We start from the raw sequence: 111,067 nt of genomic DNA on the forward strand, positions 1-111,067 counted from the left end.
CTGGCGTTGACTTTTGGCACGCTGTTGAGTTCTCAAGGAACGGTCGCTTCCTTTGTACTCACCCTCTCGGGCTTTCCTCCGGGCTTCCCTTCGGTCTTGCGTTTCCGACTCTATCAGACCGTTTTCCGATCCGATTTCCTCGGTGCTTTCCAGGTTCCCGCTCTCGCGTTTCCCTTTCCGGCGGTTCCGACTCTATCAGACCCTTTCGGCATCCGATTCCCGGTCGGTGGGATTGTCTCGGGCCTTTCGGCTCTCGCCTGTCGGCCTTTCGACATTCACTACGCTAGCCGATTCCCGTCGAGACTCATAATCGAGTTCCATGAGTTCGAATTCGAGCATGCGGGCATGACGAATCCGATCCCGTCAGGGGAAGTCGTAGGTAGTGGGTGGCCACTTCCGGCTGCTGGCGAACGTCGTACCCGGTTCAGCGGCTCGGGCTACGTTACGCACCTTCCAGGGACGCGTCAACTTGAGCGGCGCCGGGGTACGTGGGCCCGATAGGGGCTGACCGTCGGGTCGTCGGCGGCCCAGTAACGCCAGGGATGGATGTCCCCGTCGCCGCCCTCGCCGGCCACCCCGGTGCGCGGACCGTTGCGTACCTGGTCGGAGGGGACAGGGGTGCCGGTCAGCATGCGCAGCGGTGTCTCGCCGGCGGACACGCGTCCGTGCCGTCCAGGGCCCGGTCCACGCCCAGGGCGGTGGCCAGACGGGCCGGTCCTTTGGCCAGTTCTCTGTCGTATCGGGCCGAAAGTCGACGTTTGCGTGCCAGCTCGACGCCCTCGACGATCTCGCCGGCGCGGAGCAGGACCGCGCTCGCGGTGCCCACCGGACCACCAGGTTCATGCAGAACCACATGCCGTAGGTAACTCACCAAGCATGTATGTCGTTACCATCGGCAAGGCAACGACAAGCAGGAGACATGCAGTGCGAGCGATCATCTACGCCAGGCTCAGCCCCACCCCGAGGGGCGAAGAGTCCAAGGGTGGGAACCTGACACAACAGGTCGAGCTGAGTCAGGCGCTGTGCGACCGGAACGGCTGGTCCGTCGTAGCCGTGATCGTCGAGAAGGACACGTCAGCCTCCACCAAGCGGGGAGCCAAGCGAAGCGACGAGTGGGAGCGCGTCAAGGCTCTGGTGGAGGACGGCAAGGCAGACGCCATCGTGTCTCGCCACTACGACCGCATGTACCGCACCCCCTGGGATCTTGAGGACCTGGTGGACCTGGCCGAGGCGACCGGCGTCACGCTGGCCGCCGCACAGGCTCAGGGAGTGCTCGACCTGTCCACCCCGTCCGGCCGGCTCGCTGCTCGCATCGGCGCTGTGGTGGCTCGCAACGAGACCGAGATGCGAGTAGAGCGTCAGGTGCTCGGACACCAGCGCCGTAGAGAGTCGGGGAGGCCCTTCTGGAGTACTCGCCCGTTCGGCTTCGAGCGTGACGGCAGGCATCGTGAGGCAGAGGCGGAAGCCCTACGGCAGGCGTACCGGGATGTCCTGACCGGTGTCTCCCTCTGGTCCATCGCGAAGGACTGGAACGCCCGTGAACTGCTCTCACCGCACGGCAAGGAGTGGCGCAGCTCGAACCTTCGGGGTGTCCTCTTGAAGCCGCGGAACGCGGGCATCCAGACGTACTCGCAGTGGGTCGAGAAGCCGGACGGGAAGCGCGTGCGGCTGACCGAGGAGACCGGCGCGGGCAACTGGGAGGCGATCGTCTCCGAGGGCATGTTCCGGGCCCTGGTCCGCTACCTGAGCGACCCCGAGCGCAACACGGGCGGCGGCGGCAAGCGCAAGGCCCTGTTGTCCGGCGTGGTCCGCTGCTCGAAGTGTCAGGCCGTCGCCACTCAGGGGTGGAGCAAGAAGAACGCGGCAGGCGAGCGGTACCGCATCTACACCTGTTCAGGTGGCCGATGCATCACCTGCCCGGCAGATGCTCTTGACTCCTTCGTTGTCCGGAAGGTCATCGACAAGGCCGAGGAGTGGAACGCGGCACCGGCCACGGATGCCGCAGACGAGGAGCGAGAGGCCGAACTGCTGGCCGAGGAGACTGCCGCATCCGGGAGGCGCACCGCTCTGGCGGAGATGTTCGCTGTAGGGGACATCGACGCGTCGACCCTGCGGACGGGTATCGGCAGGTGTGATGCCGACCTGGCGAAGATCCGGACCGAGTTGGCAGACCTGGCAGCGAAGCGGGTACGCGTCGACCTGGGCGACATCGAGTACCTGTGGGAGGAGCTGGACTACGAGGACCCCGACCGGATCGACTACGTGCGGACCGTCATCATGCAGGTCTGCGAGCGAGTCGAGCTGATGCCGCGCGGTCGAGGGGTCCGAGCCTTCAAGGCCGAGCACTGCCGGATTACGTTCCGGAACCCCTGAGATCAGACACGGAGAGCCGAGCCAGCTGTCGGCGCTCAGTGAGCACGGGCCCTGTCTGACGAGAGTCGGGCGGGGCCCTTCGTCATACCCGGCGAGGAAGTACCGAGCAACACAGACCAGAGGTGCGCTGGAAGGGACGCGCAGCGTGAGCGACACGCGCCCCTATGCTGGCCCCTGCCGACTTTCTCCGTGGTCGGCAGGGGCCAGCATCGTTGCAGCCGTCAGACGGCTTTGCACGTCCTTGTACGACAACGGCCCCGGTGTAGGGCGGATTCGAGGGCCTGTCCGAAACTACTGCGCGTCTGCCTCAGGGGCTCTCTCCCAAGTGCCGGTACAGCGTGGCTCGGGAGACTCCGAGGGCCCTAGCGATGGCGCTGACGCTCTCGCCCTTCGCCTTCCTGGCACGGGCCACGGTCAGTACATCCTCGTCCACCACAGACGGCCGGCCGCCGGTACGCCCCTGCGCCTTGGCTGCGTCCAGCCCTGCGCGGGTGCGCTCCTTGATGAGACTGCGCTCGAACTCCGCCATGGCCCCGACCACCTGAAGCATGAGACGGCCGTCCGCCGTACCGGGGTCGATGTTGGCCAGTGCCCCCATGAGCACCTTGAACCCGATGCCCCTCTCTCGAAGGGTGTCGACCATGGTCACAAGGTCGATGAGGGAGCGGGCGAACCGGTCTAGCTTCCACACGCACAGGGTGTCGCCAGGTCTGGCGTAGTCCAGTGCGGCCGTGAGCTCTGGCCGGTTGGCGTTCTTGCCGGATGCCTTGTCCCCGAAGATCCGAGCGCATCCAGGCAACAACCTCGTTGACACGAGCGGCCATGCCCGGGGCCCGTAGCTCGACGGCATAGTGCACGGAGTCCGCGTCGAAGCTGAACCGGTCGCAGAACGTCACGCCCACAGAGGAGGTGTCCTGGCAGCGGATGGTCACGCTGGGCTGGTCGTCGAGGTGGCCGTCTGAGGATGTCATGCACGGAACGCTAGGTCAGTGCTGCCTTGAGCTTTATCCGGATTCGGCGCTGACCAGGTTGAGCGACCGTAGGTAGCCGGACGCACTGGTGGTTCGGGTAGACCGAGACTGGGCCACCTCCAGCGAGACGCATCATCACCCGTCCGGCCCGGGTCGGGGCACGTCGACAGTCACCCGACCGGCCAGGAACGCGCCACGCGCCACGCTCGCGAGCGGTCACGCGTCTTCGGACCCAACCCCACCGGCGAGCCGCGAGCAAGGCGCACAGCGGCTCAGGCTCCGGCGGACGGCTTGGCTCTCGGGCTCAGTCGGTACGCCGAGACCGTCGGATCACCGGCAAGGTAGAAGCGGTGCTGCCAGTCATGGGCTTTGCTCACGCCTACCCGAGGACCGACCCGGATGAGTGCGGCGGGTACCGGCTCACCCTCGGACAGCGCGACCGAGGCGCCTGTCAGCAGGTCTGTGCCGTTGTGCTCTGCCGTGATGCCGAGCGCTTGGCAGAAGTTCCCCGGACCCCGCGCGAGACGTGGACTCTCAACCTTGCCCCCTCGCCGCTCGCGGGCCAGGTCTTCCCCTTCGATGACCCTGCCTGCCCGGATGAGGACAGCTGTAGCGATGCCGTCTGCCCCGGTGACGACGTTTGCGCACCAGTGGAGTCCGTGAGACCGGTAGACGTACAGGTGTCCCGCACGTCCGAACATGACGGCATTTCGGGGTGTCCTGCCTCGGTACGCGTGGGAGGCGGGGTCGGCCGAACCGGAGTACGCCTCGGTCTCCGTGATCGTGATGCTCACGGTTCCCTCAGGTGTCTCGTGGGTGAGGATGGCACCGAGCAGCTTGGGGGCGACTTCTTCAGCGGGGTGAGCAAGATCCATGACGTTCATGCTGATCGCCTTGACATGCCGTAGGTGAAGTAGACGTACACGTGTCCGGGCGGACCGAACATCACCTCGTTGCGGGGTGTGGGGCCGCGATAGGCGTGCGACCCGGGGTCGTTCGGACCGTCGTACGCCTCCACCTCCGTGATGCGGACCGCGATCGGACCGTCCGCGGTGGTGCGCAGGAGGATGCGGCCGAGGAGGTCGGGGGCGACCTCCAGTACAGGGCGGTCGAAGAAGTCCCTGGGGAGTGACGTACGGTCCGGGGGCGCGATCATGATGTCCGAGCCTAGTCCAGGCCGGGGACGCCAAGGGGTGGTCAAGGATTCGTCTCCTTGCCAGGGTGTGGGCCGGAACCGGTCGCGGCCGGATCGCGTTTCTAGGGATCAAGGGTCCGTACGTAAAGGGAGAGTCATGGGGTTCAAGAAGCTGCTCGCGAGCCTGGGGGCCGGTGGGGCTTCCGTCGAGACGGTGCTCACCGAGATCAACGTCGTACCGGGTGGCGTCGTCCAGGGCGAGGTGCGGATCCAGGGCGGGTCGGTGAACCAGGAGATCCAGGGGCTCTCCGTGGGTCTCCAGGCCCGGGTCGAGGTGGAGAGCGGCGACGAGGAGTACAAGCAGAACATCGACTTCGGCAAGGTGCGGCTCGGCGGTGCCTTCGAGCTGCAGGCCGGAGCGGTGCACGCGGTGCCGTTCGGACTGGAGATCCCGTGGGAGACGCCGGTCACGATGATCGACGGGCAGGCGCTGCGCGGGATGCACATCGGCGTGACGACCGAGCTGGAGATCGCGCGTGCCGTGGACTCCGGTGACCTGGACCCGATCAACGTGCACCCGCTGCCGGCGCAGAAGGCGATCCTCGACGCCTTCATCCAGCTCGGCTTCCGCTTCAAGAACGCGGACCTGGAGCGCGGCCACATCCGGGGGACGCGGCAGACGCTGCCGTTCTACCAGGAGGTCGAGTTCCACCCGCCGTCCCAGTACCGGGGGCTGAACCAGGTCGAGCTGAGCTTCGTGGCGGACTCGCACGCCATGGACGTCATCCTCGAAATGGACAAGAAGCCGGGGCTGTTCAGCGAGGGCAGTGACACCTTCCGGTCGTTCCAGGTGGGTCTGCACGACTTCCACGGGACCGACTGGGCGGCTTATCTCAACCAGTGGCTGTCCGAGGTCGGCAGCAAGCGCAACTGGTTCTAGGCTCGGGAACCGCGGAGTCCGTTACGGCCTCCGTCAGCGATAAGTATCGATCAGGAGGTACCGAGGTGACCGAGCTCAGGCGGCGGCCGCTCCCCCATGACTTCCACCCGCCCGTCCCGTCGTTCACGGTGACGAGCGAGGACATCGCGGAAGGGGCGACACTCAAGGACGCTCAGGTCTACGCCGAGGGCAACACCTCGCCGCAGCTGCGGTGGGAGGGCTTCCCGGCCGGGACCAAGAGCTTCGCCGTGACCTGCTACGACCCGGACGCGCCGACGGGCAGCGGGTTCTGGCACTGGTCGGTGTTCGACATCCCGGCGTCGGTGACCGAGCTGCCGGCCGGTGCGGGCAGCGGCAAGTTCGAGGGCCTGCCCGACGGCGCCGTACAGGTGCGCAACGACTACGGGTCGAAGGACTTCGGCGGCGCCGCGCCGCCGCCCGGGGACGGGCCGCACCGGTACGTCTTCACGGTGTACGCGGTGGACCAGGAGAAGCTCGGTCCGGATGCCGATGTGTCGCCTGCCGTCGTCGGCTTCAACCTGCGGTTCCACGCGATCGCCCGCGCCCAGTTGATCGGCGAGTACGAGAACCCCGGGAAGGGCTGACGCACCTCGCGAAATCAGCCAGGCGTTCATTGAACGTTTGCCCGCTCCTGGTCTTGGAAGTGATCAGGGGCGGGCAGTTTTTATTGCGTTGTCCATCTCGGCGCGCCCGTCCAGAGTTGATCCAAGCCCGCCGGGGGTGGGCACGGTGCACATGGGAGGTGGGCTGGATGCGTGACACGCTGGTGCTGAACGCGAGCTTCGAGCCGCTGTCTACGGTGACGTTGAATCGAGCCGTCGTCCTGGTGCTCCAGGACAAGGCCGTTGTCGAGCAGGCCCACCCCGAACTGCGCATGCGCGGTGCCGATGTGGACATACCTGCGCCTCGGGTGATCAGGCTGTGCCGCTACGTACGGGTGCCGTTCCGGAGACAGGCGCCCTGGTCGAGGCGGGGTGTGCTGGTCAGGGACCGGCACCGGTGCGCGTACTGCGGGCGGCGGGCGACGACCGTCGACCACGTGGTGCCTCGGGCCCAGGGCGGCCAGGACTCCTGGTTGAACACGGTGGCCTCGTGCGCGGAGGACAATCACCGGAAGGCGGACCGGACGCCCGAGCAGGCCGGGATGCCGCTGCTCCGGAAGCCGTTCGAGCCTTCGCCGCAGGACGCGATGCTGCTGGCGATGGGGGCGGAGGACTTGGCCGCGCTTCCTGAGTGGCTGTCCGGAGATGTTGCGGCCTAGTCGTCCGCCCGGCTGAGTCCGGGGAGCGGCTGCGGGTCGTTCGTGGTTGTTCGCGCAGTTCCCCGCGCCCCCCAGAGAGGGGGCGCGGGGAACGTCCGTATGTAGGGCCCTAGTCGATGTGGGGCTTCTCGCGGCGTTCCTGGGCCGGGACGCTGCCGCTGCCGCTGCCGCCCGAACCGCCGCCCAGGTTGCCGAAGTTGCCCATGGCACCGGACAGGCCCTTGAGGGCGTCGCCGATCTCGCTGGGAACGATCCAGAGCTTGTTGGCGTCGCCCTCGGCGATCTTCGGGAGCATCTGGAGGTACTGGTAGGAGAGGAGCTTCTGGTCCGGGTCGCCGGCGTGGATCGCCTCGAAGACCGTGCGGACCGCCTGGGCCTCACCCTCGGCCCGCAGGGCGGCCGCCTTGGCCTCACCCTCGGCGCGCAGGATCTGGGACTGCTTCTCACCTTCGGCGGTGAGGATCGCGGCCTGCCGGGTGCCTTCCGCGGTGAGGATCGCGGCGCGCTTGTCACGGTCGGCGCGCATCTGCTTCTCCATCGAGTCCTGGATGGAGGTCGGCGGCTCGATCGCCTTGAGCTCGACGCGGTTGACGCGGATGCCCCATTTGCCGGTGGCCTCGTCGAGGACGCCGCGCAGGGCCGCGTTGATCTCCTCGCGGGAGGTCAGGGTGCGCTCCAGGTCCATGCCGCCGATGATGTTGCGGAGCGTGGTGACCGTGAGCTGCTCGATCGCCTGGATGTAGCTGGCGACCTCGTAGGTGGCCGCTCGCGCGTCGGTCACCTGGTAGTAGATGACCGTGTCGATGTTCACGACCAGGTTGTCCTGGGTGATCACCGGCTGCGGCGGGAACGGTACGACCTGTTCACGCAGGTCGATGCGGTTGCGGATGGTGTCTATGAACGGGACCACGATGTTCAGGCCCGCGTTGAGGGTCCGTGTGTAACGGCCGAAGCGCTCGACGATGGCGGCGCTCGCCTGTGGGATGACTTGGATCGTCTTGATCAAGGCGATGAAGACCAACACCACCAGAATGACCAGGACGATGATGACCGGTTCCATCGTCGCTCCCCGTACCCTTCTCCGCCTCGGCGCTTCGGCAGATCTCATGGTTGTTGAAGATCTTGCTGCACGAGTCTGACAGACCCTCGCCCAACTCGGGAGTCCTTCCGCTGAGTTGCGTCGTTCGAGGTCAGATGACGATGGCCGTGGCCCCTTCGATCTCCACGACATCCACTTCCTCTCCGGCTTCGTAGGCGCGTCCGGCGTCGAGCGAGCGTGCCGACCAGACCTCGCCGGCCAGCTTGATCCGTCCGCCGGAGCCGTCGACGCGTTCCAGCACGACGGCCTGCTTGCCCTTCAACGCGTCGATTCCCGTAGCGAGTTGGGGTCGCTGGGCGGCGTGGCGGGCGGCGATGGGCCGTACGACGGCGATCAGGGCGACGGAGACGACGACGAAGACGAGCACCTGGATCACGACGCCCGCACCGAGTCCGGCGGTGGCCGCGGCGGCCAGCGCGCCGACCGCGAACATGCCGAATTCCGGCATCGCGGTCACCACGAGCGGGATTCCGAGCGCCGCCGCGCCGACGAGCCACCACACCCATGCGTCGATGCTGTTCACATCGTCATGGTAGGGCCGCGGGTGCCGACCCGACAGGGTGCTTTCCCGGGGCGGAACGCCCGTCAGGAGCGGTCAGGACAGCGGAAGCCCGTGGGCGGTCCAGCGGTCGCCGAGCTGTTCGACGACGAGCGGGAGGCCGAAGCAGAGGGAGAGGTTGCGGGAGGAGAGTTCGAGCTCCAGGGGCCCGGCGGTGAGGACCTTGCCCTGGCGGATCATCAGGACGTGGGTGAAGCCGGGCGCGATCTCCTCGACATGGTGGGTGACCATGATCATGGAGGGGGCGATCGGATCGCGGGCGAGCCGGCCGAGACGGCGGACCAGGTCCTCGCGGCCGCCGAGGTCGAGGCCGGCGGCGGGCTCGTCGAGCAGCAGCAGCTCGGGGTCGGTCATCAGGGCGCGGGCGATCAGGGTGCGCTTGCGCTCGCCCTCGGAGAGGGTGCCGAACTTCCGGTCCACGTAGTCGGTCATGCCGAGGCGGTCGAGGAAGGCGCGGGCGCGCTGCTCGTCGACCTCGTCGTACTCTTCCTGCCAGTGGGCGGTCATGCCGTAGGCGGCGGTGAGCACGGTCTCCAGGACGGTCTGGCGCTTGGGCAGCTTCTCGGCCATGGCGATGCCGGCCACGCCGATGCGCGGGCGGAGGTCGAAGACGTCGACCTTGCCGAGGGTGTCGCCGAGGATGGTGGCGGTGCCCTTGCTGGGGAAGAGGTAGCTGGAGGCGATGTTCAGGAGGGTGGTCTTGCCGGCGCCGTTGGGGCCTAGGATGACCCAGCGCTCGCCCTCCTTCACCGACCAGGAGACCTGGTCCACCAGAGCCCGGCCCTCCCGGACCACGGATACGTCCTGAAGCTCCAGAACATCGCTCATGAGCGCGTTGTCTCCCCTTGCAGTGTGGCCGGTCTCGGCCGGCGCGTACGCCTGTGGCTCGGGCGGCGGCGCCGGTGGGCGCGGCCCTTATGAAATCTACGCCACGAGTGCGGCGCTCCATTCCATCGGTCCGGTCCTTAGGGTGGAGGCATGCTTTCGGAATCACGTTCAGGACGCCTCGCCGCTTGGGGAAATGCCCTGTTGGCCGGACATGTCTCCCCTGATGACGCCGTGCTCACCATCGTCGGCGAGGACGCGGTGCACCGGGTGGAGGGTCTGCCCGGGGAGTCCGCTCCGGTCGGGCTCACGCTGGCGCTGGGGCGGCTGCGGACGCTGGGCGCGACCGGGCTGCGCCTCGCGCTGCCGTCGCCCGGGCATCCGCTCGGGCTGAGCGGTCCGCCGGAGTTCAACGCGCGGGCCCTGGAGGCCGAGGAGGCGGTCATCTGTCACGGCGCCGCGTTCGGGCTGGTGCCGGAGGTGTCCGAGGCCGGTCCCGCCGGTGACGTGCATACCGAGGTGGTCTGGCGCGTGCTGCCGGTGCGGGAGGCGCCGCCCGCGGACGTGCCGTCGCTGGGTGAGGCCGAACGGGAGCTGGCGGAGGCGCTCAGGGACGCGACGGAGCTGCTGGCGAAGCTGGACGTCGCCGGGTCGGGTCCGGTGGCGGAGGCGGCGATCGACGCGTACCGGTCACGGGCCGCGCGGGGCCGGGAGGTGCTGGCCCCCGGCTATCCGCCGCGTGCGGTGCGGGTGCTCGAGCTGGCGCAGCGGGTCGGGCTGCTGATCTCACTGGCGCACGAGAACGGGCACGGCGGCGCGGTGAGCGCCGCGGAGATGGCGGCGCGGTCGCTGGCCCTGCGGCCGGTGGAGCGGACGGCCCGGCGGGCCCAGGTGGCGGCTTACAACTCGGTGGTCGAGGAGCGCGAGCGGGGACGTTAGACCCTGGGGACCCTGTCCGAGGGCTGGGCCGGGCGGCGCAGCCCTCGGTGCGGGTGGTGCTGACGGTCCTGCTGGTGGTGTGACCGTCCTGCTTGGTGGTCGCGGTGCTGCCCAAGGCGGGGTCCAGGAGCCCGACCACGTTGGCCGAGAGGCCGCTGGCGTCGGCCGGGACGTGGAGCGGGACCTGGGCGGCGAGGCCGGAGGCCACACCCGGGGAGATGACGGCGTCGCCGTCGTCGGCCGCCGCGTCGGCGGCGGCGCCCGCTGCGATACCGGCGACGGTGAGGGCGACGGCGGCGTTCTTGGCGATGTGCATGGGAAACCTTCCTCCTGCGTGTGCGTGACCGACCCGGCCGTGGGTCGTGCGCTGATCAACGTCGGAGGGTTCCCGGGTGGTACGGAGCGCGGGCCGTGACTGCCCGTTGGGATCATTGGGCGTGAGAGTCACCGTGCGGAGAAGCCGACCGGCCTTCCGGGAGCGCCCGGAAGGCCGGAGGTCGATGCCGCCGTGCGGCGCGGTCTCAGTGGTTGAGGCCGAGGTTGCCGAAGGCCGGGTTCAGCACGCCGATGACGTTGACGCTGTTGCCGACGGCGTTGACCGGGATGTGAACCGGGACCTGGATGACGTTGCCCGAGACGACGCCCGGAGAGCCGTGGGCCCCGCCGTCGGCGTGCGAGCCGCCGGTGTGGGCGGAGGCCATTCCCGCGCCCGCGGCCACGATCCCGCCGGCCACCATCGTCACGGCCGCTGCCTTCTTCAGGTTCTTCACTTCTTGAGCCTCCTTGGCGATCGCCACGGCGGTCGCCGCGGCACGCACTGAAGAACGCCCGCGGCCGGAAGAGGATGCGCCGTCCGGGTGACATTCCCACGACGGTATGAATCTCAGTCCGTAGGACCACCCTTCATGTTGCCGCCGGTGACGTCACGGAGGACGTTTCAGCCGGTCACGCCATGACGTACGGCCCAGAGGGCGGCCTGAGTACGGTCGGCGAGGTCGAGTTTCATCAGGATGTTCGAGACATGCGTCTTGACGGTCTTCTCGGAGAGCACCAGGGCGCGGGCTATCTCGCGGTTGGACCGCCCGTCGGCGATCAGCCCGAGCACCTCGCGCTCCCGCTCCGTGAGCGAGCCGCTCCTGCCCTGGCCGGAGTTGGCCTCCTCCTGGGAGAGCAGGGCTCCGGCCACCTCGGGCTGGAGCAGGACGTGCCCGGCGTACACCGAGCGGATGGCGGTGGCGAGCGCGTCGGGATCGACGTCCTTGTAGACGTATCCGGCGGCGCCGGCGCGCAGGGCCGGGACCACCGTGCGCTGCTCGGTGAAGCTGGTGACGATGAGCACGCGCGCGGGGTTGTCGAGTTCACGGAGCCGGCGCAGGGCCTCCACGCCGTCCATGCCGGGCATCTTGACGTCCATGAGGACGACGTCGGGGCTCAGCTCCTGCGCGCGCTCGACCCCTTCGGCGCCGTCGGCGGCCTCGCCGACGACCTCTATGTCGTCCTGGACCTCGAGGAAGGTGCGCAGGCCCCGTCGGACGACCTGGTGGTCGTCCACGAGCAGGACCCTGATCGGGTCAGCCACCGGGGACCTCCATCTCGATCGTGGTGCCCTTGCCGGGCGCCGATTCCACGGTCAGGGTGCCGCCGACCCCGCTCGCCCGGTCCCGCATGGAGACCAGGCCGAGATGGCGTCCGGCACTGCGGGTGCGGTGCGGGTCGAAGCCGCTGCCGTCGTCGGTGACCCGCAGCACCGCTCCGCCGCCGCGCCGGTTCACTGTCACGTCGACGTGCGCGGCACCGGAGTGCCGCAGGGCGTTGTGCAGGGCTTCCTGGGCCACCCGGAGCAGTGCCTCCTCCTGAGCGGCCGGCAGCGCCCGGAAGCCGCTGCCCGCGAAGGTCACGCGCGCGTCGTGGGCGCGGTCGAGGACCTGGACCTGGGTGCGGAGGGTGGCGACCAGGCCGTCCTCGTCGAGGGCGGCGGGGCGCAGCTCCACGACCGCCGCGCGCAGTTCCTCGGTGGCCTCGGCGGCGAGCACGGCCACCTGCTGCAGCTCGCCCTTGGCGCGGGAGGGGTCGCGGTCGACCAGGGCGGCGGCGGCCTGGGCGGTCAGGCGCAGGGAGAACAGCTTCTGGCTGACCGCGTCGTGCAGCTCGTGGGCGAGCCGGGAGCGCTCCTCGGCGATGGTCAGTTCGCGGCTGCGCTCGTAGAGGCGGGCGTTGGTGAGGGCGATCGCGGCGTGCTGGGCGAGGATCGAGAGCAGTTCCTCGTCCTCCGCGGTGAAGCCGCAGCCGCCCTCGGGTTTCCGGCAGTCCTTGTTGGCGAGGAACAGGGCTCCGATGACCTCGTCGCCGTCGCGGATCGGCAGGCCCAGGAAGTCGGACATCTCGGGGTGGGCCGACGGCCAGCCCTCGAAACGGGGGTCCGTGCGGACGTCGGCGAGCCGCTCGGCCTTCGCCTCCTGGAGCATCGCGGCGAGGATGCCGTGCTGGCGCGGGAGCGGGCCGATGGCCTTCCACTGGGCGTCGGTGACGCCGTCGACGACGAACTGGGCGAAGCCTCCGTGGTCGTCGGGGACCCCGAGCGCCGCGTACTGCGCGTCGAGCAGCTCACGGGCGGAGGCGACGATCGTCTTGAGGACGTCGCGCACCTCCAGGTGCCTGCTCATGGCCAGCAGCGCGGAGCTGACCGCGGCGAGGCCGGACCGGGGACCTTGACTCATGCCCTCACGGTACCGGCGGGGTGGGACACCGCGGATCGGCCGATGGTGGCGGGGCCCGGGCCGCCGGCCCTAGGCCCCGGGTCCTAGGACGCGGGCCCCGGACCGGCGGCGTAGTCCGAAGGGCCCCGCCGGATTGCGCCCCGCGTCCGAGGCGGCGGGGGCGGTGCCGTTCCTAGGTTGGGATCACCGCCTGCCGAGGCGGGCGGAGCCGAGGGGACGGTTGTCATGCCGGTAGCGATCATCACGGGGGCGTCCAAGGGGCTGGGGCGGGCGCTGGCTCAGGCGTTGGCGGCTCGCGGCTGGGACCTGGTGCTGGACGCCAGGGGGGCGGGAGCACTGAGGGAGACGGCGGAGGCGGTCGCCGGGCCGGGTGTCCGGGTGGCGGCGCTGCCGGGCGACGTCACGGAGGCCGGGCACCGGGCCGGCTTGGTGGCCGCGGCCCGCCGGCTGGGCGGGCTGGACCTGGTGGTGAGCAACGCCAGCGCGCTGGGTGCCGAGCCGCTGGTGCGCCTGGACGAGCTGCCGCTCGCGGGGCTGCGGCGGGCCCTGGAGGTGAATGTCGTGGCCGCGCTGGGCCTGGTCCAGGAGGCGCTGCCGCTGCTGCGGAAGTCGGTGACCGGGGCGGTGATCGTGGTCAGCTCGGACGCGGGCGCGGAGGCCTACGAGACCTGGGGCGGGTACGGCGCCTCGAAGGCGGCTCTGGACCAGCTGGCCGCGGTGCTCGGTGCGGAGGAACCGGGGCTGCGGGTGTGGTCGGTGGATCCCGGGGACATGGCGACGGGCCTGTACACGGCGGCCGTACCGGACGACGACGGTCCACGGCCGTCGCCGGAGAGCGTCGTACCGGCGTTCCTGCGCCTGCTCGACGAGCGGCCGGCCGGGGGACGGTACGGGGCGCCTGCGCTGGTGGAGGGGCGATGACGACGGCCCTGAGGGTGCCGGAGGAGCTGTCCGCGCGGGTGCCGGCCGAGCAGCGGGGGCCCGGTCTCGAGCGGGATGCCGTACGGCTGCTGGTGTCGCGCGGGACCGAGGTGTCGCACCATGCATTCGCCGAGCTGCCGGTGCTGCTGCGGGCCGGGGACCTGCTGGTGGTGAACACCTCGGCGACGCTGGCGGCCGCCGTGGACGGGCGGCTCGGGCACGCGCGCGTGGTGGTGCACTTCTCCACGCGCGGGGACGACGGCCGGTGGGCGGTCGAGCTGCGGGAACCGGACGGCAGGGGGACGACACGCGCGCGGGCGGGCGCGTCCGCGGGGAGTGAGGTGCGGCTGCCGGGGGGCGGTCGGCTGGTCCTCGCGGAGCCGCTGAGTGCGCGGGGCGAGCGGCTGTGGTGGGCGCGGGCCTCGGGGGACGTGCCGGGGCTGCTGCGGGAGCACGGGCGGCCCATTCGGTACTCCTATACGGAGCGGGACCAGCCGCTGTCCGTGTACCAGACGGTGTTCGCGCTGCCCTCGGCGGACGGTGCCGGGAGTGCGGAGATGCCGAGCGCGGCGCGGCCCTTCACCGCGAGGCTGGTGACGGAGCTGGTGAGCCGGGGCGTGCAGTTCGCGCCGATCACGCTGCACACGGGGGTGTCGGCGGCGGAGGCGCACGAGCCGCCGTACGCGGAACGTTTCGCCGTGCCGGCGGCGTCGGCGCGGCTGATCAACGCGGCCAGGGCGGGCGGCAGGCGGGTCGTGGCCGTCGGGACGACCGCGGTGCGGGCCGTGGAGTCGGCCGCGGACGACGACGGGGTGGTGCGGGCGGCCGAGGGGTGGACGGAGCTCGTCGTGACGCCCGGGCGTGGGGTGCGGGTGGTGGACGGACTGCTGACCGGGCTGCACGAGCCGGAGGCGTCGCATCTGCTGATGCTGGAGGCGGTCGCGGGCCGGGCCGCCGTCGACCGCAGTTACGAGGAGGCGCTGGACGGCCTCTACCTGTGGCACGAGTTCGGCGACGTCCACCTCATCCTCCCGGCGGAGGGGGCTCACACAGAGCATTGCGTCAGCAACTCCTGGTGAGATTCACATGGGGACGATGTGAGGACGCACATAGGGCGCACATCACGTACGAACGGACATAGGAGATAAAGGGGCCCGCCGTGAACGGGGCAGACGACCCAGTCTGTCCCGTTTTGCCCTTCCCGGCTGTACTACCGAGGATCGTACGTCACACCTTTGCCAGGGCATTTTGCGGCCGCTAAGAATTGCTCACGTCGCTCGGCACCGCGGGTTCCCCCCGCGGTGTTCGTGCAGGAGGAGCCGGTCTCCCCCGCGGACAACGAGCGACCTCCGCGCTATCCGAAGAGGTCCACTGCTATGCCCAAGCACGCCCACAGTCCCACCCTGACCAAGCACCACAAGATCGCGCTCGCCGGTGTCGCCACGCTCGGCGCCGCCGCCCTCGCCTTCTCGGCCGTGCCCAGCAGCGCCGAGACCGCCGTGACCGGGTCCCCCCAGGCCGCCGCCCAGGTCGCCTACACCACGGACCAGGTCAAGGACGTCAAGGGCACGGTCACCGACCGGCTCGCGCTCCAGAACGTCAAGGTCGAGGCGATCGCCGCCAAGAAGAAGGCGCCCACGGCCCACGACCTGCACGTGGCCCACGTGAAGAAGGCCCACGCGGCGCACGTGTCCCACCTCAAGAAGGTCCACGCCGCCCACACGGCGCACGTGGAGAAGGTCCGCGCGGCCCACGCCGCCAAGGTCAAGGCGGCGCACACCGCCCACGTCAAGCACGTCGAGGCCGCCGCCAACAAGGCCGCCCACGCCGCCCACGTCAAGCACCTCGCCAAGCAGGCCGCGAGCCGCTCCGCGCAGCGCCCGCAGCTCCAGCAGGCCAGCTACGGCAACAACCTCGACGGCTGGATCCGCCAGTCCCTGGACATCATGCACTCCAAGGGCATCCCGGGCTCCTACAACGGCCTGTACCGCAACATCATGCGGGAGTCCTCCGGCAACCCCAACGCCATCAACAACTGGGACATCAACGCCATCAACGGCATCCCCTCCAAGGGTCTGCTCCAGGTCATCCCGCCGACCTTCGCCACCTACCACGTGGCCGGCACCTCGTGGAACATCTACGACCCGGTCGCCAACATCACGGCCGCCTGCAACTACGCCGCCCACCGGTACGGCTCGATGGACAACGTCAACAGCGCGTACTGAGGCCTGCGCGGACCTCTTCACGCACACGCCGAAGGGCGGCACCCCACTGCGGGTGCCGCCCTTCGGCGTCGTACGGGCGACTACTTGCGCATGACCTCGGGCTCGTGGCGGCGCAGGAAGCGGGCCACCAGGAAGCCGCAGATCACACCGAGGACGATCAGCGCGGCCATGTCCATGCCCCAGGCACCGGCCGTGTGGTTCCACAGCGGGTCCGTGCTGGTCGGGTCGTCGGTGTTGGGCGCGATGTTGTTGAAGTCCAGCGTGGCGCCGTCGGCACCCACCGCCCAGCGGGACGGCATCAGGTACGAGAACTGGTTGACGCCGACCGCCCCGTTCAGGTTGAACAGGCAGCCGGTGAACACGACCTGGATGATCGCGAACATCACCAGCAGCGGCATGGTCTTCTCGGACGTCTTCACGAGCGAGGAGATGACCAGGCCGAACATCATCGAGGTGAAGCCGAGCCCCATGATCGGGATGCACAGCTCCAGTACGACGGAGTGTCCGAGGACCACGCCCTCGTCGGGGATCTCCCGGCTGGAGAAGCCGATCAGGCCGACCATCAGGCCCTGCAGCACGGTGATCACGCCCAGCACGACCACCTTGGACATCAGGTACGCCGACCGGGACAGGCCGACCGCCCGTTCCCGTTCGTAGATGACCCGTTCCTTGATCAGCTCACGCACGGAGTTCGCGGCGCCCGCGAAACAGGCGCCGACCGCGAGGATCAGCAGGACCGTGGTCGCCGTGCCGTTCGGGACCGGGACGCCGGTCTTGTGGTTGACCGGGTTGACCAGCAGGCCCTTGTCGCTGTCGATCAGCAGGCTGACCGCGCCGAGCACCACCGGCAGGACCACCGTCAGCAGCAGGAAGCCGCGGTCCGAGGCGATGACCGACACGTACCGGCGGATCAGGGTCAGCAGCTGCGACCCCCAGCTCTGCGGCTTCTTCGGCCGCATCGCCTGCATCGCGGGGATCTGTACGGACTGCGGGGCGATCGCGTCGATGTCCGCGGCGTACATCTGGTAGTGCTGCGAGCCCTTCCAGCGGCCCGCCCAGTCGTAGTCGCGGTAGTTCTCGAAGGCGGAGAAGACATCGGCCCAGGTGTCGTAGCCGAAGAAGTTCAGCGCCTCCTCGGGCGGCCCGAAGTAGGCGACCGAACCGCCCGGCGCCATCACCAGGAGCTTGTCGCACAGCGCCAGCTCGGCCACCGAGTGGGTCACGACGAGGACCGTACGGCCGTCGTCGGCGAGGCCGCGCAGCAGCTGCATGACGTCGCGGTCCATGCCCGGGTCGAGACCCGAGGTGGGCTCGTCGAGGAAGATCAGCGACGGCTTGGTGAGCAGCTCCAGTGCCACCGAGACCCGCTTGCGCTGGCCGCCCGACAGGGACGTGACCTTCTTGTCCTTGTGGACGTCGAGCTTCAGCTCGCGCAGCACCTCGTCGATGCGGTCGTCGCGCTCCTGCCCCGTGGTGTCGGCGGGGAAGCGCAGCTTGGCCGCGTACTTGAGGGCCTTCTTGACGGTCAGCTCCTTGTGCAGGATGTCGTCCTGCGGGACCAGACCGATGCGCTGGCGCAACTCGGCGAACTGCTTGTACAGGTTGCGGTTGTCGTACAGCACCTCGCCCTCGTTGGCTGGGCGGTAGCCGGTGAGCGCCTTGAGCAGGGTCGACTTGCCGGAGCCCGACGGGCCGATGACCGCGATCACCGACTTCTCCGGGACGCCGAAGGACACGTCCTTGAGGATCTGCTTGCCGCCGTCGACCGTGACCGTCAAGTGCCGTGCGGAGAAGGAGACTTCGCCGGTGTCGACGAACTCCTCCAGCCGGTCGCCGACGATCCGGAAGGTGGAGTGGCCGACACCGACGATGTCGTTCGCGTCGAGCAGCGCGGTGCCGCCCTTGGCGATCGCCACACCGTTGACGTACGTGCCGTTGTGCGAACCGAGGTCGCGGATCTCCATACGGCCGTCGGGCGTGGAGTGGAACTCGGCGTGGTGGCGCGAGACCTGCAGGTCGGACACGACCAGCTCGTTCTCCAGGGCACGGCCGATGCGCATCACGCGGCCGATGGAGAACTGGTGGAACGTGGTCGGGCTGCGGTCGCCGTACACCGGCGGCGCCCCCGCGCCACCACCGGAGGCCATGACCGGGGCGCCCTGCTGCTGCGGGATCGCCGGCGGGGCCTGCTGCCAGTCCGGGCTCGGCGCCGCCGGCTGCGCGGCCGGCGGCTGCGACCAGCCCGCGCCGCCCGCGCCCTGCGCCGCGTACGGCTGCTGCCGGGGCTGCGCCTGGGCGGCGGCCGCGGTGCCGGACAGGCTCAGCCGCGGTCCGTCGTTCGCGTTGCCCAGATGGACGGCCGAGCCGGGGCCGATCTCGGTCCGCTGGACCCGCTGGCTCTGCACGAAGGTGCCGTTGGTACTGCCGTGGTCCTCGATGACCCAACTGCGGCCGTCGAAGCTGATCGTGGCGTGCCGCCAGGAGACCCTGGCGTCGTCGAACACGAGGTCCCCCTGCGGATCACGTCCGAGGTTGTATGACCTGGACGGATCGAGCGTCCAGGTACGTCCGTCTGATTCCAGTACGAGTTCCGGCACTCCAAGCCCCATGAGTAGTCCCCCGAGTTACCCCCATCACAGGGAGTCTAGGGATGTCGAACATCGTCGGGAACTATTTCAGGCTCGGCCCTCTGACCGAAAGTCGGGCCTTGTGCGAGCCTCGTACGAACGCGTCGACTCTTTCCGTTGACGGGGTTGAAACCGGGCCGGAGAGTGGTAATTCACGCGAGGGGGACAAGCGCGGCGGAGCGGCCCGGCGCGTCCGCGGATCGGGGGGTCGGCCATGGGTTCTGGCACGTCCGGCACGGGAGTCGAGAACACGAGGCACGGCGCGCGGCTGCCCTGGGGCGACGTCCTGCTGTCCGCGATCGCCGCGGTGAGCTGGGCGTTGATCGGCATGGCGGGCACCGCGGCGCTGGGTCTGCATCTGCTGCGGGCCGACGCGGCGGGCTCACTGGGCCCCATGACGGCGGCGGTTGTGGCCCTCGGGGCAGGCGGTTCGGTCACCCCGGACGGAGATCTGTCCGCATTCGGCCTGAAGGGGGCGGAAGCCACCACAGCCATCGAGATCACGCCATTGGGCGTGAGCCTGGTGGGAGCCGTGCTGCTGGCCTGGTTCTTCCTACGGTCCCTGCGCGCGGCCGGAGTTGTGATCGCACCGGCCGAACTGCTCGCCCGCGCGGGCTCGGTGGTGGTGCTGTTCGTGGCGATGCTGGGCGGACTGGCCTGGGCCGGACACTCGGTGGTGACCATCGACGGCGGTGCGCTGGGACTGGACAAGCTGCCGGGCACCGGCGGGGGCGGTGGAGGTCTCACGATCCCCGGCATCGGGGATGTCGGCGGGCTGCTGCCGGACCGCCTCGGCGACCTCGTGCACGCGAACGCCGCGGTCGGCTTCAGCGTCGACACCGCGGCCACCCTGCTCGGTGGTCTCGGCTGGTCGGTGGGCATCCTGCTGATCGCGCTGCTGGCCTCGCGCCGCACACCGCTGCCGCGCGGCTGGGACGCGGTGCACCGGGTGGTACGGCCGGCGGTCTCGGCGCTGGTGACGGTCCTGCTGGTGGCGGTCGCGGCGGGCTGGGCGGCGGCGGCCTTCGCGGCGATCGGCGACCCGCACCCGGCCCGGATCATGGGCGCGGCGCTGCTCGGTGCCCCGAACGGCGTCTGGCTCGGCATCCCGGTCGGCCTCTTCGTCCCCTTCGACGGCAGGGCGACGGGCGTCCTCACCATGTTCCTGCCGCACCCCCTTGACGACCTCCTGAACTCCCCGTCCGACCGGTCGGTGACGCTGGGCCGGCTGGCCGACCTGGACGGACGGGTATGGCTGCTGGGTGTGGCGGCGGCGCTGCTGATGCTGCTGGCCGGGGTGTTCACGGCGGTACGGACGCCGGTGGCCGGCGGTGGGCCCGGAGGCGAGGGCGGCCCGGGCTCCCGTCCCGGGGCGCTCGGGTTCGCCGGGCGGTGTGCGGTACGGCTGGGCATCGCGACCGCGCTCGCACTGCCGCTGCTGGCCTGGCTGACGGACGTGTCCGTGGACGCCTCGCTGTCGGTGCTGGGCTTCGACGCCTTCGGCGCCGGCATCGAACTGCACGGGCAACTGGGCATGGGCCTGCTCCTCGGCGCGGTGTGGGGTGCGGCGGCGGGGGCGGCGGGGGCGCTGCTGGCCCGGGCGACCGGCGCCGCCGGCACCCGCGCCACGCGGCCGGCACTGGGTGACGCCGGCGGCGGGCCGGTGGGGTCCGGGGCGCCGGGAAGGCCCGGCGGCGGCGACCCCGATGGGCCCTACGCACCGGTGGCCCCCTACCGCCCGCCGAATCCGCACACCAACCCCTACCTCCGGATACCTGACGGGCTACGGGAGCCGGGGAGCGGCGACCTGCGGCCCCGGCCCGACGCGTCGCGGGACTCCTGGACCGGAGGCGGACGGGGCGGTGGCCCTGCGGACGCCTGGGGACCACGGGATTTTGTGCCGGGAGACGGATGGGGCCGCCGGTCCGGAGGCCGGCCGCAGGAGCCGCGTGATGCGGCGGGGCCGCACAGTGGCCCGGGACCGTGGAGCGGCGGGCGGCCGGGGGGTGCCCCGGGACGCGGTCCGAGCGGCACCGGCGGGGCAGGTGCTCCTGTCGGTCCCGGCAGTCCGGGCAGTCCCGGCCGGGGGTCGCCGTCCGGGACGCCGTCCCCGGCGGAGGACCGGGGTGCCGATGCCGCGCGGTCGTCGGAGGAGTGGCCGCGCGCCGGCGGCGCCGACGCCTCGGACGTACCCCCCGGTGCCGGCGACGTGTACGGCGCTCCCACCATGGCCCGGCCGGTCGACCCGCCACCGCGCTCTCCACGGCGCGGACCCGGGGCGCGGCGGCCGGACGGGCCGGACCCGGGGCCGCCGCCCCCACCGCCCCCGCCTCCTCCGCCGCCACCCAGGCGGCCCCCTCGGTGAGCTCACGCGGCGAGGTCACGCGGCAAGGCCGCCCGCAGAGGCGAGGCGCGACGGCCTCGCCGGCCGTGTCCGGACCATGCGTGGAGCGATGCTGAACCGTGCGTGAAGACGCGCACCCGGAGCGTCGCGTTCCCGGTGGCCGACATCGCACGCACGTTCGCCCGTAGCGTGGAAGCAAGGCATCCGCCATCGGTCCGACACCTATTGTTCCGTGTCCGTCAGGCGGACCACCTGCGCCGCAGTCACTGCGTGCCGGTTACGGTGGTGACACCATGAGCGATCCGCAGACCTCCGAGGTCCCCACTCTCCTCGTCAAGATTTTCGGCAAGGACAGGCCGGGCATCACGGCCGGCCTCTTCGACACTCTTGCCGCGTACATGGTCGACGTGGTCGACATCGAGCAGGTCGTCACGCGCGGGCGGCTGGTGCTGTGCGCGCTCGTCACCCAGCCCTCGGCCGGACTCGAGGGCGACCTCCGGGCGACCGTGCACAGCTGGGCCGAGTCCGTGAAGATGCAGGCGGAGATCATCTCCGGCCACGGCGACAACCGCCCGCGCGGTCTTGGCCGTTCGCTGGTCACCGTCCTCGGCCACCCCCTCACCGCCGAGTCGACGGCCGCCATCGCCGCCCGGATCGCCAAGGCCGGCGGCAACATCGACCGTATCTTCCGGCTCGCCAAGTACCCGGTGACCGCGGTGGAGTTCGCGGTGTCCGGTGTGGGGACCGAGGCACTGCGCACCGCCCTGGTCTCCGACGCGGCGGAACTCGGCGTGGACATCGCGGTCGTAGCGGCCGGTCTGCACCGGCGGGCCCAGCGTCTGGTGGTCATGGACGTGGACTCGACGCTCATCCAGGACGAGGTGATCGAACTCTTCGCCGCGCACGCCGACTGCGAGGACGAGGTCGCCGAGGTGACGGCTGCCGCGATGCGCGGTGAACTGGACTTCGAGCAGTCGCTGCACGCGCGCGTGGCGCTGCTGAAGGGGCTGGACGAGTCGGTCGTACAGAAGGTGCGCACCGAGGTGCGGCTGACGCCGGGCGCCCGGACGCTGATCCGCACGCTGAAGCGGCTCGGTTATCAAGTCGGGGTGGTCTCGGGCGGTTTCACCCAGGTCACCGACGATCTGCAGGAGCGGCTCGGGCTGGACTTCGCCCAGGCCAACACGCTGGAGATCGTCGACGGCAAGCTGACCGGCCGGGTGACCGGCGAGATCGTGGACCGTGCGGGCAAGGCACGGCTGCTGCGCCGGTTCGCCGCCGAGGCGGGCGTACCACTGTCGCAGACGGTGGCCATCGGTGACGGCGCCAACGACCTGGACATGCTGAACGCGGCCGGTCTCGGTGTCGCCTTCAACGCGAAGCCGGTGGTCCGCAAGGCCGCGCACACGGCGGTGAACTTCCCCTTCCTGGACACGGTGCTGTATCTGCTGGGCGTGACCCGCGAAGAGGTCGAGGCGGCGGACACCCACGACGAGAGCTGAACCGCCCGGCGGTCCTGCCACGAGGGGCCCGGCACCGGGGGGCATCGGTGCCGGGCCCCTCGCCGTCCCCCGTCCGGGCAACGGTGGTCGTACGCTCGTCTCAGTCGGAGGGAGCCCAGTAGTCCACGAGCGTGGTCACCCCGGGTTCCAGGCTCTTCCAGGAGCCCTCGAAGGTCACGACGGCGAAGGCGGCGGCGGGAAAGCCCCGCCGGTTCATCCGGTCGCGGGCATCACCCTCCGAGCCGCCGGTCAGGATCTCCGTCACGCCGTGCACGCCGGGGTTGTGGCCGATGAGGATAACGTCATGCGCGTCGTCGGGCACCTCGTTGAGCACGGCGATCAGCTCGCCCGGAGAGGCGTCGTACACCCGCTCCTCGTAGACGGTTTTCGGCCGGTGCGCCAGCTCATGGACGGCGAGCTTCCAGGTCTCCCGGGTGCGCACGGAGGTGGAGCACAGGGCCAGGTCCAAGGCGATGCCGCTGTCCGCGAGCTTGCGTCCGGCGACGGCGGCGTCCATTCGGCCCCGGTCAGCGAGCGGTCGCTCGTGGTCGGTCACCTGTGGCCAGTCGGCTTTCGCATGGCGGAAGAAGACGATCCTGCGGGATTCTGCGACGCTCATGTCACCCAGCTTCGCATGAAACAGGCCATCGGGCGCAGGGAGTTGACATGCGGATTCGCCCGCTCGGGAGGCGGTGGGGCTAACGGGCGACGATCTGCCGGACCCGCTCGACGAGATGGGTGACGGCGGGGTCACCGGTGGTCGCGTGGGCGTCCGCCGGGTTCAGTATCAGCACCAGCAGGGCGACGAAGGCGAGCGCGGGCAGGGCGAGGGCCCACCAGGGCAGCCGGACGTCGACACTGCCCGGGGTGGCGGGGCGGGGCAGGGTGTGCGTACGGGCCGGCATGGTCGCCTCCGCTGGTCTCCGGGCTTCGGTGACCGCCCCTCGCGGCCACGACTCGAAACTACGGAATCCGTGGCCGCGGCCCCATCCGGTGATCCACCCACTTCACCCTGACCCTCACCCCCTAGGGGATGGTGGTGCTAGCCCCACCATCGGCCGCGGGGGCCGTGGTCAGGGTGACGCGAGGGTCGCGATGACGGCGATGACGATGAAGATGGCGAAGAACGAGCCGAAGACGATCAGCATCTTCTTCTGACCGTTCTGGGGGTTCGGGTCGAGCACTGGCATGCGCCCAGTCTGGCACCCCTGGGAGAGGCCGCACCGGGCGGGGTGACCCGACACGCCGCGAGGGCGCCGAGACGACCGGCCCCGCGCAGGCACCCACCGCACCGGGCCCCGGCGGCGTCGGCACGGACCGCCTCGGCGCGTCCGCGCACGCCACGTCAGTACCCGCACAGCGCCACGCCTGTCCCCGCACCGGCCACGCCAGTGCCGCACAGGCCGCGTCGCCATCCGCACACGCGCCGCGCGTCGCGCCCGCGCACGCCACGCCCCGCACCCGCACCCGCACCCGCACCCGCACGCGGCGCGTCTCCCCCCGCCGGCCACGCCAGAGCCCGCACAGGGCGCCTCGGTGCCCGCACCCACCGCGTCGGGATCCGCGCACGGGCCGCCTCGGTGCGTCATCGCGCCACGCGTGCTCGCGCGGGCCGCCTCGGCGTCAGGCGGTCGCGGTCGCCTCGTCCTCGACCGTGCGGTCGCGGCCCGCCAGGACGCCGACGGCCAGCTGCGGGATCATCAGGCCGGCCATCAGGGCGATCGGCAGACCCCAGCCGCCGCTGTGCTGGTAGAGCACGCCCACCAGCAGCGGACCCGGGATGGAGATGAGGTAGCCGACGCTCTGGGCGAAGGCGGAGAGCTGCACGACGCCCGCGCCGGTCCGGGACCGCATCCCGACCATCGTGAGGGCCAGCGGGAACGCGCAGTTCGAGACGCCGAGCAGCAGGGCCCAGGCCCAGGCGCCGCCGGCGGGTGCGGCCCACAGGCCGGCGTATCCGGCGAGGCCGCAGACGCCGAGCACGACCACGATCGGGCCCTGGTGCGGCAGCCGGGTGGCCACGCGCGGGATGACGAAGGCCAGCGGTACGCCCATCACCATGGTGACGGCCAGCAGCAGCCCCGCGGTGCCCGCGGGCACGCCCGCGTCCCGGAAGATCTGGGCCATCCAGCCCATCGTGATGTAGGCGGCGGTGGCCTGGAGGCCGAAGAAGACGGCGAGCGCCCAGGCGGTAGGGCTGCGGGTGATCCTGAGGGCGGGCGGCTGCCGGTCCGCACGCGCGCGTGCCTCGGCCGCCGGTGCCGGTCCCCGGTCCCGGACCAGCGGCAGCCACGGCAGCACCGCGGCTGCCGCCAGCCCCGCCCACACGGCGAGCCCGGACTGCCAGCGGCCGCCCAGCGCGTCGGTCATGGGTACGGTCACCGCGGCGGCGATCGCGGTACCGGCGGCGAGGGCCATCGAGTACAGGCCGGTCATGGAGCCGACCCGGTCCGGGAACCAGCGCTTGACGATGACCGGCATCAGCACGTTGCTGACGGCGATGCCCATGAGCGCGACGGCGCTGCCGGCCAGGAACCCGGCCGTGCCGGCGACGTACGGGCGTATCAGCAGGCCGGCCGTGATGGCGACCATGCCCGCGCAGACCACGGCCGGCGGGCCGAAGCGGCGGGCCAGACGGGGGGCCATGACACCGAAGACGGCGAAGCAGAGCGGCGGCACGGAGGTGAGCAGCCCGGCCACGCTGCCGCTCATGCCGAGCCCGTCGCGGACCTCCTCCAGGAGCGCGCCGAGGCTGGTGATGGCGGGCCGGAGGTTGACGGCGGCCAGCAGGATGCCGACGACGAACAGCCGTGTCGTCCACGCGCGCGTGCCGTTCGACGGACCCCCGCCGGGTTCCGTCGGACGGGCCGGCGTCTGTGTCGGCATGGTGGTTTCCTCGGCTTCCATGACGCCCATCATAGAATCATGGGATGATTGGTTGTCCAGTCTACGGGTGACGGACCGCGGCGGCCCCCCGCCGCCGCCCGGCCCCCGCGTGCGAAGGTGTGTCATGCCTCTGAGCCATCCACGCCGCTCGGCGTTGTCCGAGCAGGTCATCGCCGAACTGCGGAACCAGATCGCCTCCGGCGAGTGGCCGGTCGGCTCCCGGATTCCCACCGAGCCGGAGCTGGTCGAGCAGCTCGGAGTGGCCCGCAACACCGTCCGGGAGGCCGTCCGCGCGCTCGCGCACAACGGCCTGCTGGACATCCGGCAGGGCTCCGGCACCTATGTCGTGGCGACCAGTGAGCTGGCCGGCGTGATGCACCGCCGGTTCGCCGGTGCCGACCCCCGGCACATCGCCGAGCTGCGCTCCACGCTGGAGTCCTCGGCGGCCCGGCTCGCGGCGGCCCGGCGCACGGAGAAGGACCTCAGGCAGCTCGACGCGCTGCTGGCACAGCGCGAGCGGGCGTGGGAGTCGGGCGAGGCGGAGCCCTTCGTGACGGCGGACGCCACCTTCCACCTGGCCGTGGTGGCCGCCTCGCACAACGACGTGATGACGGCGATGTACGCCGACCTGGGCGAGGTGCTGCGGGACTGGCTGCGCGCGGACGTCGGCGCCGTGCTGACGCCGGAGTCGTACATGGACCACGCCCGCCTGGTCGACGCGATCCGCGCGGGCGACGCGGAGGCGGCCGCCAAGGAGGCGGGCAGCTACCCGTACCTGTGCCGTCCGGACAGGTTCAGTCCGCCTTCTGGTGACTGATCCACACCGAGCGGACGTCCTGCCAGCAGCGGCCGGTGAGCCGTACGGTCATCGCGGGCCCGGTGTCGACCGGGGAGCCGTCGGTGTCGATGTCCCACCACTCGGCGCACTCGATGTGCAGCCGTACCCGGTCGGTGTCCACGTAGGGGTTGTGGCAGTAGGCCACCACATGGGAGCCGCGGACGGTCGTCCGGCACGACGCGCCGAACAGCTCCGGGGCGGCCCGGTGACCGCCTCCCGCGCGCGTGTGGGCCACGGCGTCGCAGGGCAGGGCCAGCACGAGGGCGAGGGCCACGGTCAGCGGGGCCAGGCTGTGGAACAGGCGCACAAGAGGACCTCCTCGGCCGGGCTGGGGAGGGACGTCGCGCGGTGATCGGGTGATCCGACGTGTACTGCCAGGGTGCGCCGCCCGGGCGGGGACGGCCCGGCCGGTGGGCCGAACGGGTGAGGCCCGCACCCCCTCGCGGGATGCGGGCCTCACGGTGTCCGGACGATGCCCGTGCGGGTCAGGCGCCGATGGCGTGCAGACCGCCGTCCACGTGGATGATCTCGCCGGTGGTCTTCGGGAACCAGTCGCTCAGCAGGGCGACGATGCCCTTGCCGGCCGGCTCCGGGTCCTTGAGGTCCCACTCCAGCGGGGAGCGGTGGTCCCAGACGGCGGCCAGGTCGCTGAAGCCCGGGATGGACTTGGCGGCCATGGAGCCGATCGGGCCGGCCGAGACGAGGTTGCAGCGGATGTTCTGCTTGCCCAGGTCGCGCGCCATGTAGCGGCTGGTGGCCTCCAGGGCCGCCTTGGCCGGGCCCATCCAGTCGTACTGCGGCCAGGCGTACTGGGCGTCGAAGGTGAGGCCGACGACCGAGCCGCCGTTCTGCATCAGCGGCAGGCAGGCCATGGTCAGCGACTTCAGCGAGTACGCGGAGACGTGCATGGCGGTCGCGACGGACTCGAAGGGCGTGTTGAGGAAGTTGCCGCCGAGCGCGTCCTGGGGGGCGAAGCCGATGGAGTGGACGACGCCGTCGAGGCCGCCGAGCTCCTCGCCGACGAGGTCGGCCAGCCGGCCGAGGTGCTCGTCGTTGGTGACGTCCAGCTCGATGACCTTGGTGGGCTTGGGCAGCTTCTTGGCGATGCGCTCGGTCAGCGTGGGCCGTGGGAACGCGGTGAGGATGATCTCGGCACCCTGCTCCTGCGCCAGCTTGGCCGCGTGGAAGGCGATGGAGGACTCCATCAGCACACCCGTGATCAGGACGCGCTTGCCCTCGAGGATTCCACTCATGGTGATCAGTGACCCATTCCCAGTCCGCCGTCAACGGGGATGACGGCTCCAGTGATGTACGAGGCGTCGTCCGAGGCGAGGAACCGCACCGTCGCGGCGACCTCCTCGGGCTGCGCGTACCGGGCGAGCGGCACCTGCGACACGATGGTCGCGCGCTGCTCGTCGGTGAGGACCTTGGTCATGTCGGTGTCGACGAAACCGGGCGCGACGACGTTGAAGGTGATGTTGCGCGAGCCCAGCTCACGGGCGAGGGAGCGCGCGAAGCCGACCAGCGCGGCCTTGGAGGCCGCGTAGTTGGCCTGGCCGGGACCACCGTAGAGGCCGACGACCGACGAGATGAGGACGACACGGCCCTTCTTGGCGCGCAGCATGCCGCGGTTGGCGCGCTTGACCACACGGAAGGTGCCGGTGAGGTTGGTGTCGACGACCGAGGTGAAGTCCTCCTCGGACATCCGCATCAAGAGCGTGTCCTTGGTGATGCCGGCGTTGGCGATCAGGACCTCGACCGGGCCGTGGGCCTCCTCGATCTCCTTGTAGGCCTGCTCCACCTGCTCGGTGTCGGTGATGTCGCACTTGACGGCCAGGCAGCCCAGTTCCTTGAGGTCGGCGGGCGGCTCCCCCGAGCGGTAGGTGATGGCAACCTTGTCGCCGTTGTCGGCGAAAGCGCGGGCGATGGCGAGGCCGATGCCCCGGTTGCCTCCAGTGACGAGAACCGAGCGGCTCAACGGATCACCCTTTCTTTCGGTCTGACCACCGGCCGGAACAGCTGGCACGGCAGGTGGCTTCATCGAAAACCTATCGGTCGCGCCGGCACGGCGGCCAAGCGGGCACCGACAGTGGCTCGGGGGCGTCGCTGTCGGGTCTCTACAGAAAGACCCGACGCCGGGCCGAAACCTGTGGTCCGTACACCCGCGGGCGCGACATGATCGGACGGACAGGCCACGACAGCAGGGAGACCTCCGTGCCCCATTCCATCGACGAAGCCTTCACGGCGCTTCCGCTACGGGCCCTGGCCGACGCCGCGCTCGCACGCGCGCGTGCGCTGGGCGCCCAGCACGCGGACTTCCGGTTCGAGCGGGTGCGCAGCGCGTCCTGGAGTCTCCGGGACGCCAGGCCCGCCGGATCGTCGGACACCACCGACCTCGGATACGCGGTCCGGGTCGTGCACGGCGGTACCTGGGGCTTCGCCTCCGGCGTGGACCTGACGCTGGACGCCGCGGCCAAGGTCGCCTCCCAGGCGGTGGCGATGGCCAGGCTCTCGGCGCAGGTGATCAAGGCCGCGGGCTCGGACGAGCGCGTGGAGCTGGCCGGCGAGCCGGTGCACGCGGAGCGGACGTGGGTCTCGTCGTACGAGATCGATCCGTTCACCGTGCCCGACGAGGAGAAGGCCGCACTGCTCGCGGAGTGGAGCGCCCGGCTGCTGGCGGCGAACGGCGTCAACCACGTCGACGCCTCGCTGCTCACCGTGCACGAGAACAAGTTCTACGCCGATACGGCCGGGACCGTGACCACCCAGCAGCGGGTACGGCTGCACCCGGAACTGACCGCGGTGTCGGTGGACGAGTCGAGCGGCGAGTTCGACTCGATGCGGACCATCGCGCCGCCGGCCGGCCGCGGCTGGGAGTACCTCACCGGCACCGGCTGGGACTGGGAGGCCGAACTGGAGCAGCTCCCGGAGCTGCTGGCCGAGAAGATGCGGGCGCCGAGCGTGGAGGCGGGGCTGTACGACCTGGTGGTCGACCCGTCCAACCTGTGGCTGACCATCCACGAGTCCATCGGGCACGCCACCGAGCTGGACCGCGCGCTCGGCTACGAGGCCGCCTACGCCGGCACCTCCTTCGCCACCTTCGACCAGCTCGGCAAGCTCAGGTACGGCTCCGAGCTGATGAACGTCACCGGCGACCGCACCGCCGAGCACGGCCTGGCCACCGTCGGCTACGACGACGAGGGCGTCGAGGCCCAGTCCTGGGACCTGGTGAAGGACGGCACGCTCGTCGGCTACCAGCTGGACCGCAGGATCGCGAAGCTGACCGGCTTCGAGCGCTCCAACGGGTGTGCGTACGCCGACTCCCCCGGCCATGTGCCCGTGCAGCGGATGGCGAACGTGTCCCTCCAGCCGGACCCGGCCGGCCTCTCGACCGAGGACCTGATCGGCGGGGTGGACCGCGGGATCTATGTCGTCGGCGACCGTTCCTGGTCGATCGACATGCAGCGCTACAACTTCCAGTTCACCGGCCAGCGGTTCTTCAGGATCGAGAACGGGCGGATCACAGGGCAGCTCCGGGACGTCGCCTACCAGGCGACGACCACCGACTTCTGGGGCTCCATGGCGGCGGTCGGCGGTCCGGGGACGTACGTCCTGGGCGGTGCCTTCAACTGCGGCAAGGCCCAGCCGGGACAGGTCGCCGCCGTGTCCCACGGCTGCCCCTCGGCCCTCTTCAAGGGAGTCAACATCCTCAACACCACGCAGGAGGCCGGTCGATGAGCGCCCGCAGCAGCAAGCCGCACGAGATCGTCGAGCGGGCCCTGGAACTCTCCCGCGCCGACGGCTGTGTGGTCATCGCCGACGAGCACTCCACCGCCAACCTGCGCTGGGCGGGCAACGCGCTCACCACGAACGGCGTGACCCGGGGCCGTTCGCTCACCGTCGTCGCGACCGTCGACGGCAAGGACGGCACGGCCTCCGGTGTGGTGTCCCGGTCGGCCGTGACCGCCGACGACCTGGAGCCGCTGGTGCGGGCCGCCGAGGCCGCCGCGCGCGGCGCCGGTCCCGCCGAGGACGCGCAGCCGCTGGTCACCGGCGTGCCGGAGGCTCCGGACTTCACCGACGCGCCCGCCGAGACCTCCTCGGCCGTGTTCACCGACTTCGCCCCCGCGCTGGGCGAGGCCTTCGCACGCGCGCGTGCCGGCGGCCGCGAGCTGTACGGCTTCGCCAACCACGAGCTGGCCTCGACGTACGTGGGCACCTCGACCGGGCTGCGGCTGCGCCACGACCAGCCCACCGGAACACTGGAGCTGAACGCCAAGTCGCCGGACCGCAGCCGGTCGGCCTGGGCGGGACGGTCCACCCGGGACTTCAAGGACGTCGACCCGGGCGCGCTCGACGCCGAACTGGCGGTCCGGCTGGGCTGGGCGGAGCGCCGGGTGGAGCTGCCGGCGGGCCGGTACGAGACGCTGCTGCCGCCGACCGCCGTGGCGGACCTGCTGATCTACCAGCTGTGGTCGGCGTCCGGGCGGGACGCGACCGAGGGCCGGACGGTGTTCTCCAAGCCGGGCGGCGGCACCCGCGTCGGCGAGCGGCTGACCGAGCTGCCGCTGACCCTGCGCAGCGACCCGAACGAGCCGGGCCTGGAGTCCGCGCCGTTCGTCGTGGCGCACTCCTCAGGCGGTGACCGTTCGGTCTTCGACAACGGGATGCCGGTCGGCGCCACCGAGTGGGTGGCGGGCGGCGTGCTCAGGCACCTGACCACCACCCGGCACACGGCCGGTCTGACCGGGCTGCCGGTCGCCCCGGCGGGCGGGAACCTGATCCTGGACGGCGGTGAGGACCGCTCCCTGGAGGAGATGGTCGCCGCCACCGAGAGGGGTCTGCTGCTGACCTGCCTCTGGTACATCCGCGAGGTCGACCCGGCGACGCTGCTGCTCACCGGGCTGACCAGGGACGGTGTGTACCTGGTGGAGAACGGCCAGGTCACCGGGCAGGTGAACAACTTCCGGTTCAACGAGTCACCGGTCGACCTGCTGGGGCGGGCCACGGAGGCCGGGCGCACGGAAAAGACGCTGCCGAGGGAGTGGAGCGACTGGTTCACTAGGGCTGCGATGCCCGCGCTGCGCGTGCCCGACTTCAATATGAGCTCAGTCAGTCAGGGCGTATAACCTCGTAGCCGGGTGGTCGCTCGACCACCCGAAGATCATCTGATGATCACCCGAAGATCGCCCAAGGAGATACGAGAACCGTGACGGACATCGTCGACGAGCTGAAGTGGCGGGGGCTCATCGCCCTCTCCACGGACGAGGACGCATTGCGCAAGGCGTTCGCGGACGGTCCTGTCACGTTCTATTGCGGCTTCGACCCGACCGCGCCCAGCCTGCACCTCGGCAACCTCGTGCAGATCCTGACGATGCGCCGGATCCAGCAGGCGGGCAACCGCCCGCTGGGCCTGGTCGGGGGTGCCACCGGCCTGATCGGCGACCCGAAGCCGAATGCCGAGCGCACGCTGAACGCGCCCGAGGTCGTCGCCCAGTGGGTCGAGCGGCTGCGCGCGCAGATCGCTCCGCTGCTGGACTTCGAGGGGCCGAACGCGGCGGTCATGGTCAACAACCTGGACTGGACCCAGGGCATGTCCGCCATCGAGTTCCTGCGGGACGTCGGCAAGCACTTCCGCGTGAACAAGATGGTCACCAAGGAGGCCGTCGCCCGGCGTCTGGAGTCCCAGGAGGGCATCAGCTACACCGAGTTCAGCTACCAGATCCTCCAGGGGATGGACTTCCTGGAGCTGTACCGGCGGCACGGCTGCACGCTGCAGACCGGCGGCAGCGACCAGTGGGGCAACCTCACCTCGGGCACCGACCTGATCCACAAGGTCGAGCCCGGCGCCGTGGTGCACGCTCTGGGCACGCCGCTGATCACCAAGGCCGACGGCACCAAGTTCGGCAAGACGGAGTCCGGCACGGTCTGGCTCGACCCGGAGATGACCACGCCGTACGCCTTCTACCAGTTCTGGCTGAACGCGGACGACCGGGACGTCTCCAAGTTCCTGCGGATCTTCAGCTTCAGGTCGCACGAGGAGATCGAGGACCTGGAGAAGCAGACCGAGGAGCGTCCGCAGGCTCGGGCGGCCCAGCGGGCGCTGGCCGAGGAGCTGACGACGCTGGTGCACGGCGCCGGCCAGACGGCCGCGGTGATCGCCGCCAGCCGTGCGCTCTTCGGGCAGGGCGAGCTGGCGGAACTGGACGAGCGGACCCTGGCCGCCTCGCTCTCCGAGGTGCCGCACATCCAGGTGGCCGAACTGGCGCTGGTGGTGGACCTGTTCGCCGAGGTCGGGCTGGTGGCCAGCAAGTCCGCCGCCCGGCGGACCGTGAAGGAGGGCGGGGCCTACGTGAACAACGTCAAGGTGACCGCCGAGGACGCGGTACCGGATCCCGCGGATCTGCTGCACGGCCGGTGGCTGGTGCTGCGCAGGGGCAAGAAGAACCTGGCGGCCGTGGAGGTCGTCGGGTCCTGAGCGCCGTGGGGGTGCGGGGGTGTCACGCGGCGCAGCCGCACCTGGACACCCCCGCACCCCTTCCCGGGCGCTCCGGCTCAGACCCGGTGCTTTCGCTTGCCCAGGGTCGCCATGTACAGCATGTCGCCGAGGAAGACGATGATGATCGCGGCGACCAGTTGGAAGAGGTGACGGCTCCAGTCGATGCCTCGTGTCTCCGCCACGCCCAGCGCGCGGGCGATCGCGTTGCCGGCGATCGCACCCAGGATGCCGAAGATGGTCGTCAGCCACAGGGGGCTGTGCTGCTTGCCCGGGATGACCGCCTTCGCGATCAGGCCCAGCACGAAACCCACGATGATCGCCCACAACCAGCCCATGGCTGCCTCCTCGTACGGCTCGACGTGAGCATTAGCCCAAGTCTCGGCCTGTCCGCCGTACGGCGCATGTCGGTACCCCCGTACGCGGTACGGCGCAGAACGTTCGCGCAGGCGGGAGGGCGACCCGGTCTCGAAGGCGGCGCAGACGCGGCGTAACGTGAGAAGCGTCCTGGCCCGGTTCCCCGTACGGGTGCGGGGAAGGGTTGGGGACGGGGAGAGTCCGATGCGGGCGGATGGTGGAATGTGATGCGGAAGCAGCGCGGCGGCGGCAGCGTCCAGGTGTTCCGGATCACCGGGGCGCGCACCGGCCTTGCGGAGGACGTGCGCGGCCGGCAGCGGCGGTACGTCATCTCCATGGCGATCCGGACCGTGTCGGTGATCCTCGCGGCCACGTTGTGGAACGTCGAGCGCTATGTCGCCGTCGTGGCGCTGGTGTTCGGGGCGCTGCTCCCCTATGTCGCGGTCGTGATCGCAAACGCGGGCCGGGAGCGGCCGTCCTCGCTTCCGTCGACGTTCGGAGTGGCACCGACCCGGCTGATGATCGCACCGCCGCGCGCGGAGGAACCGCACCCGGAATCCGTCCCGGAGGACGTGCTGGCCGACCCGGCGGCGAGGATGCGCGATGAGCGGACCGACCCGGTATGAGCACCGGGGGCACGGCGCGCGTGGACGACGGACGGACCCGAAGCTCAAGAAAAGCTCAGATCAATCGTGCAGTTCCGGTGCCGGGCGGCAGGTGACCCATGACATACTGCGTACGCGCTCCGCATCCCCCGTCGGAGCGACGGACCGACGCCGGGCAGCTCCCCCCGTGGCTGCTCGGCGTCGCCTTTTGTGCGGGGCTTTCTGTGGGACGAAGCAGTGAGTGACGTCATTTGTTCAGCGAAGGGCTGCCGGGCCGCCGCCGTGTGGGTGCTCGCCTGGAACAACCCGAAGATTCACACGCCGGAGCGGCGGAAGACCTGGCTCGCCTGCGAGGAGCACCGGGAGCATCTTTCGCAGTTCCTGGGGGTGCGGGGGTTCTTGAAGGACGTCGTACTGTTGAGCGAGTGGCCGCAGGAGACGGCCGAGCAGTCGCTCTAGGCCGTGTTGCGAAAGTCCCGTCGTTCGCCCGAAGGGCGGGCCGTGCGGCGTCAGGTGCGTGCTCCCGTCGTGCCGGGCGGAAGTCCTCGTACGGGATGTACTCGGGCATTCGCCCGGCGCGGCGAGAGTGCGTGCACGGCGTCGCACGGCAGACGGGACTTTCGCAACACGCCCTAGCCCAGCCCTAGCCCTGCCCTAGCCCCCGATCGCGGACATCGGCCGGTCCGGCTGGATGAAAGAAGGATCGTCCAGGCCCGCTCCGGCCTTCTTCCCCCACATCGCCAGCCGCCAGATGCGGGCGATCTCCTCGTCCGACCCGCCTGAGCGGAGCGCGCCGCGCAGGTCGGTCTCCTCCCTGGCGAACAGGCAGTTGCGTATCTGGCCGTCGGCCGTGAGGCGGGTGCGGTCGCAGGCCGCGCAGAACGGGCGGGTGACCGAGGCGATGACGCCGACGCGGTACGGTCCGCCGTCCACCAGCCAGCGCTCCGCCGGTGCCGCACCGCGCTCGTCCGCGTCCTCGGGAGTGAGATCGAAGCGGGTGCGGAGCGAGGCGAGGATGTCCCCCGCCGTCACCATGCTGTCGCGCTTCCAGCCGTGCTGGGCGTCCAGCGGCATCTGCTCGATGAAGCGCAGTTCGTAGCCGTGCCGCACCGCCCAGGCCAGCAGGTCGGGGGCCTCGTCCCCGTTCAGCCCCGGCATCAGGACCGTGTTGACCTTGACGGGGGTGAGGCCGGCGTCGCGGGCGGCCTGGAGACCGTCGAGGACGTCCTGGTGGCGGTCGCGACGGGTGAGGGCCTTGAAGACATCGGGGCGGAGGGTGTCGAGGGAGACGTTGACCCGGTCCAGGCCGGCCGTCTTCAGGGCCGCGGCGGTGCGCCGCAGGCCGATTCCGTTGGTCGTCAGGGACATCCGGGGGCGGGGGGCCAGGGCCGCGACCTGCTCGACGACGGAGACCAGGCCGGGGCGGAGCAGGGGTTCGCCGCCGGTGAAGCGGACCTCCTCGACACCCAGCAGGCGTACGGCGATGTCGATCAGCCGGACGATCTCGTCGTCCGTGAGCAGGTCGGACTTGGTCAGCCACTGCAGGCCCTCCTCGGGCATGCAGTACGTACAGCGCAGATTGCACCGGTCGGTCAGCGAGACCCTCAGGTCGGTGGCCACCCGGCCGTAGGTATCGATGAGCACGTGGGCCCCCTCCCTAGGTACGGATCGGTTCTCTTGCGCCACTTGCGAGCCTACGTGACAGCGCGGACATCGCGAGGGGACCCGATGCCACGAGGTACGACGCGGCCGCGTCGTAGGACCCTACGATCCACTCGACGCGGCCAGTCGTACGAAGGTCAGTGCGCCCCGGTACCGGTCAGGGACCGCACCTCCAGCTCCGCGTACTTCGCGGCGTCCGGGGCCTCCTTGGACAGCAGGGTGCCCACGACGCCCAGGAGGAAGCCGACCGGGATCGAGATGATGCCCGGGTTCTCCAGCGGGAACCAGTGGAAGTCGACGTCCGGGAACATCGAGGTCTCCTTGCCGGACACCACCGGCGAGAACAGCACCAGGCCGACCGCGGTGACCAGACCGCCGTAGATCGACCAGAGGGCGCCCGCGGTGGTGAAACGCTTCCAGAACAGGCTGTAGAGGATGGTCGGCAGGTTTGCCGAGGCGGCGACCGCGAAGGCGAGCGCGACCAGGCCGGCGACGTTGAGGTCGCGGGCCAGGGCGCCGAGCACGATCGACACCGCGCCGATGCCGACGGTGGCGTAACGGGCCGCGTTGAGCTCCTGCTTCTCGGAGGCCTGGCCCTTCTTGATCACATTGGCGTAGATGTCGTGCGCGAAGGACGAGGACGAGGCAAGGGTGAGGCCGGCCACCACGGCGAGGATCGTCGCGAAGGCCACCGCCGAGATGACGGCCAGCAGGATCGCGCCCCAGTTGGAGTCGACGCCGCCGAGGTGCAGGGCGAGCAGTGGGGCCGCGGTGTTGCCGGACTTGTTGGAGGCGATGATCTCGTCCGGTTTGATCAGCGCGGCGGCCCCGAAGCCGAGCGCGAGGGTCATCAGGTAGAAGGCGCCGATCAGGCCGATCGCCCAGAGCACGGACTTACGGGCGGCCTTGGCGGTGGGCACGGTGTAGAAGCGGATCAGGATGTGCGGCAGGCCGGCGGTGCCGAGGACCAGGGCGATGCCGAGGGAGAGGAAGTCCAGCTTGCTGGTGCCGGTGGCGCCGTACTTGAGGCCGGGCTCCAGGAAGGCGCTGCCCTTGCCGCTGTTGTCGGCGGCCTTGCCGAGGAGTTCGGAGATGTTGAAGTCGAACTTGGCCAGGACCATGAAGGTCAGCAACAGGGCGCCCGCGATGAGCAGCACGGCCTTGACCATCTGCACCCAGGTCGTGCCCTTCATGCCGCCGATGGTGACGTAGACGATCATCAGGACGCCGACCAGGGCCACGATGCCGATCTTGCCGCCGTCGCTGGTGATGCCGAGGAGCAGGGAGACGAGGACGCCCGCTCCCGCCATCTGGGCCAGCAGGTAGAAGATCGACACCACGATCGTCGAGGTGCCCGCCGCGGTGCGGACCGGGCGCTGCCGCATGCGGTACGCCAGCACGTCACCCATGGTGTACCGGCCGGAGTTGCGCAGCGGCTCGGCGACCAGGAGCAGGGCGACGAGCCAGGCGACCAGGAAGCCGATGGAGTAGAGGAAGCCGTCGTAGCCGAAGAGGGCGATGGCGCCGGCGATGCCGAGGAAGGACGCGGCGGACATGTAGTCGCCGGAGACGGCGAGGCCGTTCTGGAAGCCGGTGAACTGGCGGCCGCCCGCGTAGAAGTCGGCGGCGTCCTTGGTCTGGCGGCCGGCCCAGACGGTGATGACGAGGGTCGCGGCGACGAACACCGCGAACAGGGTGATGATCAGTGTCCGGTGCTCGCTCGCCTCGCCGGCCGCCATGGTGATCGCGGGGTTCATGCGCCGCCCTCCATCCGGGACTTGATGGCTTCGGCCTTGGGGTCGATCCTGGCCGCGGCGTGGTGCGCGTACCACCAGGCGATGAGGAACGTGGTGAGGAACTGGGCGAGGCCGAGGACCAGGGCCACGTTGATGTTGCCGACGACCTTGGTGCCCATGAAGTCGCCCGCGTAGTTGGAGAGCAGGACGTACAGCAGGTACCAGGCGATGAAGCCGACGGTCAGCGGAAAGGCGAAGGAGCGGTGGGAGTGCCGCAGTTCGGCGAACTCCGGGCTCTGCTGCACCTCGGCGAACTCCTCGCTGGAGGGAAGCCGGGTCTGCGCTTTCGAGGGTGGTGGTGTCTCGGTGGCCACGGAGTCTCCTCGCGATACGGACATGCGGATTCGGACCTCACAGACATGCGGATCAGCTACCTGGAGTAGTGGTTCGACTCCTCGTAGTGATACCAGCGGGGGGCCTCGATCCTGCTGCGGCTCCCTCCTCAAGGTCACGGCGCCACGCGTGGACAGGTTCAACCCGCCCGAGTTCTTTCGGAAGTCGTTCGCACCGGTCGCCTCCGGTCATTGCTGGCCGGTGAGTGCGGGAGATAGCTTCGCCCTGCACCACCCGTCATGTACCTGCCCGGGCAGCTCACTCGCGGCCCGGGGCGGGCCCGTTCTCGGTTGATGTCCCGGATGATGTGGAGACCCCATGGCTCATCTGCGCTCCAGACGCGGGCTGGCGCTCGCCGTACCGGTCGCCCTGTCGCTGACCGCCTCGCTCGGCCTGCTGCCGGCGGCGGCTTCGGCGGTACCGCTGACCGCCTCGGCGACGCCGGCGGCGGACGGCCCGAACCTGGCCTATGTCGTCAACACCACTACGGACCACCGCACCATCGAGTCGGTGCGGCGGGCGATCACCCGCAACGGCGGCACGATCGTCGCGTCGTACGACAGGATCGGCGTGATCGTCGCGCACGCGGCCACCCCCGGCTTCGGCGCCGCGATGCGCGCGGTGCGCGGGGTGCGGTCGGCGGGGGCGACGCGGACGGCTCCGCTGAGCGTGGCCGGGACCACGGACGAGGGGGCCGTGCAGGTCCTGTCGAAGGCCGAGGCCGCGCGGGCCGAGAAGCGGTCGACGGCGGGCCAGGAGCCCCTGGAAGCCGACCAGTGGGACCTGCGGACCATCGGCGCCGACAAGGCCGCCGCGATCGACCCGGGCAGCCGCTCGGTGACCGTCGGCGTCATCGACACCGGCGTCGACGACACCCACCCGGACATCGCCCCCAACTTCTCCGCCGCGCAGTCCGCCAACTGCGTGAGCGGCAAGGCCGACACGTCGTACGGCGCCTGGCGGCCGGTGGACGCCGACCACTACCACGGCACGCACGTCGCCGGTGAGATAGCCGCCGCCCGCAACGGCATCGGCGTGGCGGGCGTGGCACCGGGGGTGAAGGTCGCGAGCATCACCGTGGCCCAGCCCGACTCGACGCAGCTGTTCTACCCGGAGAGTGTCGTCTGCGCCTTCGTGTTCGCCGCCGATCACGGCGTCGAGATCACCAACAACAGCTACTACGTTGATCCGTGGCTGTACAACTGCATGGACGACCCCGATCAGCGGGCCATCGTCGACGCGGTCAACAGGGCCCAGCTGTACGCCCGGAGCAAGGGCACGCTCAATGTGGCCTCGGCGGGCAACTCGAACGACGACCTCGACGCGAACGCCCTCACGGACACCTCCAGCCCCGACGACTCGACGGCCACGACCCGCACGGTCGACCCGCACGAGTGCTTCGACGTCCCGGCCCAACTGCCCGGTGTGGTCACCGTGAGCGCGGTCGGCGTCAACGACACCAAGTCGTACTACTCCAGCTACGGCCGGGGCGTCGTCGACGTGGCGGCCCCGGGCGGCGACAAGTACCAGGTCCCGGACACCCCGTCGAAGAACGGGCGCGTCCTGTCCACCCTGCCGAACGACCGGTACGGCTTCCTCCAGGGCACCTCGATGGCGTCCCCGCACGTGGCCGCCGTCGCCGCGCTGCTGAAGTCGGCCCACCCGCACGCCTCCCCGGCCCGGCTCCTGGCCCTGCTGAAGGCCGAGGCGGACAACCCGGGCTGCCCGGCGGACCCCTACGACGGGGACGGCGACGGTGTCGTGGACGCCACCTGTGCGGGCGCGAAACACCTCAACGGCTTCTACGGCTCGGGGGTCGTGAACGCGCTCCGCGCGGTCAGGTGACCATCCCCCGCCAGAACTTCCCGCACGGCAAACCCGATTCGCGAACCAACCGGAGGCTCACCCACATGACCGCGCCCCAGTCGCGCCACCGCCGCGCCCTCGCCATCCCGCTCGGCATGGCCATGGCCACGGCCCTCGCCTTCCTGCCCAATGTCTCGGCGTCCGCCGCCGACACCACGACCGCGGCCACGACCAGGGCCACGGGCGCGGGCGCATCGGACGCGAGTGACGCGACGTCGCTCAGCTATGTCGTCAACGTCCGCCCCGGACACGGCACCTCGCAGCGTGTCCAGCGGGCGATCGACCGAGCCGGCGGCTCGGTGGTGATCGCGTACGACGAGATCGGGGTGATCGTCGTCCACTCGTCGAACCCCGACTTCGCCAAGACCCTGCGCAAGGTGCCGGGCGTCGACTCGGCGGGCGCCACCCGCAACGCCCCGCTGCCCGCCCAGTCGACCACCGACGTCGGCACGCCCCAGGCGCTCAGCTCCGAGCAGGTCGCGAAGGCGGACGCGCGGGCGGCCGCCGGACAGGACCCGCTCGAGCCGCTGCAGTGGGACCTGCCGGCCATCAAGGCCGACAAGGCGCACGAGAAGACCCTCGGCAGCCCGAAGGTCACCGTCGCCGTCATCGACACCGGCGTCGACGACACCCACCCGGACATCGCCCCCAACTTCTCCGCCGCGCAGTCCACCAACTGCGTCTCGGGCAAGCCGGACACGACGTACGGGGCCTGGCGGCCGAGCGCCGCCGAGAGCCCGCACGGCACCCATGTGGCGGGTGAGATCGCCGCCGCCAGGAACGGGGTCGGCGTCACCGGTGTGGCGCCGGGCGTCAAGGTGGCGGGCATCAAGGTCGCCACCACCGCCGGGTACTTCTACACGGAGGCCGTGGTCTGCGGTTTCGTGTGGGCGGCCGAGCACCACATCGACGTCACCAACAACAGCTATTACACCGACCCCTGGTACTTCAACTGCACCACCGACCCGGACCAGAAGGCGCTCGTCGACGCCATCACCCGCGCCTCCCGGTTCGCGGAGAGGAAGGGCACCGTCAACGTGGCGGCGGCCGGCAACGAGAGCTACGACCTGGCCTCCGACTCGATCACCGACCCGGTCTCGCCGAACGACGGCACGCCCGCCGACCGGGTGATCGACCCGCACAAGTGCTTCGACATACCGACCCAGCTGCCGGGCGTCGTCACGGTCTCCGCCACCGGCGCGAAGGGCCTCAAGTCGTCCTTCTCCAACTACGGCCTCGGGGTGATCGACGTCGCCGCGCCCGGCGGCGACTCGACCGCCTACCAGACCCCGGCGCCCCCGGCGACCAGCGGCCTGATCCTGGGCCCGCTGCCGGGCGGCACCTGGGGCTACATGGCCGGTACGTCGATGGCGACCCCGCACGTGGTCGGCGTCGCCGCATTGATCAAGTCGGCCCATCCGCACGCCTCCCCCGCCCTGGTGAAGGCGCTGCTGTACGCCGAGGCGACCGCCACGCCGTGCACCGACCCCTACGACATCAACGGCGACGGCAAGGTCGACGCGGTGTGCGAGGGCTCGAAGAACCACAACGGTTTCTACGGCTGGGGCACGGTGGACGCGCTGGCGGCGGTGACCCGCTAGCCACATATTGATTCAGTCAATACTGCATAGTGCAGTCATGACTGCAATCAACTACGCGTGGTCCGCGCTGGGCGGCGATCCGTCGCTGCCCGCGCGGATCACGACCGTGGCACGCGCGGACACGCTCCGCTCACGCCTTCCCGTACGACGGCTCGCGCGCGCGTGTGTCGGCGCGTGCGCGCTGGCCGCCGCCGAGCTCGGGGCACGCCGGACCGGTTCCGCGCGGGTGCCGGGCGTCCGGGTGGACGACGGGGCGGTGGCGACGGCGTTCACCAGCGAGCGGCAGCTCCTGGTCGACGGTCGGGCCCCGGTGCAGTTCGCCCCGCTGTCGCGGTTCTGGCGCACGGCCGACGGGTGGGTGCGTACACACGCCAACTACCCGCATCACCGGGCCCGGCTGCTCGCGGCACTGGGACTGCCGGAGGGGGCCTCGGCCGAGGACGTGGCGGCCCGGATCGCCGGGCGGCCCGCGATGGAGGTCGAGAACGAGGTCCACACCGCCGGCGGACTCGCGGTGGCGCTGCGCTCACCCGGGGAATGGGCCGCGCACCAGCAGGCGGCCGAGGTGGCCGCACGCCCTCTGGTCGAGCGGGGCCGCCTGGACGCGGCCCGCGCGCGGGTGCTCCCGCCGCTCGACGCCGGCGCGGCTCCCCTGCTGCCCGCGGCCGGGCTGCGCGTGCTGGACCTGACCCGGGTGCTGGCCGGCCCGGTGGCCACCCGCACGCTGGCGCTGCTGGGCGCGGACGTGCTGCGCCTGGACGCGCCCTGGCTGCCCGAACTGGCCGACCAGCACGCCGACACGGGCTTCGGGAAGCGCTCGGCCGCTCTCGACCTCACGACCGGCCGGGAAGCCTTCGAGGAGCTGCTGGCGGCGGCGGACGTCGTGGTCACCGGCTACCGGCCGGGCGCCCTGGACCGGTTCGGGCTCTCCCCCGAGGCACTGGCCGAACGGCGGCCGGGGCTGGTCGTGGGCCAGGTGTCCGCGTGGGGCGGGTACGGGCCGTGGGGCGGACGGCGCGGGTTCGACAGCCTGGTGCAGGCCGCCACCGGCATCGCGGAGACCGAGGGCTCGGCGGACCGGCCGGGCGCGCTGCCCGCGCAGGCGCTCGACCACGGTACGGGGTACCTGCTGGCGGCGGGGGTGCTGCGCGCGCTGACCGAGCAGTCCTACGACGGCGGGAGCAGGTTCGTACGACTGGCACTGGCACGCACCGCGCGGTGGCTGACGGCGGAGCCTGCGCGGGGACCCGAGGACGGCGAGGCGTACGAGGGTCCGGACGCCTGGCTCGCCGAGACGGACAGCGCGCTGGGGCGGCTGCGCTACGCACGGCCCCCGGTGTCCTTCGCGGGCGGCCCGGGCGACTGGGCGCGGCCACCGGTGCCGTGGGGTTCGGATCCGGCCACGTGGTCCTGACCCGGCCGCCCGGACGGTCGTAGCCGCAGGGATGCGCGGAATGACGCTTCGTCAGTTGTTTTCCGGTACTTGCCCGGTTCTGTCATGTCTGGCGAGGATCGTGGGGTGACCGCGACAGGACCGACCACCGAAGCGGCCGACGCGAGCGGCCCGGCGGGACGCCCCGGCAGCGGCCGGGCCGTCGCCGTCCTGCTCCTGGTGGCGCTGGCCGCGCTGGTGCCCCTGCTGGGACCGTCCGTCGCCTTGCACGACACCGGCGAGGCCGCGGCGCCGGGAGTCGGCGGTGTCGGGCTGCTGCGCGGGGTGCTGTTCGGCGCCCTGTGCGTGCCGCTGGGCCGGCTGTTCGTGGACCGGCTGGTCCGCCGGCTGCCGGGCGCGCCGCCCGAACGCCCGACCGACTGGGCGGTGTTCGCGGCTGCCGCCGGTCTCACCGCCGCGCTGGGGCTCGCGTCGGTCGTAGCCACGGGCAACCTGGTGCCGCGCTCGCCCGCCGACATCGACCTGGGCGGTCTGTACCGATCGCGTGACGGCACGTTGGCGCTGATCGAGGTCAACGCCTTTCTGCTGGCCGGTCTGTGCGCCCGCGCACGCCGTCCGGTCGTCCAGGCGTGGCCGCTCGCCGCGGTGGTCGCCGCCGAGGCCCTGCGTGCCCATCCCGCGCCCGAGCACGACCCGTTGCTCGGCTCGGCGCTGACCCTGGTGCACCTGACGTGCGCGACACTGTGGGTGGGCGGTCTGCTGCACGCGCTGCGCCTGCTGCGGCGGTGGCGCGGCGGAGCGGTCGGGGCGGCGCTGCTCGGCCGCTACGCGCGCGTGGCCGCCGTACTGCTCGCGGTCATCACCGCGACAGGTGTGTGGGGTTCGCTGCGGCGGATGCCCGCGGGCACGATCCTCGACCAGCTGACGACGACGGCGTACGGGCGCACCCTGCTGGCCAAGGTGCTCCTCGTCGCCGTCGTGGCCGCGCTCGCGCTGTGGGCACGGTTCAGGCTGCGCCGGGCGGCCGACCCGCTCACCGCGCACGTCCCCGCGCGGGCCGAGGTGGCCGTGCTGGCGGCGGTGGTCGCGGTCTCGGGCGTGCTGACGGCGCTGCCGGTGCCGATCAGATGGACCTGACCGGGACGCAGGCTCAGCCGTTGGTCACGAGCACCTTCAGAGCGGTGCGCTCGTCCATCGCCTTGTAGCCCTCGGGCACGCCCTCGATGCCTACGGTCAGGTCGAAGACCGGCGAGGGGTCGACGCTGCCGTCGAGGACGTCGGGCAGCAGGTCGGGGATGTAGGCACGGACCGGGGCGACACCGCCGCGCAGGGCGATGTTCCGGTCGAACATCACACCGAGGTCGAGGCCCGTGCCACTGCCGTGCGGGACGCCGACGAAGCCGATCGCGCCGCCGTCCCGGGTGATCTCGACGGCCGTCCGCATGGACTGCTCGGTGCCCACGGCCTCCACGACGGAGTGCGCGCCCTGGCCCCGGGTGAGCTCACGTACGGCGGCCACCGCCGCCTCTCCCCGCTCGGCGACGACGTCGGTGGCGCCGAAGCGGCGCGCGATGTCCGTGCGGACCTCGTGCCGGCCCAGCGCGATGATCCGCTCGGCGCCCAGCCGCTTGGCGGCCAGCACGGCGCACAGGCCGACCGCACCGTCCCCGACGACGGCGACCGTGGCACCGGGACGGACGCCCGCGCCGAGGGCCGCGTGATGACCGGTGCCGAGGACGTCGGAGAGGGTCAGCAGGGCGGTCAGCAGGTGGTCGTCGGAGGCCGCTTCCTTGGGCAGCGGGACCAGGGTGCCGTCGGCGAACGGAACCCGCACGGCCTCGCCCTGGCCGCCGTCGTACCCCACCGAGCCCCAGAAGCCGCCGTGCTCGCAGGAGGTAGTCAGACCCTCCCGGCAGTAGTCGCAGACGCCGTCCGACCACATGAACGGGGCCACCACGAGGTCGCCGCGCCGGACGGTGCCCACCTCGGAGCCGGTCTCCTCGACGAAGCCGAGGAACTCGTGGCCGATGCGCTGCCCCGGCTGCCGGGCCGCCTCGCCCCGGTAGGCCCACAGATCGCTGCCGCAGATGCAGGCGCGCAGCACGCGTACGACGGCGTCGGTGGGCAGTTGCACCACCGGATCGGGCACGTCCTCCACACGCATGTCGTACGGGGCGTGAATGGTGGTGGCGCGCATGGCGAGGATCCCTCTCGTGCGGTGTCGTGAGTGCGCTCAGAGGGTGCTCTGGCGCCCTTCACGGTACGCCGTCGCCGGTGCGGGCCGCGCGTCGAGGGTGCCCCGGACCAGCAGGAACTGCCCGGCCGCGTAGGTGAGCATGATCCAGAAGTCGGGTCTCGGCAGCTGTGGCCAGTCGGCGACGCCGGTCGCGATGAGGGTGTCGGAGAGCATGAAGAGCGCGCCGCCGAGCCCGGCGACCGGGCCGAGCCGGGTGACCGCCGTGTACGCCATGGCGGTGAGCAGGGTGCTGTATCCGGCGACGGGCACCCGCAGACCGGGGGGCAGGTCCGGCCACAGCAGGGCGACCAGGGTGACGAGGGCGGCGGCGTAGCCGACGGCGAGCACGCCGGCCCGCGCGCGTGGCGGTCCGTGGCGGCGGAACAGGACCAGGTAGCAGACGTGCCCCGCGGCGAAGCAGGCCATCCCCGCCATGAAGGCGGGGTCGGCGTCGGAGAGCAGCAGCACGTCGCCGCCCCAGCCGCACAGCAGGGCGGCGACCAGCAGCCGCGGGCCGCCCGCGCGGGCGGCCCAGAGGGCGAGCAGCGGCATCAGGAGCACCTTGGCGACGACGTGCCCGGGGTGGAAGCCGGCGGCCAGGCAGCCGAGGTCGGCCGTGAGGGCCAGGGCGAAGGCGGCGGGCAGCACCCGGGACGCTCTCACGCGGCCACGGACTCCTCGGTCTGCTCCACCGCGGCCGGCGGCGCCCAGCCGGGTCCGCCGAACACCCGCCCGGCCCGCTCCCGCCAGCTGCGGGCGGCCTTCAGGTCCCTGCCGATGGCCAGGTACTCATGGGTGGCCACCTTGATCGGGTTGAACGTGTCGATGTTCTTGGTCAGCCCGTACACCGGCCGCTCGACCTCGGGCACCCACGACCCGAACAGGCGGTCCCAGACGATGAGGATCCCGCCGAAGTTGCGGTCCAGGTAGCCGCCCTGGGAGGCGTGGTGCACCCGGTGGTGGGACGGCGTGTTGAAGACGAACTCGAACCACCGGGGCATCTTGTCGATGCGTTCGGTGTGGATCCAGAACTGGTAGACGAGGTTCGCGGAGGAGAGGAAGGCGAGCGTGGCCGGGTGCACGCCGAGGGCGATGAGCGGGAGGTAGAACGGCCAGACGGTCAGCGACGTCCAGGGCTGGCGCAGTGCGGTGGTGAGGTTGAACTTCTTGCTGGAGTGGTGGACGACGTGGCAGGCCCACAGGACGCGGATGACGTGGTGGCCCCGGTGGGACCAGTAGTAGAAGAAGTCCTGGGCGAGCAGCAGCAGCGGGATCGTCCACCACAGGACCGGGATCCGCAGCGGGGTGAGGGCGTAGACCGCCGAGTAGATCCCGACGATCGGGATCTTCCAGAAGAAGTCGAAGACCAGCGACCCGAGTCCCATGCCGACGCTGGTGGCCGCGTCCTTGGTCTCGTACCCGTCGGCGTCGTCGTCGGGATGGATGCGGTAGCTGATCACCTCGATCACGGTGAGCAGCACGAAGGCGGGTATCGACCACAGCACGACATTGGGCAGGTTCGGCATGGGGGCACCGTAGAACCACCGGTCGCCTGCGGCTAGACGTTGTTACCCACAAGTATTGCTCACGGTATGCGCTTGTTTGTTGGCGATCTCCGCCAACGGCGCCGCCGAACGGGACACCGGCGGGGACCAGGGCAGCCCTAGACCCCCACCGCGCCCAGCAGTGCCCCCGCGGCGTACGTCACGCCCATGGCCAGTGCGCCGCCCGCCACGTTCCGTAGCATCGCCGGGCCCACCGCCGCCGCCCCCAGACGTGCGCTGCTCCATCCCGTCAGGACCAGCGCGGCCAGCACCGACCCGACGGTCACCGGAAGCCGCCAGCCGGCGGGCGGCAGCACGATCGCCAGCAGCGGCAGCAGCGCCCCGACGGTGAACGCCAGGAAGCTCGCCAGCGCCGCGTTCCACGGCTTGGTCAGCTGGTCCGGGTCGATGCCCAGCTCCACGCTCGCGTGGGCCTTCAGAGCGTCCCGCTCCGTCAGCTGCACCGCCGCCTCCCGCGCCACCGCCCGGGACAGCCCGCGCCGCTCCAGCAGCTCGGTCAGCTCCTCCAGTTCCGCCTCGGGCTGCTCCTTGAGCTCCCGTTTCTCCAGCGCGAGGGCGGCCAGTTCCGAGTCGCGTTGGGTGGACACCGACACGTACTCCCCCGCCGCCATGGACATCGATCCAGCGAGCAGCCCCGCCAGACCGGCCGTCAGCAGGGCGCCGCGGTCGCCGGTGGCGCCCGCGACGCCGACGACGATGCCCGCAGTCGACACGATGCCGTCGTTGGCGCCCAGTACCGCCGCCCGCAGCCAGTTCAGCCGGGAGCCGAGCGCTCCCCCGTGGGCCTCGTTGTCGTGCGTCTGTTCCGTCACGACACGGAGGATCGCACTCCGGCCCCGGCGAGGGCAGTACCGACGTCACCGGACCCGGACCGGGGCCCCGCGCGAACACCGGGCTCGTGGCGTCCGGCGGCGGCTCCCGCAGCGGCTCGGCGATCTCCGCGACCGTCGGTCCCGCCTTGGCCGCGCCGAGGTAGAGGCGGTCCATGAACCAGAGCAGGAACCACAGGGGCCGAGGTGGTCGCCGTACTGGTGGCGCGGGACGGCCCCGGAGCGGGTGAAAACCGGCATCCCGCACTCGGCGGCGGCCGCCCCCACCGGGTCGTAACGGCGGTCGTGGTACGGCTCCTTGTCGACCCACATGGCGGGGATCATCAACGCGCCGAGGCCGGACTCCTTGGCGCGGTGCACCTCGGCGACGACGCGGTCCACCGGCGCTGTGACCGGCAACAGGGCGACCCCGCAGTGCCGTACGGGGTGTGCGAAGACGAAGTCGGCGAGCCGGCGGTTGTGCGCCCGCGCGCCCGCCATGCCCGGCTCCGGGTCGTGGTCGCCGGACAGGCCCAGGCCCGTCCCGAAGGGCGCGGCCGTCCGGCTGTCGGCCTCGTCCGCGTCCGGGAAGACCACCCCCGCGGCCACGCCGTCGCCGTCCAGTTCCTTGAGGCGCTGCGCGCTGTCCCAGCCGCCGCGCAGATAGGCGGTACTCCTCGGTGGGCAGCCCGGCGTGGCAGTCGGAGGAGATGATCAGATACGGGTCGTCGAAGGAGGTCACGACAGCTCCCTGTCGGTCCGCGTACTCAGTCCGGGACGAAGCTTTCGAGGCACGACGGGTTCGCCCGCTCCAGCGTCGAGCGCGCCCGCGCCCGGATCTGGGCGTCGCCGTGCCCGCTCTGCGGCAGCAGCCGGAAGCGGTCCGCGCGGATGCCCGCCACGACGAGCTCGGCGACCTCCTCGACGGGCGTGAAGGCGGCCTCCCTGCCCGCCGCGCGCATCACCGCCTCCCACTGACCGAGGCTGCGGTAGGGCGTCCCGCGCGGCCGGTGTTCGGCGTAGCGCCCGGGCCGGTCGCGGTGCGACTCCCACAGGCCCGTGCGCGGCATGTGCGGCCCCGGGAAGAGCACCGAGGCGCCCACGCGCGCGTGCGCCGCCCTGAGGAGGGCTACAGCGACTCGGCGAGCGTGACGACGGCCGCCTTGGTGACCGCGTACACGGAGGCCGTCGGCAGCGGCGGATGCCGCCGTCGCCCGAGGACGTGTTGACGACGTGACCGGGCAGGCCCGGCTCGGGCATCCTCCGCAGGAAGGCCTGGACGCCGTGGAAGACGCCCCACACGTTGACCTCGAACGCCCACTTCCAGTCGTTGGGTTCGTGCTCCCCCATGCGGCCCTCGGCGCCCGGGCCGACCCCGGCGTCGTTGCGCAGGACGTGCACCGCGCCGTAGGTGTCGTAGGCCGACTCGGCCAGTTCCACGACCTGTTCGCGGGCGCCGACGTGCACCCGCGGGTGCACGTCGGCCCGGGTCGCGCGCAGGTCCGCAGCGGCCTTCTCCAGGGCGGCCCGCTCCACGTCGGCGAGGACCACCTTCAGGCCCTCGGCGGCTTCCTTCCGGCGGCGCGTCGACGATCTGGCGCGGGTCGTCGTAGCGCTGGTGGACGTAGGGCAGCAGGGCCTGGGGGTCGACCCGTTCGGCGACCGGCTCGTACGCCGCCCCACGCGAAGCCCGAACCGTCCACCGCCGGGAGGAACGTGACGCAGAGGTCGGTCTTGCGCGCGGGCCGGGGCAGCGGGCCGTCCGCCGTGCCCCGCACCCCCACGAAGGCGACGCCGTGCCGGGCCAGCGTCGCGCGGACGTGGTCGCCCTCGCGGGCGACGGTCACCTCGCCGGGCTTCTTGGGCTCGCGGAAGACCTCACGGCCGCCGGAGAGGGCGCGCTCACGGGTCATCGGCATCACCGGCGGATACCGGCCCTCGGTGGTGCCGTGCGCGGCGGCGACCGCGAACGAGCCCGCGCCCAGCGGGTGTCCGGGCAGCCGGACCTGGCTGACGCTGACGCACACCAGCGGGCGGCCGGTGGGCTTGAGCGGGGACGGCAGCACGGCCGCGACCGCGTCCGGGTCGCTCTCCCAGACGGCCACCACACCGGTGGACCAGACGTCCGGGAGCTTCGTGGTGCGCGCGGCCGCGATCTCCGCCCCGGTCCGAGCGCCGTACCGCCCGTCCGCCGGCCGAGTGCCGCGCCGTCGCGCGGTCGTCGCCGCGTCGGCGCCGGGCGGGATGCACGGTGGCACCGGGCGGCGGAAAGGTCCCCAGCCGGTCCCCAGCCGCGCGACGGGCCATCAGGACATGCGAACGGGCGGTGGCGGGGGGCGACCTGACGGACCGGGCTGTCGGTCGCGGCCCGTATCCTCAATGACCATGCTCGAAGACCGTACGACCGCAGTCTCCGCCGGCGCCCCGTGGCCTGCCGCGTATCCGCAGGGGTACGCGGTCGTCGACGTGGAGACCACCGGACTGGCCAGGGACGACCGGATCATCTCCGCTGCCGTCTACCGGCTCGACGGGCGCGGTGAGGTCGAGGACCACTGGTACACGCTGGTCAATCCGGAGCGTGACCCGGGCCCGGTGTGGATCCACGGCCTGACGAGCGAGGTCCTCGAAGGGGCGCCGCTCTTCACCGACATCGCCGAGGAGTTCGCGGCCCGGCTCGACGGCCGGGTGCTGGTCGCGCACAACGCGGTCTTCGACTGGCAGATGATCGCGCGCGAGTACGCGCGGGCGAAGAGCGAACCCCCGGTGAAGCAGCGGCTGTGCACGATCGCGCTCTCCAAGGAGCTGAGCCTGCCGCTGCCCAACCACAAGCTGGAGACCCTGGCCGCGCACTTCGGTGTCGTCCAGCGGCGGGCGCACCACGCGCTGGACGACGCGCGCGTGCTGGCGGAGGCGTTCCGGCCCAGTCTGCGGGCCGCGGCGGCGGGCAACGTACGGCTGCCGCTCCTGGAGTGCCGGCCGCTGACCGAGTGGACGGAGACGCCGCGGATCGGCCGGCAGGCGAGCGGCGGGTACGGCGGTCACCAGCCCACCAGCTGGCGCCCGTCCCGCAAGCGGCCGGCCTGCCCGTACCCGAACCCGGGTCGGTACGAGGACGGCGGTCCGCTCCGGCAGGGTATGCGGGTGGCGTTCTCCGGGGACACCTCGACCGAGCGGGAACTCCTGGAGGACCGGGCCGTCGAGGCCGGTCTGCACGTGTCGACGAGCATCTCGCGGCTCACCAGCCTGCTCGTCACCAACGACCCGGACTCGGGTACCTCGAAAGTGGTAAAGGCGCGCCAGTTCGGCACACCGGTCGTCGACGAGGCGGCCTTCGGGCAGCTGCTGCGGGACGTGGCCCCGGCTTCGCCGCCGGCGGCGGGGAAGTGACCGGGCGGCGGGGCCGTACGGACGGGTGATTGCCGGGCGACTCGCCCGGCGCCCGCTCGCCCGCGCGGGGACGACCACCCACCCTGAGGCCCATGGCGAAATGTGAAGTCTGCGGCAATGACTACGGAATGACCTTCGAGGTGCACGCGCAGGGCGCGGTCCACGTCTTCGACTGCTTCTCCTGTGCGATCCACCGCATGGCCCCCGTCTGCGAGCACTGCAAGGTCTCGATCATCGGCCAGGGCGTCGAGGCCGAGAACCAGTGGTACTGCGGCGCCCACTGCGCCCGCGAGGCCGGGAAGGCGGGCATCGTCGACCGCGTGTGACCGGTACCCGCGCGTTCGCGCCCCACGACCGAGTTGTACGGTCGTGGGGTGTACCGCTTCCTGTTGACCCGGCAGTGGGTGATCCTCACCCTGATCTCCCTGCTCCTCATCCCCACCATGATCCGGCTGGGGTTCTGGCAGAAGCACCGGTACGAGGAGCGCAGCGCCCGTAACGCGCTGGTGGCCCAGGCGCTGAACGCGAAGCCGGTACCCGTGGAGCGGGTGACCGGGCCGGGGCACGCGGTGACCCGCAAGGAGCGGTACCACACCGTCACCGCCACCGGCACCTTCGACACCGCCCACGAGGTCGTCGTCCGGCGTCGCACCAACGCCGACGACGAGGTCGGGTACCACGTCCTCACCCCCTTCGTGCTGGCCGACGGCAGGGTGCTGCTGGTCAACCGGGGCTGGATCTCCTCGGACGGCCCGAGCCAGACCGCGTTCCCCAAGGTCCCGGCCCCGCCGGCCGGGCGGGTCACCGTCCAGGGCCGCCTGATGCCCGACGAGACGACCGCGGCGAGCGGCATCAAGGACATCAAGGGCCTGCCCGACCGGCAGATCATGCTGATCAACAGCGCGGAGCAGGCGCGCCGGCTCGGCAAGCAGGTGCTGGGCGGCTACATCCAGCAGACCGCGCCCGAGCCCAGGGGCGACACCCCGGAGCAGATCTCCGACCCGGGCAAGGAGGACGCCCCGCTGAACTACGCCTACATGATCCAGTGGTGGCTGTTCGCCGCGGGCGTCCCCTACGGCTGGTTCGTGCTGGTGCGCCGGGAGGCCCGGACCCGCGAGGAGGCCGGGAAGGACGAGCCCGCGGCGGAAACGGAACCGGCCGCCGCCGTCTGAGCGCCTGGTCACTCCCCCGGCCCACCCCCTGATTGGCCCACCGGCCCGGGGGGAAACCGGAATCCGTGGACCGACGCATCGAGGACTACGCCCTCATCGGCGACGAGCAGACCGCTGCCCTGGTCGGCCGGGACGGCTCCGTCGACTGGCTGTGCGTGCCCCGGTTCGACTCCGCGGCCTGCTTCGCCCGGCTCCTGGGCGACGAGGACAACGGCCACTGGCGGATCGCCCCGAAGGACGCCACCACCTGCACGCGGCGCGGCTACCGGCCCGACACGCTGGTCCTGGACACCGAGTGGGAGACCCCCGAGGGCACGGTCCGGGTCACCGACCTGATGCCCCAGCGCGACCGCGCGCCCGATGTCGTACGCATCGTCGAGGGCATCAGCGGCCGCGTCACCGTGCACAGCACGCTCCGCCTCCGCTTCGACTACGGCTCGGTCGTGCCCTGGATGCGCCGCTCGAGCGGCAGCCGGGTGGCCGTCGCCGGCCCCGACTCGGTGTGGCTGCGCAGCGAACCGCCCGTGCGGACGTGGGGCGAGGACTTCGGCACGCACTCGGAGTTCACCGTCGCGGAGGGCGAGCGGGTCGCCTTCGTGCTCACCTGGCACCCCTCGCACGAGAGGCGCCCGGCGCTGGTGGACCCCTACGAGGCGCTGCGCGCCACCGTCACCGACTGGCGGCGCTGGACCGCCCGCTGCACCTACCGGGGCCCCTACCGGGACGTGGTCGTGCGCTCGCTGATCACCCTCAAGGCGCTCACCTACGCGCCGACCGGCGGCATCGTGGCCGCCGCCACCAGCTCTCTGCCCGAGGAGCTGGGCGGGGTGCGCAACTGGGACTACCGCTTCTGCTGGCTGCGCGACTCCACGCTCACGCTCGGCGCGCTGCTGTCGGCCGGCTACCACAAGGAGGCCGAGGCCTGGCGCGACTGGCTGGTGCGCGCGGTCGCCGGCGACCCGGCGGACCTGCAGATCATGTACGGCCTGGCCGGCGAGCGCCGGCTGCCCGAGTTCGAACTGCCCTGGCTGTCCGGCTTCGCCGGCTCGGCGCCGGTACGCGTCGGCAACGGCGCCGTCGACCAGCTCCAGCTGGACGTGTACGGCGAGGTCATGGACTCGCTGTCGCTGTCCCGCACCGCCGGCCTGTCCACCAAGCCGCACATGTGGGCCATCCAGTGCTCGCTGATGAAGTTCCTGGAGAAGATCTGGCGCCAGCCGGACGAGGGGCTGTGGGAGGTGCGCGGCGGCCGCCGACACTTCGTGCACTCCAAGGTGCTGGTGTGGGTGGCCGCGGACCGCGCGGTGCGCACCCTGGAGGAGCACGCGGAGCTGGAGGGTGAGCTGGAGGGCTGGCGCGCGCTCCGCGACGAGGTGCACCGGGAGGTGTGCGAGAAGGGGTTCGACGCACAGCGCAACACCTTCACCCAGTACTACGGCTCGCGTGAACTCGACGCCGCCCTGCTGCTGATCCCCCGCTTCGGGTTCCTGCCGCCGGACGACCCGCGGGTGATCGGCACGGTGGACGCGATCCGCGACGACCTGGGCCACGACGGTTTGGTACGCCGCTACGACACCGACGCGATCGGCGTCGACGGCATGCCGGGCGGCGAGGGCGCCTTCCTGGCCTGCTCGTTCTGGCTCGCCGACGCGCTGCACATGACGGGCCGTACCGACGAGGCGAAGGAACTGTTCGAACGGCTGGTGGGACTCGTCAACGACGTGGGGCTGCTCTCCGAGGAGTACGAACCCGAACTCGGACGCCAGCTGGGCAACTTCCCGCAGGCGTTCAGCCACATCGGACTGGTGAACACCGCCCTCACACTGTTCGGCGGCGACGAGGCAGGATAGGGGCCATGGATCTTGGACTGAAAGACCGGGTGTACGTCGTCACCGGAGCGACCCGCGGGCTGGGCAACGCGGCCGCGCGAGAGCTGGTCGCCGACGGGGCGAAGATCGTGGTGACCGGACGCGACGAGAAGCGGGTCGCCGAGGCGGTGGCCGAGCTGGGGCCGAACGCGGCGGGCCTGGCCGTCGACAACGCGGAGGCGGACGCACCGGAGCGGGTGATCGCGGCGGCGCGTGAGCGGTTCGGCCGCTTCGACGGCATCCTCGTGAGCGTGGGCGGGCCCCCGGCCGGGTTCGTCGCCGACAACACGGACGAACAGTGGCAGACCGCCTACGAGACGGTGTTCCTGGGGGCCGTACGGCTCGCCCGCGCGGCCGCGGCGGAGCTGGCGGACGGCGGTGTCATCGGGTTCGTGCTGTCCGGGTCGGTGTACGAGCCGATTCCCGGGCTGACGATCTCGAACGCGCTGCGGCCGGGACTCGCCGGGTACGCCAAGTCGCTTGCGGACGAGCTGGGGCCGCGCGGGATCCGGGTGGTGGGGCTGCTGCCGTCACGGATCGACACCGACCGGGTACGGGAGCTGGACGGACTGTCGGCCGACCCCGAGGCCACCCGGATGGAGAACGAGTCCCGCATTCCGCTGCGGCGCTACGGGACACCCGAGGAGTTCGGGCGGGTGGGAGCGTTCCTGCTGTCGCCGGCGGCGTCCTATCTGACGGGCATCATGGTGCCCGTCGACGGCGGTATGCGGCACGGTTTCTGACGGCCCGGCTCCCGGCGGGGCGCGGCCGGTCCGCCGGACGGCGGCTCAGGTGACCCTCTCCGCGCGGTGTTTCACCGATGTCAGGCGCACCTCCGCCGGGAGCCTCTTCAGGGCGGCCGAGTCCCGGGCGTGGGCCAGTGCGTGCGAGGTGAGGTCGTCCAGGGCCGCACGCGGTGGCACGTCCGCGTCCAGCTGGAGCCACACCCGTACCTCCGGAGCCTTGGGCCTGCCCCGCAGTACCGCCTGGGCGTGGGCGACGCCCCGCTGGTGGGCCACGTCGTTGGCCAGGACCGTCTCCAGGGCCCTGCCGCGCAGCAGCGCGCCCTCGCCGTCACCGGTGTCCACCACGACCTCGGTCAGCCGCCGCCGGCGCAGTTGCGCGGTCAGCCACCACAGGGACAGCAGGAGCAGGACCGCCAGGGCGGCCAGCACCGTCGGCCACCACCAGCCCGCGCCACGCCAGTGGGTGCGTTCGGCGGCGCTGAGGAGGACGTCGTGACGGCCGTCGTGGATCCACCAGGAGGAGGACGGGGCGCCCAGGCCGACGGCCAGCACCGCACCGCCCAGGGCGAGGAGCGCCAGGCCCGTCAGACCGATCAGTACGCGGTTGATCGCCGTGCGCATCGGCTCATCCCTTCCGGCCGGGGCGGATGACGTTCAGGGTCAGCCTGGGCGGGCGCGCGAGGCCCAGGCCATGGATCGCGCCGGTGAGTGCCGTGTCCAGGTCGGCCCGCACCTCGTCGAGTTCACGGAAGTGGGAGACGGCGAGGACATGGGCGCGGGAGCGGTTCAGCCGCACGCGCACCCGGCGTACGCCCGAGATCTCCATGGCCCGGTCGCGCAGCGCCATCGCGGCCGCGTCACGGCGCAGCCCGGCCCGCACGTCGGGGTGGCTGCGGAGCATCGGCAGCACGTCTCGCAGGCCCGGTGTGAGGGCCAGGGTCAGCAGCCATGCGCCGAGGGCGGCGGCGATGCCCGCGCCGACCAGCACCCAGGTGTCGTCGAGGGGCCGCGTCGCGAGTTGCCGGGCCAGTGCGCGGCGCCAGTGCATCGCCGGGTGATGGGCGCGTACGGCCGCGATGTCGTACAGGAAGGCGGCCGACGTCACCAGGAGCAGGGTGGCGACCAGCGCCGCGGGTGCACGGCGGGGCGACCAGAAGCGGGCCTCGTGACCGGCCGGTGGCGGCGCGGCCTCGGGGGGCCTCTCGACGGCCTGTGTCTGATCGGTGCTCATCACGCCCTCCCCGGGCTCTGGGCCGGGTGCAGCCGTTCGACGTGCACGGCGACCTCCCGCACCTCCATGTCCACCAACGCGCCTACCCGCTCGACCACATGTCGACGCACAGCCGCGCAGCGGGCGCCGATGTCGGACGGATAGTCCAGTTCGAGGTGGACGCGGACCCGGGCGGTGCCGTGGTGGACCACCACCGTGGCGTGCGGGGGCACGGCGTCCTTCGGGAGCGGGCCGAGGACCTCGCGGGCCGCCTGCGCCGCGATCTTCGCCACCACCCGGTCGGCGATCCGGACGGCCCCCCGATCGCCCGGCGGCACGACGGTTGCGGGCCCGCGCGTCTCGCTGCTCGCGGTGGTCATTGCCGCCGGTCGCGGCGGTCGTCGCGGCTGCGGAAGAAGTCGCCGGGTTCGAGGTCTCCCTCCGCGAACCTGCCGACGACGAACCCGACGGCGCCGAGCGCCGCCACCAGCAGGAAGGCGCCGAACCCGCCGAAGAACCCGGCGAAGCCCAGCGCCATGCCGGCGATCATGCCGACCACGGCCAAGTTCATGGTGAGCTCCCCTCAGCCGTCACTGGAGCCGGGACTCCGGCTCCTCTTCCTCTTCTTCGGGCAGCTTCACGTCGCTGACCGCGATGTTGACCTCGACCACTTCGAGCCCGGTCATCCGTTCCACGGCCGCGATCACGTTCTCCCGCACCGCGCGGGCCACGTCGGCGATCGACACGCCGTAGTCCACGACGATCTCCAGGTCGAGCGCGGTCTGCACCTCGCCGACCTCCGCCTTCACACCCCGGGTGACCGACTTGGAGCCGCCCGGCACCCGGTCGCGCACCACACCGAAGGTGCGGGCGAGTCCACTGCCCATCGCGTGCACGCCGACCACGTCCCGGGCCGCCAGTCCGGCGATCTTCTCCACCACGCCGTCGGCGATCGTGGTCCGCCCCCGGGTCGACGGGTCGCCGCCACCGCGTCTGACGGCCTTCCGGGTCTGCACCGCCGGATCCCTCGGGTCCTGCTCCGGCTCAGCCGTCGTCTGCGTCATCGCCCTGCACCCCTTCTGATCGTGGTCCTGCGACCACGGTAAGTGCGGATGCCCCGCCGCGCGCCGGTGATGCGGCAGGCTGGAGCAATGACTGCGGACCGGTGGACAGAGGCGGTACGGCACCCGCTGGGCCTCGGCAGGCTGCTCCCGCTGGGCGGGCCGCACGACGGTGCGTGGGTGACGGAGGCGGTGGCCGACGCGGTGCTGCGCCGGGCGGCGGCCGAGGTCGTGGGGGTGCGGCTGGGGGCGGTGCGGATCGCGCTGGCGGATCCCGAGGACGTGTCGGAACCCGCCGTACCGGCACCGCCCGGTGCCGTGCCGCCGGGGCCGCTGCGGCTGGCGGCGGAGTTCGCGGCGACGGCCGCCGAACCGCTGCCGGTGACGGCGGGTCGGTTGCGCCGGGCGCTGGCGGCCGCGGCGACGGCGGGGCTCGGGCTGGCGGTGACCGAGGTGGACCTGCGGGTGACCGACCTGCTGACACGCGACCGGGCGGAGCCGGCGGCCCTGCGACCGCCTCGGCCGCCGTCGGTCCGGGAGGGCACGGATCCGGACGGGGCGCGGGTGACGGCGGCGGCGCTGGCGGTGCCGGGGGTGGCGCGGGTGACCGGGGCGCTGAGCCGGGAGGTGCACGTCGAGGGGGCGTTGCCGCGCCGGCATGTGCGGGTGGAGGTGGCGCTGTCCGAGGGGCCCGGCGCCGTGCCGGTGGCGAGGAAGGTCCGTGCCGCGGTCGGAGCGGCGCTGGGGGATCACCCCACGGTGGCGGTGCTGGTGACGGACGTCGGCTGAAGTGGGAAGGGGGCGCGGGGCTGTGTCGGTGCGCGGCCGCCGCCGCGTGGGCGGGACCAGCCCCGGCCGCCCGCGTGGGCTACTCGCCCACGCCCGCCAGGTCCCGCAGGCGGCGGGCCTGGGCCTGCCGCTCGGCGGCCCGCTGCTCGTCGTACGTCCGGTCACCCGCACCGCGCAGCAGCGCCTTGGTCTCCACCACCGCGTCCCGGGGCGCGGCCAGCAGCGCCGCGGCCAGGTCGCGCACGGCGGCGTCGAGTTCGGCGCCCGGCACCGCGAGGTTCGCGAGCCCGGAGGCCACCGCCTCCTCGGCCTGTACGAACCGTCCGGTCGCGCAGATCTCCAGCGCACGTGCGTAGCCGACGAGGGAGACCAGCGGGTGGGTACCCGTGAGATCGGGCACCAGGCCCAGGCTGGTCTCGCGCATGGCGAACTGCACGTCGTCCGCGACGACGCGCAGGTCACAGGCGAGGGCCAGCTGGAAGCCGGCCCCGATGGCATGGCCCTGCACGGCGGCGATCGACACGAGGTCGTTGCGCCGCCACCAGGTGAACGCCTGCTGGTATTCGGCGATGGTCGCGTCGAGCCCGGCGTCGTCACGGCGCGCGAGTTCGATGAACGTCGGCTCGCCCGGGATCCCCTCCGGCGAGAACATCTGCCGGTCCAGGCCCGCGGAGAAGGACTGGCCCTCACCGCGCAGCACGACGACGCGGACCGACCCCGGCAGCGACCGCCCGGCCTCGGCCAACGCCCGCCACAGTGCGGGGCTCTGGGCGTTGCGCTTGGCCGGGTTGGTCAGCGTCACCGTGGCGAGTGCGTCGTCGACGGTGAGCCGTACGCCGTCCTTGTCGAGAACAGGAGCGAGGTCCTGGTCGGGCGAAGCCATGGGGCGCCTCCGATGTGTGCGGTCATCACGCATTGCCGTAGGGCATGCTAAGTGACTGCACAGTAACCACCCGGCCGATCAGTCGGCCGACCGGGTGGCCACCATCGAAGCCGATGGGCCGCCCGGGGTCAGGACGCGGTTTTCTTGCCCCGCGTCGCCCCGCCACGCCCACGCAGCGTGACACCCGACTCGCTGAGCATCCGGTGGACGAAGCCATACGAGCGGCCGGTTTCCTCGGCCAGTGCCCGAATGCTCGCACCGGAGTCGTACTTCTTCTTCAGGTCTGCCGCGAGCTTGTCGCGCGCGGCGCCGGTTACCCGGCTGCCCTTCTTCAGAGTCTCGGCCACCCGTGCCTCCTCATGGGAAGTGCGCTCTGGTCCCCTCATGATCACCCCTCCGGGGCGCGATGGCCACCCATTCGGCAAGGTCCGTGAGACATCGTTGTGACGACAGGAGCGCGTCCCCACAAGCGGAATCTTCGATTCCTGCATGGACTGTCCATGAGGCTGAACGGGTTCTTCCACGAACTGCCAGGTCAGAGACAGAAAGCGGCCGACCCCTTATCGACAAAGGGGCCGGCCGCGAAATCGATGTAGGACACACCTCGATACGAGGAGATCTCACACAGATGATGGATCACCGATAGGCCGAATGATCCATAGCCAGTGGATCAGGCATTCGATCAACCGACGGCGACGCGACCGGGGCTCAGGCGAGCGCCACGAGGTCCGCGTAGTCGGCACCCCACAGGTCCTCGACACCGTCGGGGAGCAGGATGATCCGCTCGGGCTGGAGCGCCTCGACGGCGCCCTCGTCGTGGGTGACCAGGACGACCGCGCCCTTGTAGGTGTGCAGCGCGCCGAGGATCTCCTCGCGGCTGGCGGGGTCGAGGTTGTTGGTCGGCTCGTCGAGCAGCAGCACGTTCGCCGAGGAGACGACCAGGGTGGCGAGGGCGAGCCGGGTCTTCTCGCCGCCGGAGAGGACACCGGCGGGCTTGTCGACGTCGTCGCCGGAGAACAGGAACGAGCCCAGCACCTTGCGGACCTCTACGAGATCCATGTCGGGGGCGGCGGAGCGCATGTTCTCCAGGACCGACCGGTCCGGGTCCAGGGTCTCGTGCTCCTGGGCGTAGTAGCCGAGTTTGAGGCCGTGACCCTCGATCACCTCGCCGGTGTCCGGCTGCTCGACCCCGCCGAGCAGCCGCAGCAGGGTGGTCTTGCCGGCGCCGTTCAGGCCCAGGATGACGACCCTGGAGCCCTTGTCGATGGCCAGGTCGACATCGGTGAAGATCTCCAGCGAGCCGTACGACTTCGACAGGCCCTCGGCCGTCAGCGGGGTCTTGCCGCAGGGCGCCGGCTCCGGGAAGCGCAGCTTGGCGACCTTGTCGGAGACCCGGACGGCGTCCAGGCCGGCCAGCAGCTTGTCGGCGCGGCGGGCCATGTTCTGCGCGGCGACCGTCTTGGTGGCCTTCGCGCGCATCTTGTCGGCCTGCGAGTGCAGCGCGGCCGCCTTCTTCTCCGCGTTGGCACGCTCGCGCTTGCGGCGCTTCTCGTCGGCCTCGCGCTGCTGCTGGTACAGCTTCCAGCCCATGTTGTAGACGTCGATCTGGGAGCGGTTGGCGTCCAGGTAGAAGACCTTGTTGACGACCGTCTCGACCAGGTCGACGTCGTGGGAGATCACGATGAAGCCGCCGCGGTAGGTCTTCAGGTAGTCACGCAGCCAGACGATCGAGTCGGCGTCGAGGTGGTTGGTCGGCTCGTCCAGCAGGAGCGTGTCCGCGTCCGAGAACAGGATCCGGGCCAGCTCGATGCGCCGGCGCTGACCGCCGGAGAGCGTGTGCAGGGGCTGGCCGAGCACCCGGTCGGGCAGGTTGAGCGCGGCGGCGATGGTGGCGGCCTCGGCCTCGGCGGAGTACCCGCCCTTGGTGAGGAACTCGGTCTCCTGGCGCTCGTACTGCCGCAGCGCCTTCTCGCGGGTGGCGCCCTGGCCGTTGGCGATGCGCTGCTCGTTCTCGCGCATCTTGCGGATCAGCACGTCGAGGCCGCGGGCGGAGAGGACGCGGTCGCGGGCGAGCACGTCGAGGTCGCCGGTACGCGGGTCCTGCGGGAGGTAGCCCACCTCGCCGGAACGGGTGACGGTACCCGCGGCGGGGACACCGTCACCGGCCAGGACCTTGGTGAGGGTGGTCTTGCCGGCGCCGTTGCGGCCGACCAGACCGATGCGGTCGCCCTTGGCGACGCGGAAGGTGGCGTTCTCGATGAGGATGCGCGCACCGGCGCGCAGCTCGATACCGGAGGCGGAGATCACGGACAGACTCCAGGGCGTACGGGGTTTGACGGGTGGGCGGCTGAGGACGTTCCCGCCGTCTAATGCGCGAGGAGAATGGCCATGGGCCAAGTCTAACGGGGCGGCGCAAGCGCTTTTTCGGTGCGCGGGTGTTCGGGGCGGATGCGAGGGCGTTCGCTGCCGAGGGGTGCGCGGTGCGGAACGATCCGGCCCAGGTCGTCCACGGCGATGAGCTGCGCGGTCCAGGCGCCGTCGGCGCAGGGCTGGGCGAGGAGCAGGGCGGGGCCGTGACGTACGGCACGTTCGGGGCGGAAGGCGCAGCCCGCGCGGGCGGGCAGTACCCAGCGCAGATCGCCGTCGGCGGTGCGGTACGCGGCGATGCGGGCCGGGGTGACGACCGCGAGGACGCCGCGGCCGAGAGGGCGCAGGACGCCGGTGCCGCCCTGTCGCCGGAGCCAGCCGGTGGCCGCGGGCAGGGCGCGGTGCCAGCGCACGGAACGGCCGTCCGTGTCGGTGACCAGCCCGTCGTCCCAGACGGCGATCGCGTGCCCGCGTGCGGGCAGCACGCTCAGGGGACGCCGTCCCGCGCGCGCGTACCGCCAGCGCAGGGTCCGTCCGTCGTACGCCTCGACCACCGCTCCGTGCGCGCGTGCGGTGCCCGCCGCAGGGCCGGGGGTGAGGTGGTCCCCGTAGGGGGCGGAACGAACCTGCTGGGCGGTGCAGAGGGCGAGGCCGGCCAGCAGAAGGACGAGCGTGACGGGGAGGAGGCGGCGGGCGAGGGTGACGGAGCGGGAGATACGAACGGGGCGGACGGGGCGGGTGGGGCGTCGGCAGGAGGGGGGCGGGGCCGGGGAGCGGCGGCCCGCGGAGGACGGGAACGGCGCGACCGGGCGGGGGCGGCCGACCGTGGCGGCCCGGGGCGGGGGACCGTCCGCGGGCCGGGGCGCGCCGCGGAAGCCGTCCGGCGCGGTGGGCGGCGAGGTCGTCCCGTGTGGCATGACGGGCACCGCTAACCCCCTTAGGCGCCCGGCCGGGCGTCCTCGTCCCATGGATCAGGCGCAGAGCGTAGTCACGGCCGCGGGGCGGGGGCTGGCGTGACGCGGGGGCGGGGCGGGACGTCGCCCGATCGGGCGTTCGCCGGGCCATCGACGCGAAGTGGCGGCCCTGATGGCGCAAGGTGGATGCAGGGGACGGTGCGAGCAGAAGGCGGTGCGCCCCATGCAGTTCGACGACGACGCGAACCTGGACACCTCCGAGGTCCAGGACGTGCGCGGCAGCCGGGTGCCGGGCGGGAAGGCGACCATCGGCGGCGGCCTGGCCGGTCTGATCGCGCTGCTGCTCGCCCTGTTCTTCGGTGTCGGCCCGGACCAGCTGGGCCTCTCCTCCGGTGACAGCTCGCCCTCGCCCGCCTCCTCGTCGCTGGCGCAGGTGCAGCAGAGCTGCCGTACCGGACGGGACGCGAACACCAAGGACGACTGCCGGATGGTGGCGGTGGTCAACAGCGTGCAGGACTTCTGGAAGCAGGAGTTCCAGGAGCGCCGGGGCGTCTACACCAACGCCCCGACGGTGTTCTTCACCGGCCGCGTCGGCACCGCCTGCGGTACGGCGACCTCTGCGGTCGGGCCGTTCTACTGCCCGGGCGACCGCAAGGTCTACCTGGACCTCGGGTTCTTCGACGAGCTGCGGTCCAAGTTCGGCGCGAGCGGCGGCCCGTTCGCCCAGGCGTACGTCGTGGCGCACGAGTACGGGCACCATGTGCAGGACCTGATGGGCACGTTGAGCAGGTCACGGGACGACCTGACCGGGGTGAACAGCAATGCGGTGCGGGTGGAGCTCCAGGCCGACTGCTATGCCGGGGTGTGGGCGCGGCACGCGACGACCACGAAGGACGAGTCGACCGGCCGGCCGCTGATCACCAGCCTGACGGACGCCGACATCCGGGACGGTCTCGACGCGGCGGCGGCGGTGGGCGACGACCGGATCCAGGAGCGCTACCAGGGGCGGGTGACACCCGAGACCTGGACGCACGGGTCGGCGCAGCAGCGCCAGCAGTGGTTCTACCAGGGGTACCGGACCGGGGACATGGCGCGGTGCAACACCTTCCGGTGAGGGCGCGGCGCCTTCGGCCGGGGGCGTTGTCAGTGCCGGGTGCAAGACTGTGCAGCAGGCCGGACGACGGCTCTCGGGGGACCGGCACAGGAGGGGAGTGATCGGCATGGCAGGCACGACCGGCGGACGGCCGAGCATCTATCCGTCACTGCTGTACGCGGACGCGAAGGCGGCGATCAGACAACTGACGGAGGCCTTCGGCTTCACCGAACTGTCGGTGTACGAGGGCGAGGACGGCATGGTGCTGCACGCCGAACTGGTGCAGGGCAACGGCGCGGTGATGCTGGGTTCCAAGGGCCGCGGCGGCCGTTTCGACGCGGCGATGGAGGGCGCGGGCCCGACCGGGGTGTACATCGTCGTGGACGACGTCGACGCACACCACCAGCGGGCCGTGGATCACGGCGCGGAGATCCTGATGCCCCCGACGGACCAGGACTACGGCTCGCGGGACTACATGGCCCGGGACGTCGAGGGCAATGTCTGGAGCTTCGGCACCTACGCCCCGGAGACAACGGCCTGACCCGCCCGCCTCGCCGGCCCGTCAGCCCCCGGTGTGCACCTGGAAGGCCGCCCGGCGGACGGCCTTGGCCAGCGCCGGGTCGGGGTGGGCGGCGGCGAGGGCGACCAGGACCTGCACGGTGCGCGGGTGACCGACGGCCCGCACCTCGTCGAGCAGCGCGGGGACGGTGGGCTGCAGCGCCGACTCCAGGTGGCGGACCAGCAGCGGCGCCTCACCGTGGTCGGCGACCGCGGCGGCCGTGTCCACCCACAGCCAGGTGGCCTCTTCGCGAGTGAGCACCTCGTGCGCGTCCTCCGGGTCGACCCCGTCGTGCTCGGCCAGCCACAGCAGGGCGTACGGCCGCAGGGTCGGCTCGTCGACGACCGCGTGGACGTCCGGTTCGGCGGGGGCGCCCACCACGCGGAGCGCCTCGAAGGCGAGACCGCGCAGCAGGGCGTCCTCGCCGCGGGCGGCGGCGACGAGTTCGGCGACCGCGCTGCCGACGGGGCGGGCGGCGAGCCAGGCCCGGTACTCGGCGCGGGCCGCGTTGGGGCGGAGCTGCGCGCAGCCGCGCAGCATCTCCTCGGCGGCGACCTCGATGTTCCCGGCGGGGCTCTGCGCGGCCACGCAGATCTGCTCCAGCTTGACCCAGACCGCCCAGCTGCCCAGCGGGGTGAGGGTGGCCTGGCCGGTGCCGTAGGTCAGCGCGCCGACGGAGGCGAGCGCGTGCAGGGACCAGTCGAGGAGGGGAGCGAGCTCGGCGTCCTCGGCGGGCGCGGGGTCGTCGGCCGGTGCGCGGTCGGCCAGGTCGGTGCGGGCGGCGGCCACCGCGGCGACGGGGACCGGGGACCCGGCACCGATCCCGGCCTCCGTCTCGTAGGGGACCTCGCAGCGCTCGGTGCGCAGTTCGGTGACCCGCTGCCGCAGCAGGTCCAGGAGCTGCTCGACCGGGACGGGACCGGCGGACAGCTGGAGGAAGGAGAGCACCTGGGGCATGGCCGAGACGACCTCGGCGACGGCCGCGGCCTCGAACTCGGCGGGCTCCGGATGGGCGAGCGACCAGGCGTCGAAGAGGGCGACCCAGCCGCGCAGCACGGCGCTGTCGTCGCGGTCCCAGGCCCGCAGGCGCCAGCCGGGGCGTGCGCTGTCGCCGTGCACCTCGACCAGGCCGGCGAGCCGGGCGGTGTCCCAGTCGGCGCGGACCTGAGCCACGGTCAGGCCCAGATCGCCGGACGCGCGTTCGGCGGACGCCTCGGAGAGGGTGGCCTTGCCGTCAGCGGTCGCGCCGTCGCTGCCCGGACCGAGTGCCGTGTCGGCCCAGTGGGCGACTCGGGCCGCTCCGGCCAGCCCGGACCGCGCCATTCTGGCCAGCTCGGCGGGGGCCGGGGTGCCCTCGGGCGGGCGGGGTGCGGGGCGGCGCGCGGGCCGCTGGTTCATCGCTCGGGGGGCTGCGGCCAGGGGTCGCGTTCGGACGAGTCGAAGCCTTGAGTCGCGCGGGATACGGGACGTCACGGGTGCAGTCTTCCGGTTGACGGTCCGAAAACCCAAACGGAATGTCACGGCGGGCGACGGGGCTGGCCAACGCACGGGGCCCGAGGGGAGGCGAAGAGACATGTTCAGGCCAGTGGTACGGCCTTAAACGGAACCCTCGGGACCGGCTGGAATCGGGGCCTCCGGCCTGTGCCGGCACAGGCTCCGGGACGGCTCGCCCGCCAGGGGCAAATCACATCAATACGGTCATATATGAGGAGTAAAGATATTCATGAACATCACATAAGAGGTGTGAGGAATCTGCGCAGCCGCTCCTCGTACTGCCGGGGGCCGACGTTCCACATGGCGCTGTGCGGTGCGTCCGGCACGGTGTGCAGGGCGATGCGGTCGGGGTGCCGGGCCGCGAGCCGGCGGGAGTACACCCAGGGGGCCACCGCGTCGTCCGGGCCGTGGACGATCAGGGTGGGCACGATGAGCCGCTCCGGGTCGACCGGGTGGCCGACGTGGTCACCGCCCAGGCCCGCGCGGCCCTGGGCGGCGCGCACCGCGAGCGGCAGCAGCGGGTCGGGGGTGTGCCGGGCCTGGGCGAGGGCCCGCAGGGTGGCCTCCCAGTTCAGCACCGGCGAGTCCAGGATCAGCCCGCAGACGCGCTCACGCAGCGCCGAGTGGGCGGCGGCCCGCAGTGCCATGGTGGCGCCGGTGGACCAGCCGTACAGGACCACACGGCGGGCGCCGTAGCGGACGGCGTAGCGGATCGCCGCGTCCAGGTCGCGCCACTCGCTCTCGCCGAGGTGGTTCAGGCCGTCCGGGGGGCGCGGTGCCCCGAGGTCGCCGCGGTAGCCGAGGGCGAGGACGGGCAGCCGCCGGCCGTGCAGGAACCCCATGACGTTCATGGCGAGCTCGCGGGTGGCACCGAGGCCGTGCACCGCGATCACCCAGGTGTCCCGGTAGCCCGGCACGAACCAGGCGGGCAGCGCTCCGAGTTCACCGGGTATGTCGATGTCCGCGTGGTCCAGGCCCAGGGCCGCGCCCGGGTTGCCGACGTGCACGTTGGGGGTGAGCCAGACCTTGTCGCCGGTTTCCAGGGTGCCGTGGGTCACACGCTCCAGCCGCCGCACGACGGTGTCCGGGGTGGTCGCGGCGGATTCCAGGACGGCGCCGACGACCGCGTGCGAGCCGTCGCCGGCCAGGCCGTAGGTGCCGGGGCGTCGCGAGGCGAGATCGCGGGTGAGGGTGATGCGGCCGGCCGCCGTGCCGTGCACGGTGAGCCGGGGCTCGGTGGGCAGGGGCCGGCCGGGCGGCGCCTTGAGCGCGGCGTCACTGGCGAACCGCCCCGCGGCCACGCTGGCCGCGCCGGCGGCGAGTACGGCACCGACGGCGGCGGCCGTGACTTTGACTGGGCGCACCTGTCCAGTGTCGGGGCGGACCGGGACCGCGGCCAGTGGAAGCGGGCCCACGGTGCCGGATTCAGCCCCGCGGCTGGCCGTATCCGCGCAGGCGGTCCGCCACCTGAGCCAACTGCTCCGGTGAGAGCAGCGCCGGGGTCCGGCCCGGGACCGAGGACGCCGTCAGCCACAGGCGGCACATCCACTCCAGCTGGGCGGTGCGGTCATAGGCCTGGGCCAGGGTGGCGCCATAGGTGACCGTGCCGTGGTTCTGGAGGAGGCATCCGGAGCGTCCGGCCAGGGCGAGGAGCATGTTCTCGGCCAACTCGTCGGTGCCGTACGTCGCATACGGGGCAACCCGGACGGCACCGCCGAGCGCGGCGGACATGTAGTGGATCAGCGGCAGCTCCGGCACGAGGGTCGAGACGGCCGTCGCGTGCACGGCGTGGGTGTGCACGACGGCACCGGCGTCCGTGCCGCCGTAGATCGCGAGATGCATCGGCAGTTCACTGGTCGGGACCAGGGCGCCCAGCACCTGGCGGCCGGCGAGGTCGACGCCCGTCACGTCGTCGGGGGTGAGCGCGTCGTACGGCACGCCCGACGGCGTGACCAGCACGGTGTCGCCGACACGGACCGAGACGTTGCCGGAGGTGCCGACGACCAGCCCGTCGGCCACCGTGCGGCGGGCGGTGGCGACCAGTTCACGCCAGGCGCTCGTCTCCTCCGCGCGCGCCTCCCGCCTTCGCGGCTCCGACACCCCCTGTGCGCCGCCGCGCCCATCCCGCCCGTCACGCTCGTCCCGCCGCTGCTCAGCCATGGCCCGATCCTGTCAGGCGGCGCCCCAACGGGCCTGTACGGCAGAGCGCTTTGGGGAGGAACATCCGAATCCAGTAGAGCGCAGAACGGTACAGAAGGGCACATTTCCGGGCTTGTCCGAAGATCATCGAAGTTACACCGCTCTTCCGGCCATCCCTGGACGATCTTTCGTGCACGTCGCCGTTCCGGGGGGAAACTCGGCCCGTGACCGCACTCCGTCACACCACCGCCGCCACCACGCCCGCACACTCGCCGCGGCCGCGCTCGTGCTCGCCGGAGCCGCCATCGCCCTCGCCGGGGCACCGGCCGGGGCGGCCGGTGCCCCGGCGAGGGCGGCACGACGTCTCCCTCCCACCAGAAGAACGTCGACCCGGCAATCATGCGCGGCGCCTACCACTTCGCCCTGCCGGACATGTCGTCGGGCGCCCGGCGGGCCGCGTGTTTCATGAGCCACGGCGGCACCGGGACGGCGGACGGCTGGACGCTGCCGCCCGCGCACGACATCGAGTACGACCCGTACGAGGAGAAGCACAGGTGCTACGGGCTGAGCCACTCCGGGACGGTCCGGTGGATCAGGTCCTTCAGTGACGAGCTGAACCGGGAGACCGGCGGGCGGCCGGTGATCTACACGACCGCCCGCTGGCGGAACCTGTGCACCGGCGGCAGCGCCGCCTTCGCCGCGGACCGCGCCCCGTGGATCCCCGCCACGGCCCGGCGGACGCGGGCGCGCTCCCGGCCGGGTGGTCGCGGCGGACCTTCTGGCAGTACGACAACAGCGGCAGCCTGCCGGGTGACCAGAATCTCTTCAACGGTTCGGCGGCCCGGCTGAAGGCGTTCACCTCGGGCCGCTGACCTACGGACGACTGGGCCGCCGGACCGGACGACGGGACGGCGGCCTCACCCGTCCCCGCGTACGGATACCCTGAGGTCAATTCCAGACACCACAGAGACCATCTCAGTTCACCTTCCGTTCATCCAGGTTGCCTACGGTCCAACGGCCGATGACCTCTAAAGATTGTCTGGGTAAATGGAAAACTTCTCGCTGATCCTCGCGATTGTGGTGGTGACCGCACTCGCGTTTGATTTCACGAACGGTTTCCACGACACCGCCAACGCGATGGCCACGACCATCTCGACCGGCGCGCTCAAGCCCAAGATCGCGGTGACCATGTCCGCCGCGCTCAACCTGGTCGGCGCCTTCCTCTCCGTGGAGGTCGCCAACACCATCTCCAAGGGCCTCGTCGACGAGAACGGCATCCGCCCCGAGGTCATCTTCGCCGCGTTGGTCGGCGCGATCCTCTGGAACCTGGTGACCTGGCTGGTGGGCCTGCCCTCCAGTTCCTCGCACGCCCTGATGGGCGGCCTGATCGGTGCCACCGTCGCCTCCGCCGGCTTCGGCGCGGTCCACAGCGACGTACTGGTCACCAAGGTCCTGCTCCCGGCGGTCGCCGCCCCCGTGGTCGCGGGCCTCGCGGCGATGCTCTCCACCCGGCTCTCCTACGCGCTCTCCAAGAACGCCGAGGACGAGGCCGCCCGCAAGGGCTACCGGGCCGGCCAGATCGCCTCCGCCGGCCTGGTCTCGCTCGCGCACGGCACCAACGACGCGCAGAAGACGATGGGCATCATCACCCTCGCGCTGATCGCGGGCGGCTCCATCGCCCCCGGCTCCAACCCTCCCACCTGGGTCATCCTCTCCGCCGGCCTGGCCATCGCGCTGGGCACCTACATCGGCGGCTGGCGGATCATCCGCACCATGGGCACGGGCCTGACCGACCTCCAGCCGCAGCAGGGCTTCGCCGCCCAGACCAGCGCGGCCACCGCCATCCTGGCCTCCTCCCACCTCGGCTTCTCCCTCTCCACCACGCACGTCGTCTCCGGTTCCGTGATGGGCGCGGGTATGGGCCGCAAGGGCGGCACGGTCCGCTGGTCCACCGCAACCCGCATGATGGTCGCCTGGGTGCTCACCCTCCCCGCGGCCGCGCTCGTCGGCGCGCTCGCCGAGTCCGTGACGGACCTCGGCGACTGGGGCACGGCGGTCGTCGCCGTCTTCCTCATCGCCTCCAGTGCCGCGATCTGGAAGCTCTCCCGCCGCGAGGTGGTGGACAGCGCGAACGTCAACGGCACCGAGCCGGCCGGCGTGGTGACCGCGGCGATGGCCGCCGTGACCCCGCCGCCCGCGGGGACCGTCACGGACGGCCTGACGGCCACCATCCCCTCCCCCGCCGCTCCCGCCACCGACCCGGCCGCGACCGTCTGACCCCCGAGGAAGAACCGACATGAACATCGACTGGGCAGCCATCGGCTCCGTCTTCGGCGTCAGCCTCGTGGTGACCGTGGGCATGGTGGCCCTCTTCACCCTCGGCATCAAGGGTCTCTCCGCCCGCGAACGCGCCACCGCCCAGGGCAACTCCGCGGCCCTGGCCGTCACCACCGCCTACCTGTGCTTCGCGGCCTGCGCGGCCGCCGTGGCCTACGGCATCCACCTGATCGTGGCGAAGTCCTGACCACGGCCGAGAACTGACCACCGCCAGGGCCTGACCACCGCCGAGACCTGACCTCGCCGGCCGCCCGCGGCCGGCGAAAGGCCCCTCCCCGCCCGCCGGGAAGGGGCCTTCGGCATACCCCACGAGCCCCGCTGGACCACCGGTGTGGGCCTTCCCACACACTCCCCTCGCAGGTCAACGGCAAGTTGACTGGTCTTCCGGGGGCGTGGTGGACTTCCGGAGCCAAGTACGGCGGCAAGAGAGGAAGCCGGTGCGAATCCGGCGCGGTCCCGCCACTGTCACCGGGGTAGCACTCCCCGGGAGCCAGGAACTCTCACCGCCGGTCTCGTCGAACCAGGGCGTGGACACCCTGAGTGAGGACATATCGCCATGCGCGGCTGCCGAACGAGGTTGAGTACCCGGCCCATTCCCGCCCCCGCGGCCGGCTGAGCCGATGGGTGCCGGTCGCGTCTTCGCGTACGGCGCCGCCGCCGGCCTTCTCGGCGATCTGCTGCTCGGCGATCCGCGCCACGGGCATCCGGTCGCCGCGTTCGGACGGGCGGCCGGGGCAGTCGAACGGGTGCTGTGGCGGGACCACCGCGGCTGGGGCGCGCTGCACACCGCTGTCTGCGCCGGTGGCGCCGTGGCTCTGGGCGCCCTTGCCCAGCGGCTCGTGCGGCCGTCCACCGCCGCGTCCGTCGTGCTCACCGCGAGCGCCACCTGGGCCGTCGTCGGGGGCACTTCACTCGCCCGTGAGGCCGGGGTCATCGGGCGCGCCCTGGAGGCGGGGGACGTGGCGGCCGCCCGGGACCGGCTGCCGCATCTGTGCGGACGGGATCCGCAGGCCCTGGACGCCGACGGGATCGCCCGGGCCGTCGTGGAGTCCGTCGCCGAGAACACCAGCGACGCGGTCGTGGGTGCGCTGGTGTGGGGGGCCGTGGCCGGGGTGCCGGGGCTGCTCGGGTTCCGGGCCGTCAACACCCTGGACGCCATGGTGGGGCACAGGTCGGCCCGCTACCGGCGGTACGGGTGGGCCTCGGCGCGGCTGGACGACGTGGCGGGGTGGCCGGGGGCCCGGCTCACCGCCGTACTGGCCGCCGTCGCCGGAGGTGACACCAGGGGGGCCGTGCGGGCCTGGCGGTCCGACGCGGCGAACCACCCGAGTCCCAACGCCGGGCCGGTGGAGGCGTCGTTCGCGGGAGCGCTCGGCGTGCGGCTCGGGGGGACGTTGTCGTACGGAGGGCGGGTCGAGCACCGGCCGGTGCTGAACGGGGAGGGACGGGCTGTGGAACTCGCCGACATCGGGCGGGCGGTGCGGTTGTCACGCCGGGTGGGGTGGCTGGCGCTGGGGGTGAGCGCGGCGGGAGCCCTGCTGCGCGGAGCGCGTCCGGGGAGGACCTCATGAACAACGGCGGTCTGCTCGTGGCCGGTACCACCTCCGACGCCGGCAAGAGCGTCGTCACCGCCGGTATCTGCCGGTGGCTGGTGCGCCAGGGCGTCAAGGTCGCGCCGTTCAAGGCGCAGAACATGTCCCTCAACTCCTTCGTCACCCGCGAGGGTGCCGAGATCGGGCGGGCGCAGGCCATGCAGGCCCAGGCCTGCCGGGTGGAGCCGACCGCGCTGATGAACCCCGTGCTGCTCAAGCCGGGCGGCGAGCAGAGCAGTCAGGTCGTGCTGCTGGGGAAGCCGGTCGGTGAACTGAGCGCGCGGGGCTACCACGGGGGACGGCAGCAGCGGTTGCTCGGGACCGTGCTCGACTGTCTCGCCGAGTTGCGGGGCACGTATGACGCGGTGATCTGTGAGGGGGCGGGCAGTCCGGCGGAGATCAACCTGCGCCGGACCGACATCGTGAACATGGGGATCGCACGCAACGCGCAGATTCCCGTGCTCGTCGTCGGCGACATCGACCGCGGGGGTGTGTTCGCCTCCTTCTTCGGCACCGTCGCCCTGCTCTCCCCCGAGGACCAGGCCCTCGTCGCCGGATTCCTCGTCAACAAGTTCCGCGGCGACGTCTCCCTGCTGGAACCCGGCCTGGACATGCTGCACGGGCTGACCGGGCGGCACACCTACGGCGTCCTGCCCTTCCGCCACGGGCTCGGTATCGACGAGGAGGACGGGCTGAGGGTCTCGCTGCGCGGGACCGTCCGGGAGTCGAGCACGGCCCCGCCCGTCGGTGCGGACGTGCTGCGGGTCGCCGTCTGCGCCCTGCCCCTGATGTCCAACTTCACGGACGTGGACGCGCTGGCCGCCGAACCGGGTGTCGTGGTGCGGTTCGTGGACCGGCCGGAGGAACTCGCCGACGCCGACCTCGTCATCGTCCCCGGTACCCGGGGGACGGTCCGGGCTCTGGAGTGGCTGCGGGAACGCGGCCTCGCGCGGGCGCTGGAGCGCAGGGCCGTCGAGCAGCGGCCCGTCCTCGGCGTCTGCGGGGGCTTCCAGATCCTCGGCGAGCACATCGAGGACGACGTCGAGAGCCGCCGGGGCCACGTCGACGGGCTCGGGGTGCTGCCCGTACGCGTCCGGTTCGCCCGGGAGAAGACGCTCACCCGGCCCGTCGGGGAGGCCCTCGGCGAGCGGGTCGAGGGGTACGAGATCCATCACGGGGTCGCCGAGGTCACCGGAGGGGAAGCGTTCATCTCCGACGGCCGAGGAGACAGCCTGGACGGGTGCCGGGTCGGCCAGACCTGGGGCACCCACTGGCACGGTTCCCTGGAGTCGGACGGTTTCCGCCGGGCCTTCCTGCGCGAGGTGGCGGCCGCCGCGGGCCGCCGGTTCGTGCCGGCCCCCGACACCTCCTTCGCCGCGCTGCGCGAGGAACAGCTCGACCGGCTCGGCGACCTGATCGAACAGCACGCGGACACCGACGCGCTCTGGCGGCTCATCGAGTCGGGCGCGCCGCAAGGACTGCCTTTCCTTCCACCGGGAGCGCCCGTATGAGCACTGTGTTGTTGTTGTCGACCGCCGACACCGATCTGCTGGCGGCCCGGGCCGCCTCCGGTGCCGGCTACCGGATCGGCAATCCGACGCGCGTCGACGTCACGGAGGAACTGCCCGCGCTGATCGAGGGCGCGGACATCGCCGTCGTACGGCTGCTCGGCGGCAGGCGGGCCTGGGAGGACGGGCTCGCCGCGCTCCGGGCCGCCGGGATCCCGACCGTGCTCCTGGGCGGCGAGGCCGTGCCGGACGCCGAGCTGATGGCCGAGTCGTCGGTGCCGGCCGGTGTGGTCGCGGAGGCGCTGCGCTATCTCGTCGAGGGCGGGCCCGCGAACCTCCTCGAACTGTCCAGGTTCCTGTCCGACACCGTGCTGCTGACCGGCGAGGGGTTCGCCGAGCCGCGGAAGATGCCCGAGTTCGGGGTGCACGGATCGTACGAGATCCGGGCCGGTCGCCCCACGGTCGGCGTGCTCTTCTACCGGGCCCACGAACTCAGCGGCAACACCGCCTTCGTGGACACCCTGTGCGAGGCGATCCAGGCGCGGGGCGCCAACGCCCTTCCGGTGTACTGCGGTTCGCTGCGCGGCGCGGACGCCGGGCTGTACGAGATCCTGGCCGGTGCGGACGCGCTGGTCGCCACCGTGCTGGCGGCCGGCGGCACCCACGCCTCGCAGGCCTCGGCCGGCGGTGACGAGGATGCCTGGGACATCGGGGCGCTCGCCGACCTGGACGTCCCGGTGCTGCAGGGCCTGTGCCTGACCTCCTCCCGGCAGGCCTGGGGCGAGTCCGACGCCGCCCTCTCCCCCATGGACGCGGCGATGCAGGTCGCCATCCCGGAGTTCGACGGCCGTCTGATCACCGTGCCGTTCTCCTTCAAGGAGCAGGGGCCGGACGGCGTCCCGGTCTACGTCGCCGACCCCGAGCGGGCCGGGCGCGTCGCCGGGATCGCCGTCCGGTACGCCGGGTTGAGGCACAGGCCGAACGCGGAGAAGCGCGTCGCGCTGGTCTTCACCGCCTACCCGACCAAGCACTCGCGGGTCGGCAACGCGGTCGGTCTGGACACGCCCGCCTCGGCGGTACGGGTCCTCGACGCCCTCAAGGAGTCCGGGTACGGCGTGACCGAGTACCCGTCCGGCGGTGACGAGTTGATCCACCGTCTGATCGAGGCCGGCGGGCACGACGTGGAGTGGCTGACGGAGGAGCAGCTGGCCTCGGCTCCCGCGCGGGTACCGCTCGCCGACTACCAGGCGTGGTTCGACAAGCTCGACCCGGCGCTGCGGGACGCGATGACCGAGGCGTGGGGCGAGCCGCCGGGCTCTCTCTACGTCGACGGGGAGGACATCGTCCTCGCCTCCCTGCGGTTCGGGAACGTCGTCGTGATGATCCAGCCGCCGCGCGGCTTCGGCGAGAACCCGATCGCGATCTACCACGACCCGGACATGCCGCCGTCGCACCACTACATGGCCGCCTACCGGTGGCTCGACCACTCCTTCGGCGCGGACGCGATCGTGCACATGGGCAAGCACGGCACGATGGAGTGGCTGCCCGGCAAGGGGCTGGGGCTCGGGGCCGGCTGCGCGCCGGACGCGGTCCTCGGCGACCTGCCCCTGATCTACCCGTTCATCGTCAACGACCCCGGCGAGGGCACCCAGGCCAAGCGGCGCGGGCACGCCACCGTGGTCGACCACCTGGTCCCGCCGATGGCCCGTGCCGACACCTACGGCGACCTGGCCAAGCTGGAGCAGCTGCTCGACGAGTACGCGCTGGTGTCCGACCTGGACCCGGTGAAGGCTCCGGCCGTGCGGGCGCAGATCTGGACACTGGTCAAGGCGGCCGAACTCCACCACGACCTGCATGTGGACGACCAGCCGGACGACGCCGATTTCGACGCGTTCGTCATGCACATCGACGGCTACCTGTGCGAGATCAAGGACGTGCAGATCCGCGACGGCCTGCACATCCTCGGCGGCGGACCGGTCGCCGAGGCGCGCGTGAACCTGGTGCTGGCCGTGCTGCGGGCCTCGCAGGTGTGGGGCGGGCAGGCCAACGCGCTGCCGGGGCTCAGGGCCGCGCTGGCCGCCCACTTCGGCCTGGTGGAGAAGGAGTTGCTGGCCGAGCCCGGCGCGCCCCTGAAGGTGCCGGTCGAACTCTCCGATCTGGTCGAGGGTCCGTCCCGCACGGCAGCCGACGCCGTCGACCTGCTGGAACAGCTGTGCCGGCGGATCGCGGAAGGGATGGAGGAGCGCGGCTGGGCGGTCGCGGACAGCCGTTCCCTCGTCCGTGACGTCCTCGGCACCGAACTGCCGGACGCCGTGGCGGTGCTGGAGTTCGCCTGCACGGAGGTCGTGCCCCGGCTGGCCCGCACCACGGACGAGATCGGCCACATCCTCAAGGCGCTCGACGGCGGCTACGTCCCGGCGGGACCGTCCGGCTCCCCCACCCGCGGGCTGGTCAACGTCCTGCCGACCGGCCGCAACTTCTACTCGGTGGACCCCAAGGCCATCCCCTCCCGGCTGAGCTGGGAGGTCGGCCAGTCGCTGGCCGACTCGCTGGTGCAGCGCTACCTCCAGGACACCGGCGCCTACCCGAAGTCCGTCGGACTGACGGTGTGGGGCACCTCCGCGATGCGCACCCAGGGTGACGACATCGCCGAGATCCTGGCGCTGCTGGGCTGCCGTCCGCTCTGGGACGAGGCGTCACGCCGCGTGACCGGCTTCGAGGTGGTCCCGCTGGACGAACTGGGCCGGCCGCGCATCGACGTCACGGTCCGGATCTCCGGCTTCTTCCGGGACGCGTTCCCGCACGTGGTCGGGCTGATCGACGACGCCGTGCGCGCGATCGCCGACCTGGACGAACCCGCCGACCGGAACTACGTGCGCGCCCACGCCGACGAGGACACCGCCGCGCACGGCGACCGGCGGCGCGCCACCGCCCGTATCTTCGGCTCCAAGCCGGGCGCGTACGGCGCGGGCCTGCTGCCGCTGATCGACGCCCGCAACTGGCGCTCCGAGGCCGACCTCGCCGAGGTGTACGCCGTCTGGGGCGGGTACGCCTACGGGCGCGGGCTCGACGGGCGCGCGGCGCGCGGGGACATGGAGACCGCGTTCAGGCGGATCGCGGTCGCCGCGAAGAACGTGGACACCCGCGAGCACGACCTGGTCGACGCCGACGACTACTTCCAGTACCACGGCGGGATGGTGGCGATGGTGCGCCATCTGACCGGTGCCGGCCCCGAGGCGTACGTGGGTGATTCGGCCACCCCCGACCAGGTGCGGACCCGCACCCTCGGTGAGGAGACGCACCGCGTCTTCCGGGCGCGGGTGGTCAACCCGCGGTGGATGGCGGCCATGCGGCGGCACGGCTACAAGGGCGCCTTCGAGATGGCCGCGACCGTCGACTACCTCTTCGGCTACGACGCCACGGCCGGGGTCGTGGACGACTGGATGTACGAGAAACTCAGCGCGGAGTACGTCTTCGACGCGGAGAACCGGGACTTCATGAAGAAGTCCAACCCGTGGGCGCTGCGCGGCATCACCGAACGGCTCCTGGAAGCCGCCGACCGGGGCCTGTGGGCCGAGCCGGACGCGGACACCCTGGAGCGGCTGCGCGCCACCTACCTGGAGCTGGAAGGCGACTTGGAGGGCGACCAGTGACCACCCCCTTCCCCTTTGCGGCCGTCGTGGGTCAGGAGGACCTGCGGCTGGCGCTGCTGCTGAACGCCGTGTCCCCGGCGGTCGGCGGTGTGCTGGTACGCGGCGAGAAGGGCACGGCCAAGTCCACGGCGGTACGCGCCCTTTCGGTGCTGCTGCCGACCGTGGACGTCGTCGCCGGCTGCCGCTTCTCCTGCGACCCGGCCGCCCCGGACCCGGCCTGCCCGGACGGGCCGCACAACCCGCCCGGCGCCTTCGAGTCCCGCCCGGCGCGCATGGTCGAACTGCCGGTGGGCGCCTCCGAGGACCGGCTGGCCGGCGCCCTCGACATCGAACGGGCCCTGGCGGAGGGCGTGAAGGCGTTCGAGCCGGGCCTGCTGGCCGACGCCCACCGGGGCATCCTCTACGTCGACGAGGTCAACCTCCTCCACGACCACCTGGTCGACCTGCTGCTGGACGCGGCCGCGATGGGCGCCTCCTACGTGGAGCGCGAGGGCGTCTCGGTACGGCACGCGGCGAAGTTCCTGCTCGTCGGCACCATGAACCCCGAAGAGGGCGAGCTGCGGCCGCAGTTGCTGGACCGGTTCGGCCTGACCGTGGAGGTGGCCGCCTCGCGCGAACCCGGCCAGCGGGTGGAGGTGGTCCGCCGGCGGCTCGCCTACGACGACGACCCGGCCGGTTTCGCGGCCCGCTGGGCCGACGAGGAGGCCGTCCTACGGCAACGGATCGTGGCGGCACGGGCGTTGCTTCCGTCGGTGCGGCTGGGCGACGGTGCGCTCCGGCAGACAGCGGCGACCTGTGCGGCCTTCGAGGTCGACGGCATGCGCGCCGACATCGTGATGGCGCGGACCGCCACCGCGCTGGCCGCGTGGGCCGGGCGGACCGAGGTGCTGGCGGAGGACGTCCGGCAGGCCGCGCTGCTCGCGCTGCCGCACCGCAGGCGCCGCAACCCCTTCGACGCGCCCGGACTCGACGAGGACAAGCTGGACCAGACGCTGGAGGAGTTCTCCGGCGAGTCCGGGTCCGAGGACGACGATCCCGGTCCGGACGGTCCCGGCGGGGGCGGCGGGCGGCCGGCGCCCGACGACGACCCGCGGGGCGGCGACACGGGTGCGCGGCCCGAGGCCGGAAAGGACGGCGAGCCGCAGGCCCCCGGCGGCGGCTCGGGCGAGCAGGCGCCGACGCGGGCCGCCGAGCCCTTCCGCACCAAGGTCCTGACGGTGCCGGGGATCGGTGCGGGCGCCGCCGGGCGGCGCTCCCGGGCCCGCACCGAGCACGGCCGTACGACGGGTGCGCGGCGGCCCCGGGGCGCTCTGACCAAGCTGCACCTGGCGGCGACCGTGCAGGCCGCGGCCCCGCACCAGCGGGCGCGCGGGCGGTCCGGCCCCGGCCTGGTGGTCCGGCGGGACGATCTGCGGCAGGCGGCCCGGGAGGGCCGCGAGGGCAACCTCGTGCTGTTCGTGGTCGACGCGTCCGGGTCGATGGCGGCCCGGCAGCGGATGAGCGCCGTGAAGGGAGCCGTGCTGTCGCTGCTGCTCGACGCGTACCAGCGGCGGGACAAGGTGGGGCTGGTGACCTTCCGGGGCGCGGCCGCCGAGGTGGCCCTGCCGCCGACCTCGTCGGTGGACGCGGCGGCGGCCCGGCTCGAGGCGCTGCCGACCGGGGGGCGTACGCCCCTCGCCGCCGGGCTGCTCAAGGCGCACGACGTGCTGCGGGTGGAGCGGCTGCGGGATCCGGCGCGGCGGGCCCTGGTGGTCGTGGTGACGGACGGGCGGGCCACGGGCGGCCCCGAGCCGGTCGCGCTCGCCGGGCGGGCGGCCCGGCTGTTCGCCGCCGACCGGGTCGCCTCGGTGGTCGTGGACTGCGAGTCGGGGCCGGTACGGCTCGGGCTCGCCCGGGAGCTGGCCGGTGAGCTGGGCGGTACGGCGGTGACGCTCGACGAGTTGCGGGCGGACTCGATCGCCGGGCTGGTCAAGGACGTGCAGAGGAGGGTCGCGTAATGCCGCAGGGACAGCCGGGTGTCGTACCGGACGACGGGCTGACGACGCGTCAGCGTCGTAACCGGGCTCTTGTCGTCGTGCACACGGGCGTCGGCAAGGGGAAGTCCACCGCCGCGTTCGGGCTCGCGCTGCGCGCCTGGAACCAGGGGTGGCCGATCGGGGTGTTCCAGTTCGTCAAGTCGGCGAAGTGGAAGGTCGGCGAGGAGCGGGCGCTGCGGGTGCTCGGCGACTCCGGCGAGGGCGGGTCCGTCGCCTGGCACAAGATGGGCGAGGGCTGGTCCTGGGTGCAGCGCGACGCGCAGGCGGACAACGAGGACAAGGCCCGGGAGGGCTGGGAGCAGGTCAAGCGGGACCTGGCGGCCCAGACGTACCGGTTGTACGTGCTGGACGAGTTCGCCTACCCCATGCACTGGGGGTGGGTGGACACCGACGAGGTCGTCGAGGTGCTCCGGAACCGGCCCGGGAACCAGCATGTCGTGATCACCGGGCGGAACGCGCCGCGGCAGCTGGTGGACTTCGCCGACCTCGTCACCGACATGTCCAAGGTCAAGCACCCGATGGACGTGGGGCAGAAGGGGCAGAGGGGCATCGAGTGGTGATGTCCTCCGTCCCACGGCTGGTCATCGCCGCGCCGTCGTCCGGCAGCGGCAAGACCACCGTCGCCACGGGGCTGATGGCCGCGTTCGCCGCGCGGGGGCTCGCCGTGTCCCCGCACAAGGTCGGACCGGACTACATCGACCCCGGGTACCACGCGCTCGCGACCGGGCGGGTGGGGCGGAACCTCGACGCGTACCTGTGCGGGCCCGACCTGATCGGGCCGCTGTTCGCCCACGGTGCGCGCGGCTGCGACATCGCCGTGGTCGAGGGCGTGATGGGGCTGTACGACGGAGCCGCCGGGGAAGGCGAACTGGCGTCCACCGCCCAGGTCGCCAAGCTGCTGCGGGCGCCGGTGGTGCTGGTCGTGGACGCCTCCTCGCAGTCGCGGTCGGTGGCCGCGCTGGTGCACGGGTTCGCTTCGTGGGATCCACAGGTGCGGGTCGCGGGCGTGATCCTGAACAAGGTGGCGTCGGACCGGCACGAGGCGTTGCTGCGGGAGGCGCTGGAGTCGTCCGGGGTGCCGGTGTTCGGGGTGCTGCGGCGGGTGGCCCAGGTGGATACGCCCTCGCGGCACCTGGGGCTGGTGCCGGTCGCCGAGCGGTGGGGTGCGGCGGTGGACGCGGTGGCGGCGATGGCGGCGCAGGTCTCCGACGGGTGTGACCTGGAGGCGCTGCTGGGACTGGCACGGGGTGCGGGGGTGTTGCCGGGCGAAGCCTGGGACGCGGCCGAGGCGGTTTCCTCGCCCCCGTCGCCCCTGCCCGTCCCGTCCCCGGGGGCCGATGCCCCTTCGGCCTCCGCTTCGGGGGCTGCCGCCCCCCTACCCCCGCTTCGGCCTGAACGGCCTCGTCCTCAAACGCCGGACGTACCGGGGGGCATGCGGCCCGTCGTCGCCGTCGCCTCCGGGGCCGCCTTCACCTTCTCCTACGCGGAGCACGCCGAACTGCTGGCTGCCGCCGGGGCCGACGTCGTGCCCTTCGACCCGCTGCGTGATGAGCAACTGCCGGACGGGACAGCCGGGTTGGTCGTAGGCGGGGGTTTCCCCGAGGTGTATGCCGCCGAGCTGTCCGCCAACGAGTCGCTGCGCAGGGCGGTCGGCGACCTCGCCGGGAGCGGTGCTCCGGTCGCCGCCGAGTGTGCCGGGCTGCTCTATCTCTGCCGGGAGCTGGACGGGCGGCCGATGTGCGCGGTGCTCGACGCGTCCGCCCGGATGACCGAGCGGCTGACTCTGGGCTACCGGGACGCCGTGGCCGTGAACGACAGTGTGCTGGCGGTCGCGGGCACGCGGATGCGGGGGCACGAGTTCCACCGCACCGCGGTCGAGCCGGGGGCCGGTGCGGCGCCCGCGTGGGGTGTGCGTACCCCGCGGCCGCGGGTCGAGGGTTTTGTACAGCAGGGCGTGCACGCGAGTTACCTGCACACGCACTGGGCGTCCGAGCCCGGTGTGGCCCGAAGGTTCGTGGAGAGGTGCCGGACGTCATGAGCAGCAGGCTGATCGGAGTCGGGGTGGGTCCCGGTGACCCCGAACTGGTGACCGTGAAGGGCGTCAACGCCCTGCGCGCCGCCGAGGTGGTCGTCGTACCCGTGATGGACAGCGGTGAACGGGGACGTGCCGAGGCGACCGTGCTGCACTACGTCGGCGCGGAGAAGGTCGTCCGGGTCGTGTTCGCACTGAACGAGCGCGGTGACCGGGGGCGGCGCGAGGCCGCCTGGGACGCGGCCGGCGCCAGGGTCGCGGAGTTGCTGCGCGAGCGCGGCTCCGTCGCCTTCGCCACCATCGGGGATCCGAACGTCTACTCGACCTTCACCTATCTCGCGCAGACCATCACCGGGCTGGTCGAGGACGTGGTCGTGGAGACCGTGCCCGGCATCACCGCCATGCAGGACCTCGCCGCCCGGTCCGGTGCCGTGCTCACCGAGGGCACCGAGCCGCTGACGCTGGTGCCGGTGACGGCGGGTGCCGAGGTGCTGAAGGACGCGCTGAGCGGGCCGGGGACGGTCGTGGCGTACAAGTTCGGGCGGCAGGCCGGGGCGGTCGCCGAGGCGCTGCGGGAGACCGGGCGGATCGAGGACGCCGTGTGGGGGTCGGCGCTGGGGCTCGACGAGGAGTCCATCCGCCCCGCCGCCGCGCTCGACGGCGCCCCGCTGCCGTACCTCTCCACGCTCATCGCGCCGCCGCGCCGGGACGGTGGCAGAGGCGGGAAACTGTGAGCGCCTCAGCCCGAGATGCCCACCACCAGCCAGATGAAGGCGGCACCGGCCACCGTGCACAGCAGGGTGGAGCGTGCCGGGTGTTCATGGTGGGCCTCGGGCAGGATCTCGGCCGCGGCCAGATAGAGCAGGACACCGCCGAAGAGGCCGAGATAGCCGCCGAGCACGGCCTCGGGAATGGTGAGGAAGACGGTGGACAGGGCACCGACGACGGGTGCGCAGGCGTCGGCGACCAGCATGCCCATCGCCCGGCGGCGCGCGTTGCCGTAGAGGCTCGTGATGGTGAAGGTGTTGAAGCCGTCCGCGAAGTCGTGCGCGATCACGGCCAGCGCGACCGCGGTGCCCATCCCGCCGCCCACCTGGAAGGCCGCGCCGATCGCCACGCCGTCCATCGCGCTGTGCCCGACCATCGCGCCGGCCGCCGTCAGACCCACCTCGGGCGCCCGGTGACCGTGCTCGTCGCCGCCGTGCGCGGCCTGGCGCAGCGCCAGGGTGCGTTCCACCAGATGGGCCAGCAGGAAGCCCGCCACGAAGAGCAGCAGGGCGGCCGGTACGCCGAAGACCTCCCGGCCGGCCGCACGCAGCGCCTCCGGCAGCAGGTCCAGGCCGACCACCCCGAGCATCAGGCCGCCGGCCAGGCCCAGGACCAGATGGCGACGGTCGGTCACGCGCTGTGCCGTCCAGCCGCCGGCCAGCGTCATCAGGAACGCGCCGAGCGCGACGAAGACCGCCATGTGCCCTTGCTATCCGATCGACCGGCCTCAGCGCACATCCAGCAGCACCTGTAACACCCTTTGTCCAGAGAGGACCGAATTTCCATGGCCGATGCCGCCGCCTCCGCCGCCGTCCCCGGCGACGCCCCGACCGGCAAGGTGACCTTCGTCGGTGCCGGTCCCGGCGCCGCCGATCTGCTGACGTTCCGGGCCGCGCGCGCGATCGCCGAGGCCGACGTGGTGATCTGGGCCGCGAGCCTGGTCCAGGCGGAGGTGCTCCAGCACGCGCGCGAGGACGCGGAGATCCTCGACTCCGCGACGATGTCGTTGGAGGACGTCGTCGCCGTGTACGAGCGGGCCCGGGCGCGGGGGCTGCGGGTCGCCCGGATCCACTCCGGCGATCCGGCCCTGTGGGGCGGCACCCAGGAACAGGTCGACCGGTGCGCCGGGATCGGTGTCGAGGTCGAGATCGTGCCGGGTGTGTCCTCCTTCTCGGCCGTCGCCGCGCTCGCCCAGCGCGAGCTGACCATTCCCGAGGTCGCCCAGTCCGTCGTCCTGACCCGGCTCGGTGGCGGCAAGACGCCGATGCCGCCCGGCGAGGAGGTACGGGAGTTCGCCCGGCACGGCACCACCATGGCGGTCTTCCTCTCGGCGGCGCGCAGCGGGCAGCTGGTGCGGGAACTGCTGGAGGGCGGTTATCCGACGTCCACACCGGTGGTCGTCGCCCACCAGGCGACCTGGCCGGAGGAGCTGGTCGTGAAGTGCACGATCGGCACGCTGGAGCAGACGGTCAAGGAGCACAGGCTCTGGAAGCACACCCTGTTCCTGGTCGGCCCCGCCCTGGACGCCCACGGCACCCGCTCGCACCTCTACCACCCCGGCCACTTCCACGGCTTCCGCAGGGCCGACCCCGAGGCCCGGCGGGCCCTGCGGGAGCGGGGGGCGAGTACGTGATCACGGTCATCGGTACGGGCACGGGCGCGCCGCTCGCGGCGGACGCGCTGGCCGGGGCCGAGCTGGTGGTCGGCGGGCGGCGGCACCTGGACGCGGCCCGGCTGCCGGAAGGGGCCGAGCGGATCGTCCTCGGGCCGCTGGCACCCGCGCTCGACACCGTCGAGGAGTACGTCGCCAAGGACCGGTCCGTGGCCGTGCTGGCCTCCGGCGACCCCGGGTTCTTCGGGATCGTGCGGGCGCTGGCCGAGCGGTTCGGGCCGGAGCGGCTGGAGGTGCGGGCCGGGGTGTCGTCCGTCGCCGCCGCGTTCGCACGGGTCGGGCTGCCCTGGGACGACGCGGTGGTGGTGAGCGCCCATGGGCGGCAGCCGCGCACGGCGGTCCAGGTGTGCCGGGCGCATCCCAAGGTGGCGGTGCTGACGGGGCCGGGAGCCGGCCCGGCGGAGCTGGCGGCCGCGGTGCCGGCGGGCCGGCTGCTGGTGGTGGCGAGCGCGCTCGGTGATCCGGAGCGGGAGCGGGTGGAGCGCATCACGCCCGCCGAGGCCGCCGGCCGCGACTGGGGAGCGGACGTCAGTGTGGTGCTGTGCCTGGACGAGGCCCGGACGCTCGGCGCGGTGCGTACCGTCGCCGGGGTGCCCGCCGGACCGGCCGGATGGGCCCTGGACGAGGGGGAGTTCGCGCACCGGGACTCGATGATCACCAAGTTCGAGGTGCGGGCGCTGGCGCTGGCCCGGCTCGGGCCGCGCCTCGGCGACCTGGTCTGGGACGTCGGTGCGGGCTCCGGGTCCGTCGCGGTGGAGTGCGCGCGACTGGGGGCGGCCGTCGTCGCCGTGGAGAAGGCCGCGGACGGGGTCGCGCGGATCGCCGCCAACGCGCGGGCGCACGGCGTGTACGTGGACGTGGTGCACGGTACGGCGCCCGATGCCCTGGTCGCACTCCCCGATCCCGACGCGGTGTTCGTCGGCGGCGGCGGGCGTGAGCTGGCCGGCGTGGTCGGTGCCTGCGCGCTGCGGGCCCGGCGGACGGTGGTGGTCGCGCTGGCCGCCCTGGACCGGGTGCCGGCCGCGCGCGAGGCGCTGACCGGTGCCGGGTTCTCCTGCGACGGGGTGCTGCTGCAGTCGTCGCGTCTCGCGCCGCTGCCCGGGAACGTCACACGGCTGGCCGCGGCCAATCCCGTGTTCCTGCTGTGGGGGAATCGCATCCCCCGTTCCGAAGAACCCTACGAAGACCTCTCCGAGGACCCCACCGAAGAAGGAGTTGCTCAGTGATCGGCCTCATTTCCGCCACCGCGGCGGGGGCGGTGGCACGCGACCGGCTGGCCGCGGCGTGGCCGGACCGCACGCGGGTGTACGACGGCCCGGTCGGGGACGCCGTGCGGTCCGCGTTCGCGGAGTGCGGGCAACTGGTGTGTTTTCTGGCCACGGGCGCGGTGGTCCGGCTGATCGCCCCGCTGCTGGGCGACAAGGCGGCCGACCCGGGTGTGGTCTGCGTCGACGAGGGCGGGCGGTTCGCCGTGTCCCTGGTCGGCGGGCACGCGGGCGGCGCGAACGGACTCGCCCGGGAGGTGGCCGAGGTACTGGAGGCGCAGCCGGTGGTGACCACCGCGACGGACTCCGCCGGACTGCCCGGCCTGGACACCCTGGGTTTCCCGGTCGAGGGCTCGGTGGCGGCCGTGTCACGGGCGCTCCTCGACGGTGAACCGGTCGCCCTGCGCGCCGACTCGACGTGGCCGCTGCCGGCGCTGCCGCTCGCCGAGGAGGGGGCGTACACGGTCCGGCTGACCGACCGCGCGGTCGAACCCGCCGAGCGTGAGGTGCTGTTGCGCCCGCCGTCCCTGGTCGTGGGCGTCGGCGCCTCCCGGGGCGCGCCCACCGAGGAGGTGCTCGCCCTGATCGAGGGGGCGTTGCGGGACGCGGGGCTCTCCCCCCGCAGCGTCGCCGAACTCGCCACCGTCGACGCCAAGGCCGAGGAGCCCGGCATCGTGGCGGCGGCCGCACGCCTCGGGGTCCCCCTGGTGACGTACACCGCCGAGGAGCTGGCCGGGGTGCCGGTGCCCCACCCCTCGGACGCGCCCCTGGCCGCGGTCGGCACCCCGTCCGTCGCGGAGGCCGCGGCCCTGCTGCGCGGCGGCGAACTCCTGGTCCCCAAGCGGAAGTCGGCCCCCGAGGACGGCCGGCCGGCCATGGCGACCTGTGCCGTCGTACGACGGCCGCCGCGCGGGCGGCTCGCGGTCGTGGGGCTCGGACCCGGCGCCCGTGACCTGCTCACCCCGCGGGCCAGGACCGAACTGCGGCGCGCCTCCGTGCTCGTCGGGCTCGACCAGTACGTCGACCAGATCCGCGACCTGCTGCGGCCCGGTACCCGCGTCCTGGAGTCGGGGCTCGGCGCCGAGGAGGAGCGGGCCAGGACCGCGGTCGCCGAGGCTCGTGCCGGGCACGCCGTCGCCCTGATCGGCAGCGGCGACGCCGGCGTGTACGCGATGGCCTCCCCCGCGCTCGCCGAGGCCTCCGACGACATCGACGTGACCGGCGTCCCGGGTGTCACCGCGGCACTCGCCGCCGGGGCCGTCCTGGGCGCGCCGCTCGGCCACGACCACGTCTCCATCAGCCTGTCCGACCTGCACACGCCGTGGGAGGTCATCGAGCGCCGGGTGCGCGCGGCGGCCGAGGCGGACATCGTGGTGACCTTCTACAACCCGCGCTCCCGGGGCCGCGACTGGCAGCTCCCGAAGGCGCTCACGATCCTCGCCGGGCACCGTGAGCCGACGACGCCCGTCGGTGTCGTACGCAACGCCTCGCGCCCCGACGAGTCGAGCCGGGTGACCACCCTGGGCGCGCTGGACCCGGCGTGGGTCGACATGATGACCGTCGTGACCGTCGGCAACACGGCGACCAGGAACGTCGCCGGACGGATGGTCACCCCGCGCGGTTACCGCTGGCAGGAGAGCGCTCCGGAGGGGGCCGAGTGAACCGGGTCGTCCACCCCATCGAGGAGGAGTCCTTCCGGCGGCTGCGTGCCCGCCTGGACACCTCGCACTTCCCGCCGCTGACCCGCGCCGTGGTGGAGCGGGTCGTCCACTCCGCCGCCGACCTGGAGTACGCGGCCGACCTCGTGACCGACGAGGGTGACCTGGCGGTGGCGCACGCCGCGCTGCACGCCGGGGCGCCGGTCGTCGTGGACGTGGAGATGGTCGCCGCCGGGATCACCCGCCGGAAGACCGTGTGCCGGCTGCGTGACGCCGAGTCCGGTCCTGGGCTCACGCGTTCGGCGCACGCGATCCGGCTGGCCTACGAGGAGGTCGGGCCCGGCGCCCTGTGGGTGATCGGCAACGCGCCGACCGCCCTGGAGGAGCTGCTGACGCTGGACGCCGCCCCCGCGCTCGTCATCGGTCTGCCCGTCGGCTTCGTCGGCGCCGTCGAGTCCAAGGCCGCGTTGCGGGCGAGCGGGCTGCCCGCCGTCAGCAACGTGTCCGAGAAGGGCGGCTCGGCGGTCGCCGCCGCCGCGCTCAACGCCCTGCTGTACCACCCCACTTCCGAGGAGACGCTGTGACCACTCCGCCCGCCCTGCTCATCGCCGGCCACGGCACCCGGGACGAAGCCGGAGCCGAGGCGTTCCGGGACTTCGTACGGGAGCTGGGCCGCCGCCACCCCGACCTGCCCGTCGCCGGCGGCTTCATCGAACTGTCCCCGCCCCCGCTGGGCGAGGCGGTCGCCGAACTGGTGGAACGGGGCGTACGGCGCTTCGCCGCCGTACCCCTGATGCTGGTCTCGGCCGGGCACGCCAAGGGCGACATCCCGGCCGCGCTGGCCCGCGAGAAGGAACGGCACCCGGGGATCTCGTACACCTACGGGCGTCCGCTCGGTCCGCACCCCGCGCTGCTGACCGTGCTGGAACGGCGCCTGGACGAGGCCCTGGGCGCCGGTGCGGGACGCACCCCGCTGGACCGCGCCGACGTGACCGTGCTGCTGGTGGGCCGGGGTTCCACGGACCCCGACGCCAACGCCGAGGTGCACCGGGCGGCGCGGCTGCTGTGGGAGGGGCGCGGCTACGCCGGTGTGGAGACGGCGTTCGTGTCGCTGGCCGCGCCGGACGTGCCGAGCGGACTCGACCGGTGCCTGAAACTGGGCGCGCGCCGGATCGTCGTGCTTCCGTACTTCCTGTTCACCGGGATCCTGCCGGAGCGGGTGCGGCAGCAGACCGAGGGCTGGGCGGCCGCGCGTCCCGAGGCCGAGGTCCGTTGCGCGGACGTCATCGGGCCCGAGCCGGAACTGCTCGACCTGGTGATGGAGCGCTACCGGGAGGCGGCCGCGGACGAGGTGCGGATGAACTGCGACTCGTGTGTGTACCGGATCGCGCTGCCCGGCTTCGAGGACAAGGTGGGGCTGCCGCAGCAGCCCCACTTCCATCCCGACGACGACCACCGGCACGGGCACCACCATCACCACGGCGGGCATGCGCATGCGCACTGACGGCGGCTCCGAGGGCGCGCACGAGCTGCGGCACCACGGCGACGCCGAGGTCCGTGACGACGGTTCCGCCCTGATAGACCTCGCGGTCAACGTACGGGCCGACACGCCTCCGGCCTGGCTGCGGGAACGGATAGCGGGGTCGCTGGGCGGTCTGGCGGCCTATCCCGACGGTCGGGCGGCACGGGCGGCGGTCGCGGCGCGGCACGGGCTGCCGGTGGAACGGGTGCTGCTGACGGCGGGCGCGGCCGAGGCGTTCGTGCTGCTGGCGCGCGCGCTGAAGGTGCGCCGGCCGGTGGTGGTGCATCCGCAGTTCACCGAGCCGGAGATGGCGCTGCGGGAGGCGGGGCACACCGTGGGCCGGGTGCTGCTGCGGGAGGCGGACGGGTTCCGGCTCGATCCGGCGGCCGTGCCTCAGGACGCCGACCTGGTGGTGATCGGCAATCCGACCAATCCGACGTCGGTGCTGCATCCCGCGGACACCGTCGCCGGGCTCGCCAGGGCCGGGCGGACGCTGGTGGTGGACGAGGCGTTCATGGACGCGGTGCCCGGTGAGCGGGAGGCGCTGGCCGGGCGGACCGACGTGCCGGGGCTGGTGGTGCTGCGGAGCCTGACGAAGACGTGGGGGCTGGCCGGGCTGCGGGTCGGCTATGTGCTGGCCGCGCCGGAGATCGTCGCCGAGCTGGCCAGGGCGCAGCCGCTGTGGCCGGTGTCGGCGCCGGCGCTGGTGGCGGCCGAGGCGTGCGTGGCGCCGCGCGCGCTGGCGGAGGCCGCGCACGCGGCGCACCGGGGAGCGGCCGACCGGGCCCATCTGGTGGCGGGTCTCGAGGAGTTCGCGCCGGAGGGGGTGCGGGTGGCGGGGCCCGCGGAGGGGCCGTTCGTGCTCGTCCGGATGGCCGGGGCGGCCGCGGTGCGGCGGCAGTTGCGGGTGCTGGGGTACGCGGTACGGCGCGGGGACACGTTTCCGGGACTGGACGAGGAATGGGTGCGGATCGCGGTGCGGGACCGGGGGACGGTCAACGGGTTCCTGCAGGCGCTGGACCGGGCGCTGAATCTGGTCCGGGGGTGAGCAGGGCGGGGACCGCGCCCTCTTGTCGGGTGCCGGTTGTCCGTGGCTGGTCGTACCCGCGGGGCGGTAGCCGCGGATCGGCCACCGCCCCGCACCCCTGAAGGGGCGCTATCGCCGGCGCCGGGTCAGCGCCACCGCTCCGCCACCCGCCGCGACCAGGGCCAACGCGCCCCCGGCCACGTACGGCGTCACCGAACTCCCGCCCGTCTCCGCCAGCTTCGTCTCCTTCGCCGGGGCGCCCTGGGGCTTGACGTCGGTCACCGGGTCGGCGGGGTCCGACGGGGCGGCCGGCGCCGGCGGTGTCTCGCAGGTCGCCTTCGCCAGGGTCAACGTTCCTTCCACGTCGGCCACGTTCAGCTTCAGCGGGTTCACCGAGACCTTCAGTTCCAGGGCGCTGGCCGCGGCCGTCGTCGACGTCGTCTCGCGCTTGGACAGGTCGAGGCGGACCTCGCCGACGCCCGGGACCTTGACGTCGGTGGGGCCACCCGCGCTCAGCGTCACCCGCTTGCCGAGGACCGTGACGGCGCCGAGCACGTTCGCCGAGGCCACCGGCTGCTTGCCGGTCTCGCAGGTGGCCTTGGAGGTGACCGTGTCGAGTTCGACGAGAGACAGCAGGGGCAGGCCGGGCAGGTGCAGCCGGGCGTGCGCGAGGTGGACCGAGCCTTCGGCCAGTCCGTCGGAGACCGTCGCCTTCGCCGAGGCGACGTCGGCGCCCAGGACGCTGAACGGCTTGCCGCCGTCCACTCCGTCGAGGGTGGCGGTCAGCGCGGTGCGGTCGGCGCTCCGCGGTGCCTGGACCTCGTTCAGGGTGACCGCGAGCGGGACGTTCACGGTCTTGTTCAGGAGGGAGACGTCCAGGCCGGTGCGGAGGACGACTGCGCTCGCGCGCCCCTGGTCGGTGGTCGCGTGTGCGGTCCCCGCGCCGGCCAGGGCCGCGGGACCGGCGGCCAGGGCGGCGGCCGTCGCGGCGGTCGCGAGACGGCGTGCGGGCATGCGGAACGTGTAGCTGTTCAAGGTGGCGGGACCCCCAGAGGAAACTTGCTCGGGACCCGCCAAGAATTACGCACCGTGGGTGAACAGGCGGCGATCCTGCGTGACTTCACTCATTAGTGGACTTTCCGCGCACGCATTCGACCAGCCGGGCACAGGCGTTCCCTTACTCGACGACCTGCCCGTTCAGCACCACCCGGCGGGGGGACGCGAGGACGCGTACGTCCGCGCGCGGATCGCTCTCGTACACCACCAGGTCCGCCGGTGCGCCCTCCTCCAGGCCTGGCCTGCCGAGCCAGGCACGGGCGGCCCAGCTGGTCGCGGCGAGCGCCTCGACGGGCGGGATCCCGGCGGTGACGAGTTCGGCGACCTCGCCCGCGACCAGGCCGTGGGCGAGGGAGCCGCCGGCGTCGGTGCCGACGTACACCGGGATGCCGGCGTCGTAGGCGGCGCGGACGGTGTCGTAGCGGCGTGCGTGGAGCCGGCGCATATGGGCCGACCAGCGCGGGAACCTGGCGTCGCCGCCGGCCGCGAGGCTCGGGAAGGTGGCGATGTTGACGAGGGTCGGGACGATGGCGACCCCTCGTTCGGCGAAGAGCGGGATCAGCTCCTGCGTCAGGCCCGTCGCGTGCTCGATGCAGTCGATGCCGGCCTCGACCAGGTCCTGCAGCGAGTCCTCGGCGAAGCAGTGGGCGGTGACCCGGGCGCCGAGCCGGTGCGCCTCCGCGATCGCCTCCTGCACCGCGTCCCGCGGCCAGCTGGGGGCCAGGTCGCCGAGGTCGCGGTCGATCCAGTCGCCGACCAGCTTGACCCAGCCGTCGCCGCGCCGGGCTTCCTGGGCGACGTGGGCGACCAGGTCCGCCGGCTCGATCTCGTGGGCGAAGTTCCTGATGTAGCGGCGGGTGCGGGCGATGTGGCGGCCGGCCCGGATGATCTTCGGCAGGTCCTCGCGGTCGTCGACCCAGCGGGTGTCGGACGGCGATCCGGCGTCCCGGATCAGCAGCGTGCCTGCCTCACGGTCGGTGAGGGCCTGCTTCTCGGCGGTGGCCGTGTCGACCGGGCCGTGCGGGCCGAGGCCGACGTGGCAGTGGGCGTCCACGAGACCGGGGAGCGCCCAGCCCTCGACGGTCGTGATGTCACGGGCGCCGGCGGGACGGTCGTGGCAGACGCGGCCGCCCACCACCCACAGTTCGTCACGGACGTCCTCGGGTCCCACGAGGACCCGGCCCTTCACGTGCAGCACCGGTTGATCGCTCATGGGGGTCAGCCTAGGACGACCGGGAGTCCGTCCCCGATGCGGCTCAGCAGCCGGCCGCCGTGCACCCGGCGCCGAACTGGGAGCCGCCGACGAGGCCGGGGCTGAACTCCCCCGACAGGACGGTCGCCCGCGACCACGGCCGGGCCGGGCCGGGCCGGGCCGGGCCGGTGTGCACGTCGCAGGACGCCTCGCAGAGGTTCTCTCCACACGACGTGCGTTCACGGCCGAACCCCCGCGCACGGCCCCGGCGGCCGGGCCCCGGCCGGCTACTTCGGGGACTCCTCCTCCACCTGCGCCATGGCCGGGTCCAGCAGCCGGGACAGGAAGTGGCGGGTGCGCTCGTGCGTGGGGTCGCCGATCACCTGGTCCGGTGTGCCGTCCTCGATCACGACTCCCCCGTCCATGAAGACGACCCGGTCGGCGACCTCGCGCGCGAAGGACATCTCGTGGGTGACCACCATCATGGTCATGCCCTCCCGGGCCAGCATCCGCATCACCGCCAGCACGTCCCCGACCAGCTCCGGGTCGAGGGCCGAGGTCGGCTCGTCGAAGAGCATCACCTCGGGGCCCATCGACAGCGAGCGGGCGATCGCCACCCGCTGCTGCTGGCCGCCGGACAGGGCGGCGGGGTAGGCGTTCGCCTTCTCCGACAGGCCCACCCGCTGGAGGTTCTCGGCGGCCACCCGTGCCGCCGTCGCCTTGTCCCGCCTCAGGACCCGGCGCTGCGGCAGCGTGAGGTTCTCGGTCACCGTGAGGTGCGGGAAGAGGTTGAACTGCTGGAAGACCATGCCGATACGGCGGCGTACGGCGTCGATGTCGACGTCGGGATCCGTCAGCTCCGTGCCGCCGACGAACACCTGGCCCTCGGTGGGCTCCTCCAGGAGGTTGACGCAGCGGAGCAGCGTGGACTTCCCGGAGCCGGACGGGCCGATGACGCACACGACCTCGCCCCGGCGGATCTCCAGGTCGATGCCGCACAGCACCTCGTTGTCGCCGAAGGACTTGTGCAGGTCCTTGACCTGGATCTCGGGTCGGCTCGGGTCGGATGTCATCGCACGGCCTCCTGGGCCTTCCCCTCCATGCGGCGCACCAGGAAGCCGAGCGGGATCGTGACCAGCAGGTAGCACAGTCCGGCGACCAGGATCGGGGTGGAGTTGGCGGTCGTACTGGCCAGGTCGCGGCCGTACTTGGACAGTTCGCGTTCCTCCAGGGTGACACCGAGGAACAGGACCAGGGAGGAGTCCTTGAAGAGGAGCACCAACTCGTTGGTCAGCGGCGGGAGGATGATCCGGAACGCCTGCGGGATCACGATCGAGACCATCGCGCGGGCGGGTGAGAAGCCCAGCGAACGGGCCGCCTCCAACTGCCCCCTGGGGACCGCCTGGATGCCCGCGCGGATCGTCTCGGCCATGTACGCGGCGGCGACCAGGCCCAGGGCGAGCGCCACCTTGCCGTAGGTGCCGCCGACGATCTCGGTGCCGGGGAAGGCGAGCGGGACGACGACCCCGATGAAGATGAAGATCAGCAGGGCGGGCAGGCCGCGGAAGATCTCGATGTAGATGCCGGCCAGCCAGCGGTAGGGGCCGACGGAGGAGAGCCGCATCAGCGCGATCACCATGCCGAGCGCCAGGCCGACGGCGAAGCCGGAGAGCGTGTAGAGCACGGTGTTCTTCAGCGCCAGCGTGATGACGTCCGGGAACATCTGCTTGGCGATGCTCCACTGCGCGAACTGGTTCTTCAGCCGCCCCCAGTCGGCGCCGGCCGCGAAGGCGATCACGGCGGCCACGAAGACGACGTACTGCGCGCCGCGGAAGAGCCGGCGCTTCTGGCGCCGGCTCAGACCCTTCCTGCGGGGCTGGAGTCCGGTCTCCGCGGCGGTCATGAGGAGGCCGCGGAGGCCGGGGACGTGTCGTACGGCCCGATCCACTTCTCGTAGAGCTTCTGGTAGGTGCCGTCGGCCTTGGCGTCGGCGATCGCCTTGTCGACGGCGGCCAGCAGCTTGGTGTTGCCCTTCTTGACCGTGAAGCCGTACTGCTCACCGGTGTTGATCTGTCCGGCGACCTGGAAGGCTGCGGCGTTCGCCTTGTCCTTCAGCCAGCCCTGGACCACCGGGTAGTCGATGACGACGGCCTTGACCTGGCCGGTGCGCAGTCCGTTGAGGACGGCGTCGGAGGACTCGAAGGAGACCGGGTCGAAGCCCTGCGCCTTCGCGTAGTCCTCGCCGGTGGTCTGCGCCTGTGTGCCCAGCTTCACCTTCTTGGCCTTGGCGTCGGCGAGCGAGGTGATGCCGCTGCCCTTGGCGACGAGCAGGGCCTGGGTGGCGTCGAAGTACGGGACGGAGAAGTCGACGTTCTTCTTGCGTTCGGCGGTGATGGTCATGCCGGCCGCGGCCAGGTCGCACTCGCCGGAGTTGAGGAAGGCGCCGGTCTTGAAGTTCTCGAACGGTGTGTCGAGGATCTGCTGCTTCACGCCGAGGTCCTTGGCGACCAGGTCGATCATCGACACGTCGAAGCCCTGCACCTTGCCGTCGATCTCCGACTGGAAGGGCGGGTACGGCAGGTGGGTGCAGGTGGTGAGCTGACCGGCCTTGACGAGTTCGACCCCGCCGGCGGCCGTTCTGGAGGCGCTGGAGCCGTTGCCGCTCGACGTGCAGCCGGCCACGAGGGCCAGCCCGGCCGCGGCGGTGACGGCGGCCAGGGCACGAGCCCGGCGGTGCCCGGGGAGCGTGGTCACGAGACCTCCCGTGAGTCTGTGATGGAGCTTTGCATTCCGTTTGCGGGTTCCGATTATAAGGAGATGTTTGGGTATCTCAAACCAAACCAATGGCGGTGAGACCGTCCGGGCCTAAGAAATTGCCGGTCTCTGCCGGTCGCTGCCGGTCAAGGCACTGCGACGGGCGCTGGTTACGCTCATGCCGACCCGCCCCTCCGTGAGTGAAGAGAGCAGCGCCGTGACCCACCCCTTCCTCGATCTGCCCCCGCTGAGCGCCGCACACTTCGCCGCCATCGAGGACCGCGTGGCCCGCCTCCTCGGCACCCGGCAGGACGTCGTGATCATGCAGGGTGAGGCACTGCTGCCCCTGGAGGGCGCGATCAGGGCGGCCGCCGGACCGGGGACGACCGCACTGAACGTGATCACCGGCCCCTACGGGCAGACCTTCGGGAACTGGCTGAGGGACTGCGGCGCGACGGTGATCGACCTCACGGTGCCGTTCCACACGGCGGTGACGGCCGCGCAGATCCGGGAGGCGTTCGCCGGGCACCCGGAGATCGACTTCGTCTCCCTGGTGCACGCGGAGGCGGCCACCGGCAACACCAACCCGGTCGCGGAGATCGGTGCGGTGGTACGGGAGCAGGGCGCCCTCTTCTACCTGGACGCGGTCGCCTCGGCCGGGGCCGAGCCGGTGCTGCCGGACGCCTGGGGCGTGGACCTGTGCGTGATCGGGGCGCAGAAGGCGATGGGCGGTCCGGCCGGCGTCTCGGCGGTCTCGGTGAGCGAGCGGGCGTGGGCCCGGATGGCGGCGAACCCCGGCGCTCCGCGCCGCTCGTACCTGTCGCTGCTGGACTGGAAGGAGCGCTGGGTCGACGGCGGCCGCAAGGTGCTGCCGCACGCGCCCGCCCAGCTGGAGATGCTCGCCCTGGAGGCCTGCCTGGAGCGGATCGAGGCGGACGGACTGGAGACGGTGATGCGCCGTCACCGCGCGGCCGCACTGGCCACCCGGGCCGGAGCGGTGGCCCTGGGCGGCGGCCTGGAGCCCTACGTGCACGAGGAGCCGGACGCGGCGCCGGTCGCCACCACGCTGCGGGTGCCGTCGGGGGTGGTGGCCTCGGAGCTGGTCGCCGAAGCGCTGGCGGGGGACGGCACGCTGCCGCTGGCCGCGGGCGGCGGCGCGCTGGCCACGGAGATGATCCGGGTCAACCACTACGGGGCAAACGCGACGCCGGGCGCGGTCCGGTCGAGCCTGGCGGCGCTCGGCGCGGGGCTGGCGAAGCAGGGCCGGACGGTGGACCTGGAGGGGGCCCGCCGGGCGGTCGAGTCCGCCTGGCGGTAGCGGACCGAAAGGAGCGGAAGGCCGCACCGGCCGCACCGGCGGCGGCACACCGAAGACATTGACGGCGCCAGAATTCAAGGCAATTCCGAATTCCCTTTTGGATCGATAGCTTACCCGAGTTCTTCTGCCCGCTTTTTGCGGTGCTAAACCGAGGTAATTTCATCCAGGTTTCCACCCTGTGACGTACTCCACATAACCGGGCCGTTTGCCCGGTTTGTGACGAAAAATATCGGGACATAAAGGCACGGCAGGTTGAGCGGACAACGGCACCTGCCGTGCATTTTTGCATTTGCCTCGCTAAATTCAGCACGCATGACCACCCCACAAGCAGACCTGATCGTCGAGCGCCCGATGGTGACCGACGGTGCCGCCCTGTGGCGTATCGTCAGGGATTCCGGAAACCTCGATCTGAACTCCTCGTACAGCTATCTGCTGTGGTGCCGGGATTTCGCCGCCACGTCGGCGGTGGCGCGCGGCGCGGACGGCGAACCCGTCGGATTCGTCACCGGATACACCCGGCCGGACCGCCCGGGCACGCTGCTCGTCTGGCAGGTCGCCGTGGACGCCGCACAGCGCGGTCGCGGTGTCGCCGCACAACTGCTGGACGGGCTCACGGCCCGGGTGGCCGCCGAACAGCCGCTCACCGCCGTGGAGACCACCATCACGCCCGGGAACACCGCCTCCGAGCGGCTGTTCACCTCGTACGCCGCCCGGCACGGCGCCACCGTCGAGCGCACCGTGCTGTTCGAGGCCGGCGAGTTCCCCGACGGTCCGCACGACCCCGAAGTCCTGTACCGCATCGGCCCCTTGACCCCCACATCGCACTGAGGAGCCTCCCTGTGACCATCACCCAGCCCGACCTGAGCGTCTTCCAGACCCTGGAGTCAGAGGTCCGCAGCTACTGCCGCGCCTGGCCCACCGTGTTCGACCGGGCCCGGGGCAGCCGGATGTACGACGAGGACGGCCACGAGTACCTGGACTTCTTCGCCGGCGCCGGGTCACTCAACTACGGCCACAACAACCCGGTGCTGAAACGGGCGTTGCTCGACTATCTGGAACGCGACGGGGTCACCCACGGCCTCGACATGTCGACCACCGCCAAACGGTCGTTCCTGCAGACCTTCCAGGACCTGGTGCTGCGGCCGCGCGACCTGCCGTACAAGGTCATGTTCCCCGGGCCGACCGGCACCAACGCCGTGGAGTCCGCGCTGAAGCTGGCGCGGAAGGTGAAGGGACGCGAGGCGATCGTGTCGTTCACCAACGCCTTCCACGGGATGTCCCTCGGGTCGCTGGCCGTCACCGGCAACGCGTTCAAGCGGGCCGGAGCCGGTATCCCGCTGGTGCACGGGACGCCGATGCCCTTCGACAACTACTTCGAGGGCAGGATCCCGGACTTCCTCTGGTTCGAACGGCTCCTGGAGGACCAGGGGTCGGGACTCAACAAGCCCGCCGCGGTGATCGTGGAGACCGTGCAGGGCGAGGGCGGCATCAACGTCGCCCGGCCCGAGTGGCTGCGCGCCCTCAAGGAGCTGTGCGAACGGCAGGACATGCTGCTGATCGTCGACGACATCCAGATGGGCTGCGGCCGGACCGGCGCCTTCTTCTCCTTCGAGGAGGCCGGGATCGTCCCCGACATCGTGACGGTGTCGAAGTCCATCAGCGGATATGGACTGCCCATGTCGCTGTGCCTGTTCCGGCCCGAGCTGGACGTCTGGGAGCCGGGCGAGCACAACGGCACCTTCCGCGGCAACAACCCCGCCTTCGTCACCGCGACCGCCGCCCTGGAGTCCTACTGGACCGACGGGCCGGCGATGGAGAAGCAGACCCGGGCCAAGGGCGAGCAGGTCGAGCAGGAGCTCATCGCGATCGTCGAGGAGAACCTCGCCGACGTGCGGGAGTACCGGGGCCGGGGTCTGGTGTGGGGCATGGAGTTCCACGAGAAGGCGCGGGCCGGCCGGATCGCCAAACGCGCCTTCGAACTGGGGCTGCTCATCGAGACGTCGGGGCCGGAGAGCGAGGTCGTCAAGCTGCTGCCCGCCCTGACCACCACCCCGGACGAACTGGACGAGGGGCTGAACATCCTCGCCCGGGCCGTCCGGGAGACCGTCTGACCAGGATCCAGCTAGGAGGCTGTACACCACCGTGATCGTCCGTTCGTTCAAGGAGATCGAAGGCACCGACCGGCATGTCAAGGCCGCGTCCGGGACCTGGGAGAGCAAACGCATCGTCCTCGCCAAGGAGCGGGTCGGGTTCTCGGTGCACGAGACGATCCTCTACGCGGGTACGGAGACCGAGATGTGGTACGCCAACCACATCGAGGCCGTGGTCTGCGTCGAGGGCGAGGCCGAGCTGACCGACCGTGAGACCGGGACGTCGTACACGATCACGCCCGGCACCATGTACCTCCTCGACGGGCACGAGCGGCACACGCTGCGCGTCAAGGAGGACTTCCGCTGCATCTGCGTGTTCAACCCGCCGGTCACCGGCCGGGAGGACCACGACGAGAACGGCGTCTATCCCCTGCTGACGGAGGAGGGCTGACCATGACCACGATCACCGACCTGTACCCGAGCCGTGGCCCGGCCGAGGTCTCCGTACCCCGCAAGGACCCGGTCGTCTGGTCGGCGCCGGGCGCGGCCGGGCCGATCCCCACGGACCGGCTGGAGGCGTTCGAGCGGGACGGCTTCCTCGCTGTCGACCAGCTGCTCGCGGACGACGAGGTCGCCGTGTACCGGCAGGAACTGGAGCGGCTGATCGCCGACCCGGCGATCCGGGCCGACGAACGCTCGATCGTCGAGCCGAAGACGAAGGAGATCCGCTCGGTCTTCGAGGTGCACCGGATCAGCGAGGTGTTCGCGAACCTGGTGCGCGACCAGCGGGTGGTCGGCCGGGCGCGGCAGATCCTCGGCTCGGACGTCTACGTCCACCAGTCGCGGATCAACGTCAAGCCCGGGTTCGGGGCCAGCGGCTTCTACTGGCACTCGGACTTCGAGACCTGGCACGCCGAGGACGGGCTGCCGAACATGCGCACCGTGTCGGTCTCGATCGCGCTGACCGAGAACCACGACACCAACGGCGGTCTCATGATCATGCCGGGCTCGCACCGGACGTTCCTGGGCTGCGCCGGCGCCACGCCCGAGGACAACTACAAGAAGTCGCTGCAGATGCAGGACGCGGGCACGCCCTCGGACGAGGCGCTGACCGCGATGGCCGGCGAGTACGGCATCAAGCTGTTCACCGGCCGGGCCGGTTCGGCCACCTGGTTCGACTGCAACTGCATGCACGGCTCCGGCGACAACATCACGCCGTTCCCGCGCAGCAACGTCTTCATCGTGTTCAACAGCGTGGAGAACAAGGCGGTAGAGCCGTTCTCGGCCCCGGTCCGCCGTCCTGAGTTCATAGGCGCACGGGACTTCACACCCGTGCGGTGAACTCCCCCGAGACCGGCCGGGCCGGGACCTCCCGTGGGACGGGGTCCCGGCCCGGTCGTGTCCCGCGTCCGTCAGCCGCCGAGTACGTCCAGGAGCCGGTCCACGTCCGCGGCGGTGTTGTACAGGTGGAAGGCGGCCCGCAGGTTGCCCGCCCGGTCGGAGACCTCGATGCCGGCGCGGCTGAGGTCCGGCTGCCGGTCCCCGAGCCCGGGCACCGAGACGATCGCCGAACCGGGCGCGGGCAGGGCGGCGTGGCCGAGGGCGGCGAGTCCGGCCCGGAACCGGTCGGCGAGAGCCATGTCGTGGGCGTGCACGGCGGCCACCCCGAGTTCCTCGACGAGCTCCAGGGAGCGGCGCAGGCCCGCGAAGGTGAACAGGGCGTGGGTGAGGTCGAACCGCCGGGCGGAGTGGGCCAGTTCGGCGACCGGGCCGTAGCAGCTGTCCCACGGCCGTTCGCCCGCGACCCAGCCGGCCAGCAGCGGGGTCAGCCCGCCGAAGTCCTCGGGGACCACGAGGAAGGCCGTACCGTGCGGGCCGAGCAGCCACTTGAAGGAGACCGCGGCCGAGAAGTCGAAGCCGTCGGCGTCCATCGGGAGCCAGCCGGCGGACTGGGAGAAGTCGACGTAGGTACGCGCGCCGTGGTCGCGGGCGGCCTCCCGCAGGGCCGCCAGGTCGGCGACGCGGCCGTCGGCGGACTGGGCGGCGCTGACCGCGACCAGCGCGGTGCCGGGGCGGACCGACTCGGCGATCCGCTCCAGCGGCACGGCGCGCACCTTGAGATCGCCGCGGACGTGGAACGGGTTCAGCACGGAGGTGAAGTCGTCCTCGGCGGTGAGGACTTCGGCGCCCGCGGGCAGCGAGGCGGCGATCACGCCGGAGTGCGCGGCGACGGACGCGCCCACCGCGATGCGGGTCGCGGGGACCCCGGCGAGCCGGGCGTACGCGGCCCGGGTCGCCTCCACGTCCTCGTGCAGCGAGGTCAGCGGCCGGCCCTCGGCCCGCAGCAGGGCCGCCTCGTGCAGGGCGGCGACCGTGCGGGCCGGCAGCAGGCCGTTGCTGGCGGTGTTCAGGTAGGTGCTCTTCGGCGTGAACTCGGCGCGGACGAGGCTCGCGAACGTCTCCGTGGTCTCCATGGCTCCACTCTGCGGCCCACGGAACCCCCCGTCCATTGCGGATTTTTACCCAACACCGCTAAGCATCGCTTATACCACCACTGTGACCTGTGGTTTCTCAGTGCTGCGGGACCGCGCACCCGTCCGGCCCGCAGGCCTCGGCGCCACCCTCGTCGATGAGCTGCAGCGGGGACCGCGCGCCCCAGGCCTGGCCGAGCGCCTGGGTGAAGACCTCGGCGGGCTGGGCGCCGGAGACGCCGTACTTCCGGTCGAGGACGAAGAACGGCACCCCGCGCGCGCCGAGCTCGGCCGCCTCGCGCTCGTCGGCGCGGACGTCGTCGGCGTAGCGGGCCGGGTCGGCGAGCACCCCGCGCACGGCGTCCGCGTCCAGCCCGGCCTCCGCGGCCAGCTCGACGAGCCGTTCGGCACCTTCGGTGAACAGGGACCGCTCCTCGGCGAAGTTCGCCCGGTACAGGATCTGGATGAGTTCGTCCTGGCGGCCCTGCTCCTTGGCGAAGTGCAGCAGCCGGTGCATGTCGAAGGTGTTGCCGTGGTCCCGGCCGCGGGTCTGGTAGTCGAGGCCCTCGGCGGCGGCCTGGGCACCCAGGTTGTCCTCGCCGGCCTGGGCCTGCGCCTCGCTCATGCCGTACTTCTTGGTGAGCATGGCGAGCACGGGCTGGACGTCGTCCGTGGCGCGGCCTGGGTCCAGCTCGAAGGAGCGGTGCACGACCTCGACCTCGTCGCGGTGCGGGAAGGCGGCGAGCGCCTTCTCGAAGCGGGCCTTGCCCACGTAGCACCACGGGCAGGCGATGTCGCTCCAGATCTCGACGCGCATGTTGTCGGCTCTCCAGGTAGTAAGACGTCTTCAACTGCCTGAACCTTCAAACAGCGCGCTTCATTCCCCCTCCACCGCGTACCGCAGATACAGGTGGTGGTCGCCGTCGGCGGGCGGCTGCTCCGGGTCCGGCACCCAGCCCTGGCGGGCGTAGAAGGCCTGGGCCCGCCGGTTGTCGGTGTGCACGTCGAGCACGGCCGTCCGCCTGCCCTCGGCCCGCCACTGCTCCAGGCAGGCGGCGTGCAGCGCGGTGCCGACACCGGTCCGCCAGTGGTCGGGGTCGACATGGAACTGGAACAGCTTGACCGTTTCCGCCGTCGCGTCCTGCGGCGTGCGGAAGGAGGCGACGGCGGTGATCACGCCCGCCTCCACCACGCACAGCACCTGGCCGTCGGGCCGCTCGACGGCTCCCCGCCAGGCCGCCGTCCAGTCGGTGCCGTCGTCCGGGAGGCCGTCCGGGTAGTACGTCGACCTGGCCCGGTGGTGCAGCACGGCGATCTTCTCGGCCTCGGCGGGCAGGGCCGTACGGATCACCCGCAGCCCCTTCAGACGGTCACTGATCATGCAGGACAGGACGCGGACACGCCCGCACCGGTTCCAGGGCCGCGCCGCTCAGCTTCCGTCGCGGAGGTCGGCCGGCCAGTCGGGCCGGAACTCGAGGTGGTCGTACGTCACCACACACCCCTCTCCTATCGGCGACTGGGTCATGAAGCCGACCAGCGCGTCCGCGGTCTCCTTCTCGCCGCCCAGCGTGAACAGCCGCACGAAGACCCACCTCTTGCCGTCGCGGGAGGCGTGGAAGGCGAGCGCGCGCCCGGTCCGGCTGATCCGAAGCCAGACCGAACTCCCCTCCACGGTGAAGGCGTTGGAGTCGTCGGAGTGTCCCCGGGTGACCACCGTGCAGACGGTGGGGACGTCCGGGGAGTTCTCCAGGCAGAGCTTGGCCCAGGCCCGTTCCCCGACGTGGACGTAGAGCACACCGGCGTCGAAGGCGGCGCCGAACCCGACGGTGACCCGGGCGATCAGCTGGAAGTCGCCCTCGGGCGCCCCGAGCAGCCGGGGTGCGTCCGAGGCGGGATCCAGGGCCTCCCCGGTGGGGGACACGAACCGGTCCTGCCGCGCCCCGGCCCACCCGGTGAGCACACCGTCCTCATAGAACCAGTGCCCGTCGGGCCCATAGGTACGCAGGGGAAAGGGAAGTTCGGGGAGTTCGAGGTCCATTGCCACAGTCTCGCAGGGGGCTGCTCCCCCCAAGGGGCGCCGGGGTCCCCCACGCCCCCGCGACGCTACCGCTCCAGAACCCCGTTGAACCGCCGCGGCAGCCCCAGCGGGTTCTCGTCCCGCAGCTCCGCCGGCAGCATCGCCTCCGGCACGCCCTGATACGCCACCGGCCGCAGCCACCGCTCGATGGCCGTACCGCCCACCGAGGTCGACGTCGACGTGGTGGCCGGGTAGGGGCCGCCGTGATGCTGGGCCGGTGCGACGGCGACCCCCGTCGGCCACCCGTTCACCAGCACCCGCCCGGCCAGCGGCGTGAGCTCGGCGAGGATCTCCGCCCCGAGCCCCTCCCCCGCGGCCTCCTCGGCGGAGACGTGCACCGTCGCCGTGAGGTTGCCCGGCAGCCTCGACAGCACCGCCGTCGCCTCGTCCCGGTCCGCGTACCGGACCACCACGGTCACCGGCCCGAAGCACTCCTCGAGGAGCAGGTCGTACGCCCCCTCCTCGGCCAGCCGGCTCGCCGGCACCGTGAGGAACCCCGCGCTGACGGTGTGCTCGCCGCCCGCGCCCGGGGTCACCGGGCTCTCCACGTCGGGGAGCCCGGCGCGCTCGGCGACCCCGGCGACGAAGTTGTCCCGCATCCGGTGGTCGAGCAGCACGCCCGCGTCGGTGTCGCTGACCGCGTCCGTCAGGGACTTGAGCAGGCCGTCACCGGCGGCGTCGGCCGGTACCAGGACCAGGCCCGGTTTCACGCAGAACTGGCCGACGCCCAGCGTCATGGACCCGGCGAGCCCGGTGCCGATCTCCCCGCCGCGCTCGGCGGCCGCGGCCTCGGTGACCAGGACGGGGTTGAGGGAGCCCAGCTCGCCGTGGAAGGGGATCGGGACCGGCCGCGCGGCGGCGGCGTCGAAGAGCGCCCGCCCGCCCCGTACCGAACCGGTGAAGCCGGCCGCGGCGACCAGCGGGTGCCTGATCAGCTCGATGCCGGCCTCGAAGCCGTGCACCAGGCCGACCACCTCGGCGGGGATGCCGTGCGCGGCCGCGGCCCGGCGCAGCACCTTGGCGACCAGCTCGGACAGGCCCGGGTGGTCGGGGTGGGCCTTGACCACGACCGGGTTGCCCGCGGCCAGCGCGCTCGCGGTGTCGCCGCCGGCGACCGAGAAGGCGAAGGGAAAGTTGGAGGCGGAGTAGACGGCGACGACACCCAGCGGGACCTTGTAGCGACGCAGGTCGGGGACGGGCGGAGTGGCGCCGGCGTCGGGGTGGTTGACGATGACGTCGAGGAAGGCGCCCTCGTCGACGATGTCGGCGAAGGCCCGCAGCTGGTAGGTGGTGCGGGCGAGTTCGCCGGTGAGCCGGACCGGGCCGAGCGCGGTCTCGGCGTCGGCCGCCTCCACCAGGTGGTCCTTGGCCGCGTCGAGTCCGGCGGCGGCGGACCGCAGGAAGGCGGCGCGGACCGAGCGGTCGGCCAGGGAACCGCGTACGGCGTGCGCCGCGGTGACGGTGGCGTCCACCTCCTCGGCTGTGGCTTCCACCGCAACCTGTTCACGCTGCTTCCCGGTACGCGGGTCGACACTCCAGACTGGTGCTGCTGCCACCGCGGGTCCCTCCATGAGTTGCGTTCTGCCGCAGAGCCGGGTCACTCACCAGGGATGTTCGATATACTGAACGCTGTCTCTGATGATGAATATGCTGTTGGAGACTATAACCTCGGTTTCTCGTCCAACGAAGGGGTCAAGGGCGATGTCGGCAGGCGAGACAGGCGGCGGGGCACAGGTCAAGTCCGCGGTACGGACCGTGGAGTTGCTCGAATACTTCGCGGGCCGGCCCGGTATGCACTCCCTCGCGGCGGTCCAGGAGGCCGTGGGCTATCCCAAGTCCAGCCTCTACATGCTGCTGCGCACCCTGGTGGAGCTGGGGTGGGTGGAGACGGACGCGACCGGCACCCGGTACGGCATCGGGGTCCGGGCCCTGCTGGTCGGCACCTCCTACATCGACGGCGACGAGGTGGTCGCGGCGGCCCGCCCGACCCTGGACCGGCTCTCCGACGACACCACGGAGACCATCCACCTGGCGCGTCTCGACGGCACGAACGTGGTCTACCTGGCCACCCGCCAGTCCCAGCACTACCTGCGCCCCTTCACCCGGGTCGGCCGCCGGCTCCCCGCGCACTCGACCTCCCTCGGCAAGGCGCTGCTGGCCACCCACACCGACGAGCAGGTCCGCAAGCTGCTCCCGGAGACCCTCCCGGCGCTCACCGAGCACACCCTCACGGACCGCGAGAAGCTCATCGAGGAGCTCCACCAGATCCGCGAGCAGGGCTTCGCCATCGACCGCGAGGAGAACACGCTCGGGCTGCGCTGCTTCGGGGTGGCGATCCCGTACCGCACCCCGGCCCGCGACGCGATCAGCTGCTCGGTCCCGGTGGCCCGCCTCACCCCCGCCCATGAACAGATGATCAAGGACGCCCTGTTCGACGCCCGGGACCGCCTGACCCTGGCGACGCGGCGGCTCTAGCCCGGTTCCGCATGAACGCGTGATGAGAATTCCGCCCGCGAGGGAACGGACGACCCGTCTTCGCTCGTCTGTCTGGGCGGGATGAACAAGACGATCAGGCGGGCGTCCGTCTTCGTGCTTCTGCTCGTGCTCGCTCTGCTGGCCAGGGCGACATGGTTGCAGTACTACGACGGCCAGGCCCTCGCGGACGACACGAAGAACCGGCGGAACGCGATCCAGACGTACTCGCAGCCGCTGGGAAACATCGTCGTGGCCGGTGACGCGATCACCGGCTCGGCACGGACATCGGGCAGCGACCTCGCGTACAAGCGCACCTACACCGCCGGCAAGCTGTACGCGGCGGTGACGGGCTATGCCTCGCAGGCCTATGCCCCCACCCAGTTGGAGGGCATCTACCAGGATCTGCTCAACGGCACCGACACCCGGCTCAAGTCGGTGATGGACACCGTCACCGGGGAGCGCGCCGACCCGGGTGACGTGGTCACGACGATCGACCCGGACGTCCAGAAGGCGGCCTACCAGGCGCTCGGCGACAAGAAGGGCGGGGCGGTCGCGATCGACCCGAAGACCGGCAGGATCCTGGCGGCCGTCTCCACCCCGTCGTACGACCCGGACTCGCTCACCGACGCGAACACGGCCGGCTCGGCCTGGAAGTCGCTGAACGCCGACGCGGACAAGCCGCTCACCAACCGGGCGCTGCGCCAGCCGCTGCCGCCGGGTTCGACGTTCAAACTGGTGGTCGCGGCGGCCGCGCTGGAGGACGGGCTCTACCAGAACGTCGACGAGAAGACGGTCAGCCCCGTCCCGTACACCCTGCCGGGCACCACGACCCCGCTGCGGAACGAGAACACGTCGGCGCCCTGCGAGAACGCCCCGATCCGGGTGGCTCTCCAGTACTCCTGCAACAACGTCTTCGGCAAGATGGCCGTCGACCTGGGCCAGGACAAGGTACGGGCGATGGCCGAGAAGTTCGGGTTCAACGACGAGAAGCAGGACGTGCCGGTACGGGCCTGGGCCAGCGTCTACCCCAAGGACATGGACAAGGCCCAGACCGCCCTCTCCGGCATCGGCCAGTTCGACGTCACCGCGACGCCGCTCCAGATGGCCATGGTGTCGGCCGCCATAGCCAACGGCGGCAGACTCGTGTCCCCGCATATGGTCTCCCAGATCACCGACAGCGGCGGCGACGTGCTGGAGAACTACGACGACGAGACGGGCACCAAGGAGATCGTCAGCTCCTCGACGGCCGACCAGCTGCAGTCCGCGATGCAGACGGTCATCGAGCAGGGCACCGGTACCAACGCGCGGATCGACGGCGTCACGGTGGGCGGCAAGACGGGCACGGCCCAGCACGGCGAGAACAACAGCAAGACGCCCTACGCCTGGTTCACGTCCTACGGCAGGTCGGACAGCACCGGCAAGGAGGTCGCCGTGGCCGTCATGGTCGAACAGTCGGACGCCGCGCGGTCGGAGGTCAGCGGCAACGGCCTGGCGGCGCCGGTGGCCAAGGCGATAATGCGGGCGGCATTGAAGAACTGACCGCGCGGTTCCTCCCCCGGCCTCCGGCGGGGGAGGAACCGGCGCCCCTGACGGGGCGCTCTACTTCACGCCCAGAACCTGCTCCACCGGGTCGATGGCGAAGTACACCAGGAACAGCGCCGACACCACCCACAGCAGCCAGTTGACCTCCTTCGCCTTCCCGAGCACCGCCTTGATCACCACGTACGCCAGGAACCCCGCCCCGATACCGTCGGTGATCGAGTAGGTGAACGGCATCGCGGCGATCGTCAGGAACGCCGGGATGGCGATCTCGTACCTGTCCCAGTCGATGTGCTTGACGTGGGTCATCATCAGGAAGCCCACGGCGATCAGCGCGGGCGCCGCCGCCTGGAGCGGCACGATCGTCAGCAGCGGGGTCAGGAAGAGCGCGAGCCCGAACAGGCCGCCGGTGATCAGGTTGGCGAAGCCGGTGCGCGCCCCCTCGCCGACCCCCGCCGCCGACTCGATGTACGCCGTGTTGGAGGAGGCCGATCCCACGCCGCCGGCCACCGCGGCCGCGCCGTCGATGAACAGCACCCGTCCGATGCCGGGCACCTGGCCCTTCTCGTCCAGCAGCCCGGCCTCCGCGCTGATGCCCACGATCGTGCCCATGGCGTCGAAGAAGTCGGACAGGATCAGCGTGAAGACCAGCAGGACCGCGGTGAGGACACCGGCCTCGGCGAAGCCGCCGAACAGGCTGAAGTGGCCGAAGAGCCCGAAGTCGGGGGTGTCCACGATCTTGTCGGGGACCTTCGGCGTGGTCAGGCCCCAGCTCTTGATGTCGGCGATCGAGTCGATGACGGTCGCCACCACGGTCATGGTGACGATGCTGATCAGGATCGCGCCCTTCACCTTGCGCGCGACCAGCGCGATGGTCAGGAGCACGCCAAGACAGAAGACCAGGACGGGCCAGCCGGTCAGCCGGCCGACGGCGCCCAGCTGCACCGGCACGGTGGTGTTCGCGGCGTCCGGGATCCGGCTGACGAACCCGGCGTCCACGAAGCCGATGAAGGCGATGAACAGACCGATGCCGACCCCGATCGCCTGCTTCATCGGCTGCGGGATCGCGTTCATGATCGCTTCCCGCAGCCCGGTCACCACCAGCACGCAGATCAGGATGCCTTCGAGGACGACCAGGCCCATCGCGTCGGACCAGCTCATCAGCGGCGCCAGCTGGAAGGCCACGACGGCGTTGAGGCCGAGGCCGGCCGCGATGGCCAGCGGCAGGTTGCCGCCGACACCCATGATGACCGTCATCACGCAGGCCACCAGCGCGGTGGCGGTGACCAGTTGGCCGGTGTCGAGGGTGTGCCCGAACTTGTCCTTGGCACTGCCGAGGATGATGGGGTTCAGGACAAGGATGTAGGCCATGGTGAAGAAAGTGGCGAAGCCGCCGCGTATCTCCCGGCCGAAGGTGGACCCCCGTTCGGAGATCTTGAAGAACCGGTCCACGGTGTTCCCGGCAGGCGGCGCGGCGCCCTGCCGCTCCTCCACCTTCTGCGACTCGGACATGGTCGTACTCCTCGTTGCCTGAGTGATCGTGTGCGAATGCTGGCTGGATTGTTCCCGCGTTGAACAGGTTTCAGGTTTTCTCCGTGTTACGGAATCAGTCCGACGGAGACAAAAAGAGCGCTGCTACGCTCCGCACCTCGCCGGTGCGTTCCTCTAGACGTTCGCCCGTCGTCGCGAGAAGAGGTCACCCGTGGCCACAGTCGTCGACGACGCCTCCGTGGAGTGGCCTACGCCCGGGGTGTCGTCGCCCATCCGGCCCGTAGCCGCGTCCGCGGCGCCGTGCGCGAGCGGCGCCGGGCCGCCCTGTTCTGGTCGTACCGCAAGGAACGGACCGACAACCCCGGCATCGCCGGCGTGGTCGACGTGCGGAGGGCGCCGCGCCGCCTGCCGTTCCGCAAACGGGCGTGTGGGTGCTTCGGCACGCGTTCGACCTGCCGAGAAGGACACCGCGCTCGCCCTCGGGATCTCGGTGGGTACCGTGAAGAGCCAGACGCCGAAGGCTCGACCGCGGGGGCGAGCCGGACGGACCGCTGCGGTCGGACGGCTCGGTGGACCCGCACGGCAACCGTGCGGTTGAAGGTCGCGCAGACCGGCGGGGTGTCCTCGACCGGAGCCTGGCACACCCTGGAGAGGCCCGACTTCACCGGGACCGTGACCGCACGCGACGGCTTCCTGGTCCACCCGTGGACGCTCAGGCCGGGCCGCGAGGTCTCCCGGCCGCGGCGAGTGGCTGTGCGCGGGCCGGTACGACCACGAACGCGGCGGACGCGACGCCCGCGCCGGCACCTGCACGATCGCGGCCGCCGCGGGCGGCAGGCGGTACGCGGTGACCGGCGGCTTCGGCGGCCGCATGCCGGCCGACGGCGAGTGACGGCACTTGCGCCGCCGGCGGCATGCCCAGCGGAGAGGCGAAGCGGGCCAAAGGAGCTGCCCCGGCCCGCTTCCGTCGCCTACGACACGAAGTAGGTCGGGTTCGGCAGCTTGTACGTGCGGTCCGCGTGGCCGCCGTCCAGGTCCGAGTACTGGTCGCCGAAGTTGGCGATGATGTCGTACCCGAGGTCCTTCTCGATGTGCTTGCGGGTGCCGGACTTGTACTGCACGGTGGTGCAGGTCCAGCTGCCCGCGGTGGCGCAGCCGCTCAGGTACGACGGCGGGTTGGCCGAGTCCTTCAGGAACATGTGCCCGGCGTCGAGGTTCACGTCGGCACCGGTCTTCTTCAGGTTCTCGACTGCGGCGGTGCGCTGCGCCTCGCTGAGACCGGAGTTGTAGAAGACCTCGACCCCCTTCTGCGCCGCGTACCGCACCAGTTCGGCGCTGCCGAAGACGCCCGGACGGTCGGCCTTGTTGACGTAGGCCGCCCAGGTGGCGGAGTTGTACGTGTAGTTGTAGCGCTTCTCGTAGTCGAGGCTGAGCAGCAGCGTGTCGTCGATGTCGAAGACGACGGCGGGCCTCTCGCCCTTGCGGTGGGCCTTGCGTGCGGCCCGGTCGATGTACCGCTCGGCGTCCTCGTCCAGACGCGCCAGGTCCTTGGCGTACTGGCTGGTCGGCGACGCCTGGTAGACGCCGTCGGCGTCGGCGGCGGTGCCGTAGTAGGTGTCGATGTCCTTCACCAGGAGCCCGATGTTGTAGGGCTCGTGGGTGGAGTTCGCGGTCGACTGGCCGGCGGTGGCGGCGCCGGCGCCGTAGAGCGCACCGGCGGCGACCGTACAGGCGGCGGTGACCGCCGCGATCCGAAGTGACTTATGCATGACAGGAGTTCTACGCGCGTCATCCTGGTGGGCGCGAGTCCCGTTGCCTGATCGATATCACTTCCCCAGGCAAAAACCGGGTCAAGCACCCTGGAGGGAATGGTTCCGGATGTCCGGGTCAGTCCATGCTGGCCCCGATGGTGGTGCTTCCCGTCGTCAGGAAGGCGGTCGCGGGCGGGGGGCTGATCCCGGGGCTTCGGCGTCCCGCCCGCGTTGCCGTGGACGATGACGGCGGCCCGGGGATCACGGCTCGCGCCCCGCAGGGGCGGTCCCGTCCTCTCGGCGGGCACGTTCACGACCTCGCGGTACGTCCCCGGGTGCACGACGATCGTCCACCCCGGCCCGGACACCGCGTCCACGGCCGCCTGGACGGGTGCAGAGCAGGTCGACGCTGTTGAACTCCCCGCCGCGCGCGGCAGCGTGGCGAGCACGATGGCGTCCTCGACCCGTCTGGGAGTTGCAGAGCAGCACCCACATCGCGGAGGTCAGCGCGCCGGAGACGGCCCAGGGCGGGAAGACCGGCACCGGCCCAGCGCCCGCCCGGCGAACGTCTGTTGACGATGAGCACCGGCGCCGGGCCGAGGAGCAGCTGCAGCCCGGCTTCCACCACGGCCCACTGGGCGCCGAAGGTCGGCGTGTCCCAGAACCGCGGGTCGTACGCGAAGGCCCGGGTGAAGTTGCCGAGTCCCGCGAAGCCGTTCCGGCCATGACTGTTCTTCGTCCGCTCTGGTGACAGCGGGTGCAGGAAAGCTTGCTGCATGCACGTGGTTGAGGCGCTTCGACGATCATCCGTACCGGCTGGGGGGCGGTTGCGGGTGGTGCGGTCAGCCCGCGTACGGGTCGGGGACCTCGCCCGGCCGGGCCAGGAACTCGAAGTCGCAGCCGGTGTCGGCCTGGGTGATCTCCTGGTCGTAGAGCGCTCCGTAGCCGCGGCGCGAGCGCACCGGCGGCGGCGTCCACTCGGCGCGGCGGCGCGCCAGCTCCTCGTCGTCCACGTCGAGCCGCAGACTGCGGGCCGCGACGTCCAGCGTGACGGGGTCCCCGGTGCGGACCAGGGCGAGCGGCCCGCCGACGTAGGACTCGGGCGCGATGTGCAGGACGCAGGCGCCGTAACTCGTGCCGCTCATCCGGGCGTCGGAGATCCGCACCATGTCGCGCACCCCCTGCTTCAGCAGGTGGCCGGGGATGGGCAGCATGCCGTACTCGGGCATGCCGGGGCCGCCCCTGGGCCCCGCGTTGCGCAGCACCAGCACGCTGTCGGCGGTGATGCTGAGGGCGGGGTCGTCGATGGTGCGCTGCATGGTCCGGTAGTCGTCGAAGACGACGGCGGGCCCGGTGTGCCTCAGGAGCCGCGGTTCGGCGGCGATGTGCTTGATGACGGCGCCGTCCGGGCAGAGGTTGCCGCGCAGTACGGCGACTCCGCCCTCGGCGGCCACCGGGTGGTCACGGGTCCTGATGACGTCGTCGTCGTGCACCCGGGCACCGGCGAGCTGCTCGCGGTAGGTGTCGTGGCAGACCGTCGGACGGTCCAGATGGAGCAGGTCGGGGATACGGGAGAGGAAGCCCGGCAGGCCGCCCGCGAAGTGGAAGTCCTCCATGAGGTGGGTCCGGCCGCCGGGGCGGACGTTGGCGAGGACGGGCACGGTGCGGGCGATGCGGTCGAAGTCGTCCAGGGTGAGCCGGACGCCCGCCCGGCCGGCCATGGCGATGAGGTGGATGACGGCGTTGGTGGAGCCGCCGAGGCCGAGGACGGTGGTGACGGCGTCCTCGAAGGCGTCGCGGGTCAGGAGCCGGGAGAGCCGCAGGCCGCGGTGGACGAGGTCGACGATCCGCATCCCCGCCCGGGCCGCCATCCGCTCGTGCCCCGAGTCGACGGCGGGGATGCTGGACGCGCCCGGGACCGTGACGCCGAGGGCCTCGGCGGCGGCGGTGAGGGTGGAGGCCGTCCCCATGGTCATGCAGTGCCCGGGGGAACGGGCCAGCCCGCTCTCCAGCTCCGCCATCTCGCAGTCGCCGATCAGACCGGCGCGTCTGTCGTCCCAGTACTTCCACATGTCGGTGCCCGAGCCGAGGACCTCGCCCCGCCAGTGGCCGGGGAGCATCGGTCCCGCGGGGACGAAGACGGCCGGCAGGTCGACGGAGGCGGCGCCCATGAGGAGGGCGGGGGTGGACTTGTCGCAGCCGCCCATGAGCACGGCACCGTCGACCGGGTACGACCGCAGCAGTTCCTCGGTCTCCATGGCGAGGAGGTTGCGGTAGAGCATCGGGGTCGGCTTCTGGAAGGTCTCGGAGAGCGTGGCGACCGGGAACTCCAGCGGGAAGCCGCCGGCCTGCCAGACGCCCCGCTTGACGGCCTGCGCCCGGTCACGGAGGTGCGCATGACAGGGATTGATGTCCGACCAGGTGTTGAGGATCGCGATGACCGGCTTGCCGAGGTGCTCCTCGGGGAGGTACCCGAGCTGGCGGGTGCGGGCGCGGTGGCTGAAGGAGCGCAGGCCTTCGGTGCCGTACCACTGGTGGCTGCGGAGTTCCTCGGGCCGCTTGCGGGGCGCGTTCACACGGACCATCCGGAGGCGATCGCGGCGACCTCGGCACGCTGTTCCACGGGCAGCTGCCTGCTGGGCGGGCGGACGTCGCGGCGGCAGAGGCCGAGGGAGGCGAGGGCCTCCTTGACGACGCTCACGTTGTCGGCGGAGCCGTGGGCCGCGCGGAGTTCCTCGAAGCGGCGGACCTGTTCCCAGACCTTCATGGCGGCCGGGAAGTCCCCGGCTCGAAGCGCTTCGATCATGTTCAGCGACACGGCCGGGGCGACGTTCACCAGGCCGGAGGTGAAGCCGGTGGCGCCGGCCGAGAAGTAGGAGGGGGCGTAGAGCTCGGCGAGACCGGCCACCCAGACGAAGCGGCCGAGACCCGCGTCCCGGGCGAACGCGGCGAACCTGGCGGCGTCGGGGACCGCGTACTTGACGCCGATCACGTTGGGGCAGGCGTCGGCGAGCTCGGCGAGGCGGGCACCGGGCAGCCGGGCGTTGCGGACGTAGGGGACGACGCCCAGTTCGGGCACGGACTCGGCGATGGCGCGGTGGTAGTCCACCCAGCCGCCCTGCGAGACGTACGGGTGGACGGGCTGATGGACCATCACCATCTGCGCGCCACGCTCGCGGGCGTGCCGGGCGGCGGCCAC

103 protein-coding genes, 10 pseudogenes and 1 riboswitch (1 of these 114 cut by a window edge) are annotated in these 111,067 nt (G+C 71.9%); of the genes and pseudogenes, 52 read left to right on the top strand and 61 right to left on the bottom strand.

Going from position 1 to position 111,067, the window contains the following annotated elements:
• Positions 1-464: 464 nt before the first annotated feature.
• Positions 465-864: pseudogene (locus ACZ4O3_RS15335) on the bottom strand (DNA-3-methyladenine glycosylase); the annotation flags it as partial.
• A gap of 60 nt (positions 865-924) precedes the next feature.
• Between ACZ4O3_RS15335 and ACZ4O3_RS15340 the strand changes: the two are divergent.
• Positions 925-2,373: a recombinase family protein gene (locus ACZ4O3_RS15340; RefSeq protein WP_220294618.1), complete on the top strand. Its 1,449-nt coding sequence runs from the start codon at positions 925-927 to the stop codon at positions 2,371-2,373.
• Positions 2,374-2,680: 307 nt separating this feature from the next.
• Here the strand turns inward: ACZ4O3_RS15340 and ACZ4O3_RS15345 are convergent, their stop codons facing one another.
• From ACZ4O3_RS15345 to ACZ4O3_RS15360, 4 genes and pseudogenes are all read right to left on the bottom strand, one after another.
• Complete coding sequence (locus ACZ4O3_RS15345; RefSeq protein ID WP_362720594.1) at positions 2,681-3,172, bottom strand: recombinase family protein; 492 nt, start codon at positions 3,170-3,172, stop codon at positions 2,681-2,683.
• Between the two features lie 37 nt (positions 3,173-3,209).
• Positions 3,210-3,344: pseudogene (locus tag ACZ4O3_RS15350) on the bottom strand (DUF6228 family protein); the annotation flags it as partial.
• Positions 3,345-3,616: 272 nt separating this feature from the next.
• Complete coding sequence (locus tag ACZ4O3_RS15355) at positions 3,617-4,228, bottom strand: DNA-3-methyladenine glycosylase (protein WP_220294613.1); 612 nt, start codon at positions 4,226-4,228, stop codon at positions 3,617-3,619.
• Positions 4,229-4,242: 14 nt separating this feature from the next.
• Positions 4,243-4,500, bottom strand: a pseudogene (locus ACZ4O3_RS15360) (DNA-3-methyladenine glycosylase); the annotation flags it as partial.
• 136 nt (positions 4,501-4,636) lie between these two features.
• Here ACZ4O3_RS15360 and ACZ4O3_RS15365 point away from each other — a divergent pair.
• The 3 genes from ACZ4O3_RS15365 to ACZ4O3_RS15375 all read left to right on the top strand — a co-directional run bounded on the left by ACZ4O3_RS15365 (position 4,637) and on the right by ACZ4O3_RS15375 (position 6,701).
• Complete coding sequence (locus ACZ4O3_RS15365; RefSeq protein ID WP_362720598.1) at positions 4,637-5,419, top strand: sporulation protein; 783 nt, start codon at positions 4,637-4,639, stop codon at positions 5,417-5,419.
• Positions 5,420-5,484: 65 nt separating this feature from the next.
• Complete coding sequence (locus ACZ4O3_RS15370) at positions 5,485-6,024, top strand: YbhB/YbcL family Raf kinase inhibitor-like protein (protein WP_467722461.1); 540 nt, start codon at positions 5,485-5,487, stop codon at positions 6,022-6,024.
• Positions 6,025-6,191: 167 nt separating this feature from the next.
• Positions 6,192-6,701 carry an HNH endonuclease gene (locus ACZ4O3_RS15375; protein WP_351329136.1) on the top strand — a complete coding sequence of 170 codons (510 nt, stop codon included), beginning with the start codon at positions 6,192-6,194 and terminating at the stop codon, positions 6,699-6,701.
• Between the two features lie 109 nt (positions 6,702-6,810).
• Here ACZ4O3_RS15375 and ACZ4O3_RS15380 read toward each other — a convergent pair whose 3' ends face one another.
• From ACZ4O3_RS15380 to ACZ4O3_RS15390, 3 genes are all read right to left on the bottom strand, one after another.
• A complete protein-coding gene (locus ACZ4O3_RS15380) occupies positions 6,811-7,761 on the bottom strand; it encodes an SPFH domain-containing protein (RefSeq protein WP_384988304.1) in 951 nt (316 codons plus the stop codon).
• Between the two features lie 130 nt (positions 7,762-7,891).
• Positions 7,892-8,323 (bottom strand): NfeD family protein, encoded by a 432-nt coding sequence (locus tag ACZ4O3_RS15385; protein ID WP_362720609.1) that lies wholly within the window; start codon positions 8,321-8,323, stop codon positions 7,892-7,894.
• Positions 8,324-8,395: 72 nt separating this feature from the next.
• Positions 8,396-9,187, bottom strand: a complete 792-nt coding sequence (locus tag ACZ4O3_RS15390; protein ID WP_351694571.1) for an ABC transporter ATP-binding protein — start codon at positions 9,185-9,187, stop codon at positions 8,396-8,398.
• Between the two features lie 150 nt (positions 9,188-9,337).
• Between ACZ4O3_RS15390 and ACZ4O3_RS15395 the strand changes: the two genes are divergently transcribed.
• Positions 9,338-10,123 (top strand): hypothetical protein, encoded by a 786-nt coding sequence (locus ACZ4O3_RS15395; RefSeq protein ID WP_467722463.1) that lies wholly within the window; start codon positions 9,338-9,340, stop codon positions 10,121-10,123.
• A gap of 160 nt (positions 10,124-10,283) precedes the next feature.
• On the opposite strand, the pseudogene ACZ4O3_RS15400 reads toward ACZ4O3_RS15395, so the two are convergent.
• From ACZ4O3_RS15400 to ACZ4O3_RS15415, 4 genes and pseudogenes are all read right to left on the bottom strand, one after another.
• Positions 10,284-10,439 (bottom strand): annotated as a pseudogene (locus ACZ4O3_RS15400) (chaplin family protein); the annotation flags it as partial.
• Positions 10,440-10,644: 205 nt separating this feature from the next.
• A complete protein-coding gene (locus ACZ4O3_RS15405; RefSeq protein WP_365283670.1) occupies positions 10,645-10,893 on the bottom strand; it encodes a chaplin in 249 nt (82 codons plus the stop codon).
• 167 nt (positions 10,894-11,060) lie between these two features.
• Positions 11,061-11,702 (bottom strand): response regulator transcription factor, encoded by a 642-nt coding sequence (locus tag ACZ4O3_RS15410; RefSeq protein WP_362732151.1) that lies wholly within the window; start codon positions 11,700-11,702, stop codon positions 11,061-11,063.
• Complete coding sequence (locus ACZ4O3_RS15415) at positions 11,695-12,840, bottom strand: GAF domain-containing sensor histidine kinase (RefSeq protein WP_467722465.1); 1,146 nt, start codon at positions 12,838-12,840, stop codon at positions 11,695-11,697. Before ACZ4O3_RS15415 ends, ACZ4O3_RS15410 begins: the two co-directional genes overlap by 8 nt.
• Positions 12,841-13,065: 225 nt before the next feature.
• Between ACZ4O3_RS15415 and ACZ4O3_RS15420 the strand changes: the two genes are divergently transcribed.
• From ACZ4O3_RS15420 to ACZ4O3_RS15430, 3 genes are all read left to right on the top strand, one after another.
• Complete coding sequence (locus ACZ4O3_RS15420; protein WP_467722466.1) at positions 13,066-13,761, top strand: SDR family NAD(P)-dependent oxidoreductase; 696 nt, start codon at positions 13,066-13,068, stop codon at positions 13,759-13,761.
• The gene (locus ACZ4O3_RS15425) at positions 13,758-14,840 is read left to right on the top strand and encodes an S-adenosylmethionine:tRNA ribosyltransferase-isomerase (protein WP_467722468.1); all 1,083 of its coding nucleotides are present in this window, start codon (positions 13,758-13,760) and stop codon (positions 14,838-14,840) included. The genes ACZ4O3_RS15420 and ACZ4O3_RS15425 overlap by 4 nt, the downstream gene beginning before the upstream one ends.
• A 297-nt stretch (positions 14,841-15,137) precedes the next feature.
• Complete coding sequence (locus tag ACZ4O3_RS15430) at positions 15,138-15,986, top strand: transglycosylase SLT domain-containing protein (protein ID WP_362728359.1); 849 nt, start codon at positions 15,138-15,140, stop codon at positions 15,984-15,986.
• An 80-nt stretch (positions 15,987-16,066) separates the two neighbouring features.
• Here the strand turns inward: ACZ4O3_RS15430 and ACZ4O3_RS15435 are convergent, their stop codons facing one another.
• Positions 16,067-18,595, bottom strand: a complete 2,529-nt coding sequence (locus ACZ4O3_RS15435; RefSeq protein WP_467722470.1) for an FHA domain-containing protein — start codon at positions 18,593-18,595, stop codon at positions 16,067-16,069.
• A 232-nt stretch (positions 18,596-18,827) separates the two neighbouring features.
• Between ACZ4O3_RS15435 and ACZ4O3_RS15440 the strand changes: the two genes are divergently transcribed.
• Positions 18,828-20,978: a streptophobe family protein gene (locus ACZ4O3_RS15440; RefSeq protein WP_467722472.1), complete on the top strand. Its 2,151-nt coding sequence runs from the start codon at positions 18,828-18,830 to the stop codon at positions 20,976-20,978.
• Positions 20,979-21,250: 272 nt separating this feature from the next.
• Positions 21,251-22,459 carry a phosphoserine phosphatase SerB gene (gene serB, locus ACZ4O3_RS15445; protein WP_384988292.1) on the top strand — a complete coding sequence of 403 codons (1,209 nt, stop codon included), beginning with the start codon at positions 21,251-21,253 and terminating at the stop codon, positions 22,457-22,459.
• A 100-nt stretch (positions 22,460-22,559) separates the two neighbouring features.
• On the opposite strand, the gene ACZ4O3_RS15450 is transcribed toward serB, so the two are convergent.
• The 4 genes from ACZ4O3_RS15450 to ACZ4O3_RS15465 all read right to left on the bottom strand — a co-directional run bounded on the left by ACZ4O3_RS15450 (position 22,560) and on the right by ACZ4O3_RS15465 (position 25,378).
• Positions 22,560-23,078 (bottom strand): SixA phosphatase family protein, encoded by a 519-nt coding sequence (locus ACZ4O3_RS15450; RefSeq protein WP_362731020.1) that lies wholly within the window; start codon positions 23,076-23,078, stop codon positions 22,560-22,562.
• 79 nt (positions 23,079-23,157) lie between these two features.
• Positions 23,158-23,364 (bottom strand): hypothetical protein, encoded by a 207-nt coding sequence (locus ACZ4O3_RS15455; RefSeq protein WP_362731022.1) that lies wholly within the window; start codon positions 23,362-23,364, stop codon positions 23,158-23,160.
• Positions 23,365-23,532: 168 nt separating this feature from the next.
• Positions 23,533-23,649: an SGM_5486 family transporter-associated protein gene (locus tag ACZ4O3_RS15460; RefSeq protein WP_089107830.1), complete on the bottom strand. Its 117-nt coding sequence runs from the start codon at positions 23,647-23,649 to the stop codon at positions 23,533-23,535.
• Between the two features lie 433 nt (positions 23,650-24,082).
• Positions 24,083-25,378: a CynX/NimT family MFS transporter gene (locus tag ACZ4O3_RS15465; protein ID WP_467722474.1), complete on the bottom strand. Its 1,296-nt coding sequence runs from the start codon at positions 25,376-25,378 to the stop codon at positions 24,083-24,085.
• Between the two features lie 91 nt (positions 25,379-25,469).
• Here ACZ4O3_RS15465 and ACZ4O3_RS15470 point away from each other — a divergent pair, with 91 nt between their 5' ends.
• Positions 25,470-26,162 (top strand): FadR/GntR family transcriptional regulator, encoded by a 693-nt coding sequence (locus ACZ4O3_RS15470; protein WP_362724407.1) that lies wholly within the window; start codon positions 25,470-25,472, stop codon positions 26,160-26,162.
• On the opposite strand, the gene ACZ4O3_RS15475 is transcribed toward ACZ4O3_RS15470, so the two are convergent.
• The 3 genes from ACZ4O3_RS15475 to fabG all read right to left on the bottom strand — a co-directional run bounded on the left by ACZ4O3_RS15475 (position 26,140) and on the right by fabG (position 28,161).
• Complete coding sequence (locus tag ACZ4O3_RS15475) at positions 26,140-26,490, bottom strand: hypothetical protein (protein WP_362724410.1); 351 nt, start codon at positions 26,488-26,490, stop codon at positions 26,140-26,142. The two genes, ACZ4O3_RS15470 and ACZ4O3_RS15475, sit on opposite strands and share 23 nt — an antisense overlap.
• A 178-nt stretch (positions 26,491-26,668) precedes the next feature.
• Positions 26,669-27,436: an enoyl-ACP reductase FabI gene (fabI, locus tag ACZ4O3_RS15480; protein WP_351326067.1), complete on the bottom strand. Its 768-nt coding sequence runs from the start codon at positions 27,434-27,436 to the stop codon at positions 26,669-26,671.
• Between the two features lie 5 nt (positions 27,437-27,441).
• On the bottom strand, positions 27,442-28,161 hold the full coding sequence (fabG, locus tag ACZ4O3_RS15485; RefSeq protein WP_362724413.1) for a 3-oxoacyl-[acyl-carrier-protein] reductase: 720 nt from the start codon (positions 28,159-28,161) through the stop codon (positions 27,442-27,444).
• 197 nt (positions 28,162-28,358) lie between these two features.
• Between fabG and ACZ4O3_RS15490 the strand changes: the two genes are divergently transcribed.
• From ACZ4O3_RS15490 to tyrS, 3 genes are all read left to right on the top strand, one after another.
• Entirely contained in the window at positions 28,359-29,921 is a 1,563-nt protein-coding gene (locus tag ACZ4O3_RS15490) for a TldD/PmbA family protein (RefSeq protein ID WP_467722477.1), read from the top strand.
• Positions 29,918-31,312 (top strand): metallopeptidase TldD-related protein, encoded by a 1,395-nt coding sequence (locus ACZ4O3_RS15495; protein ID WP_467722478.1) that lies wholly within the window; start codon positions 29,918-29,920, stop codon positions 31,310-31,312. The genes ACZ4O3_RS15490 and ACZ4O3_RS15495 overlap by 4 nt, the downstream gene beginning before the upstream one ends.
• Before the next feature lie 80 nt (positions 31,313-31,392).
• Entirely contained in the window at positions 31,393-32,661 is a 1,269-nt protein-coding gene (gene tyrS / locus ACZ4O3_RS15500) for a tyrosine--tRNA ligase (protein WP_467722480.1), read from the top strand.
• Between the two features lie 77 nt (positions 32,662-32,738).
• Here tyrS and ACZ4O3_RS15505 read toward each other — a convergent pair whose 3' ends face one another.
• Positions 32,739-33,017, bottom strand: a complete 279-nt coding sequence (locus tag ACZ4O3_RS15505; RefSeq protein WP_362719552.1) for a GlsB/YeaQ/YmgE family stress response membrane protein — start codon at positions 33,015-33,017, stop codon at positions 32,739-32,741.
• 246 nt (positions 33,018-33,263) lie between these two features.
• Between ACZ4O3_RS15505 and ACZ4O3_RS15510 the strand changes: the two genes are divergently transcribed.
• Positions 33,264-33,662, top strand: coding sequence for a DUF3099 domain-containing protein (locus ACZ4O3_RS15510; RefSeq protein ID WP_467722481.1), 399 nt, complete (start codon positions 33,264-33,266; stop codon positions 33,660-33,662).
• A gap of 216 nt (positions 33,663-33,878) precedes the next feature.
• Complete coding sequence (locus ACZ4O3_RS15515; protein ID WP_362719556.1) at positions 33,879-34,100, top strand: hypothetical protein; 222 nt, start codon at positions 33,879-33,881, stop codon at positions 34,098-34,100.
• 195 nt (positions 34,101-34,295) lie between these two features.
• On the opposite strand, the gene moaA is transcribed toward ACZ4O3_RS15515, so the two are convergent.
• The 3 genes from moaA to ACZ4O3_RS15530 form a co-directional block, all read right to left on the bottom strand.
• Positions 34,296-35,285 (bottom strand): GTP 3',8-cyclase MoaA, encoded by a 990-nt coding sequence (gene moaA / locus ACZ4O3_RS15520; protein ID WP_467722483.1) that lies wholly within the window; start codon positions 35,283-35,285, stop codon positions 34,296-34,298.
• A 155-nt stretch (positions 35,286-35,440) separates the two neighbouring features.
• Positions 35,441-37,060 carry a solute symporter family protein gene (locus ACZ4O3_RS15525; RefSeq protein ID WP_362719562.1) on the bottom strand — a complete coding sequence of 540 codons (1,620 nt, stop codon included), beginning with the start codon at positions 37,058-37,060 and terminating at the stop codon, positions 35,441-35,443.
• Positions 37,057-37,413, bottom strand: coding sequence for a DUF485 domain-containing protein (locus tag ACZ4O3_RS15530; protein ID WP_362719565.1), 357 nt, complete (start codon positions 37,411-37,413; stop codon positions 37,057-37,059). The genes ACZ4O3_RS15525 and ACZ4O3_RS15530 overlap by 4 nt, the downstream gene beginning before the upstream one ends.
• A 337-nt stretch (positions 37,414-37,750) precedes the next feature.
• Here ACZ4O3_RS15530 and ACZ4O3_RS15535 point away from each other — a divergent pair, with 337 nt between their 5' ends.
• From ACZ4O3_RS15535 to ACZ4O3_RS15550, 4 genes are all read left to right on the top strand, one after another.
• A complete protein-coding gene (locus tag ACZ4O3_RS15535; protein ID WP_362719568.1) occupies positions 37,751-39,277 on the top strand; it encodes a S8 family serine peptidase in 1,527 nt (508 codons plus the stop codon).
• A 65-nt stretch (positions 39,278-39,342) separates the two neighbouring features.
• Positions 39,343-40,899, top strand: a complete 1,557-nt coding sequence (locus ACZ4O3_RS15540; RefSeq protein ID WP_362719570.1) for a S8 family peptidase — start codon at positions 39,343-39,345, stop codon at positions 40,897-40,899.
• 37 nt (positions 40,900-40,936) lie between these two features.
• Entirely contained in the window at positions 40,937-42,313 is a 1,377-nt protein-coding gene (locus tag ACZ4O3_RS15545; RefSeq protein WP_467722485.1) for a CoA transferase, read from the top strand.
• Positions 42,314-42,418: 105 nt separating this feature from the next.
• Positions 42,419-43,429 carry a CopD family protein gene (locus ACZ4O3_RS15550; protein WP_467722487.1) on the top strand — a complete coding sequence of 337 codons (1,011 nt, stop codon included), beginning with the start codon at positions 42,419-42,421 and terminating at the stop codon, positions 43,427-43,429.
• 13 nt (positions 43,430-43,442) lie between these two features.
• Here ACZ4O3_RS15550 and ACZ4O3_RS15555 read toward each other — a convergent pair whose 3' ends face one another.
• The 7 genes and pseudogenes from ACZ4O3_RS15555 to ACZ4O3_RS15585 form a co-directional block, all read right to left on the bottom strand.
• The gene (locus ACZ4O3_RS15555; protein ID WP_362732150.1) at positions 43,443-44,489 is read right to left on the bottom strand and encodes a zinc-dependent alcohol dehydrogenase family protein; all 1,047 of its coding nucleotides are present in this window, start codon (positions 44,487-44,489) and stop codon (positions 43,443-43,445) included.
• Between the two features lie 36 nt (positions 44,490-44,525).
• Entirely contained in the window at positions 44,526-45,191 is a 666-nt protein-coding gene (locus ACZ4O3_RS15560; RefSeq protein WP_467722489.1) for a lysoplasmalogenase, read from the bottom strand.
• The gene (locus ACZ4O3_RS15565; RefSeq protein ID WP_362730125.1) at positions 45,188-46,054 is read right to left on the bottom strand and encodes a sterol desaturase family protein; all 867 of its coding nucleotides are present in this window, start codon (positions 46,052-46,054) and stop codon (positions 45,188-45,190) included. Before ACZ4O3_RS15565 ends, ACZ4O3_RS15560 begins: the two co-directional genes overlap by 4 nt.
• A gap of 137 nt (positions 46,055-46,191) precedes the next feature.
• Positions 46,192-46,905, bottom strand: coding sequence for a VIT1/CCC1 transporter family protein (locus ACZ4O3_RS15570; protein ID WP_384988260.1), 714 nt, complete (start codon positions 46,903-46,905; stop codon positions 46,192-46,194).
• A 97-nt stretch (positions 46,906-47,002) separates the two neighbouring features.
• Positions 47,003-47,644 (bottom strand): annotated as a pseudogene (locus ACZ4O3_RS15575) (amidohydrolase family protein); the annotation flags it as partial.
• 25 nt (positions 47,645-47,669) lie between these two features.
• A pseudogene (locus tag ACZ4O3_RS15580) lies at positions 47,670-48,480 on the bottom strand (SDR family NAD(P)-dependent oxidoreductase); the annotation flags it as partial.
• Positions 48,470-49,058 (bottom strand): annotated as a pseudogene (locus ACZ4O3_RS15585) (acetoacetate decarboxylase family protein); the annotation flags it as partial. The pseudogenes ACZ4O3_RS15580 and ACZ4O3_RS15585, both read right to left, overlap by 11 nt.
• A gap of 229 nt (positions 49,059-49,287) precedes the next feature.
• Between ACZ4O3_RS15585 and ACZ4O3_RS15590 the strand changes: the two are divergent.
• From ACZ4O3_RS15590 to ACZ4O3_RS15610, 5 genes are all read left to right on the top strand, one after another.
• Positions 49,288-50,289: a DEDDh family exonuclease gene (locus tag ACZ4O3_RS15590; RefSeq protein WP_467722490.1), complete on the top strand. Its 1,002-nt coding sequence runs from the start codon at positions 49,288-49,290 to the stop codon at positions 50,287-50,289.
• Between the two features lie 92 nt (positions 50,290-50,381).
• A complete protein-coding gene (locus ACZ4O3_RS15595) occupies positions 50,382-50,615 on the top strand; it encodes a hypothetical protein (RefSeq protein WP_351326105.1) in 234 nt (77 codons plus the stop codon).
• 48 nt (positions 50,616-50,663) lie between these two features.
• Positions 50,664-51,461: an SURF1 family cytochrome oxidase biogenesis protein gene (locus ACZ4O3_RS15600; protein WP_384988254.1), complete on the top strand. Its 798-nt coding sequence runs from the start codon at positions 50,664-50,666 to the stop codon at positions 51,459-51,461.
• Between the two features lie 65 nt (positions 51,462-51,526).
• Positions 51,527-53,311, top strand: coding sequence for a glycoside hydrolase family 15 protein (locus ACZ4O3_RS15605; protein WP_362724470.1), 1,785 nt, complete (start codon positions 51,527-51,529; stop codon positions 53,309-53,311).
• 5 nt (positions 53,312-53,316) lie between these two features.
• A complete protein-coding gene (locus tag ACZ4O3_RS15610; protein ID WP_362724467.1) occupies positions 53,317-54,072 on the top strand; it encodes an SDR family oxidoreductase in 756 nt (251 codons plus the stop codon).
• A 45-nt stretch (positions 54,073-54,117) separates the two neighbouring features.
• Here the strand turns inward: ACZ4O3_RS15610 and amaP are convergent, their stop codons facing one another.
• From amaP to ACZ4O3_RS15635, 5 genes are read right to left on the bottom strand one after another with little or no spacing between them, the layout of a single operon-like run.
• The gene (amaP, locus tag ACZ4O3_RS15615; protein WP_362724464.1) at positions 54,118-54,696 is read right to left on the bottom strand and encodes an alkaline shock response membrane anchor protein AmaP; all 579 of its coding nucleotides are present in this window, start codon (positions 54,694-54,696) and stop codon (positions 54,118-54,120) included.
• Between the two features lie 4 nt (positions 54,697-54,700).
• The gene (locus ACZ4O3_RS15620; protein ID WP_467722493.1) at positions 54,701-55,306 is read right to left on the bottom strand and encodes a DUF6286 domain-containing protein; all 606 of its coding nucleotides are present in this window, start codon (positions 55,304-55,306) and stop codon (positions 54,701-54,703) included.
• On the bottom strand, positions 55,306-55,665 hold the full coding sequence (locus ACZ4O3_RS15625; protein WP_362724458.1) for an Asp23/Gls24 family envelope stress response protein: 360 nt from the start codon (positions 55,663-55,665) through the stop codon (positions 55,306-55,308). Before ACZ4O3_RS15625 ends, ACZ4O3_RS15620 begins: the two co-directional genes overlap by 1 nt.
• Entirely contained in the window at positions 55,662-55,856 is a 195-nt protein-coding gene (locus tag ACZ4O3_RS15630) for a hypothetical protein (RefSeq protein WP_362724455.1), read from the bottom strand. Before ACZ4O3_RS15630 ends, ACZ4O3_RS15625 begins: the two co-directional genes overlap by 4 nt.
• Positions 55,857-55,875: 19 nt before the next feature.
• Positions 55,876-56,349, bottom strand: coding sequence for an Asp23/Gls24 family envelope stress response protein (locus ACZ4O3_RS15635; RefSeq protein WP_362724452.1), 474 nt, complete (start codon positions 56,347-56,349; stop codon positions 55,876-55,878).
• Positions 56,350-56,436: 87 nt separating this feature from the next.
• Between ACZ4O3_RS15635 and ACZ4O3_RS15640 the strand changes: the two genes are divergently transcribed.
• Complete coding sequence (locus tag ACZ4O3_RS15640; protein ID WP_467722495.1) at positions 56,437-57,135, top strand: nucleopolyhedrovirus P10 family protein; 699 nt, start codon at positions 56,437-56,439, stop codon at positions 57,133-57,135.
• Positions 57,136-57,214: 79 nt separating this feature from the next.
• Here ACZ4O3_RS15640 and ACZ4O3_RS15645 read toward each other — a convergent pair whose 3' ends face one another.
• The 4 genes from ACZ4O3_RS15645 to ACZ4O3_RS15660 all read right to left on the bottom strand — a co-directional run bounded on the left by ACZ4O3_RS15645 (position 57,215) and on the right by ACZ4O3_RS15660 (position 61,302).
• Positions 57,215-58,018: an enoyl-CoA hydratase/isomerase family protein gene (locus ACZ4O3_RS15645; RefSeq protein WP_467722496.1), complete on the bottom strand. Its 804-nt coding sequence runs from the start codon at positions 58,016-58,018 to the stop codon at positions 57,215-57,217.
• Between the two features lie 128 nt (positions 58,019-58,146).
• Positions 58,147-58,365 (bottom strand): helix-turn-helix domain-containing protein, encoded by a 219-nt coding sequence (locus tag ACZ4O3_RS15650; protein WP_362645032.1) that lies wholly within the window; start codon positions 58,363-58,365, stop codon positions 58,147-58,149.
• Positions 58,366-58,726: 361 nt separating this feature from the next.
• A complete protein-coding gene (locus tag ACZ4O3_RS15655) occupies positions 58,727-60,325 on the bottom strand; it encodes an ABC-F family ATP-binding cassette domain-containing protein (RefSeq protein WP_362729574.1) in 1,599 nt (532 codons plus the stop codon).
• A 92-nt stretch (positions 60,326-60,417) separates the two neighbouring features.
• A complete protein-coding gene (locus ACZ4O3_RS15660; RefSeq protein WP_467722497.1) occupies positions 60,418-61,302 on the bottom strand; it encodes a hypothetical protein in 885 nt (294 codons plus the stop codon).
• Positions 61,303-61,522: 220 nt separating this feature from the next.
• Between ACZ4O3_RS15660 and ypfJ the strand changes: the two genes are divergently transcribed.
• Positions 61,523-62,413 (top strand): KPN_02809 family neutral zinc metallopeptidase, encoded by an 891-nt coding sequence (gene ypfJ / locus ACZ4O3_RS15665; RefSeq protein ID WP_362731771.1) that lies wholly within the window; start codon positions 61,523-61,525, stop codon positions 62,411-62,413.
• Positions 62,414-62,519: 106 nt separating this feature from the next.
• The gene (locus ACZ4O3_RS15670) at positions 62,520-62,933 is read left to right on the top strand and encodes a VOC family protein (RefSeq protein WP_362731773.1); all 414 of its coding nucleotides are present in this window, start codon (positions 62,520-62,522) and stop codon (positions 62,931-62,933) included.
• A 21-nt stretch (positions 62,934-62,954) separates the two neighbouring features.
• On the opposite strand, the gene ACZ4O3_RS15675 is transcribed toward ACZ4O3_RS15670, so the two are convergent.
• From ACZ4O3_RS15675 to ACZ4O3_RS15685, 3 genes are all read right to left on the bottom strand, one after another.
• Positions 62,955-64,349 (bottom strand): hypothetical protein, encoded by a 1,395-nt coding sequence (locus ACZ4O3_RS15675; RefSeq protein WP_467722498.1) that lies wholly within the window; start codon positions 64,347-64,349, stop codon positions 62,955-62,957.
• A gap of 332 nt (positions 64,350-64,681) precedes the next feature.
• Positions 64,682-65,809, bottom strand: a complete 1,128-nt coding sequence (locus ACZ4O3_RS15680; RefSeq protein WP_384988225.1) for an alpha/beta hydrolase — start codon at positions 65,807-65,809, stop codon at positions 64,682-64,684.
• Between the two features lie 61 nt (positions 65,810-65,870).
• Positions 65,871-66,605, bottom strand: a complete 735-nt coding sequence (locus tag ACZ4O3_RS15685; RefSeq protein WP_362731544.1) for a class II aldolase/adducin family protein — start codon at positions 66,603-66,605, stop codon at positions 65,871-65,873.
• Positions 66,606-66,983: 378 nt separating this feature from the next.
• Here ACZ4O3_RS15685 and ACZ4O3_RS15690 point away from each other — a divergent pair, with 378 nt between their 5' ends.
• The 10 genes from ACZ4O3_RS15690 to cobI all read left to right on the top strand — a co-directional run bounded on the left by ACZ4O3_RS15690 (position 66,984) and on the right by cobI (position 80,476).
• Positions 66,984-67,433, top strand: coding sequence for a GH25 family lysozyme (locus ACZ4O3_RS15690; protein WP_467722500.1), 450 nt, complete (start codon positions 66,984-66,986; stop codon positions 67,431-67,433).
• Positions 67,434-67,631: 198 nt separating this feature from the next.
• Positions 67,632-68,861, top strand: coding sequence for an inorganic phosphate transporter (locus ACZ4O3_RS15695; protein ID WP_467722502.1), 1,230 nt, complete (start codon positions 67,632-67,634; stop codon positions 68,859-68,861).
• 19 nt (positions 68,862-68,880) lie between these two features.
• Positions 68,881-69,108, top strand: coding sequence for a hypothetical protein (locus ACZ4O3_RS15700; protein ID WP_362731115.1), 228 nt, complete (start codon positions 68,881-68,883; stop codon positions 69,106-69,108).
• 192 nt (positions 69,109-69,300) lie between these two features.
• Positions 69,301-69,440: riboswitch (cobalamin riboswitch) on the top strand.
• Between the two features lie 101 nt (positions 69,441-69,541).
• Positions 69,542-70,492 carry a cobalamin biosynthesis protein gene (locus ACZ4O3_RS15705; RefSeq protein WP_467722503.1) on the top strand — a complete coding sequence of 317 codons (951 nt, stop codon included), beginning with the start codon at positions 69,542-69,544 and terminating at the stop codon, positions 70,490-70,492.
• On the top strand, positions 70,489-72,024 hold the full coding sequence (locus ACZ4O3_RS15710) for a cobyric acid synthase (protein WP_467722505.1): 1,536 nt from the start codon (positions 70,489-70,491) through the stop codon (positions 72,022-72,024). Before ACZ4O3_RS15705 ends, ACZ4O3_RS15710 begins: the two co-directional genes overlap by 4 nt.
• Positions 72,021-75,674, top strand: coding sequence for a cobaltochelatase subunit CobN (gene cobN / locus ACZ4O3_RS15715; RefSeq protein ID WP_467722506.1), 3,654 nt, complete (start codon positions 72,021-72,023; stop codon positions 75,672-75,674). Before ACZ4O3_RS15710 ends, cobN begins: the two co-directional genes overlap by 4 nt.
• Positions 75,671-77,671 carry a putative cobaltochelatase gene (locus tag ACZ4O3_RS15720; protein ID WP_467722508.1) on the top strand — a complete coding sequence of 667 codons (2,001 nt, stop codon included), beginning with the start codon at positions 75,671-75,673 and terminating at the stop codon, positions 77,669-77,671. The genes cobN and ACZ4O3_RS15720 overlap by 4 nt, the downstream gene beginning before the upstream one ends.
• Positions 77,671-78,270, top strand: coding sequence for a cob(I)yrinic acid a,c-diamide adenosyltransferase (gene cobO, locus ACZ4O3_RS15725; RefSeq protein WP_362729395.1), 600 nt, complete (start codon positions 77,671-77,673; stop codon positions 78,268-78,270). Before ACZ4O3_RS15720 ends, cobO begins: the two co-directional genes overlap by 1 nt.
• Entirely contained in the window at positions 78,270-79,748 is a 1,479-nt protein-coding gene (locus tag ACZ4O3_RS15730) for a cobyrinate a,c-diamide synthase (protein ID WP_467722510.1), read from the top strand. Before cobO ends, ACZ4O3_RS15730 begins: the two co-directional genes overlap by 1 nt.
• The gene (gene cobI, locus ACZ4O3_RS15735) at positions 79,745-80,476 is read left to right on the top strand and encodes a precorrin-2 C(20)-methyltransferase (RefSeq protein ID WP_362729391.1); all 732 of its coding nucleotides are present in this window, start codon (positions 79,745-79,747) and stop codon (positions 80,474-80,476) included. Before ACZ4O3_RS15730 ends, cobI begins: the two co-directional genes overlap by 4 nt.
• Before the next feature lie 5 nt (positions 80,477-80,481).
• On the opposite strand, the gene ACZ4O3_RS15740 is transcribed toward cobI, so the two are convergent.
• On the bottom strand, positions 80,482-81,210 hold the full coding sequence (locus ACZ4O3_RS15740) for a ZIP family metal transporter (protein ID WP_384988202.1): 729 nt from the start codon (positions 81,208-81,210) through the stop codon (positions 80,482-80,484).
• 84 nt (positions 81,211-81,294) lie between these two features.
• Between ACZ4O3_RS15740 and cobM the strand changes: the two genes are divergently transcribed.
• Genes cobM through cobC form a run of 6 tightly spaced genes read left to right on the top strand, consistent with a single transcriptional unit; the run spans position 81,295 to position 87,675 of the window.
• Positions 81,295-82,143, top strand: a complete 849-nt coding sequence (gene cobM, locus ACZ4O3_RS15745) for a precorrin-4 C(11)-methyltransferase (protein WP_362732761.1) — start codon at positions 81,295-81,297, stop codon at positions 82,141-82,143.
• Positions 82,140-83,408, top strand: coding sequence for a precorrin-6y C5,15-methyltransferase (decarboxylating) subunit CbiE (cbiE, locus tag ACZ4O3_RS15750; RefSeq protein ID WP_467722513.1), 1,269 nt, complete (start codon positions 82,140-82,142; stop codon positions 83,406-83,408). Before cobM ends, cbiE begins: the two co-directional genes overlap by 4 nt.
• Positions 83,405-85,108, top strand: coding sequence for a precorrin-3B C(17)-methyltransferase (gene cobJ / locus ACZ4O3_RS15755; protein ID WP_467722514.1), 1,704 nt, complete (start codon positions 83,405-83,407; stop codon positions 85,106-85,108). The genes cbiE and cobJ overlap by 4 nt, the downstream gene beginning before the upstream one ends.
• Positions 85,105-85,689: a precorrin-8X methylmutase gene (locus ACZ4O3_RS15760; RefSeq protein ID WP_362731462.1), complete on the top strand. Its 585-nt coding sequence runs from the start codon at positions 85,105-85,107 to the stop codon at positions 85,687-85,689. Before cobJ ends, ACZ4O3_RS15760 begins: the two co-directional genes overlap by 4 nt.
• Entirely contained in the window at positions 85,686-86,609 is a 924-nt protein-coding gene (locus ACZ4O3_RS15765) for a sirohydrochlorin chelatase (protein WP_362731463.1), read from the top strand. Before ACZ4O3_RS15760 ends, ACZ4O3_RS15765 begins: the two co-directional genes overlap by 4 nt.
• Positions 86,599-87,675, top strand: coding sequence for an Rv2231c family pyridoxal phosphate-dependent protein CobC (gene cobC / locus ACZ4O3_RS15770; protein WP_467722838.1), 1,077 nt, complete (start codon positions 86,599-86,601; stop codon positions 87,673-87,675). Before ACZ4O3_RS15765 ends, cobC begins: the two co-directional genes overlap by 11 nt.
• A 108-nt stretch (positions 87,676-87,783) precedes the next feature.
• Here the strand turns inward: cobC and ACZ4O3_RS15775 are convergent, their stop codons facing one another.
• From ACZ4O3_RS15775 to ACZ4O3_RS15800, 6 genes are all read right to left on the bottom strand, one after another.
• The gene (locus ACZ4O3_RS15775; protein ID WP_467722516.1) at positions 87,784-88,689 is read right to left on the bottom strand and encodes an SCO1860 family LAETG-anchored protein; all 906 of its coding nucleotides are present in this window, start codon (positions 88,687-88,689) and stop codon (positions 87,784-87,786) included.
• A gap of 142 nt (positions 88,690-88,831) precedes the next feature.
• Complete coding sequence (locus tag ACZ4O3_RS15780) at positions 88,832-89,923, bottom strand: amidohydrolase family protein (protein WP_467722517.1); 1,092 nt, start codon at positions 89,921-89,923, stop codon at positions 88,832-88,834.
• Positions 89,924-89,966: 43 nt separating this feature from the next.
• On the bottom strand, positions 89,967-90,098 hold the full coding sequence (locus ACZ4O3_RS15785) for a hypothetical protein (protein WP_467722519.1): 132 nt from the start codon (positions 90,096-90,098) through the stop codon (positions 89,967-89,969).
• Positions 90,099-90,189: 91 nt separating this feature from the next.
• Positions 90,190-90,975: an amino acid ABC transporter ATP-binding protein gene (locus ACZ4O3_RS15790; RefSeq protein ID WP_467722520.1), complete on the bottom strand. Its 786-nt coding sequence runs from the start codon at positions 90,973-90,975 to the stop codon at positions 90,190-90,192.
• Positions 90,972-91,805 carry an amino acid ABC transporter permease gene (locus ACZ4O3_RS15795; protein WP_384988183.1) on the bottom strand — a complete coding sequence of 278 codons (834 nt, stop codon included), beginning with the start codon at positions 91,803-91,805 and terminating at the stop codon, positions 90,972-90,974. The genes ACZ4O3_RS15790 and ACZ4O3_RS15795 overlap by 4 nt, the downstream gene beginning before the upstream one ends.
• On the bottom strand, positions 91,802-92,656 hold the full coding sequence (locus tag ACZ4O3_RS15800; RefSeq protein ID WP_467722522.1) for an ABC transporter substrate-binding protein: 855 nt from the start codon (positions 92,654-92,656) through the stop codon (positions 91,802-91,804). Before ACZ4O3_RS15800 ends, ACZ4O3_RS15795 begins: the two co-directional genes overlap by 4 nt.
• Positions 92,657-92,873: 217 nt before the next feature.
• Between ACZ4O3_RS15800 and ACZ4O3_RS15805 the strand changes: the two genes are divergently transcribed.
• The 5 genes from ACZ4O3_RS15805 (at position 92,874) to thpD (ending at position 97,405) form a co-directional block, all read left to right on the top strand.
• Positions 92,874-93,974, top strand: coding sequence for a pyridoxal-phosphate-dependent aminotransferase family protein (locus tag ACZ4O3_RS15805; RefSeq protein ID WP_467722840.1), 1,101 nt, complete (start codon positions 92,874-92,876; stop codon positions 93,972-93,974).
• Between the two features lie 312 nt (positions 93,975-94,286).
• Positions 94,287-94,802 (top strand): diaminobutyrate acetyltransferase, encoded by a 516-nt coding sequence (gene ectA, locus ACZ4O3_RS15810; RefSeq protein ID WP_362720616.1) that lies wholly within the window; start codon positions 94,287-94,289, stop codon positions 94,800-94,802.
• Between the two features lie 11 nt (positions 94,803-94,813).
• Complete coding sequence (ectB, locus tag ACZ4O3_RS15815) at positions 94,814-96,085, top strand: diaminobutyrate--2-oxoglutarate transaminase (RefSeq protein WP_467722523.1); 1,272 nt, start codon at positions 94,814-94,816, stop codon at positions 96,083-96,085.
• Positions 96,086-96,116: 31 nt separating this feature from the next.
• Entirely contained in the window at positions 96,117-96,515 is a 399-nt protein-coding gene (locus tag ACZ4O3_RS15820; RefSeq protein WP_362720622.1) for an ectoine synthase, read from the top strand.
• A 2-nt stretch (positions 96,516-96,517) separates the two neighbouring features.
• Complete coding sequence (thpD, locus tag ACZ4O3_RS15825) at positions 96,518-97,405, top strand: ectoine hydroxylase (RefSeq protein ID WP_362720625.1); 888 nt, start codon at positions 96,518-96,520, stop codon at positions 97,403-97,405.
• 71 nt (positions 97,406-97,476) lie between these two features.
• On the opposite strand, the gene ACZ4O3_RS15830 is transcribed toward thpD, so the two are convergent.
• The 5 genes from ACZ4O3_RS15830 to ACZ4O3_RS15850 all read right to left on the bottom strand — a co-directional run bounded on the left by ACZ4O3_RS15830 (position 97,477) and on the right by ACZ4O3_RS15850 (position 102,168).
• Positions 97,477-98,538 carry an aminotransferase class V-fold PLP-dependent enzyme gene (locus ACZ4O3_RS15830; protein WP_362720628.1) on the bottom strand — a complete coding sequence of 354 codons (1,062 nt, stop codon included), beginning with the start codon at positions 98,536-98,538 and terminating at the stop codon, positions 97,477-97,479.
• Positions 98,539-98,635: 97 nt separating this feature from the next.
• Positions 98,636-99,352: a DsbA family oxidoreductase gene (locus tag ACZ4O3_RS15835; protein ID WP_362720630.1), complete on the bottom strand. Its 717-nt coding sequence runs from the start codon at positions 99,350-99,352 to the stop codon at positions 98,636-98,638.
• Positions 99,353-99,412: 60 nt separating this feature from the next.
• Positions 99,413-99,916, bottom strand: coding sequence for a GNAT family N-acetyltransferase (locus ACZ4O3_RS15840; protein ID WP_467722525.1), 504 nt, complete (start codon positions 99,914-99,916; stop codon positions 99,413-99,415).
• 48 nt (positions 99,917-99,964) lie between these two features.
• Positions 99,965-100,573, bottom strand: coding sequence for a DUF1349 domain-containing protein (locus tag ACZ4O3_RS15845; protein ID WP_467722526.1), 609 nt, complete (start codon positions 100,571-100,573; stop codon positions 99,965-99,967).
• A gap of 65 nt (positions 100,574-100,638) precedes the next feature.
• Entirely contained in the window at positions 100,639-102,168 is a 1,530-nt protein-coding gene (locus tag ACZ4O3_RS15850; protein ID WP_467722528.1) for an aldehyde dehydrogenase (NADP(+)), read from the bottom strand.
• Between the two features lie 145 nt (positions 102,169-102,313).
• Between ACZ4O3_RS15850 and ACZ4O3_RS15855 the strand changes: the two genes are divergently transcribed.
• Both ACZ4O3_RS15855 and ACZ4O3_RS15860 read left to right on the top strand, forming a co-directional pair.
• A complete protein-coding gene (locus ACZ4O3_RS15855) occupies positions 102,314-103,087 on the top strand; it encodes an IclR family transcriptional regulator (RefSeq protein ID WP_351694752.1) in 774 nt (257 codons plus the stop codon).
• Between the two features lie 81 nt (positions 103,088-103,168).
• Entirely contained in the window at positions 103,169-104,626 is a 1,458-nt protein-coding gene (locus ACZ4O3_RS15860) for a peptidoglycan D,D-transpeptidase FtsI family protein (RefSeq protein WP_467722530.1), read from the top strand.
• 60 nt (positions 104,627-104,686) lie between these two features.
• Here ACZ4O3_RS15860 and ACZ4O3_RS15865 read toward each other — a convergent pair whose 3' ends face one another.
• Positions 104,687-106,138, bottom strand: a complete 1,452-nt coding sequence (locus tag ACZ4O3_RS15865; RefSeq protein ID WP_362727048.1) for an NCS2 family permease — start codon at positions 106,136-106,138, stop codon at positions 104,687-104,689.
• 222 nt (positions 106,139-106,360) lie between these two features.
• On the opposite strand from ACZ4O3_RS15865, the pseudogene ACZ4O3_RS15870 reads away from it, so the two are divergent.
• A pseudogene (locus ACZ4O3_RS15870) lies at positions 106,361-106,715 on the top strand (sigma factor-like helix-turn-helix DNA-binding protein); the annotation flags it as partial.
• A gap of 373 nt (positions 106,716-107,088) precedes the next feature.
• Here the strand turns inward: ACZ4O3_RS15870 and ACZ4O3_RS15875 are convergent.
• The 5 genes and pseudogenes from ACZ4O3_RS15875 to ACZ4O3_RS15895 all read right to left on the bottom strand — a co-directional run.
• Positions 107,089-107,886, bottom strand: coding sequence for an HAD family acid phosphatase (locus tag ACZ4O3_RS15875; protein WP_467722532.1), 798 nt, complete (start codon positions 107,884-107,886; stop codon positions 107,089-107,091).
• A 191-nt stretch (positions 107,887-108,077) separates the two neighbouring features.
• Positions 108,078-108,317: pseudogene (locus ACZ4O3_RS15880) on the bottom strand (pectinesterase family protein); the annotation flags it as partial.
• Positions 108,313-108,589 (bottom strand): annotated as a pseudogene (locus ACZ4O3_RS15885) (carbohydrate ABC transporter permease); the annotation flags it as partial. The pseudogenes ACZ4O3_RS15880 and ACZ4O3_RS15885, both read right to left, overlap by 5 nt.
• A gap of 121 nt (positions 108,590-108,710) precedes the next feature.
• A complete protein-coding gene (gene araD / locus ACZ4O3_RS15890; RefSeq protein WP_467722534.1) occupies positions 108,711-110,453 on the bottom strand; it encodes an L-arabinonate dehydratase in 1,743 nt (580 codons plus the stop codon).
• Positions 110,441-111,067, bottom strand: the 3' portion of a protein-coding gene (locus ACZ4O3_RS15895; protein WP_467722536.1) for a dihydrodipicolinate synthase family protein. The gene runs 285 nt beyond the window's last position; only the last 627 of its 912 coding nucleotides appear in the window; its start codon lies beyond the right edge, outside the window; it ends in the stop codon at positions 110,441-110,443. The genes araD and ACZ4O3_RS15895 overlap by 13 nt, the downstream gene beginning before the upstream one ends.

The organism is Streptomyces sp. NPDC026515, assembly GCF_055567595.1.

Bases quoted from the DNA above. Each gene is read 5' to 3' on its own strand.
- ACZ4O3_RS15355 (WP_220294613.1), bottom strand. From the start codon at position 4,228: ATGAACGTCATGGATCTTGCTCACCCCGCTGAAGAAGTCGCCCCCAAG.
- ACZ4O3_RS15365 (WP_362720598.1), top strand. From the start codon at position 4,637: ATGGGGTTCAAGAAGCTGCTCGCGAGCCTGGGGGCCGGTGGGGCTTCC.
- ACZ4O3_RS15375 (WP_351329136.1), top strand. From the start codon at position 6,192: ATGCGTGACACGCTGGTGCTGAACGCGAGCTTCGAGCCGCTGTCTACG.
- ACZ4O3_RS15380 (WP_384988304.1), bottom strand. From the start codon at position 7,761: ATGGAACCGGTCATCATCGTCCTGGTCATTCTGGTGGTGTTGGTCTTC.
- ACZ4O3_RS15390 (WP_351694571.1), bottom strand. From the start codon at position 9,187: ATGAGCGATGTTCTGGAGCTTCAGGACGTATCCGTGGTCCGGGAGGGC.
- ACZ4O3_RS15395 (WP_467722463.1), top strand. From the start codon at position 9,338: ATGCTTTCGGAATCACGTTCAGGACGCCTCGCCGCTTGGGGAAATGCC.
- ACZ4O3_RS15415 (WP_467722465.1), bottom strand. From the start codon at position 12,840: ATGAGTCAAGGTCCCCGGTCCGGCCTCGCCGCGGTCAGCTCCGCGCTG.
- ACZ4O3_RS15420 (WP_467722466.1), top strand. From the start codon at position 13,066: ATGCCGGTAGCGATCATCACGGGGGCGTCCAAGGGGCTGGGGCGGGCG.
- ACZ4O3_RS15425 (WP_467722468.1), top strand. From the start codon at position 13,758: ATGACGACGGCCCTGAGGGTGCCGGAGGAGCTGTCCGCGCGGGTGCCG.
- ACZ4O3_RS15430 (WP_362728359.1), top strand. From the start codon at position 15,138: ATGCCCAAGCACGCCCACAGTCCCACCCTGACCAAGCACCACAAGATC.
- ACZ4O3_RS15435 (WP_467722470.1), bottom strand. From the start codon at position 18,595: ATGGGGCTTGGAGTGCCGGAACTCGTACTGGAATCAGACGGACGTACC.
- ACZ4O3_RS15440 (WP_467722472.1), top strand. From the start codon at position 18,828: ATGGGTTCTGGCACGTCCGGCACGGGAGTCGAGAACACGAGGCACGGC.
- serB (WP_384988292.1), top strand. From the start codon at position 21,251: ATGAGCGATCCGCAGACCTCCGAGGTCCCCACTCTCCTCGTCAAGATT.
- ACZ4O3_RS15450 (WP_362731020.1), bottom strand. From the start codon at position 23,078: ATGAGCGTCGCAGAATCCCGCAGGATCGTCTTCTTCCGCCATGCGAAA.
- ACZ4O3_RS15455 (WP_362731022.1), bottom strand. From the start codon at position 23,364: ATGCCGGCCCGTACGCACACCCTGCCCCGCCCCGCCACCCCGGGCAGT.
- ACZ4O3_RS15460 (WP_089107830.1), bottom strand. From the start codon at position 23,649: ATGCCAGTGCTCGACCCGAACCCCCAGAACGGTCAGAAGAAGATGCTG.
- ACZ4O3_RS15465 (WP_467722474.1), bottom strand. From the start codon at position 25,378: ATGATGGGCGTCATGGAAGCCGAGGAAACCACCATGCCGACACAGACG.
- ACZ4O3_RS15470 (WP_362724407.1), top strand. From the start codon at position 25,470: ATGCCTCTGAGCCATCCACGCCGCTCGGCGTTGTCCGAGCAGGTCATC.
- fabI (WP_351326067.1), bottom strand. From the start codon at position 27,436: ATGAGTGGAATCCTCGAGGGCAAGCGCGTCCTGATCACGGGTGTGCTG.
- ACZ4O3_RS15490 (WP_467722477.1), top strand. From the start codon at position 28,359: ATGATCGGACGGACAGGCCACGACAGCAGGGAGACCTCCGTGCCCCAT.
- ACZ4O3_RS15495 (WP_467722478.1), top strand. From the start codon at position 29,918: ATGAGCGCCCGCAGCAGCAAGCCGCACGAGATCGTCGAGCGGGCCCTG.
- ACZ4O3_RS15505 (WP_362719552.1), bottom strand. From the start codon at position 33,017: ATGGGCTGGTTGTGGGCGATCATCGTGGGTTTCGTGCTGGGCCTGATC.
- ACZ4O3_RS15510 (WP_467722481.1), top strand. From the start codon at position 33,264: ATGCGGAAGCAGCGCGGCGGCGGCAGCGTCCAGGTGTTCCGGATCACC.
- ACZ4O3_RS15525 (WP_362719562.1), bottom strand. From the start codon at position 37,060: ATGAACCCCGCGATCACCATGGCGGCCGGCGAGGCGAGCGAGCACCGG.
- ACZ4O3_RS15535 (WP_362719568.1), top strand. From the start codon at position 37,751: ATGGCTCATCTGCGCTCCAGACGCGGGCTGGCGCTCGCCGTACCGGTC.
- ACZ4O3_RS15540 (WP_362719570.1), top strand. From the start codon at position 39,343: ATGACCGCGCCCCAGTCGCGCCACCGCCGCGCCCTCGCCATCCCGCTC.
- ACZ4O3_RS15545 (WP_467722485.1), top strand. From the start codon at position 40,937: ATGACTGCAATCAACTACGCGTGGTCCGCGCTGGGCGGCGATCCGTCG.
- ACZ4O3_RS15555 (WP_362732150.1), bottom strand. From the start codon at position 44,489: ATGCGCGCCACCACCATTCACGCCCCGTACGACATGCGTGTGGAGGAC.
- ACZ4O3_RS15565 (WP_362730125.1), bottom strand. From the start codon at position 46,054: ATGCCGAACCTGCCCAATGTCGTGCTGTGGTCGATACCCGCCTTCGTG.
- ACZ4O3_RS15590 (WP_467722490.1), top strand. From the start codon at position 49,288: ATGCTCGAAGACCGTACGACCGCAGTCTCCGCCGGCGCCCCGTGGCCT.
- ACZ4O3_RS15595 (WP_351326105.1), top strand. From the start codon at position 50,382: ATGGCGAAATGTGAAGTCTGCGGCAATGACTACGGAATGACCTTCGAG.
- ACZ4O3_RS15610 (WP_362724467.1), top strand. From the start codon at position 53,317: ATGGATCTTGGACTGAAAGACCGGGTGTACGTCGTCACCGGAGCGACC.
- amaP (WP_362724464.1), bottom strand. From the start codon at position 54,696: ATGCGCACGGCGATCAACCGCGTACTGATCGGTCTGACGGGCCTGGCG.
- ACZ4O3_RS15620 (WP_467722493.1), bottom strand. From the start codon at position 55,306: ATGAGCACCGATCAGACACAGGCCGTCGAGAGGCCCCCCGAGGCCGCG.
- ACZ4O3_RS15625 (WP_362724458.1), bottom strand. From the start codon at position 55,665: ATGACCACCGCGAGCAGCGAGACGCGCGGGCCCGCAACCGTCGTGCCG.
- ACZ4O3_RS15630 (WP_362724455.1), bottom strand. From the start codon at position 55,856: ATGAACTTGGCCGTGGTCGGCATGATCGCCGGCATGGCGCTGGGCTTC.
- ACZ4O3_RS15635 (WP_362724452.1), bottom strand. From the start codon at position 56,349: ATGACGCAGACGACGGCTGAGCCGGAGCAGGACCCGAGGGATCCGGCG.
- ACZ4O3_RS15640 (WP_467722495.1), top strand. From the start codon at position 56,437: ATGACTGCGGACCGGTGGACAGAGGCGGTACGGCACCCGCTGGGCCTC.
- ACZ4O3_RS15645 (WP_467722496.1), bottom strand. From the start codon at position 58,018: ATGGCTTCGCCCGACCAGGACCTCGCTCCTGTTCTCGACAAGGACGGC.
- ACZ4O3_RS15660 (WP_467722497.1), bottom strand. From the start codon at position 61,302: ATGCCACACGGGACGACCTCGCCGCCCACCGCGCCGGACGGCTTCCGC.
- ypfJ (WP_362731771.1), top strand. From the start codon at position 61,523: ATGCAGTTCGACGACGACGCGAACCTGGACACCTCCGAGGTCCAGGAC.
- ACZ4O3_RS15670 (WP_362731773.1), top strand. From the start codon at position 62,520: ATGGCAGGCACGACCGGCGGACGGCCGAGCATCTATCCGTCACTGCTG.
- ACZ4O3_RS15675 (WP_467722498.1), bottom strand. From the start codon at position 64,349: ATGAACCAGCGGCCCGCGCGCCGCCCCGCACCCCGCCCGCCCGAGGGC.
- ACZ4O3_RS15685 (WP_362731544.1), bottom strand. From the start codon at position 66,605: ATGGCTGAGCAGCGGCGGGACGAGCGTGACGGGCGGGATGGGCGCGGC.
- ACZ4O3_RS15690 (WP_467722500.1), top strand. From the start codon at position 66,984: ATGCGCGGCGCCTACCACTTCGCCCTGCCGGACATGTCGTCGGGCGCC.
- ACZ4O3_RS15695 (WP_467722502.1), top strand. From the start codon at position 67,632: ATGGAAAACTTCTCGCTGATCCTCGCGATTGTGGTGGTGACCGCACTC.
- ACZ4O3_RS15700 (WP_362731115.1), top strand. From the start codon at position 68,881: ATGAACATCGACTGGGCAGCCATCGGCTCCGTCTTCGGCGTCAGCCTC.
- ACZ4O3_RS15705 (WP_467722503.1), top strand. From the start codon at position 69,542: ATGGGTGCCGGTCGCGTCTTCGCGTACGGCGCCGCCGCCGGCCTTCTC.
- ACZ4O3_RS15710 (WP_467722505.1), top strand. From the start codon at position 70,489: ATGAACAACGGCGGTCTGCTCGTGGCCGGTACCACCTCCGACGCCGGC.
- cobN (WP_467722506.1), top strand. From the start codon at position 72,021: ATGAGCACTGTGTTGTTGTTGTCGACCGCCGACACCGATCTGCTGGCG.
- cobO (WP_362729395.1), top strand. From the start codon at position 77,671: ATGCCGCAGGGACAGCCGGGTGTCGTACCGGACGACGGGCTGACGACG.
- ACZ4O3_RS15730 (WP_467722510.1), top strand. From the start codon at position 78,270: ATGTCCTCCGTCCCACGGCTGGTCATCGCCGCGCCGTCGTCCGGCAGC.
- cobI (WP_362729391.1), top strand. From the start codon at position 79,745: ATGAGCAGCAGGCTGATCGGAGTCGGGGTGGGTCCCGGTGACCCCGAA.
- ACZ4O3_RS15740 (WP_384988202.1), bottom strand. From the start codon at position 81,210: ATGGCGGTCTTCGTCGCGCTCGGCGCGTTCCTGATGACGCTGGCCGGC.
- cobM (WP_362732761.1), top strand. From the start codon at position 81,295: ATGGCCGATGCCGCCGCCTCCGCCGCCGTCCCCGGCGACGCCCCGACC.
- cobC (WP_467722838.1), top strand. From the start codon at position 86,599: ATGCGCACTGACGGCGGCTCCGAGGGCGCGCACGAGCTGCGGCACCAC.
- ACZ4O3_RS15780 (WP_467722517.1), bottom strand. From the start codon at position 89,923: ATGAGCGATCAACCGGTGCTGCACGTGAAGGGCCGGGTCCTCGTGGGA.
- ACZ4O3_RS15790 (WP_467722520.1), bottom strand. From the start codon at position 90,975: ATGACATCCGACCCGAGCCGACCCGAGATCCAGGTCAAGGACCTGCAC.
- ACZ4O3_RS15795 (WP_384988183.1), bottom strand. From the start codon at position 91,805: ATGACCGCCGCGGAGACCGGACTCCAGCCCCGCAGGAAGGGTCTGAGC.
- ectA (WP_362720616.1), top strand. From the start codon at position 94,287: ATGACCACCCCACAAGCAGACCTGATCGTCGAGCGCCCGATGGTGACC.
- thpD (WP_362720625.1), top strand. From the start codon at position 96,518: ATGACCACGATCACCGACCTGTACCCGAGCCGTGGCCCGGCCGAGGTC.
- ACZ4O3_RS15830 (WP_362720628.1), bottom strand. From the start codon at position 98,538: ATGGAGACCACGGAGACGTTCGCGAGCCTCGTCCGCGCCGAGTTCACG.
- ACZ4O3_RS15835 (WP_362720630.1), bottom strand. From the start codon at position 99,352: ATGCGCGTCGAGATCTGGAGCGACATCGCCTGCCCGTGGTGCTACGTG.
- ACZ4O3_RS15840 (WP_467722525.1), bottom strand. From the start codon at position 99,916: ATGATCAGTGACCGTCTGAAGGGGCTGCGGGTGATCCGTACGGCCCTG.
- ACZ4O3_RS15845 (WP_467722526.1), bottom strand. From the start codon at position 100,573: ATGGACCTCGAACTCCCCGAACTTCCCTTTCCCCTGCGTACCTATGGG.
- ACZ4O3_RS15855 (WP_351694752.1), top strand. From the start codon at position 102,314: ATGTCGGCAGGCGAGACAGGCGGCGGGGCACAGGTCAAGTCCGCGGTA.
- ACZ4O3_RS15860 (WP_467722530.1), top strand. From the start codon at position 103,169: ATGAACAAGACGATCAGGCGGGCGTCCGTCTTCGTGCTTCTGCTCGTG.
- ACZ4O3_RS15865 (WP_362727048.1), bottom strand. From the start codon at position 106,138: ATGTCCGAGTCGCAGAAGGTGGAGGAGCGGCAGGGCGCCGCGCCGCCT.
- ACZ4O3_RS15875 (WP_467722532.1), bottom strand. From the start codon at position 107,886: ATGCATAAGTCACTTCGGATCGCGGCGGTCACCGCCGCCTGTACGGTC.
- araD (WP_467722534.1), bottom strand. From the start codon at position 110,453: ATGGTCCGTGTGAACGCGCCCCGCAAGCGGCCCGAGGAACTCCGCAGC.